Origin of the sequence: Mycobacterium sp. PO1, from assembly GCF_017312405.1 — a bacterium.
Taxonomy (GTDB): Bacteria; Actinomycetota; Actinomycetes; order Mycobacteriales; family Mycobacteriaceae; genus Mycobacterium.
In genome coordinates, this window is record NZ_BLTG01000005.1 from 1 (window position 1) to 115,343 (window position 115,343).

Sequence of the window (115,343 nt, forward strand, 5' to 3'; positions counted from 1 at the left end):
CTTGACATAGGGCTCTCAGGCCTTGGCGCCGTGACGGCCGGCGCCGGCCGCGAACCGGGAAGCACCCTCGAGCGATTCGGCCGCCACCCGGGACATGCTGCCGAACTCGAAGTCCATCGCCTCGGCCTCGGACCGGCCCCATTGGTGCAGCACCGACAGGCGGTCCGCGCGCAGGCACTGCTGAGGTAGGCCGGCGAGTTCGGCGGCCAGTTCCTCGGCCTTGTCCCGGCTTTGGCCGGTGGGCACCACCCGGTTGGCCAACCCGATCGCCAGGGCTTCCTCGGCTCCTACGGCACGGCCGGTCAGGATCAGGTCCATCGCCCGGCTGTGCCCGATCAGGCGGGGCAGCCGTACGGTGCCGCCGTCGATCAGCGGCACCCCCCAACGCCGGCAGAACACCCCCATGGTGGCGTCCTCCTCGACCACCCGCAGATCGGCCCACAGCGCCAGTTCCAGCCCTCCGGCGACGGCGAAGCCGCTGATCGCCGCGATCACCGGCTTGGACAACACCATCCGGCTGGGCCCCATCGGGCCGGGACCGCTGCGGTGCACGGGATTGGACTCAGCGGTACCGAACGCCTTGAGATCGGCTCCGGCGCAGAAGGTGCCGTTGTCACCCCACAGCACCGCGACGGCGGCGCTGTCGTCGGAATCGAAGTCGTCGAACGCGGCGTGCAACTCGGCGGCGGCCGGGCCGTTGACGGCGTTGCGCGCGTGCGGGCGGTCCATGATGACCGTGGTGACCGCGCCGTTCCTCTCGACGCGCACCCCGCCTGCCGAATCGGTCATTTCGCCTCCATCAGGTCGACATCGTCACGCCGCGCGACCAGTTCGGCGGCGAAGTCGTGGTAGGCGCGGCGCAGTGCGGCGCCGGGCCAGGCCGCCGGTAGCAGCTCGTCGGGCAGCACCGGATCGGTGAGCAGGTGCCGGACGATGCCCGCCGCGACGACGAAGCGTGCGGGAATGTCGGGCGCCGAGGCCATCTCGTCGAGCAGGGCGTGTCCGGAGCGCGCCCACGCGGGCAGATCCCACAGCAGTGCCGCCAGCTGAGCCGGAGCGTCGTCGCGGGCCGTCAGCGTCCGGACCCGGTCGCTCAGCTCCGGGTCGGTATCGATGTCCAGGTTGGCCGGACGCATCCACACCCCTTCGCGCAGTTCGCCGAACCGCCGGTCCTGCAGGGCCGTTCGCAGCGCGGCGCGGGTACGCGCGTCACCGCCGACGCCGGTGATCACCACCGTCCGCCACGAACCGTCCCAGGGGCGGGTGTGCGGGTCGATGGCGTCGTCCTGGCGTCGCTGCCGGGCCAGCAGGCGGTCGGACAGCCGGTAGCCGTCCGCGGACCGCACCAGGTCCCCCGCCCCCACCATGCGGGTCAGCGCGACCCGCACAGTCGGCTCTTTGAGGTCGAAATCCGCTGTCAGCCTGAGCAACTCGCTCGCTGTGGCCGAAGCGGGGTGGGCACCCAGCAGCACGCTGAGCACCACCGAGCGAGCGGTCATCCGCGACAGGGTCGCCACCGTCACACCCCGGAAGCCTTCCGGCCGTGGTCGCCGAACGGCTCGTCGCGGCGGCGCACGGCGTCACGGAAGCCGTGCTCGCGGGCGTCGGCGACGAACGCGTGCCCTTCGGGGGTGTGTCGGGCGACGCCGTCGAACACGGTGGAGATCATCGCGCTGTTGGCCACGCCCTGGTTGTACAGCGCGCTGTTCATCGCGAGCTTGACCATGATCAGCTGGTTGACCGGAACCGCGGCAATGCGCTGCACCAGCCGTTCGGTGCGCTCGTCGAGATCCGCGGCGTCGGGTGCCTCGACGGCGAGTCCCCACTCGGCGGCCTGCGCCCCGGTGAGGCAGTCGCCGGTCAGCAGAAGCCGTTTGGCGCGTTGATCACCCAGGCGGTGCGCCCACATCCCGGCGGCCGGCACCCCCCACACCCGGGTCGGCGGGTAACCGATCTTGGCGTCGGCAGCGGCGATCACCTGGTCGGCGTGCAGGGCGATGTCGGTGCCCCCGGCGATGCAGTACCCGTGGATCTTGACGACCGTCGGCTTGTCGGCGTGCATGAGGCTGGAGAACCCGCGGACGAACCGGCTCATCATCTGATAGTCGATCATCGGGTCCCACGGTTGATCGGGCAGATGGTTGACGGCCTGCGTCCGGCCCGACAACACGGTGTCGCGGTAGGGGCTGCCACCGCCGGCCGACGACGATCCCTCGGCGTAGGCGGACAGGTCGAATCCGGCGCAGAATCCTTCGCCGCGCCCCGACACCAGGATGACGTGCACGTCGGGATCCAGGTCGGCCCGCTCCACCAGCGCCGAGAGTTCCAGCGGCGTGTCGGCGATGATCGCGTTGCCCTTCTCCGGGCGGTTGAACGTGATGCGGGCGACCCGGTCGGTGACCTCGTAGGTCATCGTCTTCAGATCGTCGAAGTCGACGGGCCTGATCGCGTGGGTCATGAAGTCACCATGTCCCCGCCAGCGCGCGCGTCGGCACACCACAGGCCGCGCAGTTCTGGCATCTCGCGCGTGCTCACGCCTTGACCATGGCTCGTTCGAGGACCGGCGCGAGGTCCAGGCCGGTGGGCAGCGTGCCGAACGCCCCGCCCCACTGTCCGCCCAGCCGGCTCGCGAGGAACACATCGGCCACCGCCGGGTGACCGTGGCGCAGCAGCAACGAGCCCTGCAGCGCCAGCGAGATGTCCTCGGCCACCTTGCGGGCCCGGTACTGAATCGTCTCGGCGTCGCCGAGAGACGCCTTGAGCTCCGCCACGCGGCGATCCTGCCGGACGTCCTGCCCCTCGGTGCCGGCGAGCTCGTCGAACAGCACGTCGATGCATTCGGGCTTGGTCGCCATCGCGCGCAGGGTGTCCAGCGCGCTGACGTTGCCGGAGCCCTCCCAGATCCCCATCAGCGGTGCTTCGCGGTAGAGCCGCGGCATCCCGGAGTCCTCGACGTAGCCGTTGCCGCCGAGGCACTCCATCGCCTCGGCGGCGTGCGGGGTCGCCCGCTTGCACACCCAGTACTTGGCCGCGGCCAGACCGATGCGGCGCAGCAGTGTCTCCCGCTCGTCGCCGCGCACCGCCCGGTCGGTGGCGCCGGCCATCCGCATCGCCAGCATCGTCGCCGCCTCGGCCTCGACAGCGAGATCGGCCAGCACATTGCGCATCAACGGCTGATCGATCAGGTAGGCGCCGAAGGCTTTTCGGTGCTGCGCGTGGTGGATCGCGCGGGTGAGGCCGTTTCGCATGCTGGTCGCACTACCCAGCGTGCAATCCAGCCGGGTCAGGTTGACCATCTCGATGATGGTCGCCACCCCGCGACCCTCCTCGCCGACGAGCCACGCGGTGGCGCCGTCGTACTCGACCTCACTGGACGCGTTGGCGTGGTTGCCCAGTTTGTCCTTCAGCCGCTGCAGGAACATCCGGTTGCGGCTGCCGTCGGGGAGGATCCGGGGCAGGAAGAAGCAGCTCAATCCCCCGTCGCTTCGCTCGCCCCCGGCTGTTTGGGCGAGCACCAGGAAGATGTCGCACATCGGCGCGGAGGTGAACCACTTGTGTCCGGTGAGCCGGTAGGTCCCGTCACCGTTCGGCACCGCCTGCGTGGTGCCGGCCCGCACGTCGGAGCCGCCCTGCTTCTCGGTCATCGACATGCCTGCGGTGATGCCCGCCTTCGTCGTGGGTACGGCAAGCACCGGATCGTAGGCGCGGCTGGTCAGCAGCGGTTCGTAGACGGCCGCCAGTTCGGGGTTGTGACGCAGCGCCGGCACCACGGCGTAGGTCATCGAGATCGGGCAGATGTGGCCCGGTTCGGGGGTCCACACCGAGGTCTTGGCCGCCCGCACCACGTGCGCACCCGGCCGGTCATCCGCCCAGGGGGCGGCGTGCAGGCCGTGGCCGACCGCCACTCTCATCAGCTCGTGATAGGCGGGGTCGTACTCGACCTCGTCGACGCGGTGACCGACGCTGTCGTGGGTGTGCAGCACCGGACGGTGGCGATCGGCCAGCTCGCCCCATCGTTGAGCCTGCGCCGAACCCGAGAGTGCGCCCAGTTCGAACACCTCGTCGGTGCCCCATTGACCGCCTTCGCGGATCAGCGCCTCGGCCAGGACGGGCGAGGTGGCCGGGTTGTAGTTCTCCAGCGGCGGAACCTGGTTGGTGACGACATGCGTGTCGGAAGCAGCCATGGTGGCAGTGTTACATCTTTTCTGCAGTCGCACAACAAACTGTAATACGATGACCGGGCATTTCCGTGAGTGCGCGTCTGCGCGGCGAAACGCTCGCAATTTCTGGCAGTCAACGCCCGCTCGCGGCCGGTGAACGCGCCGATGACCGCACGGCGGCTGCGCGTGCAGTGACCTCGCGGGCAGTGACCTCGCATGCAGCGACCGCGCGCCGGTGAATGCGCACCGGTGTCCGCATACTTGTCCGATGAAGCCCAACTCCGTCGTGGCGGCCAGCTCCCTGCACCTCGAACCGGAACCCGTTCCGGCCGATCAACGCGTCGACGGGACGCCCAGCACCGCAGCCGCGACGCTGACCGACTTCGGCGGGCTCGAGGTCGGGATATGGGAGATGACCCCCGGCGTCATGCGGGACATCGAGGCCGACGAGGTGTTCGTCGTCCTGTCGGGCTCAGCCAGCGTTGACTTCGTCGACGGCAGCCCGTCGCTGCGCCTCGGCCCCGGCGACGTCGTTCGGCTCGCGGCGGCGACGCAGACGGTGTGGACGGTGCACGAGACTCTGCGCAAGGTCTATCTCACGCAGCTCTAGCGGGGCCGGCTCACGCGACGGGACAGCGTCGCGCCGGTTACGCCGCGCCGCGCGCATCGCGTCCCACCGGGTGAGCCCCGTGAGCACGACCGCGGCCAGCACCCAGCCCAACAGGATGTCGACGACGTAATGCTCAGCGGTGTAGACCAGCGTGAACGCCATGGTCAACGGATAGGCCACCAGCACCGGTCGCCAGCGGCGCTGAACGCGGTTCCACAGGAACACCGCGATGGCTGCCGACAGCCCGGCATGCAGCGACGGGATCGCCGCCACCAGATTGACGCTGGCTTGCCCCTGATCGATCAGTGCACTGGCCGAATGCAGGTTCAGCTTGCCCCAGCCCCGCCCGACGATGCGCTCGATCCAGCCGTTCGCGCCGTCCTGGGATACCTGCATCGCGCCGAGTAGACCCCCGTCTTCCACGCCGCGGGCCGAGCGGAACATGCAGCGCGGCCCCGACGGACCGCCGTCGACATCTGCCGCCGTGCAGCGCGCCGCCGCCCACGGGGGTGCCGCCGGCACCAACGCGTAGATGACCAGCGCCGTGAACGACAGCGTCACGAACAGCCGGACGAAGGCCTTCCACTCGTCGCGGTTGCGCAGCCACAGGGCACCGGCGATCACGTACGGCAGGATGAAGAACGACATGTAGACGCTGCTGATGACCACTTCCCACCACGGCGGGTGCGGCAGCTTCAGACGTTCCTGCAGCCATACGGTCGGCATCACGCCGAAGAACATCCACCGATCCACGTCGGCCTGCCATTGCCACAGGGTCGGACGGCCCACGACGGAGGCCGCTCCTCTGCTCAGGTCGTAGGCCAGCAGGACCACGGCGAACGGCAGCCAGTCGCGCACCACATAGAGCACGCGGCGACCCTGCCCGATGCTCGCCGCCACCAGACCTGTGCAGATGTAGAGCAGCAGCAACTCGCGGTTGAAGGCGAAGCCGTCGGTGACGGTGCGCCACACGATGACGGTCGCCCACACCGCGACAGCCACCCACCGGGCGACGCGCAACCAGCCGTCGCGACCCACATCGGCCGGGGACCCCTGGTCCGACGCCAGCTCACTCGACGACTGATCAGATACGGACACGGCTGCCTTCCGACGCGGGAACGGAGGGCATTCCCCGGGTCAGACTAATTAACCGCGCCGCTACCCGCCGTTCAACGCTCGTTCTGGGATCTGAGCGTGACCCATCAGCCGGATCAGCGAAGGTTGTCGCGCAGGAACGCGATGTCGTCCTTGCGCCCCTCGTCGGCGGTTTCACAGATGACCGGCGCGTCCGCGGCTTCGACGACCGCGACAAGCAGTTGGGGATCGATCTGGCCGGTGCCGAAGTTGGCGTGCCGGTCGGCCCCGGATCCGGCCGCATCCCGCGAGTCGTTGCAGTGCACCAGGTCGATGCGGCCGGTGATCGACTGGATCCGCTCCACTGCATCGATCAGCGCTTCACCCGCAGCCCAGGCGTGGCAGGTGTCCAGGCAGAACCCGATGCCCTTGTCGCCGATGTGGTCCCACAGTCTGGCGATGGTGTCGAAGTGCCGGGCCATGGCGTGATCTCCGCCTGCCGTGTTCTCCAGGTAGACGGGCACGTCGGTCTCGAGGTAGTCCAGTGCCTTGACCCAGCGCTCGAAGCCGGCGTCCATGTCGTTGTCGTCCGCGTGGCCGCCGTGCACGATCACGGCGGTGGCGTTGACCGCCGCAGCGGCATTGCAGGTGTCCTGCAAGATCTTGCGGGACGGGATCCGCACCCGATTGTTGGCCGAGGCCACGTTGATCAGGTAGGGGGCGTGTACGTAGATCGGAATCGGCGACGCCTTCAGCACGTCGGCATCCTCACGGGGCGGCGGCTTCTTCCAGCTCTGCGGGTTGCCGAGGAAGAACTGCACCACATCGGCTCCGTCTGACTGGGCCGCCGCCAGGGGGTCATCACCGTGGACATGGGATCCGATCAACACGGCCCCGAGTCTAGGCGGCAGTCCGGACAGCACGCCTGTGCGGGAGGAGTCGTCGGGACGGTCGTCGGCGGCCGACTCCCGTACCGGCTCCGGCACCGTTGGCGGCACGAACGTCGACAGCGGATCCCCGTATCGACGCTCGCCCAGTGTGAATCCTGTGCGAAAACGGGCACCGGATGTCGCACACACTTCACGCTCGGCGCGCAGAGGCGACCGGAGCTCACCGCGGCCTGCGCGCACCGCGGCCCGCGCGCACTCGCGGCCTGCGCGCACTCGCGGCCCGCGCGCACCACGCTCGGCGCGCACCGCCACACGCTCTGCGCGCACCGCCACTGTCTCGGCGCGCAGAGGCGCACGAAAAAGCCCCCGCCTCCGAAGAGGCGGGGGCATTTCCGAGACTGACTACCGGTAGTCCGAGTAGCCGTAGTCGTCCAGCGGCACCGCAGCGCCGGTGGCCTGGCCGAAGTCCGGGCTGTAGTACTGATCCTCGTAGGACGGGATCGTGTACGCCGCGGCACGGGCCTCTTCGGTCGGCTGCACCTGGATGTTGCGGTACCGGTTGATGCCGGTACCGGCCGGGATCAGCTTGCCGATGATCACGTTCTCCTTCAGACCCTGCAGCTTGTCGCTGCGGCAGTTGATCGCCGCATCGGTCAGCACGCGCGTGGTCTCCTGGAACGACGCCGCCGACAGCCACGAATCGGTGGCCAGCGACGCCTTCGTGATACCCATCAGCACCGGACGACCGGCCGCGGGCTCGCCACCCTCGGCGACGACCCGGCGGTTCTCCGACTCGAACTCGGCACGCTCGGTCAGCGAACCGGGCAGGAACTCCGTCGCACCCGAATCGATGATCGTCACGCGACGCAGCATCTGCCGCACGATGACCTCGATGTGCTTGTCGTGGATCGACACACCCTGGGCCCGGTAGACCTCCTGGACCTCCTTGACGAGGTGGATCTGCACCTCGCGGGGGCCCTGGACGCGCAGCACCTCGTGCGGATCGGCCGAACCTTCCAGCAGCTGCTGGCCCACCTCGACGTGATCGCCGTCGGTCAGCAGACGCTCGGAGCCGTCCTCGTGCTTGAACACCTTCAGGCGCTGACGACGGGAGAGCTTGTCGTACACGACCTCCTCGCCCCCGTCATCGGGAACGATGGTGATCTTGTAGAACTTCTCGCTCTCCTCCAGCTGCACCCGTCCGGAGACGTCGGCGATCGGGGCCCGGTTGCGCGGAACACGAGCCTCGAACAGCTCCTGCACACGCGGCAGACCACCGACGATGTCGGCGCCACCGGTCACACCGCCCTGGTGGAAGGTACGCATCGTCAGCTGCGTGCCGGGCTCACCGATGGACTGCGCGGCCACGATGCCGACCGCCTCGCCGATGTCGACCAGCTTGCCGGTCGCCATCGAACGGCCGTAGCACATCGCGCAGACGCCGGTGCCGGTCGCGCAGGTCAGCACGGAGCGGACCTTCACCTCGGTGATACCGGCGGCCAGCAGCGCCTCGATGGCCGGGTCACCCAGGTCGTGACCACGCTCGACGACCACGTTGCCGTCGGCGTCGACCGCGTCGGTGGCCAGCGTGCGGGCATACGCCGACGTCTCGATGTGCTGATCGCGGACGAGCGTAGCCCCCCCATCAGCACCGTCGGCGCGCTCGGCCAGCGTGACGTTGATGCCCCGCTCGGTCTCGCAGTCGGTCTCGCGCACGATGACGTCCTGCGACACGTCGACCAGACGTCGGGTCAGGTAACCCGAGTCGGCGGTACGCAGCGCGGTGTCCGCCAGACCCTTGCGGGCGCCGTGGGTGTTGATGAAGTACTCCAGCACCGTCAGGCCCTCACGGAACGAGGACTTGATCGGACGCGGGATGAACTCACCCTTCGGGTTGGTCACCAGACCCTTCATGCCGGCCAGGGTTCGCGTCTGGGTGAAGTTACCCGTGGCGCCCGAATCCACGATCGTGATGATCGGGTTGTCCTTCGGGTAGTGCGCCCGCAGCGCCTCACCGACCTCTTCGGTGGCGTCCTGCCAGATCTTGACCAGTGCCTCGTTGCGCTCGTCGTGGTTGAGCGCGCCGCGCTGGTACTTCTTCTCGATGCCGTCGGCCTCGGTCTCGTACCGGTCCAGGATCTCCTGCTTCTGCGGCGGCACCAGCACGTCGGCCATGGAGACCGTCACACCGGAGCGGGTCGCCCAGAAGAAGCCGGCGTCCTTGAGCTTGTCGACGGTCTGCGCGACGACGATCATCGGGAAGCGCTCGGCCAGATCGTTGATGATCCGCGCCTGCACCTTCTTGTGCATCTGCTCGTTGACGAACGCGTACGTCGGCGGCAGCAGCTCGTTGAACAGCACCCGGCCCAACGTGGTGTGCGCGGTCCAGGCGTCGCCGGGCTTCCAGCCGTCCGGGAACAACTCGGCCTCGACGTCGGCGGGCGGACGCAGCTGGGTCAGCCGCACCCGGATCTTGGCCCGCACGCTCAGCGCACCGCGGTCCATCGCCATGATGGCCTCGGCCGGCGAGCTGAACACACCGGTCTCCGGCTGATCCTTGGCGGCAGCGGTGTACTCGCCGAGGTCACCGTCGATCTCGGTGGTCAGGTAGTACAGACCGGTCACCATGTCCAGACGGGGCATGGCCAGCGGACGACCCGACGCCGGCGACAGGATGTTGTTCGAGGACAGCATCAAAATGCGGGCCTCGGCCTGTGCCTCCGCGCTCAGCGGCAGGTGCACGGCCATCTGGTCGCCGTCGAAGTCGGCGTTGAACGCCTCACACACCAGCGGGTGCAGCTGGATGGCCTTGCCCTCCACCAGCTGCGGCTCGAAGGCCTGGATACCGAGGCGGTGCAGCGTGGGCGCGCGGTTGAGCAGCACCGGGTGCTCGGCGATGACCTCTTCGAGGACGTCCCACACCTGGGGCCGCTGACGCTCGACCATGCGCTTGGCGCTCTTGATGTTCTGCGCGTGGTTCAGGTCGACCAGGCGCTTCATCACGAACGGCTTGAACAGCTCGAGCGCCATCAGCTTGGGCAGACCGCACTGGTGCAGCTTGAGCTGCGGACCGACCACGATGACCGAACGGCCCGAGTAGTCGACACGCTTACCGAGCAGGTTCTGCCGGAACCGGCCCTGCTTGCCCTTGAGCAGATCCGACAGCGACTTCAGCGGACGGTTGCCCGGTCCGGTGACCGGGCGGCCGCGGCGGCCGTTGTCGAACAGCGCGTCCACCGACTCCTGGAGCATGCGCTTCTCGTTGTTGACGATGATCTCGGGCGCACCGAGGTCGATCAGACGCTTGAGCCGGTTGTTGCGGTTGATGACGCGGCGGTACAGGTCGTTCAGGTCGGAGGTGGCGAAGCGGCCACCGTCGAGCTGAACCATCGGTCGCAGCTCCGGCGGGATCACCGGAACCGCGTCGAGCACCATGCCCATCGGCGAGTTGCTGTTGGTCTGGAAGGCCGCGACGACCTTGAGGCGCTTGAGCGCGCGCAGCTTCTTCTGACCCTTGCCGCTGCGGATGACCTCGCGCAGGTTCTCGGCCTCGGCCTCGATGTCGAAGTTCTCGATGAGCTTCTTGATCGACTCGGCACCCATGGCGCCCTCGAAGTACTCGCCGTAGCGGTCCTGCAGCTCGCGGTAGAGCAACTCGTCGACGATCAGCTGCTTGGGAGCCAGCTTGGTGAACGTCGTCCAGATCTCCTCGAGCCGGTCCAGCTCGCGCTGGGCCCGGTCGCGCAGCTGACGCATCTCGCGCTCGCCGCCGTCACGCACCTTGCGCTTGACGTCGGACTTGGCGCCCTCGTCCTCGAGCTCCTTCATGTCGGCCTCGAGCTTCTGCGCCCGCGCCTCGAGGTCGGCGTCACGCTGGTCCTCGACGGCCTTGCGCTCGACCGCCATCTCGGCTTCGAGGGTGGACAGCTCGTTGTGCCGCATCTCGTCGTCGACCGCGGTGATGACGTAGGCCGCGAAGTAGATGATCTTCTCGAGATCCTTGGGCGCCAGGTCGAGCAGATACCCGAGCCGCGACGGCACACCCTTGAAGTACCAGATGTGGGTGACCGGCGCGGCCAGCTCGATGTGGCCCATCCGCTCACGACGCACCTTGGCGCGGGTCACCTCGACGCCGCAGCGCTCACAGATGATGCCCTTGAAGCGGACGCGCTTGTACTTGCCGCAGTAGCACTCCCAGTCGCGAGTCGGTCCGAAGATCTTCTCGCAGAACAGGCCGTCCTTTTCCGGCTTGAGCGTGCGGTAGTTGATGGTCTCCGGCTTCTTGACCTCACCGTAGGACCAGTTACGGATGTCGTCCGCGGTGGCCAGACCGATGCGGAGTTCATCGAAGAAGTTGACGTCTAACACGTAACTCCCTTTCCCCTTTCGGGATTAGAAAACAATCACTACTTAAGCGAGCTCGAGGATCAGGCGAGATCCTCAACCGACGCGGACTCGTTGCGGGACAGGTTGATGCCGAGGTTGGCCGCAGCGCGCTCCAGGTCCTCGTCGTCACCGTCACGCATCTCGATCGCGGCGCCGTCCGACGACAACACCTCGACGTTGAGGCACAGCGACTGCAGCTCCTTGAGCAGCACCTTGAACGACTCGGGGATGCCCGGCTCGGGGATGTTCTCGCCCTTGACGATCGCCTCGTACACCTTGACCCGGCCGACGGTGTCGTCGGACTTGATGGTCAACAGCTCCTGCAGCGTGTAGGCCGCGCCGTAGGCCTGCATGGCCCAGCACTCCATCTCACCGAAGCGCTGACCACCGAACTGCGCCTTACCGCCCAGCGGCTGCTGGGTGATCATCGAGTACGGACCGGTCGAGCGGGCGTGGATCTTGTCGTCCACCAGGTGGTGCAGCTTGAGGATGTACATGTAGCCGACCGTCACCGGGTACGGGAACGGCTCTCCGCTGCGGCCGTCGAACAGCACCGCCTTGCCGTCGGAGTTGACCATCGTCTCGCCGTCGCGGTTGGGCAGCGTCGAACCGAGCAGACCCGACAGCTCGTTCTCGCGGGCACCGTCGAACACCGGGGTGGCGACGATGCTGTCGGACGGCGCCGACAGCAGGTCCTCCGGCAGGTTCGACGCCCAGTCGGGCGTGCCACCCACCACGTCGATGTTCCAGCCGGCCTTGGCGACCCACCCGAGGTGGGTTTCCAGGATCTGGCCGATGTTCATACGACGCGGCACACCGTGGGTGTTCAGGATGATGTCCACCGGGGTGCCGTCAGGCAGGAACGGCATGTCCTCGACGGGCAGGATCTTGCCGATGACGCCCTTGTTGCCGTGGCGTCCGGCCAGCTTGTCGCCGTCGGAGATCTTGCGCTTCTGCGCGACGTAGACGCGCACCAACTCGTTGACGCCGGCGGGCAGCTCGTCGTCGTCCTCACGGGAGAACACGCGGATGCCGATGACCTTGCCGGACTCACCGTGCGGCACCTTCAGCGACGTGTCGCGGACCTCGCGCGCCTTCTCACCGAAGATCGCGCGGAGCAGCCGCTCCTCCGGGGTCAGCTCGGTCTCGCCCTTCGGGGTGACCTTGCCGACCAGGATGTCGCCGTCGCGGACCTCGGCGCCGATGCGGACGATGCCGCGCTCGTCGAGGTCGGCCAGCACCTCATCGGAGACGTTCGGGATGTCCCGGGTGATCTCCTCGGCGCCCAGCTTGGTGTCGCGGGCGTCGATCTCGTGCTCCTCGATGTGGATCGAGGTGAGCACATCCTCTTCGACCAGACGGTTGCTGAGGATGATCGCGTCCTCGTAGTTGTGGCCCTCCCACGGCATGATCGCGACGAGCAGGTTCTTGCCCAGCGCCATCTCACCGTTCTCGGTGCACGGCCCGTCGGCGATGACCTGACCCGCCTCGACCCGCTGACCGGCGTCCACGATCGGACGCTGGTTGGCGCACGTGCCGTGGTTGGAGCGGGCGAACTTGCGCATCCGGTAGGTGTGCCGGGTGCCGTCGTCGGCCATCACGGTGACGTAGTCGGCGCTGACCTCCTCGATCACGCCGGCCTTGTCGGCGACGACGACGTCGCCCGCGTCGATCGCGGCGCGCAACTCCATCCCGGTGCCGACCAGCGGAGCCTCGCTGCGCACCAGCGGAACGGCCTGGCGCTGCATGTTGGCACCCATGAGGGCGCGGTTGGCGTCGTCGTGTTCGAGGAACGGGATCATCGCCGTCGCGACCGACACCATCTGGCGCGGCGAGACGTCCATGTAGTCCACCTCGGCCGACGAGACGTACTCGACCTCGCCGCCCTTGCGGCGGACCAGGACGCGGTCCTCGGTGAAGCGCTGCGATTCCGGATCCAGCGGCGAGTTGGCCTGCGCCACGACGTGGCGGTCCTCCTCGTCGGCGGTCAGGTAGACGATGTCATCGGTGACGACACCGTCGACGACCTTGCGGTACGGCGTCTCGATGAACCCGAACGGGTTGACCCGCGCGTACACCGACAGCGAGCCGATCAGGCCGATGTTCGGGCCCTCCGGGGTCTCGATCGGGCACATCCGGCCGTAGTGGCTGGGGTGCACGTCGCGGACCTCGAGGCCGGCGCGCTCACGGGACAGACCGCCGGGGCCCAGCGCCGACAGGCGGCGCTTGTGGGTCAGACCCGACAGCGGGTTGTTCTGGTCCATGAACTGCGACAGCTGGCTGGTGCCGAAGAACTCCTTGATCGCCGCCACGACGGGACGGATGTTAATCAGGGTCTGCGGCGTGATGGCCTCGACGTCCTGGGTGGTCATGCGCTCACGCACGACGCGTTCCATCCGCGACAGGCCGACCCGGATCTGGTTCTGGATCAGCTCGCCGACGGTGCGCAGACGACGGTTGCCGAAGTGGTCGATGTCATCGACCTCGACGGGCACCTCGACTCCGCCGGGCACCGTCATCGTGGTGTCCCCGGCGTGCAGCCGCACCAGGTACTCGATGGTGGCGACGATGTCCTCTTCGGTCAGCGTCGAGCTGGTGATCGGTTCACCGGAGTGCAGACCCAGCTTCTTGTTGACCTTGTAGCGGCCCACCCGGGCCAGGTCGTAGCGCTTCTCCTTGAAGAACAGGTTCTCCAGCAGCGTCTGCGCGGACTCCTTGGTCGGCGGCTCGCCCGGGCGCAGCTTGCGGTAGATGTCGAGCAGCGCCTCGTCGGTGCCGGCCGTGTTGTCCTTCTCCAGCGTGGACATCATGATCTCGGAGAACCCGAAACGCTCGGTGATCTGCTCGTTTGTCCAGCCCAACGCCTTGAGCAGCACGGTGACCGGCTGGCGGCGCTTGCGGTCGATGCGCACGCCGACGGTGTCGCGCTTGTCGACGTCGAACTCCAGCCACGCGCCGCGGCCGGGGATCACCTTGACGCTGTGCAGCAGCTTCTCGGTGGACTTGTCGATGCTCTCGTCGAAATAGACACCGGGCGAACGGACGAGCTGCGACACGACGACGCGCTCGGTGCCGTTGATGATGAAGGTGCCCTTCTCGGTCATCATCGGGAAGTCACCCATGAAGACCGTCTGGCTCTTGATCTCACCGGTGTTGTTGTTGATGAACTCGGCCGTGACGAACAGCGGGGCCGCGTACGTCATGTCCTTGTCTTTGCACTCGTCGACGGGCGCCTTGACCTCGTCGAAGCGCGGATCGGAGAACGACAGGGACATCGAGCCCGAGAAATCCTCGATCGGCGACAGCTCTTCGAGCACCTCCTGGAGACCGCCGCGCGGTTCCACGTCACCGCGGTCGACGGCTCGCTGGAACCAGTCGTCGGAGCCGACCAGCCACTCGAATGACTCGGTTTGGACGTCCAGCAGCCCGGGAACCTTCAACGGCTCACGGAGCTTGGCGAAAGAAATTCGGTTAGGTGCTCCGGGAACGGAGTAATCGGTAGCTACTTCTGAACTGATCTGGCGGGACCCTGCCAAGATGCATCCTTCCAGCACCTCATGCGACCATTCGGGGGACCGGCAAGCCGGATCCCTATGAGCCGCGATATCTGCGTCGGTTCGGCTGGCCCGTCAAGCCCGGAGAACCCCCGACGCACGGCACGCGACCAGATCACTGAGCGTGGTGTTTCGGCTCAGGCGTGGTCCACGTGATCAGCGCGGTGATGGAGGGTGGGCAGGATGCAGCCAGCGCAACGTCCAACAGTACCGCAGGACGGCGTATTCCTCAACAAGCCCACGCGAGGGCGGTCAGGCGCTGGCTGGCCATCTCAACCCGTGCAAACATGCTGGCCAATAGATTGGCCCGGTTTCGTCCTTCCGTCAAGAGATAGGAGCGTGTCCGGCCCAGAAAATGACACGTTTTCTGCCGGCTCGTCGGCACAGGTCGCGAAGTCGATGCCGAACAGGATGGTCGCGCCGAAGGTCAACAGATGGTCGATCAGACTCAAGCGCTCCGCCGGGCCCGGGGTCACATAGGCGGTCGCGAGCCCCCGCGGGGTGTCGATCTGCAGCAGCTCACCCGGGTCGCCGTAGTAGGGGGCGGTGGCCTGACCGGCGAACATGTCGTTGAGCCAGGCTGCGTTCAGGATCTCGGAGGCGTCGATGTTCTGCTCCCGCGAGAACCCCGTGACGAGGTACAGCGCAAACTGGACCAGCGGGTTGCCACCCAGCATGGTGTCCGAGTGCAGACCGTCGACCAGTCGTACCCCGACGAACTCACCGGGGCGGGCGTCGCTGAGGGCCGTGTTCGCCGCACCGCTGATGTTCCAGAAGTAGGACCGGCCGGCGAGGTTGTAGATGGGCACGTCATCGGGCAGCGCGTCCAGCGCGTCCGGGACCACCGAGCCGAAGCCCACCCCGTCGAGCATGACGACTCCGGCGAGCCGGTCGGCGCTGCCGTTGCCGACCATGTAGCCCGCAGTGCCCGCGACCAGCCCGCCGCCCAGCGAGTGTCCGGTCAGTGCGACCTGCTCGACGCCGTCGAGCAGCGTGGCGCTGTAGCCGGCGGCCAGGGCGCTCTCCGCCAGCGCAGTGTTGCCGTCGGCGAACAGGTCGGCGACGGCGCGGTGCATCGGCGAACCGCCCAGCCAACAGCCGTCGCAGGCCAGGAAGTTCGACGTCAGCGAAGTCGTGACGACGATGCTGTTGGTCGACTCGGCCAGCCGGGCCGCGGTGTAGCTGTAGAACGGTCCGGCAGCCAGGAAGCCGTGCTGCAGATAGACCAGCCGCTGCGGAGTCGGCCCCGCCGGCACGTACCAGTCGGCGGGCACCTCGTAGCCCTCGCCGCAATCGATCTCCAGCGTCGAGCTGCGCACCGTCACGGTGCTGTCGCGGGGCAGCTGGGCGGGCCCACCGAACACCCGGATCAATCCGCCGTAGACGTTGAACACGATGGTGCCCAGCAGGCTGAGCAGCGTCTGCCGGGCGGGCGGGGCGGCGTGACTGGTCGCGTCGTCGGCATCGGCCGTCGTCGACGTCAGGGCCAGTTGCGTCGAGGCCGGCACGGACCGCAGCGAGGCGACGGGCGCGCGATCTGCCGCGGCCTCGGCCGACGGTGCTGAGGGGGCCGGGACGGCGGCCTCCCCCGGGACCGGCGCGGTGCCGGAGCCGGTGTCGCTGTCGCTGTCGCTGGATACGACAGGGTCGCCGGTGGGGTTGCCGACCGGCTCGTTCGTTGCGGTCTCCGCCGCGTCGCGCTCCGGCTCCGCGTCGCGCTCGGGCGCGGCGGCACCTTCCGGCTCGGCCGCACGCCCGGAGGCGCTGTCGTCGACGCCATCAGTCTCGTCGGAGGCCTCGGGGATATTCGCGTCCTCGGCCTCGTCGTCGACCGCTGCCGGCGGCTCGTCAGCCTCGCCGGTGTCCGCATCGTCGACGGCTCCGTCGTCAGCGGGAGCGGCCTCACCCTCGTCGAGATCATCGGTCTCGCCGAAATCGTCCTCGGCGACAGCGTCCGCGAGGTCGGACGGATCCGCACCGTCGGACGACGCGGAGGCCTCGGTGCTGCCGTCCTTGTCCTCGGGGTCCGGGCGCGTGCTCGGCTGTGTTTCCGCCGCGTCGGCGCCCCCGCCGGTTGCCCCGTCCACGGCCGCGAGCGCCAGTCCGGCTCCGCCCAGCATCGCTGCCGACATTCCGGCGGCGACGACGCCGGCCCCCACAACCACCGACCACCGGTCGAACATCGCAGCTCCCGTCAGGAAATCCAGCGAAACCTATCGCGGCCGCCGGACCGGCCGCCGGAGTTTGCGTCGAATCACGCCACCCGGGTGGTCGCCTTCGACGCCTGGCGCGTGTAACCGGGCGTGACGTAGGTGCACTGCACGGTCCCCGGGTTCAACAGACACGTGAAAAGCACGTCGAGCGGTCCGACGTACTGGTGCACGACGGGGTAGACCTGCGCCACCGACGGCACCCACCAGCCGGTGAAGATGTTGAGCATCGAGCCGGGCGTGCCGTAGAGGCGGGCCGTGTGGGTGCCGTAGAGCATGTCGGTGATCCATCCCGCAGACAGCATCTCGCCCGCTGCGACGTTCCACGGCTTGGAGAATCCGGTCGCGAGGTAGGACGCGAACTGGATCATCGGACTGCTGCTCTGCATGGCGTCGGCGTGCAATCCACCGTTGACGAGAACACCGGTGAATTCCCCGGGACGCGCCTCGGCGAGATCTGTGCTGGCGCCACCGAAGTCGTTCCAGCCGTACGGTTCGCCGGCGAGGTTGTAGACCGGGATGTCTCGCGGGATCTTGGCCAGGTCCGAGCTGAGGTGGTCGCCGAACCCGACGCCGTCGAGCATGACCACACCGGCGAGGTCGTCGGTGGCATCCAGATCGGCCAGGTACCCGGCCACGCCCACGGCGAGCCCGCCACCTGCGGAGTGACCGGCCAGGACCACCCGGCTCGGCAGGGTCTTGTGATACCCGGCCGCTTGCGCGCTGGCGTTCAGAGCCGCTCGGTCACCGGTGAACAGGTCGGCGACCGCCCGGTGCGTCCGGGACAGCATCAGCGGATAACCGTCGATGTCGAAGATGTTCCACGTCAAGGTCGGTGCCACGACGATGCTCAGCGTCTTCTCTGCCAGGTACGCCGCGGTGGCGCTGTAGAACGACGCCGTGGCCATGAACCCGTGCTGCAGATAGATGATGCCGGCGGGCTTGTCGGTGTCGGGGAAGTACCAGTCGGCGGGCACCTCGACGTCACCGATCTGCAGCGTCGAGCTCTCGACCCGCACGTTGCTGCCCAGCGGCGCCCGCACCGGGCCGGCGAGGAACTGCATTGCGCCGGTGTAGAAGTTGTAGATGGCGGTGCCGATGTCGTCGAGCATCTCGGCGAAGTCCTGCACGGCCTGCAGCCAGGGTGCCTGCACGGCGGCCGCGCGCATGACGACTGCGGCGTCGGTCGCCCCGAGGTCGGTCTCGACACTCGTCACGAACGACGACGGCTCGGCGTCCGGCGTGGTGACCGCGTCGTCGCCGGCGTCCTCTCCGGACTCAGCGGACGGCGGTGCGGCCTCGGCAGCATCGGTCTGCTCGACCGGAAGGTCCCCCGCCGCGGGGTCAGGCGCGACTGCGGACGGGTCGTCGACGTCCGGTTCCGCGGTCGCGTCGTCCGAGCGCTCTGGAGCTCCGGCAGAGTCGTCGGCCGGGGTCTCCGATTCGCCGGAGGGTGACGTCTCAGGCGGGGACGCTTCGGCATCCTCGCCGACGCCGTGATCGCCCACCTCGTCGTCACCGTCGTCGGTGATCTCCTGCTCGAGGTCGTCGGCGTCCTCGTCGTCCTGGTGTTCGTCGTCGCTGAGGTCGCTGCCGCCGCCGACGTCGCTGCCGCCGCCATCGTCGACGGACACGTCATCGTGGCCGTCCGGTTCCTGGCCGTCCGACACCGACTCCGCATCGACGTCGTCGTCCTTGCGGTGCTTGCCGGGCTTGTCCGCGCCGGTCGACGAGGTGGCCCTGCCCGGCCCCGAGGCGTCCCGGTCTGACTCACCGGAGTCCTTCGACCCCGACGCCGGCTGCGACTCCGATCCCGCCGAAGCACCGTCGTCGGCGGTCGCGATGCCCGCGCCGGTCAGCATCGCCGCCGACATTCCCCCCGCCAGAAAGCCTGCCCCCAGCCAGACCCGATAGCGGTCGACCATCTTTCTCCTGTCAAGAGTCGCGGACCGTCGCAACGCAGGTAGCCGGCAAGCAACTTCTGCGACCTGAACGGACAATTCTGGCAAACTGTATAGCCGAGCAGAGCAACCCGCAAGGGCGCCGTGCCAGAAAATTGACGAATCGGGAAGAAATTCGCAATGACGCTGTTCCTGCGGTTCTTTCTGTACGCCACTGCGGCCGACGAGCACACTCGACTGCCGTCTGTATCGCCACATTGCGCCACGCTTGTGCAAAACAGCAACTATTGACACAGGCGCCACACATGGTGGCGATATTTCCCTCGACAATATTTGCCGAGTTGCTGTAATCGCAGCTGAGCGCGCAATTGGAGACAGGTCACAATTGGGGAAACCGCTGTTCGAGCCACCGCAGTCGTCGCGGGGCACGGCGCGGCAGCACCACCCACGTCAGCGACGGGGCGTTGCCGGGCTGCGCGGTAGGCCTTCGTCCGGCAGCTGCACCGGGGGTGTGCGGGGCCGCGTCCAGTGCAGGCGCGGCGCCCCGCCGCTCACCGACAGTCAGGCGCAGTAGAGACGCCGACGGGCGCCGCGTGTGTCACGCGGCGCCCGTCTGGACGTAAAGCTAGGTGCTCAGCGCTCGCCGGCGACCGGGATGCGGCCGGTCGGCGCGTCATCCGCAGCATGTCGCTGGGTCGAGTCGTCGCTGAACTCGTGCACCGGGTACTTGTTGGTGCCCTCGAGATCATCACGAATGGCTTCCTGAGCCGCGGGCGGCAGCGTGTGCATGATCTCGCGGACGCGGGCCTGACGCCGCCCGACGGCCTTACGCTCGGGCATGCCCGGCGTGGCCTGGATCTGGGGCGGCACACCCTCGATCTCCTCGACGCCACCGTCGTGGTGACCGGCGTCGGCCATGGCCTGCTCTTCGGCCATCGTGCCTTCGTCCTTCTCCTCGGACATGCCGATCGGGCCGAGACGACGACCGTTGAGGAACTGCTTGACGACGGGCTCGTCGCTGGTCAGCAGCACTTCCCGCGGACCGAACATGACGAGCTTCTTGCGGAACAGCATGCCCATGTTGTCGGGCACCGTGCGCGCGATGTTGATGTTGTGCGTCACGATCAGGATCGTCGCGTCGATCTGGGCGTTGATGTCGATCAGCAGCTGTGACAGATAAGCGGTACGCACCGGGTCCAGACCGGAGTCCGGCTCGTCGCAGAGGATGATCTGCGGATCGAGCACCAGCGACCGCGCCAGGCCGGCACGCTTGCGCATACCGCCGGAGATCTCGCCCGGGAACTTGTTCTCGTCCCCGGCCAGACCGACGAGGTCCAGCTTCTCCATCACGATCTGACGGATTTCGCTTTCCTTCTTCTTGGTGTGCTCGCGCAGCGGGAAAGCGGTGTTGTCGTACAGGCTCATCGAGCCGAACAGTGCGCCGTCCTGGAACATCACCCCGAACAGCGTGCGGATCTCGTAGAGCTCTTTCGCGGAACACTCGATGATGTTCGTGCCGTCGACGATGATCTTTCCGCGCTCAGGACGCAGCAGACCGATCAGCGACTTCAGGAACACCGACTTACCGGTACCGGACGGCCCGAGCAGCACGCTCACTTCGCCAGCGGGGAGGTCGAAGGTGACGTCCTCCCAGATTCGCTGGGGTCCGAAGGACTTGGTCAGGCCTTCGATCTGAATGCCAATGCCCACGCAAAATCCTCTCGCCAATACCGGACTCCGACCACACGCTCCCCGCCTGTGGCTTGAGTCACTGTAACCTACCGGCCCATCCGAGAACACTTGGTCGGCGAACACCGCTGCCTCGGAGATGCCGTGGAGACGACTGTGGGGCCGGCCTGTTTGCCAGACCGGCCCCACAGCTCAATGTTCTCCACACCGACGTCATGCGCCGGTGGGACGGGTGGAACCCGGAACTACTTGACGGTGACCGACGCGCCGGCAGCCTCGAGCTTGGCCTTGGCGTCGTCGGCGGCCTCCTTGGTGACCTTCTCGAGCAGCGGCTTGGGAGCGCCGTCGACCAGATCCTTGGCCTCCTTGAGGCCCAGACCGGACACGATCTCACGGACGACCTTGATGACGCCGATCTTCTTGTCGCCGGCACCCTCGAGGATGACGTCGAACTCGGACTGCTCCTCGGCGGCCTCAGCGGCGGCCCCGCCACCGGCCGCACCCGGGGCGGCGGCGACGGCGACCGGAGCCGCAGCGGTGACCTCGAAGGTCTCCTCGAACTTCTTGACGAACTCGGACAGCTCGAGCAGGGTCAGCTCTTTGAAAGCGTCGAGCAATTCGTCGGTGGACAGCTTGGCCATGATTGGTCCTTCCTTGTTTCTACTTCGTGGCTGGGGGTGTGCGGAACGCCGCTACGCGGCTTCCTCGTCGGATTTCTTTTCCTGCAGCGCCGCGGCCAGGCGGGCAACCTGCGACGCCGGAGCGTTGAACAGGCCCGCAGCCTTGGACAGGTTGGCCTTCATCGCGCCGGCCATCTTGGCCAGCAGCACCTCGCGGGACTCGAGGTCGGCGATCGCCTCGACCTCGGCGACGCTCAGCGGGCGGCCGTCCATGTAGCCACCCTTGATGACCAGCGCCTTGTGATCCTTGGCGAAGGTCTTGATCGCCTTGGCCGCGTCGACGGCCTCGCCCTTGACGAACGCGATCGCCGTCGGACCGACGAACAGTTCGTCGAGTCCTTCGATGCCCGCCTCCGCCGCCGCACGCTTGACCAGCGTGTTCTTGGCGACGCGATAGCTTGCGGAATCGCCGAGGGATCGGCGCAGCTCGGCCAGACTGGTGACCGAGAGGCCGCGGTACTCGGTGACGAGCGTCGCCGTCGACGAGTTGAACCGCTCGACGATGTCGGCAATCGCTGCGGCCTTGTCATCCTTGGCCATGCATGCCTCCTCGTGGTTGGTATCGAGTGTTCCGCCTCAGACCCTCGTCGCCGAGCAGCCGGATCAACCCCGGAAACCACGAACGCCCCGACGCAGACAGGTCGGGGCGCACACAAGATCAGCCTCGTCCTCCTGCGTGGGTCGCCGGGCTGGCCCGGTCCTTCAACCGATCACTCGGTAACCGACGGTCTTCGGTGGAACTGGGCAAGAATAGCGCGCTGCACGCCCATCAGCCAAAACGGCGGACCCGAGCGTCTGGCACACCGCCGCCGCTAGCGTCGCTCCCGGGCCAGAGCCGCGGCGCCGACGAGGCCTGCGTCGGCGCCGAGTGCGGCGGGCACCACCTCGATGCCCCGCAGAAAGTCGAGTCCCGCGTACGTCCCCAGTGCGCCGCGCAACGGATCGAACAACACCGCGCCCGCCCGAGCGACTCCCCCACCGATGACGACGAGTTCCAGGTCGACCACCGCAGCGGCCGAGGCGACGGCGGCGGCGAGCGCCCCGGCACCGCGCCGGAACGCGCGCAACGCCACGTCGTCACCTCGCACGGCGGCGGCGGCGAGCGTCTTCGCGTCGGCATCCGGCGCAGCCTGCCACCCGTTGTCCCGGGCCCATCGCACCAGGTTCGGGCCCGAGGCCACCGTTTCGACGCAGCCGCGACCGCCGCACGAACACGGCTGCCCGCCCGCGTCGACGACCACGTGACCGACGTGCCCGGCGTTGCCGGTGCGGCCGTGGTACGGGATGCCGTCGAGCACGAGACCTCCGCCGATACCGGTGGACACCACCATGCCCAGCATGAATCGGGCGCCCCGCCCAGCGCCGGCACGGGACTCGCCCATTGCCATGCACAGCCCGTCGCCGCCGAGGTGCACCGGCAGCCCGGTGAGCTCACCGAGGCGGTCCACCACCGGGAAGCCCCGCACGCCCGCGATGTTGATCGGACTGATCGTGCCGGCCGGGATGTCGACCGGACCGGCTGATGCCACGCCCACCGCCACCACGGAACCAGCGCCGCGGACCTCGCGCACCAGCGCGGCGATCACGGCCCACAGCGCCTCCGCATCGCCGTGCGGGGTCCGGCGCTGCCGGAGATGAGTGAGCCGTCCGGCGTCGTCGACGAGAGCGGCGGCGACCTTGGTCCCGCCGATGTCGAGCGCCAGCACATGGTCGGACACGCCAGCACTGTAGGGCGACCGGTGGTGCCGATGCCGGCGATCCGCTCGCGGACCTACCCGGACGGGGAGTCGTAACAGTTGCTGCACATCAACCGATCTATCTATGGCAGCATGTGGACTTCGTTCGTCACGTAGCCACGCACCGCCACGAAACCAGAGGAGATCGCTGATGACCGGCCCTTCAGATGCCCTTGCCCGAGGAGTCAAGAAAGCCGGCCTGATCGGCCTGGGCGGTCTGGCCGCCGGCGCACTGTCCGTCGGCGTGGGAAGCGGCGTTGCCGGTGCGGACGTGGACGAGGTGGGCCCCAGCCCGACCGTGACCAGCCGGCAGGCCTCGCAGAACTCCGTGATCCGCATCAACGACTACGGCGTGGCGCGCGGGATCTCCGAAACCCGCCTGGCCGACGCCGGCGAGATCAGCGCGCAGGGCGAGATCCGCGACAACATCAAGGCCGTGCCGGGTGGCAAGGCCAGGGGCTTCCGCGGCGGCTACCCCGTGGGCCCGGCCATCGGCGACTGGTGATCATCAACGCCTGACAGTCGGCATGCCCGCGCGATGCGTGCGGCCACCGCACGCGCCGCCGCCACCACTGCCGGCGGCTCGAGCACCTCGAAGTCGCACCCTGGCACGGCGAGCCACGCGACCATGCGTTCGGGATCGTCGGCCCCCGTGGTGACGATGCAGGCCTGCGGCCCGTCGGGTTCGATGTCGACCGATGCGGTGGAGAACGTCTGGGCGATCCGTGCGGCGGGCGCGAAGTACCGCACCCGCGCGATATAGGGATACGGCGACGAGCTGATGGCCCTGCGTACGTAGGACGCCGCGTCCGGAGCTTGCCGTGGGACGAAGGTGCTGCCCACGGCACTGACATCGGTCATCCGGTCGAGGCGCAGGCTGCGCCAGTCGGCCTTGTCGCGGTCGTAGCACAGCAGATACCAGCGTCGCCCGGTCGTGACGAGCTGGTAGGGCTCCACACGCCGAAAACTGGCGGCTCCACGGATGTCGACATAGCCGGCGGTCACGTGTTCGCGGTCGCGGCAGGCTCTGGCCAGTGTCATCAGCACGTCGGGATCGACGGGGGTGTCGGTCGCCGAGCTGAGCGTCACCGTCGCGTCGTGGACCGCACTGACCTGTGACCGCAGCCGGCTCGGCATCACCTGGTCCAACTTGCTCAGCGCCCGCAGCGCCGATTCGCCGACCCCGGCCACGCTGCCTCCCGCCGCGACCCGCAGACACACCGCCATCGCGACCGCCTCGTCGGGGTCGAGCAGCAACGGGGGTAGCGCCGCGCCGGCACCCAGCTGATACCCGCCGCCGTGGCCGGCACTCGCATGCACCGGGTAGCCGAGTTCCCTGAGTCGTTCGACATCGCGGCGCACGCTGCGCGTGGTCACCCCCAACCGCTCGGCCAGCTCCTGGCCGCTCCACCCGCGGCGCGACTGCAGCAGACCGAGCAGCTGCAGGATCCGTCCGGTGGTTTCCGCCATACGACAAGTCTGCCCGACTTCGAGGACCGGAACTGTCCGCAAAGGCTGTCACAGTGGGTGCATGCCCACCGACCTGGCGTCTCGACTGGCCGATCAACTCGACTTCCATTGGTGCACACAGCTGCGTCCCCGCCTTACGGGTCTGACCGATCACGAGTACTTCTGGGAGCCCGTGGCGAAGTGCTGGAGCCTTCATCCAGACGGGTCCATCGACTTCAGCCACCCGCCGCCGCAGCCGGAACCGGTCACGACGATCGCGTGGCAGCTGGCCCACGTCATCGTCGGCGTTCTGGCCATGCGGAATCACGCGCATTTCGGCGGGCCGCCGGCCGACTACCTGTCCTGGTCGTACGCCGCCGATGCCGACACCGCGCTACAGCAGCTCGACGAGGCCTACCGTCGCTGGAACGACGGAGCGCGCCGGCTGTCGGAGGCAGATCTCGCCCGGCCCGTCGGCGCCGCCGGAGGCGACTGGGCCGAGCACCCGATGATCGAACTCGTGCTTCACATCAACCGTGAGGTGATCCACCACGGAGCCGAGATCGCACTGCTGCGCGACCTGTACATCCACACCCATCAGAAGGAAACCTGAGATGCCCGCGATGCCCCCGCCCGTAGCCGACGAACGCGCCGGACTGCGGGAGTACCTCGCCGCCCAGCAGTACGCGTTCCACGCCCTCGCCTACGGCCTGACCGACGAGCAGGCTCGCGCCACCCCGTCGGTCAGCGCACTGTCGGTGGGCGGTCTGATCAAGCACGTCACCAACTGCCAGCGGGGTTGGATGCAGCGGGTCGCGGCCGCACCTGAGCTCTGCGACCGCGACAGCCGCCCGATGGACAGCCAAGCCGCAGAGTACGAGAACGAGTTCGTCATGCGCGGCGAGGAAAGGCTGGCCGACATTCTGCACGCCTTCGATGAGCAGAATGCCGAGACGATGCGCCTGCTCGAGACCGCCGATCTCGGTGCGTCGGTGCCCATTCCCCACGATGTGCCGTGGTTCCCCAAAGATGTGTCCGCCTGGTCCGTGCGGTGGGTGTTCTTCCACATGATCGAGGAACTGGCCCGGCACGCCGGTCACGGCGACATCATCAGGGAGAGCATCGACGGGGCCACCCTCTACGAACTGCTCGCCGGCCTGGAGGACTGGCCGGCCACCGACTGGCTGACCCCGTGGCAGCCGCCTTCACCCCGCTAGGCGCTCAACGCAAGACGAGGCCGAGGGCGTGGTCGACGACCGCGTCCAGGTCGTCACCCAGGTGGCCCGCCAGCCACTGCTGCGCCAGTTCGGCCATCGCACCGGTGTACATCGCCGCGCCCACGAGCGCGGCGACGGCGTCGCTGTCGGGGTGCAGCCGCCAGCCCTCGGTGAGCACCGCCTCGCGCAGCAGGTCCTGTGTGGCGGTCCGACGGCTGGTGAGCACCGGGTTCGCGCGAGCGTCGGTGAACAGGATTCGCCCCCGGCGCGGGTCGGCCGAGCTGAAGTGGAGCACAGCGGCCATCCCGGCGCGGGTACGTGCGCGCAACGAGGGTCCCGCCTCGGTCATTGCCTCGTCGACCACCTCGGCCAGTTCGGCACTGACGCGGTCGTACACCGCGCCCAGGAGATCGTCGGTACCCCGAAAGCTCTCGTAGAAGTACCGGGTGTTCATTCCGGACTCCCGCGACACGGACCGCACCGACAGCGCCGCTTCCCCGCCGTCGCCGAACAACCGGAAGGCCGCGTCGACCAGCAGCGCACGCCGTTCCGCCCGGCGATCGACCAGAGGCACACCCGCCCATCTGGTCGCATTCGACGTCGGATCGGGCATCGGCTCAGCCTAAGCCGCCACCGGCTGGTTCTGGTCAGATCAGCTCCATGCACGCTATTCTGGTGACACTCGTAACCAGATTGGGAGGCGCCATGCTGATGCCCCATCAGATCGTCGGAGACCTACTCAACAAGCAGTTCGACAAAGACGTCCGCCGACATTTCTTCCGCGGCATGGATTTCGCCGGTCCGCAGGGAGATCCCGGGTGGTTCGGGCCGGGAAGCGCGGTATGGCATGTGCATTCGCACACCCAGGCGCTGGTCTTCGGCCTGCAATGCGCGGCCTATCTGGAGCGACTCGATCCGTCCATCTACTGGATGGGAGTCCACCACTCCCGTCTGGTCCGACCGGACACCCGGACCGACCCGGCACCGCAGATCGACCCCAAGGGAGCGGCGGTTCGTCTCGGTCATTCGGTCGCGTTCTTCATCGGCACCGCCTACGGTTCGACGCCTACGGCCGAGCGCCTCGCGCTGGCGGTCCGTTCGATGCACCACACGGTCAAAGGGGTGCGGCCAGACGGCGCGCGGTATGACGCCGACGACCCCGAGTGGCTGCGGTGGAACTACGCGACCGTCGTGTGGGGCCTGGCCACCGCCCACGAGCTCTACCACCCCCAGCCGCTGCGCGGAAAGGACCTGGACCGCTACTACGGTGAGTTCGTCCGGGTCGGCCATGCACTCGGCGGCACGGACCTCCCGGCGACCAAGCACGAGACACTCGACTGCCTCGAGTCCTATCTGCCCCGGCTGGCCGTCACCTACGGCACCGCGATGGCGACCGGACCGAATCTGCCCATGCCGCAGAGCGCCCTGGACTGGGCCGTGCGCGACACGATGCCGCCGTGGGCGCAGCGGCTGATCCAGCACCGCAACCCCAACATCGTCGAGCGCAGCGCGCGGCGCGCCGTGGTGTGGTCGATCATCAACGGAATCCATGTCGGCTCGGGTCCGCTCGCCGAGTTCGAACAGGCCAAGGCGCGGGTGGCCGAGGGAGTCGACCCGGACCTGGCACCGCACACCGAGCCCAGCTACCGGCCCGGCAGCGACCCCGCCCGGGGCCGCGCCGAGGTCGAGCACGCCTTCATGTGACCCCGTCGCCGTGTGACCCGGTCCACACTGTTTTTCCCCTGACCGGTTGGTTTTGAGACACTGCAGCTATGACTACACCCCGAAAAGCGCAGCACCGTGAGGTCGCCAGGCTGGACCGGGTTCCGTTGCCGGTCGAGGCGGCCCGTATCGGTGTCACCGGTTGGCAGGTCACTCGCACCGGCGCCCGCGTCGTGTCCAAGCTGGGCAGTCGCGGCTCGTTGCAGCAGAAGGTCGTCAAGCAGATCCCGCAGGCGTTCGCCGATCTCGGGCCCACCTACGTCAAGTTCGGACAGATCATCGCGTCGAGCCCGGGGGCGTTCGGCGAACCGCTGAGCCGCGAGTTCCGTGGTCTGCTGGACCGGGTGCCGCCCGCCGATCCCAAGGCCGTCCACCGGCTTTTCCAGGAAGAACTCGGCGACGACCCGGCCAACCTGTTCAAGTCGTTCGACGAGAAGCCGTTCGCCTCGGCATCCATCGCGCAGGTGCACTACGCGACCCTGCACTCCGGCGAAGAGGTCGTGGTCAAGATCCAACGGCCCGGCATCCGTCGCCGGGTGGCCGCCGACCTCCAGATCCTCAAGCGCGGTGCGCAACTGGTGGAGTTGGCCAAGATGGGTCGGAGGCTGTCCGCGCAGGACGTGGTGGCCGACTTCGCCGACAACCTCGCCGAGGAACTGGACTTTCGCCTCGAGGCCCAGTCGATGGACGCGTGGGTGGCCCACATGCATGCCTCCCCGCTGGGCAGCAACATCCGGGTGCCGCAGGTGTACTGGGATCTGACCAGCGAACGCGTGCTGACGATGGAACGCATCACCGGCGTGCGCATCGACGATGTCGCCGAGATCCGCAAGCGTGGCTTCGACGGCACCGAACTGGTCAAAGCGCTGCTGTTCAGCGTGTTCGAGGGCGGGCTGCGGCATGGGCTGTTCCACGGCGACCTGCACGCGGGCAACCTCTATGTCGATGACGACGGCAAGATCGTGTTCTTCGACTTCGGCATCATGGGCCGCATCGACCCGCGCACCCGCTGGCTGCTGCGCGAGCTGGTCTATGCGCTGCTGGTCAAGAAGGACCACGCCGCGGCCGGCAAGATCGTCGTGCTGATGGGCGCGGTGGGGACGGTGAAGCCCGAGGCGCAGGCGGCCAAGGATCTCGAGAAGTTCGCCACACCGCTGACGATGACGTCGCTCGGCGATCTGAGCTATGCCGAGATCGGCAAGCAGCTGTCCGCGCTCGCCGACGCCTACGACGTCAAGCTGCCGCGCGAGCTGGTGCTCATCGGGAAACAGTTCCTCTACGTCGAGCGCTACATGAAGCTGCTGGCTCCCCGCTGGCAGATGATGAACGACCCCGCACTGACGGGATACTTCGCCAACTTCATGGTGGAAGTCTCGCGCGAACACTCCGATTCCTCGGACGCGGCGGGTGCGAAGAGCGGAACCGACGAGCAGACCAGAACAGACCCGAACGCGTGATGCAGGTACGCACCGGCACGGCGTCCTCTGGCGGGGTCGACATCCACTACGAGGACATGGGCGATCCGGCCGATCCGGCCGTGCTGCTGATCATGGGCCTGGGCGCGCAGATGATCTTCTGGCGCACGGAGTTCTGCCAGAAGCTGATCGACCGGGGGCTGCGGGTGATCCGCTTCGACAACCGCGACGTCGGACTGTCCGGCAAATTGCCCGACCACCACTCCGGGGCACCGCTGCTGCCACGGATGGCGCGGTCGTTCCTCGGGCTGGCCAGCCCGGCGGCGTACACGCTGGAGGACATGGCCGACGACGCCGCGGCGCTGCTCGACCACCTCGGCGTCGACCGCGCACACGTGGTGGGGGCGTCGATGGGCGGCATGATCGCCCAGGTGTTCGCAGCGCGGCATCGCGCGCGCACCAGGGCCCTCGGCGTGATCTTCTCGAGCAACAACCAGCCGGTGCTGCCGCCGCCCGGTCCGCAGCAGCTGCTGGCGGTCCTGTCCAAGCCCGCCGGCACCGGGCGTGACGCCATCATCGACAATGCGGTGCGGGTCACCAAGGTCATCGGCAGTCCCGGCTTTCCCCGACCCGACGACGCGATTCGCGCCGAGGCTGTCGAGGTCCATGACCGGTCCTACTACCCCGCCGGCGTGGGCAGGCAGTTCGCGGCGATCCTCGGCAGCGGCAGCCTGCGCCGCTACAACCGTCAGACCGCCGCGCCGACCGTGGTCATCCACGGCAAGGCGGACAAACTGATGCGCCCCTCGGGCGGACGCGCCATCGCCCGCGCGATCCCCGGCGCCCGGTTGGTGCTGTTCGACGGCATGGGACACGAGCTGCCCGAACCGCTGTGGGACGACATTGTCGGCGAGCTGCAGACGACGTTCGCGCACGCGGGGTGACCTGCGTCTCCGTCAATTCACAAGTTCGCGAAAACACGTACCATGCCTGACGGGTACGCATGACCGCCGTCTCAGGAGAACCTCTTCGGGCAGCGTCCCAAGGAAGGCCCTCATGGCCTCGACCAAGAAGAGCTTGAAGCCGCACTTCGACGACGTCCAAGCGCACTACGACCTGTCGGATGAGTTCTTCCGGCTTTTTCTGGACCCGTCGCAGATGTACAGCTGCGCGTACTTCGAGCGCGACGACATGACGCTCGAAGAAGCTCAACGCGCCAAGGTGGACCTCGCGCTGGGCAAGCTGGGTCTGGAGCCGGGCATGACGCTGCTCGACGTCGGCTGCGGCTGGGGCTACACGATGATGCGGGCGATCGAGTGCTACGACGTCAACGTCATCGGGCTGACGCTCAGCGAGAACCAGAAGGCGCACGTCGAGAAGATCTTCGCCGACTCCGACAGCCCTCGCAGCAAAGAGATCCGGCTGGAAGGCTGGGAGAGCTTCGACCAACCCGTCGACCGCATCGTCTCCATCGGCGCCTTCGAGCACTTCGGCAAGGACCGCTGGGACGACTTCTTCGCGACCGCCTACCGGGTGCTGCCCGACGACGGCGTGATGCTGCTACACACCATCACCGCGTTGACGATTCCGCAGATGATCGAACGCGGCATCCCGCTGACGTTCTCGGTGGCGAGGTTCATCAAGTTCATCCTCACCGAGATCTTCCCCGGCGGGTACCTGCCGACGATCGAGCTCGTCGGCGAGCACTCGGCGCAGGCCGGGTTCACACTCACCCGGGAGCAGTCCCTGCAACCGCACTACGCCCGCACTCTCGACCACTGGTCAGCCGCGCTGCAGGAACACCGGGACGAGGCGATCGCGGTGCAGTCCGAAGAGGTCTACGACCGGTACATGCACTACCTGACCGGTTGCGCGGACTCCTTCCGCAAGGGCTACACCGACGTCAACCAGTTCACGTTGGCCAAACAGCCCGCCACCTGAGCGGATTGGATCGGGCGACCTGCCTACAGATAGGCTGGTCGCCCTAGAAGCGTGTTTGCAGCAAGGCCCGGCCGTGGTTCGGTACGGTCGTCGGCAACCGCGCCATCTCATGGGAGCACTCGAAGTAAAGGGACGCAGGGACACATGTCTGATCAATCCACCGGCACCAAGGATATGACGCCTCATTTCGAGGACATCCAGGCCCACTACGACCTGTCGGACGACTTCTTCGGGGTGTTCCAGGATCCCACCCGCAAGTACAGCTGCGCATTCTTCACCGGCCCCGACGCCACACTCTCGGAGGCCCAGATCGCCAACGTGGATCAGCACCTCGACCGGCTGGATCTCAAGCCGGGAATGACCCTGCTCGAGGTGGGCTGCGGCTGGGGGCTGACGCTGCAGCGGGCGATGGAGAAGTACGACGTCAACGTCATCGGGCTGACCTTGTCGAAGAACCAGAAGGTCTACTGCGACCAGCTGCTCGCCAAGATCGACACCGAGCGCACCTTCGATGTGCGGCTGGAGGGGTGGGAGCAGTTCCACAGCCCGGTCGATCGGATCGTGTCGATCGAGGCATTCGAACACTTCGGCTTCGAGCGTTACGACGACTTCTTCAAGACGTGCTACGACGTCCTGCCCGAGGACGGCCGGATGACGATCCAGAGCAGCGTCGGGTATCACCCCTACGACCTGGCCGAGCGCGGCAAGAAGCTGACCTTCGAGCTGGCCCGCTTCATCAAGTTCATGATCACCGAGATCTTCCCCGGCGGGCGCATCCCGACGACGCAGATGATGGTCGAGCACGGCGAGAAGGCCGGGTTCGTGGTGCCTGAGACGCTGTCGCTGCGCAACCACTACATCAAGACGCTCGGCATCTGGGCCGACCGGCTCGAACGCAACAAGGACGCTGCGATCGCCGCCACCGACGAGGAGAACTACCACCGCTACATGCGGTACCTGAAGGGTTGCCAGTACTACTTCATCGACGAGGCCATCGATGTCAGCTTGGTGACGTACCTGAAGCCCGCCCTGGCGGCGTGACGGCGCGGCCGGATCGGCCCGCACCCGCCCGGACATGAAGAATCCCCCGCACGCCTGACTGCGGGGGATTCTTCATGATGGCCCTCGGGCCGCGGCTTGTTCCCTCGGCGCCCAGCGCCGTCATCGGTGTGATCACCCTCACATATCTCGGGGCCGGCGGGCTGTGAAACCCACGAACTGTCGCAATTTTCTGTCTCGTGTGTCGGATTGACGCGCGCTCATTCGTCAGTCAGGTAGAGAGTGGGACGCGAGGTCCTGCTCCCGGACAGGAAGACACGACGATGCACTACTTCGCGCTGCTGCTGCACCCGGAACGCACCACTCCGCCGTCGCCCGACCAGCAGGCCGTCGAGATGGCCGAGTGGGAGCGGTTTCACGAACGCGCCGCCTCGGCGATCCGGGCCGGTGATGCCCTGGCCCCGGCGGCGGGCGCCGTGCGCATCACCGGCGGACCCGACGCTCCCGTCGTCACCGAGGGCCCGTACGCCGAGGGCGCCGAGGTGGCCGGCGGCTACTACGTGTTCGAAGCCGACGACCTCGATGCCGCGCTGGCGATCGCCCAGGACATCCCCGCCGCCCGATTCGGTGCCGTGGAGGTGTGGCCGATGGTCGAATGGCGCACGCCCGCCCGTGCGTTGGCCGCGGACTGGTTGGCGCTGCTGCTGGAACCAGTGGAAACCGCGTCCGCGCCGGGCAGCGCGGAGTGGAACGACCGAGCACGCGCGCACGAAGCGTTCGGGCGGGCGGCCGACGAGCACATCCTCACCGGCGCGGCGCTGCACCACCACAGCACAGCCACGACGGTGCAGGTCCGGGACGGCAAGGCGGCACTGACCGACGGGCCGTTCGTCGAGGGAGCCGAGGTGGCCCACGGGTTCTACGTCCTCGCAGCCTCCGACCGTGACGAGGCCGTGAAGCTGGCCTCGATGATCCCCGCATCCACCGTCGAGGTGCGCCGGCTGGCGGGGATTTCGGGCCTGTAGGACAGGTGAGCGCACTGGACGGCGTCTTCCGCCGACACTGGGGCCCGGCGGTCGCCACGTTGGCGCGCTGGAGCGGTGACCTGTCGATCGCCGAAGACGCCGTCCAGGAAGCGTGTGCCGAGGCGGTCGATGCCTGGTCTCGGGACGGCATGCCCGACAACCCCGGCGCCTGGTTGGTCCGGGTCGCGCGCAACCGGGCCCTCGACCGCATCCGACGTGAATCCCTGCGTCCGGGAAAGGAGTTCGCCGCCGTGCTGGACGACATCCGCACCCGTACCGAGCGGACTCCGCCACCGCATCCCGTCCGCGATGACGAGCTGCGGATGATGTTCACCTGTGCGCATCCGGCGCTCGACCGGGTGTCGCAGCTGGCGTTGACGCTGAGGTTGATCTCGGGTCTGAGCGTCGCGGAGATCGCGCGGGCACTGCTGCAGACCGAAGCCGCCGTGGGCCAGCGCATCACCCGCGCGAAGAGCAAGATCCGGCAGGCCAACATCCCGCTTCGGGTTCCGCCACCGCACATGCTCCCCGAGCGCACCGAGCACGTGTTGAGCTGCATCTATTCGGTGTTCACCGAGGGCTACTGGTCGACGGCCGGACCGTCGGCGATCCGGGACGACCTGTGCGACGAAGCCGTCCGGATCAGTGCCGAGCTGTGCGCTCTGCTCCCGGACTCCCGCGACGCGCAGGCACTGGCGGCCCTGATCCTGTTGCACGATTCGCGGCGGGACAGTCGCGTCGACCGCGACGGGGCCCTGATCCCCCTCGACGAGCAGGATCGGCGGGCCTGGAGCAGGAGCAAGATCACCCGCGGGTTGCAACACCTGCAGAACGCGGCGGGCGCCGCCGGGCCCTATCTCCCGCAGGCGGTGATCGCCGCGGTGCATGCGACCGCGCCGGCCTGGCAGAGCACGGATTGGGACACGATCTGCATCGCCTATGACCGCGTGATCGACCTGACCGACTCACCCGTAGCGCGAGCGAACCGCGCCCTGGCGATCGGTTTCCGCGACGACTTCGCCGCCGGGTTGGCCGCGTTGGACGCCGTGGCCGACGACCCGCGGTTGGCGCGCTCGAGCACGGTGGCGTCGATCCGGGCAGATCTGTTGCGCCGGGCGGGCCGCTTCTCGGAGGCCGCGCGGTGCTACGAGCAGGCTCTGGCAGTCAGCGGATCCGCGCCGGCCCGGGCGTTTCTGCGCCGACGCCGCGACCTGTGCCGCCAGATCGGGGCCGCTGCCGGTGACGCCGTCAGCGGGCGCACTACCGCAGAACGACGCACGACCGCAGAACCATAGGGAAACGCCCGATTCCCCCGCCGCCAGACGCCGATACGGTCGGGCGATGACCGACGGCCGACGCGCCGAGAGCTACCTCGCGGAGTGGTATCTGCCCAATCTGGCCGAGCCGACCGTGGACGATGTCGTGGCCCGACTGTCCGCGGCGGCGTCGGCCGTCACCGGCGAAGGAACGCCGGTGCGGTTGACGATGACTCTTGCCAACCCCTCCGACGAGGTGCTCTACGGCGTGTTCGATGCCGCCTCGTCCGAGGCCGTCGTCCTCGCGTGCCAACGCGCGGGCATTCCGCATCTGCGGCTGTCGACTCCGGTGGTGGCGCGAGTCGACCGGCGCTCACATGGTTGCCCAGATGCCGAATCGCCACGCGATATACCGGAAAAGCTCGCACCGCCGTCGGAAATCTAGTTTGCTGTCGAACTTCTCGGAGCTGCGCCCCGCGTCGGTGCGTGGCGTACCCGCGTGCCGCCAATGCGGGAAAAGTACTGGAAAAGGCCTTTCCGCACCCGAACATCACGGTTGAACTCTCATCCGTGACCATTCGGTGATATGTTGCTGCGGGGGTGCTTCTCGACCACCACATCGAGGTTCGCGGACAGGGGGACGCGGGCGTCGATCGGCCGGGCAGGGCCGAGCCGCCGTTCGTGGGGGGCGGTAGGTAGCGGCCGCAGCCAGGCAAGTGGTGGCCGAGGAGCACTCCCAACAACGTGAGAGACGCAAAACCCCGCACCGTTCAGGTGCGGGGTTTTGACGGTCTGGTCGGTCGGCTCCGGCTGACGCCTGGCCCTGTTCTTTTAAGCCTCCGTGCCGGTCTGGTCGGCTCCGGCTGACGCCTGGCCCTGTTTTTAAGCCTCCGCGAAGTTCCGGGTGACCGACGGATCCACCTGGATCCCCGGGCCCGTCGTCGTCGACACGACGACCTTCTTCAGATAGCGGCCCTTCGACGACGACGGCTTGGCGCGCAGGATCTCGTCGAGCGCGGCGCCGTAGTTCTCAGCCAGCGACTTCTCGTCGAAGGAGGCCTTGCCGATCACGAAGTGCAGGTTGGCCTGCTTGTCGACACGGAAGTTGATCTTGCCGCCCTTGATGTCGGCGACGGCCTTGGCCACGTCCGGCGTCACGGTACCCGTCTTGGGGTTGGGCATCAGGCCACGCGGGCCCAGGATGCGCGCGATCCGGCCGACCTTGGCCATTTGATCGGGCGTCGCGATCGCGGCGTCGAAATCCAGGAACCCGCCCTGGATCCGTTCGATCAGGTCGTCGCTGCCCACCACGTCGGCGCCGGCGGCCTCGGCGGCCTCGGCCTTGTCACCGACGGCAAACACCGCGACACGGGCGGTCTTGCCGGTGCCGTGCGGCAGGTTGACGGTGCCGCGCACCATCTGGTCGGCCTTGCGGGGGTCGACACCGAGGCGGATGGCGACCTCGACGGTGGCGTCCTGCTTCTTCGACGACGTCTCCTTGGCCAGCTTCGCAGCTTCCAAGGGCGTGTACAGCCGGGTCTTGTCGACCTTCTCGGCCGCTTCGCGGTATGCCTTGCTGATCTTGCTCATTGGTTCTCCTGTTCAGAAGTTGTGGTTGCGAGCCGATGCCAGCTCTCCCACGATTTCTCTTGCGTTGAGACTGCAGTCACGGCGATGTTCACTCGAACTTCGTCGCCGTCAGCGCAGTCTCGACGAAGGAATCACTCGACTACTCGACTGCGATCCCCATGGACCGGGCGGTGCCGGCGATGATCTTCGACGCGGCGTCGATGTCGTTCGCGTTGAGATCTTCCTTCTTGGTCTCGGCGATCTCGCGCACCTGATCCCAGGTCACCTTGGCGACCTTGGTCTTGTGCGGCTCACCGGAACCCTTCTGCACGCCCGCCGCCTTGAGCAGCAGCTTCGCTGCGGGCGGCGTTTTCAGCGCGAACGTGAAGGTGCGGTCCTCGTAGACCGTGATCTCCACCGGGATGACGTTCCCGCGCTGCGACTCGGTCGCGGCGTTGTACGCCTTGCAGAACTCCATGATGTTGACGCCGTGCTGGCCGAGTGCGGGACCGACCGGCGGGGCGGGGTTGGCCTGCCCGGCCTGGATCTGCAACTTGATCAGCCCGGCGACCTTTTTCTTCGGGGGCATTGTTCCTTTCCTTTCTGCACGATTCGGGCGCAGTTCGGCACGTCAGAGGTGACGGACTACACCGGAATCGCTAAATCTTGGCGACCTGGTTGAAGGTCAGTTCCACAGGGGTCTCGCGCCCGAAGATGGACACCAGAACCTTGAGCTTCTGCTGCTCGGCGTTGACCTCGCTGATGGACGCGGGCAGCGTGGCGAACGGACCGTCCATGACGGTGACCGACTCGCCGACCTCGAAGTCGACCTCGATGGCGGGCCGCTCGATGCCTCCGGTCTCGGTCGCCGCCGCGGCGGTCGACGCAGCGGCCTTGCCCGGCTTCTTCGCCGCGGCCGGCGGCAGCAGGAACTTCACCACGTCGTCCAGCGTCAGCGGCGACGGCCGCGACGTGGCACCGACGAATCCGGTCACGCCCGGGGTGTTGCGCACCGCGCCCCACGACTCGTCGTTGAGCTCCATGCGGACCAGGATGTAGCCGGGCAGCACCTTGCGGTTGACCTGCTTGCGCTGGCCGTTCTTGATCTCGGTGACCTCTTCGGTGGGCACCTCGACCTGGAAGATGTAGTCGCCGACGTCCAGGTTCTGCACGCGGGTCTCGAGGTTGGCCTTCACCTTGTTCTCGTAGCCGGCGTAGGAGTGGATGACGTACCACTCACCCGGCTTGAGGCGCAGCTCCTTCTTCAGGGCGACGGCCGGGTCTTCGTCCTCGTCCGGCGTGGCGGCTGCGTCGGCACCTTCGGTCTCGTCGGCCACCTCGGCCGGCGCGGCGTCCTCGTCGGCGCCCACCGCCCCGGTGTCCAAGGTCTCGCTGTCCATGGTCTCGGTGTTCAAGGTCTCGGCATCCGTATCGGCCTGGCTGGTGGTCTCGTCGACGTCCACGGTGTCGACGGTGTCACCCGAAGGCGCTTCGCCGTCGAAGCTAGTCACAGGTCAGTCCTCTCTCAATGTCACTACGTCAGCCGAAAACCAGCATCACGAGCTTGCCCAGGCCCAGGTCGGCGAATCCGATCATCGCCACCATGAAGGCCAGGAAGACCAGCACGACGGTCGTGTAGTTGACCATCTGCTTGCGGTTCGGCCAGATGACCTTCCGCAGCTCGCCGACGACCTCCTTGAGGAAGTTCACGACGTAGGTGATCGGGTTGCTCGACGGACCGTCCTGCGGCTTGCGGGCGGTCTTCTTCACCGCCTTCGAGCCGTTCTTGGACCCGTCGTCCTTCGAGCTGCCGCTTTCGGTGTCGGGTTTGTCCTCGACGTCGTCGGTCTGGGTGTCGACCACGCGCCGCGACCGCTTGCCGGTGGGCCGCTGCGGGCGGGTCACCAGCGCGGAATGGCTGCGGTTGTCACCGTCGTCGGTCGCCGCGCCCGTCGCTGCGCCGCTGTCGGTGCCGGCTGAGCCTGCACCGTCGCGCTCGTCGCTCACCGCTGCTTCCTTCTCTGATCGTCGGTCGTGTGCGTCACCTTCCAGTGTCCACACTTGTCGAGTATCCAGTTGAGCAGGGGCGACAGGACTTGAACCTGCAACCTGCGGTTTTGGAGACCGCTGCTCTGCCAGTTGAGCTACGCCCCTTCATGGACCACACCGCTGACCCTGCCATACGGAGCCAACACCGTTGTCCGGCGCCGGGGCCCACACAATTCGCGCGCTCCCCGTTCGGTCGATCAAGGCCCGACGGACAGCGCGCTCAACTGGGAAAACCCCGAGGTCCGAGTGTAGCGCGCCGGGCCACCGAGTTACTAATCCGCGACGCCGGCTTCCTCGCCGCTCTCACTCGTCTCGGCTTCGCGGGCGACCGGTTTGCGCACCACCTGCCCCGTCTCGGGATCCCACCCTGCCGAGATCGAATTGTCACCTTCGTGGCCCATCAGCGTGGTGAACGACTCCATCACGATCTCGCCGGTGTGGTCGGTCAGCACGTTGCGAGTGGTGACGATGTCGGCGCCGAAGCGCTCGTCGACGGTCTGGACGTGCATCGTGCCGTCGAGCCGGTCACCCTCCCTGATGGGGCGGTGGAACAGGAACTTCTGGTCGACCTGGATGATCTGCAGCGTTTCGAAGCCGACGTCGACGTGCTGGAAGAAATGCCGTTGGATCATCACCGCGAAGATCGACATGAACGTCGGCGGGGCGACCAATCCGTCGTGACCCAGGTCCGAAGCGGCGGTGACGTCGTGCGAACCCGGATCGAACGCCTTCACCGATGTGGCGTACTGGCGGATCTGCTCGCGGCCGACGACGAAGGTGTCCGGGTACTTCCAGACCATCCCGCGGATGTCTGTTTTCAGTGCCATGTCCGTGCCCGCCTACGCCAGCTTCGCGACGGCGACGGCGCGACCGAAGATCTTCTTGCCGCCGGCGGTCGCGGTCAACGCGATCGTCACCGACTTGGACTCCGGATCAGCGGACTTCACGCGGCCGTTGAAGACGATGTCGGCGCCCTTGCCGTCGTTGGGCACCGGGACGACGGCGGTGAAGCGCACGTTGTACTCGGTGACGGCACCGGGGTCACCCACCCACGAGGTCACGTATCCGCCGCCGAGACCCATCGTCAACATGCCGTGGGCGATCGCGGTGTCGAGACCGACCTGCTTGGCGATGTCGTCGTCCCAGTGGATCGGGTTCAGATCGCCGGACACGCCGGCGTAGTTGACCAGGTCGGCCCGCGTCAGGGTGATGACCTTCTCGGGCAATTGATCGCCCACATTGACCGAACCGAACTCACGCAGTGCCATGTGAAAAGCCACTCTCTCCGTCTTCTTCGCTGCGTCCAGCAAGGGTGGTGTAGGACTCCTGGACGACATCGCCGTTCTCGTTGCTGACGATGTTCTTGGTGACGATGATGTCGGTGCCGTGCGCCTTGCGGATCGAGTCGATCCACACGTCGCAGTACAGCTTGTCGCCGGCCTTGATCGGCCTGACGAACTTGAGCGACTGGTCGACCTGGACGATCTGCGCGTCGCTGATCGCGATGTTGTTGGCCGCGAACATCGCCGACTGCGCCTGATAGCCGAATACCGAGATGAACGTCAGCGGGGCAGGCAAGGCGTCGTATCCCAGTTCGCCGGCCGCTGCGTCGTCGAAGAAGGCGGCGTCGTCGTTCTTGACCGCGGTCGCGTACTCCCGGATCTTCTCGCGGCCCACGACGTAGTGGTCGGGATAGCGAAAGTGCGCTCCGACGAAGTCATCCAGAAAGGACACGGGTGATGAACCTACCTAGTCGGCCCCGGCCATCGCGAGATGGACCCGGCCGGTTCGCTCAGCGCGACTCTTTGTGAGCCTGGTGCTTGCCGCAGTTGGGGCAGAACTTCTTGATCTCCAGGCGGTCGGGATCGTTACGGCGGTTCTTCTTGGTGATGTAGTTGCGGTGCTTGCACACCTCGCAGGCCAAAGTGATCTTCGGCCGTACGTCGGTACTGGAGGCCACGTCAGTCGTCCTTCTTCTTCTACGTTCAGTGCACAGGTCTGTAGCGGTGGGGGGGCTCGATCCCCCGACCTCACGATTATGAGTCGTGCGCTCTAACCAGCTGAGCTACACCGCCCCGGCCGGATCCGGGCTGGGCGCTTTCGCGTCGCTCCGCCCTTTTCCACCGAGCCCCCTAACGGAATCGAACCGTTGACCTTTTCCTTACCATGGAAACGCTCTGCCGACTGAGCTAAGGGGGCCGCGACCCACCGTCGAGTGGCGGGCCATAAAGAGGGTACATTCTCCCGGTTTCAGGCGCCAAACCGCTGGTCGTTGCCGCTCTTCGGGCGGGTGATCGGGCTGTCGGCGCCCATTCGCCCGAGCGGGACCATCGTTTCGTTGCGTGCGCCGGGCGACCCTGATCTCGATTCGGCGCCCCGCGGATGCATACGCTGGCCGGTATGGCCGACACCGAGCGTCTCTACTTCCGGCAGCTGCTGTCGGGCCGCGACTTCGCGGCCGGCGACATGATCGCCCAGCAGATGCGCAACTTCGCCTACCTGATCGGGGACCGGCAGACCGGTGACACCGTCGTGGTGGATCCCGCCTACGCGGCGCAGGATCTCGTGGACGTCCTCGAGGCCGACGGCATGCACCTGTCCGGGGTGCTGGTGACCCACCACCACCCCGACCACGTCGGTGGCTCGATGATGGGGTTCACGTTGAAGGGGCTGGCTGAGCTGCTCGAGCGGGTCAGCGTCCCGGTGCACGTCAACGTCCACGAGGCCGACTGGGTGGCCAAGGTCACCGGGATCGCGCGCAGCGAGCTGACCGCGCACGAACACGGTGACAGGGTTCTGGTCGGCGACATCGACATCGAGCTGCTGCACACCCCGGGCCACACGCCGGGCAGCCAGTGCTTCCTGCTCGACGGTCGGCTGGTCGCCGGCGACACCCTGTTCCTGGAGGGTTGCGGCCGCACCGACTTCCCCGGCGGAAACGTCGACGACATGTTCCGCAGCCTGCAGGCGCTGGCGCACCTGCCCGGTGACCCGACCGTGTTCCCCGGCCACTGGTACTCGGCGGAGCCGAGCGCCGCACTGTCGGAGGTGCGCGGCAGCAACTACGTCTACCGGGCGGGCAACCTGGACCAGTGGCGCATGCTGATGGGCGGCTGATCCGGAGAAAGCGGTGATGCCGCCCGATGAAGACCAGCCGCACGTGTCTGCCGGCTGGTATCCCGACCCGAACGGGTCGGGTGGGCACCGTTACTGGGACGGCCACACCTGGACCGGGTACCGGGCAGCCCCAGCGCCTCCGCGTCCCGCACTCGACGACGGCAGGCACACCTTGCTGGTGCGGTACCTGGTCATCTGTCTCGGGCTGCTGGCGGTGCTGCTCGCGCTGATCATCTACGCGGCATGCAGCGTCGGGGACACCTCGATGATCGTCCCCGCCGCCGCGCCCCGGGACACCGCCGTCCCCGCAGCGGTCGATCTGCCCGGAATCGCCCGCTGAGCAGGCCGTTCTGGCAAAGTAGGACCCGGCGCCGTCAGCAGTCTCACGTCGGGGGTCTTCGTGAAGAACATCGCGCTGTGTTTCGACCGTGTCCGTGATCGGCGCGGCCCGGGAACCTCGCCGGGTGTTGCCACCAATGCCGCCGCGCTGACCGAGCTGCTCGTCGCCGACGACCAGCAGTTGGTGTGGTGGTGTCCCTGCCCCACCGACGTCCACCGGTTCACGTCCCGCCGTACGCACCCGGACTCGGCGCGCGCCCGCGTCGCCGCGGCCTACACCGTGCTCGTGGAGCGTTGGTCGCCCGGCGACCGCCTCTTCCTGTTCGGGTCCGGACGCGGAGCCGCGTGCGCCCAGGCCCTGGCCCGCCTCCTCGGCGCCGTGGGCGTCGTGCGCGCCGCCGAGCTGACCGGGTGGACGACCGCCGAGTTCCGCCAGTACGTGCTGGCCACCTACGCCGTGCCGCGCACGCCGCGCGAACCGTCGGACTGGCAGCGGGTGCGGGAACTGGCGAGCCAGATCTCCGGGGGCGACGACGTCGCCGTCGAGGTGCAGTATCTGGGTCTGTGGGACAGCACGCCCGTCCCCGGTACCCCGCGGGCGGGCGCTCTCGAGACGCTGCCCTCTGTGCGCGCCGCGCGTCACGCCCGCGCCATCGACGGCAGCGCCCACTCGCTCGCCCCGACTGTCGGTCCCGACTCGCCTGGCATCGAAGAGGTCTGGTTCCGCGGAGCGCACTGCGACGTGGCGGGCGGCCCGCACGCCTGCGCGGCGCTGGCCGAGCTGTCCCTGGACTGGGTGCTCGACGGCGCGGTTCGCGCCGGCATAGTGATCGATCCGTCAGTCCGGGCCCACGGCGCGCCGGCGCCGGATCTCGCCGACATCGCCCCCACTCATCTGCGTCCGCTGCCCGGCGCCCGAGTGCCCGCCGGCGCGGCAGTCCACGCGAGTGTGCAGACCTACCTGCGGGCACATCCGTCCTATTGGCGGCGGTTGCCGGCCCACTTCGTGTGGGCCGACCCGGAATGGGCCGCCCGGGCCGAACGGCTGGCGGATCCGGTGGAGGTGCGTGGACCGCAGCTGGTGGGTTCTGGCTGAACGGCTCGTCACCCCGGGGGCGCCGACGGCGAGAACGCTGCTACGTTCGGTCCGGCTGAACCCGACAGGAGGACCATGACCGGCATCGTTTCCTACGAACTCGCGGACTCCGTGGCGACCATCGCTCTGGACGACGGCAAGGTCAACGTCCTCGGGCCCGCCATGCAGAGCGCCATCAACGAAGCGCTGGACCGGGCCGAGGCCGACTCCGCCAAGGCCGTGGTGCTGGCGGGAAACTCGCGGGTGTTCAGCGGCGGGTTCGACCTGGCGGTCTTCCAGTCCGGTGATCCGGCGGCAGCGCTGGGCATGCTCTCGGGCGGGTTCGAGCTGGCGGTGCGGACGTTGACCTTCCCGGTGCCGGTGATCATCGCCGCGACCGGGCCGGCCATCGCGATGGGCTCGTTTCTGCTGTGCTCGGCCGATCACCGCGTCGGCGGGCCGAAGTCGCGATGCCAGGCCATCGAGGTGGCGATCGGCATGACCATCCCGATCTCGGCCATCGAGATGATGCGGATGCGGTTGACGCCGGCGGCGTTCCAGCGCGCCACGGCCCTGGCATCGACCTATGTCGGGGACGAGGCGATCGCGGCGGGCTGGCTCGACGAGATCGTCGACGCCGATCAGGTCCTGTCCCGGGCCCAGCAGGTGGCCCAGGAGGCGGCCACGACGCTGAACGCCGGGGCTCATCTGGCCACCAAACTCAAGGCGCGGGAGAACGCACTGAAGGCGATCCGGGCCGGAATCGACGGCCTGGCCCAGGAGTTCACGCTCGGCTAGGTATCGGCGGGCTGGGCCCACGCGGAATAGGATTCCTGGCTGTGATCAAAGGCCCGATCGCAGCCCTGACTTCTCACACAGCGCGCCCAGCCCCGGCAGCGTCGGCGATGATGATGCGGTGACACATGTGCGCGGTCGCGTGTGGCGGCACGGCAAACCCGTCGACGACTTCGTCTTCAGCGAGATATCGGACTGCCTGGCCGCCGAGGACACGTTGGTGTGGTGCGACATCTACGACCCGGACCACGAGATCCTCACCGACCTGGCCGAGGAGCTCGCCCTCAATGCGTGGGCGGTCGAGGATGCGCTCGCCGACGCCGAACGCACCAAGGCCGTCGTCTACAAGACGCACACGTTCTTCACCGTCTACGGCGTGACGGTCAAGTCGCCGGCGCCGGAGGACATGTCGGAGTCCACCCTGGAGATCCACCGCGTCTCCGGGTTCGTGCTGCCCCGCGGCCTGATCACGGTGCGACTGTCGCCGCACTTCGACATCGACACCGTCTCACGCCGATTCGACGAGCTCGGCGGTCAGGAGCACGGGGTCGGCTCGCTCGTGCACGGGCTGCTCGACGTCATCGTCGACGGTCACTTCGACGCGGTCCAGGCCCTCGATGACGGCATCGAGGGCCTGGAGGACGATTTGTTCGACGGGTCGGCCCGGGCAGACCTGCAGCGCAGGACATTTCAGTTGCGCAAAGACCTGGTCGCGTTGCGCCGCGTGGTGCTGCCGATGCGCGAAGTGGTCACGGTGATCCAGCACCGCCGGATGGACGCCAAGACGGCTCCCGAGCTCGACCCGGTCTACGCCGATCTCTACGACCACGTGCTGCGTGCCTCGGAGTGGACGGAGTCGCTGCGCGACATGATCACCACGGTGTTCGAGACGAACCTGTCGATGCAGGACGCCCGCCTGAACGTGGTGATGAAGAAGCTCACCGGATGGGCCGCGATCATCGCCGTGCCCACCGCGATCACCGGCTTCTACGGCCAGAACGTCGCCTATCCGGGCATCGACACGGTCGGCGGTTTCGCCACCAGCTCGGCGGTGATCGTGCTGTTGGTGATCGTGCTGTTCGTGATGTTCAGGAAACGGGACTGGTTGTAGCGACCAGCCGCCCCACGATGTCGCCGCCGTCGTGGTAGGTCGCGACGAAGCCGTCGCGTTGGTCCACCACACGGCATCGCTCGTACGGGCCTCCCCAGCCGCGGTAGGCCAACCGGGATGTGCCTATCGTGCACGAGAACCCGCTTGCGGTGTCCCATTGTGCGGGGACCCCGGCGGCGGTCAGGCCGGCGACGCGTCCCTGCAGGGCCGCGTCGCGCCAGTGCTCGGAGACGACCTGCCGTCCGGCGGCGACGTTGTAGGCCAGCGTGACATCGCCTGCGGCGTAGATGTTGCGCGCCGACGTGCGCATCTGCTCGTCCACGACGATCCGTCCGGCGCGGATGGTCAGGCCGGCTTCGGCGGCGAGCCGCACGTCGGGCCGCACGCCGGTCGCCGCCACCACGACGTCCCCGTCCACACTCTCACCGCCGGCGAGGACCACGCCCGACTCCACGACCGCCGTGACATCGGCCGATCCGACGAAGCGCACCCCGGCGTCGAAGAGCATCTTGACCACCCGCTCGCCGACGTCGACACCGAATCGTCGCAGCAGCGGCACCGGTTCGGGCGCGACGACGGTGGTGGCCACTCCGAGCGCGGCGAGGCAGCCCGCGGCCTCACAGCCGATCAGACCCGCGCCGATCACCACGGCGGTGCCGGCGTGCCGTGCCGCCATCTTCAACGCCACCGCATCGGCGAACGAGCGCAGCGGCTGCGCGGTGCGGCCGCCCGGCACGGCCGGTGGTACCGGGGCGGCACCGGAGGCGATCACCAGATGCCAGTAGGGGTAGCGGGCACCGCCCGCGGTGACGACCTCCTGGGCGTCGACGTCGATGCGCTGCACCGTCACCCCGCGCAGCAGGTCGATGCGGTTGCGCTCGAACCAGCCCTCACTGTGCAGATCGAGGTCGGCGGGCCGCCCGCACAGGAACTGCTTGCTCAGCGGCGGTTTGGCGTAGGGCAGGGCGGGGTCGCTGGACAGGATGCGCACAGGAATGCCGCGGTGCCGGGCGCGGAACGTCTCCGCCGCGCTGACACCGGCAGGACCACTGCCGATGGCCACCAGACCTGCCGCCACCATGTCGCAGGAATACCACCGCACCGATGCGGCGAACCCTGACGCTGCGTGGAGGTCAGCGTTTGGTCAGATCGGCCGTCGGCACGTCGGCCGAACAACCGTTGAGCAGCGACGATCGGTGTGCAACCATCTGCGCATGGAGCCGGACGGGGACCCCGAGGCGCGCATCCGCGACCTCGAGCGCCCGCTTGCCCAGCAGGCCGACGCCAGCGAACTGGGCACCCCACCGTATCGATCGGCACCCCCCTCTGACGGATCAGGTCCGCAGTACCGGCATCAGGACGTCCCGGGCCATGTCCAGCCCCCGCCGTGGTCGGCGCCTCCGCCGTCCGGTCCGCAGTGGGGTTCGCCGTACTATTCGCCGCCTCAGCATGTGGTGCGCAAGAGCAGCAGACTGCTGTGGGGGCTACCGCTGACCATCCTCGGGGTGGTCGTGGTCGGAATGGCGGCGTTGCTCGCCGTGCACGTCGCCCGGACCGCCGGACCCGGGGCCGACGGTCCCGTCGCACCGACCATCGCGGGAGGCGGCGGGCGGCTCGACACGCCCGTCGCCGAGCCGCGCGAGCCGCGCACCGTCGAGGCCGATCCAGCCCCCACCGTCGTCGCTGGCCAGTCGCTGAGCGTCAGCGGCATCGATGAACAGCGCAGCGTGGTCTGCGCCGGCGGCGCGGTCAGTGTCAGCGGGATGCGCAACTCGGTCGACATCCGAGGCGAGTGCGCGGTGGTCACGGTCTCGGGGTTCGACAACGTCGTGACGGTGGAGTTCGCGCAGAGCATCACCGCCTCGGGTTTCGACAACCGCGTCACCTATGCCCGCGGCGAGCCGCAGATCGGTAACTCCGGCCTCGGCAACGTGGTGGAATCGGGCTGAGCCGGTCGCCGCCGCGCGGGGTGACCGTACTGTGAACGGCGATGGCGCTTCATCTCCATCGGGCCGACCGCACCGATCTGCTCGCCGACGGACTCGGTGACGTGCTGGCCGCCCCTCTTGCCGATCCGTTCGCCGAGGATCTCGTGTTGGTGTCGGCGCGCGGCATGGAGCGTTGGCTCAGTCAGCGTCTGTCCCATGTCTTGGGCGCCGGCCCGGGCGGCGACGGCGTCTGCGCCGGGGTGACGTTTCGTCACCCACGTTCGCTGCTCGCCGAACTGACCGGCACCGGTGACGAGGATCCGTGGGCACCGGACGCGTTGGTGTGGCCGTTGCTCGAGGTCATCGACGCCGGTCTCGACGCACCCTGGTGCGCGACGCTGGCCGCCCATCTCGGGCACTTCGACAGTGGTGAGGAACGTGAACTGCGGTTGGGTCGCCGCTATGCGGTGGCGCGCCGGCTGGCCGGGTTGTTCGATTCGTATGCCCGGCAACGCCCGCAGCTGTTGATCGACTGGCTCGACGGTGACACCGGGGAGCTGGGGGCCGATCTGCAGTGGCAGCCGCAGCTGTGGCGCGAGCTGGTCGACCGCATTGCCGCCGACCCGCCGCACGTGCGGCATGCCCGGGCCGTGGCCCGGTTGCGCACCGCGCCCGGCGATCTACCCGCCCGGGTGTCGTTGTTCGGTCACACCCGACTGCCCCGCACCGACCTGGAACTGCTCGAGGCGCTGTCGGTGCACCATGACCTGCATCTGTGGCTGCCACATCCGAGCGGGGCGCTGTGGGATCGACTGACCGAGGTGTGCGGTGCGGTGCCGCGCCGGGCCGACACCAGCCATCGTGGCGCCGCACATCCCCTTCTGGTGACACTGGGCCGCGACACCAGAGAGCTGCAACGCATCCTGCCCGCCGAGCGCGCCACCGACGAGCACCGCCCGGCTGGGGCCCGCCCGGACACGCTGCTGGGCTGGCTGCAGTCCGACATCGCCGCCAACGCCGTTCGCCCCGAAGGCCGATCGCTCGCAACAGATGACCGTTCGGTGCAGGTGCACAGCTGTCACGGCGCCGCCCGGCAGGTCGACGTCCTGCGCGAGGTGCTGTTGGGGTTGCTGGCCGACGACCCGTCGCTGCAGCCCCGCGACATCCTGGTCATGTGCCCCGACATCGAGACCTACGCGCCGCTGATCGTGGCCGGGTTCGGGCTCGGTGAGGTGGTGGGCGATCCCCACCCGGCGCATCACCTGCGGGTGCGGCTCGCCGACCGGGCGCTGGTCCAGACCAACCCGCTGCTGGGTCTGGCCGGGCAGCTGCTCGCCCTGGCCGCGGGCCGGGCCACCGCCAGTGAGGTGCTCGATGTGGCCGTGGCGGCGCCGGTGCGGGCCCGCTTCGGGTTCACCGACGACGACCTCGACGCCGTGACGGCCTGGGTGCGCGAGGCCAACATCCGCTGGGGTTTCGACTCGACGCACCGCGAACCTTTCGGAGTCGGCGAATTCATCCACAACACTTGGCGTTTCGGCATCGACCGCATTCTGGCCGGGGTGGCGATGTCCGATGATTCGCAGGCGTGGCTGGACACCACGCTGCCGTTGGACGACGTGAGCAGCAACCGTGTCGAACTGGCAGGCCGGTTGGCCGAGTTCGTCGCGCGGCTGCAGGCCACGGTGCAGGCCTTGTCGGGGACGAAGCCGCTGCGGCAGTGGCTGACCGCGGTGTCTGACGGCGTCGCATCGCTGACCGCGGTCGACGACGACAATGCCTGGCAGGCTTCGCAATTGGAGCGTGAGCTCGCCACCATCCTGGCCGATGCGGGCCCGCGGGCCGAGACGGTGTTGCGGCTGCCCGATGTGCGGGCCCTGCTGAGGCGCCAGCTGAGCGGACGGCCGACCCGGGCCAACTTCCGCACCGGCACGCTCACGGTGTGCACGATGGTGCCGATGCGCGCCGTACCGCACCGGGTGGTGTGCCTGGTCGGTCTCGACGACGGCGTGTTCCCGCGCTCCGGTGTCGTCGACGGTGATGACGTGCTGGCCCGCGATCCGCTGACCGGTGAGCGCGATCCGCGTTCCGAGGACCGCCAGCTGCTCCTCGACGCGATCTGTTCGGCGACCGAACGGCTGGTGATCACCTATACCGGCGCCAACGAGTACAGCGGCGCCCACCGTCCGCCCGCCGTTCCGCTCGTGGAGCTGCTCGACGCGCTGGACGGGACCACCCCTGAGCCGGTCAGCGACCGCATCGTCATCCGGCATCCGTTGCAGCCCTTCGATGTTCGCAACGTGACCCGCGGTGCACTCGGCATGCCGGCCGACACGCCGTTCACATTCGACCCGACCGCGTTGACAGCGGCCGAGGCCGCCTCGACGGACCGCGGCCCCGAGCCCGGCTTCCTGAGCGGACCGGTGACCGCACCGCTTGCCGCAGACGTCGCGCTGAGCGAGCTGACCGCGTTCGTCAAAGACCCGGTGAAGGGGTTCTTCCGCGCGCTGGACTACACGCTGCCGTGGGACGTCGACGGCGTGGCCGACGCGATACCCGTGGAGATCGACGCGTTGCAGGAGTGGGTCGTCGGAGATCGGATGTTGCAGGACATGCTGCGCGGTCATCCGCCCGACCGGGCACGCCAGATGGAGTGGCGGCGCGGCTCTCTGCCGCCCGGGCGGCTGGGTTGGCGCAAAGCGCAGGAGCTGCGCGACCAGGCGGCTCAGCTCGCCACCGCCGCACAGCCACACCGCGACTCACAACCCCGCGCCTTCGACATCGACCTGCAGCTCGGCGGCGGTCGCCGGCTCACCGGCACGGTGCCCGGGGTGCACGGGCAGCGCATCGTCGAGGTGACCTACTCCAAACTCGACGGTCGTCATCTACTGGAACCGTGGCTCGCGCTGCTGGCATTGGCGGCGTGCCATCCCGGCGGTGACTGGACCGCGCTGGTGATCGGCCGAGGCCGGCGAGGGCACGAACCCGTGCAACGGCTGCTGGGCGCGCCCGCGCACGCGGTCGCCGTGCTGACAGATCTGGTCGCCATCTACGACGCCGGCCGCAGGGAGCCGCTGCCGCTGCCGGTCAAGACGTCCTATGCCTGGGCGGAGGCACGCCACACCGCCGGGTTGCCCGAACGCGACGCCGCCGCGAAGTGGAAGTGGGACAGGGACGAGCCCGCCGTGCAACGGGTTTGGGGCGTGGGCGCACCGTTGGACGTCCTGCTCGAGCCGGTGCGAGACGGCGAGGAGTTCGACGGCGAACGCACCCGGCTCGGTGCTTACGCGGCACGGCTGTGGTCACCGCTGCTGCGTGCCGAGAGGACCGGGCACTGATGCAACGGTTCGATCTGCTGGGGCCACTGCCCGCCGCCTGCTCGACGACGGTGCTGGAAGCCAGCGCCGGCACGGGAAAGACTTTCGCGCTGGCCGGCCTGGTGACCCGCTACCTCGCCGAGGGCGTGGCCACATTGGACGAGATGCTGCTGATCACGTTTTCAAGGGCGGCCAGCCAGGAGTTGCGGGAGCGGGTGCGCCGGGCCGTCCTGGACACTCTGCATGCGCTCGATCATCCCCACGATCCGACCCACAATGACGTCGTCCGCCACATCGTCGACGGGTCGCCGGCCGACCTCGCCGCGCGCCGGGAACGTCTGCGTGATGCGCTCGCCGGTTTCGACGCCGCGACGATCGCGACCACCCACCAGTTCTGCCATCTGGTGCTCAGATCGCTGGGCGTCGCCGGGGACACCGACGCGGGGGTGACGCTCGTCGAAAGCCTCGACGACCTGGTCACCGAGATCGTCGATGACCTGTACCTGGCGCACTTCGGGGCGGCGCCGGGCGAACCGGTGCTGACCCGCAAGGACGCGCTTCGGCTGGCCCGGGAGGTGGTTCGGAATCCGCACGCGCAGTTGCGGCCCACCGACCCCGCACCGGGTTCGGAGCCGGCCGTGCGGGTGATGTTCGCCGAAGACGTTCTGCGCCAACTGGACCAGCGCAAACGGCGGCTCGGCATCCTCAGCTACGACGACCTGCTGTCCCGGCTCGCCGACGCGCTGCGCACGCCCGACTCCCCCGCACGCGCCCGCATGTACCAGCGCTGGTCCATCGTGATGGTCGACGAATTCCAGGACACCGACCCGGTGCAGTGGCAGGTCATCAACCGCGCCTTCTCCGGCCGGTCGACGGTGATCCTCATCGGCGACCCCAAACAGGCCATCTACGGTTTCCGCGGCGGCGACATCGTGACCTACCTCGACGCTGCCCGCGGCGCCGCTGATCAACGCACCCTGAGCGTGAACTGGCGCAGTGATCGTGCGCTGGTCGACTGCCTGCAGGTGGTGCTCGGTGGCGCCGAACTCGGCGACCCCGACATCAAGGTCCGCGAGGTCTCGGCCCACCACCAAACCCGCCGGTTGACGGGCGCCCCCCACGGCGAGCCGTTTCGGATGAGAGTCGTCGGCCGCGACACCTTCGGTACCCGTCAGGGCAGCACGATCCCGATCGCGAAGCTGCGCCGGCACATCTGCGCCGACCTGGCCGCCGACGTGGCCACGCTGCTCGGCAGTGACGCGACGTTCGACGGCGCCCCGGTCCAGGCCCGCGACATCGCTGTCATCGTCGAGTTGCACGACGACGCCCGCCGCTGTCACGAAGCGCTCGCCGCCGCCGGAATCCCGAGCGTGTACACCGGTGACTCCGACGTCTATCGCTCGCCGGCCGCCGACGACTGGCTCTACCTGCTGGAGGCATTCGACCAGCCGCACCGCAGCGGCCTGGTGCGCGCGGCGGCCGCGACCCGGTTCTTCGGCGAGACCGCCGAGAGCCTCGCCCGCGGCGGCGACGAGCTGACCGACCGCGTCACCGAGACGCTGCGGGAGTGGGCCGATCACGCCCGCGAGCGCGGCATCGCCGCCGTCTTCGAGGCGGCGCAGCAGAGCGGGCTGAGCCGCCGCGTGCTGTCCTATGCGGGCGGTGAGCGGCACATGACCGACCTCGCCCACATCGCCCAGCTGCTGCACGAGACCGCGCACCGCGAACACTACGGCCTTCCGGCGCTGCGCGATTGGCTCCGCACCCAACGCGAGGCCCGCGGCGCCACCGAACACAGCCGGCGCCTCGACAGCGATGCGGCGGCAGTGCAGATCATGACGGTGTTCGCCAGCAAGGGGCTGCAGTTCCCGGTGGTGTATCTGCCGTTCGGGTTCAACCGCCGGCTGCACGACTCGGAGTTCGTCGGTTTCCATGACGGCCACACCCGATGTCTGCACATCGGCGGCCCGGACAGCCCCGACTTCAACCCGGTCACCGTCCAGGGCGGTCACGAGCAGGCCGGTGATCACATCCGCCTGACGTATGTCGCAATGACCCGCGCGCAGTCTCAGCTGGTGGCCTGGTGGGCGCCCGCGTGGGACGAGCCGAGCGGCGGGCTTTCGCGTCTGCTGCGGGGCCGCGGCCCCGGGGAGTCCACGGTGCCCGACCGGTGTCCGGACCGCGTGACCGATGACGAAGCGCGGACCAGACTGCGCGAGTGGGAAACTGCGGGCGGTCTGGTGCTCGAGGAGTCCGTCATCACCCCGGCCCCGGCACCACCGCCCATCCCGTCCCCTCACGGGTTGGCGGTGCGGCATTTCCACCGCTCGATCGACACTACGTGGCGGCGCACGTCGTACTCCGGGCTGATCCGCGACGTCGAGCCCGCCGGGGTGAGCAGCGAACCCGAAGTCGCCGAACTCGACGACGAGGTGGGTGAGACGGCAGGTTTGACACCGGCGCCGGCGGCCGCCGGCGTCGACATGTCCTCACCGATGGCTGCACTGCCGACCGGGGCCAAGTTCGGCACCCTCGTGCACGCTGTGCTGCAGACCGCAGATCCGTTCGCCGCCGACCTGGCCGCCGAACTGGCGGAGCAGGTCGAGGTGCACTCGGTATGGTGGCCGGTCGACGTGCCGGACAACGAATTGGCGGCCGCACTGGTGCCGCTGCACGACACCCCGTTGGGTCCGCTGGCCGGCAACACCACCCTGAGGCGGATCGGTCTGCGGGATCGCCTGACCGAACTCGACTTCGAGCTCCCGCTGGCCGGTGGTGACGCCGGCGACCGGACACCCGACATCCGACTCGCCGACGTGGGCGCGTTGCTCGCCGCCCATCTGCCGGCCGCCGATCCACTCGCCGGGTATTCCACGCGGCTCAGCAGCGCACCGCTGGGGCGGCAGTCGTTGCGTGGGTATCTGACCGGCTCGGTGGACGCGGTGATTCGCCTCGACGACAGATACCTGGTGGTGGATTACAAGACGAACTGGCTCGGCACCTCTGATGCGCCGCTCACCGCTGCCGACTACCGGCAGCCCAGGCTGGTCGAGGCGATGCTGCATTCCGACTATCCCCTGCAGGCATTGCTGTATCTCGTTGCACTGCATCGTTTCCTGCGTTGGCGGCAGCCGGGTTACGACCCGGAGCGCCATCTCGGCGGCGTGTTGTATCTGTTCTTGCGTGGAATGTGCGGCCCCGCCACCCCGACAGAGGACGGCGTGCCCGCCGGGGTGTTCAGCTGGCACCCGCCGGGCGCGCTCGTGGCAGCGTTGTCCGACCTGCTGCACACGGGAGCCACCCGGTGAACCTGACGCAGTGGGTCGACGCCGGCACCCTCGATCTCTCGGACACCGTTGTCGCTCAGCGGCTTTGTGAGATGGCCGGCGAATCCGACTCTCGGGTGGGACTCGCGGTGGGCCTGCTGGTCGCCGCATTGCGCAATGGGTCGGTCTGCGTGGACCTGGCGTCGGTGCGCGGCCGGGACGCGGCGGACGTCGCGGTCGACCTCCCCTGGCCGGAGCCGCAGGCATGGCTGGCTGCGGTGCGCGCCAGCCCGCTGGCGGGCAACCCGCCGGTGCTCAGACTTCTCGACGAGCTGCTGTATTTCGACCGGTACTGGCTCGAAGAGCAGCAGGTGTGTAGTGACGTCGCGGCGCGGCTGGCTGCCTACCCGGCACCCGACGCGGCGGCGCCCGACCTGACACGTCTGTTCCCCGAGGGCTACGCCGAGCAGCGGGCGGCCGCGGAGGCCGCTGTGGCGCAACGGCTTACGATCCTGACCGGCGGCCCGGGCACGGGCAAGACGACGACAGTGGCCCGGTTGCTTGCGGCTCTGGCCGAACAGGCAGACTTCACCGGCGGCACCGGGCTGCGGATGGCACTGGCCGCGCCGACGGGTAAGGCCGCTGCCCGACTGCAGGAGGCGGTCGCCCTGGAGGTCGCGCGGCTGTCTCCGGTCGACCAGCGCCGGCTGGCGGGTGTGCGCTCGACGACGCTGCACCGGTTGTTGGGCAGCAGGCCCGACACCTCGTCACGGTTCCGGCACCACCGCCACAATCGGCTGCCGTATGACGTCGTGGTGATCGACGAAACCTCGATGGTGTCGCTGACGATGATGGCGCGGCTGCTGGAAGCGGTGCGGCCGGATGCGCGGCTGGTGCTCGTCGGTGATCCCGACCAGCTGGCGTCGGTCGATGCCGGCGCGGTGCTCGCGGACCTGGTCGAGGGGCTCGGCGACGTCGGTGTCGTGGAGCTCAAGACGCCCCACCGGTTCGGCCAGTCGATCGGGGCGTTGGCGCACGCGGTGCGCACCGGTGACGACGACGCGGCGATGGACGTGCTCCGCCGCGGGGGCGACGCCATCGGCTGGGTGGACACGACCGACGCGGTCGACGCTCTGCGCGACTCGCTGCTCGAGCGGGCCGTCCGTATGCGCCGGGCCGCGGTCCTCGGTGACGCGCCGGCGGCGCGGTCGATTCTCGAGGAGCACCGTCTGCTCTGTGCGCATCGGCGCGGACCGTTCGGGGTCGCGGTGTGGAATCGGCGGGTCGAGGGCTGGTTGGCCGAGGACTCCGGCCAGCCGTTGTGGACGCCGTGGTATGCGGGACGGCCGGTGTTGGTCACCGCCAACGACTACGGATTGGGCGTCTACAACGGCGATGCCGGTGTGGTGGTGGCCTCCACCCAGGGATTACGGGCGCACATCGGTTCGGCGGACTTTGCGCCCAGCCGGTTGGGCGAGGTGGAGACGATGTTCGCGATGACGATCCACAAGAGCCAGGGCAGTCAGGCCGATGAGGTGACCGTGCTGCTTCCCCCACCGGAATCCCGTTTGCTGACAAGGGAATTGTTCTACACCGCAGTGACGCGAGCCAAGAAGCGTGTCGTGGTGGTCGGCCCCGAGTCAGCTGTCCGCGCGGCGATCGGCCAACGCGCGATGCGAGCCTCGGGGCTGGCCAAGCGACTGCAGAATCGGCGTCCTACAGATCCGTAGCAGGACAACATCGATACTGCTGACCACGAGGTGCTCCGGTTGCAGACGTTTGACGAGCTGGTGAATTGGCAACCCCGTCAATGACCTTACAGCCTCAACACTTGTTGGCTTGTTCGTGTTTCGTAGAACCGAATCTGCAGGAGAACCAAAGATGAAGAAAGCAAACGTGATTGCCGGTGTCGCAGGCGGGTTGTCTGCCGCTGCGCTCTTGGTGGCGTCCCCCGCCGTGGCCGAACCGGTGGTCGGCGACAACGCCGCTGACGCCGTCGCCGAGTTGAAAGGTGGCGGCAACCGCGTGTATGTCGAGAACCTCAGCGATGCCCCACTCGCCGAGGCGCAAGTGGTGGCCATCACCCCAGGGCCCGACATCCGTGAAAGGATCGGTGTGCAGGATCCGTATGCCAACAACGAGAACCGCCAGGACGTCCCGGTGGGTCAGGTGTACTACCTCACAGTGGAATGACCACACAGGTGTGAGTGACAGGACTGTGCGTCCCCAGGGGCGCACAGTCCTGCTGTGCACGCACGCGTGGCGTGGGAGCCGAGATGGCTTCCACCTCCGAAATCGCCGGCGTGAAGCGCCGAGCTATCAACAACCCGAACTCATTCTGTGGCAGCTCGAAGCAGAGTGCGGTATCTCGCTGATGCGCCTTCCCGCCACGGTCCTGGCCAATATGCGAACGACCCCGTCGCAATGAAATTGTCACTTCCCCCGGGTTGTTTCAACAAGAAGATCGGGGAAACCCGGTGTGTACGAGAGCTGATCGGACGATTGTGTCAAGACGTCGCAGATTGCTCCACGGCTCCGATGTGGAAAGAAGGGAGCATCACCCGTATGACGAAGAAGTTCATCACCGCCGGCGCGACTGTGGTTGGCACCGGGCTTTCGGCCCTGGTTCTGGGGCTGGCTGCGCCTGCTGCAGCGTTGCCGAACCCCGGCGACAACGCTGCTGAGGCGATCGCCGAGCTGAAGTCCGGCGGCGACCGCGTGATCGTGGAGAACCGTTCCGGCGCGCCGCTGTCCGAGGCGGACATCGTGTCGGTGATTCCGGGACCCACCATCAACGACACGGTTTACGAGAACGACCAGTACGTCATCAACGAGACGCGGCAGGATGTGCCCGTCGGCATGGTGTATTACGTCACCGTCGAGTGACCGTTCCCGGAATCGGGGCGCCCCTTTTCAGGGGCGCCCTTTTTCTTTTGGTGTACGGCTGACAAATAGACACCCATTGAGTGGACGAGAAAAGACACCGTCCGCCGAAAATCTGACGACTTTCTGACCCGGGGGCGGTGTGCGCCCGCGCCCAACCGCACCCCTTTTCGGTCCGCGCCTGTCAACCTCTGCCAACGCCGCACAAACAATCGCTAAGTTGTCGGTGAGCCGAGCACGGCTCCCGGGCCGAGTCGAGAGATCGTTGAGTCATGCGAGTTGACGGACGCGAGATTGCCGTAACAGGCAGCTTGCTTCAGCCGTTGATCCGTCGCACCAACGACATCCTGCGGCTGGCGCTGTCCGGCATCTTCCTGCTCATCGTCGTGACCAGCTCGCTGATCACCCGATACGAGTGGGAGACGCTGGAGCGATCGATCTCCGAGATCATCGGCGTGCTGACCCCGACGCAGTCCAACACCGTCTACCTCATCTACGGCGTAGCGATCTTCGCGTTGCCGTTCGTGATCCTGATCGGCCTGATCGCGTCGCGGCAATGGAAGCTGTTGGGTGCCTACGCCGCGGCCGGGCTCAGCGCACTGCTGCTGTTGTCGATCACCGGAAACGGCATCGCCGCGCCGCGCTGGCACTTCGATCTGTCCGACCGCCTGGACACGGTGTTGTCACAGTTCCTCGACGACCCGCGGTGGATCGCGATGCTGGCAGCGGTGCTGACGGTGTCCGGCCCGTGGCTGCCGGCCCGCTGGCGGCACTGGTGGTGGGCGTTGCTGCTGGCGTTCGTGCCGATCCATCTGGTGGTCAGCGCCGTCGTACCGGCCCGCTCGTTGTTGGGGCTGGCCGTCGGCTGGTTCGTCGGGGCGCTGGTGGTGCTGGTGGTGGGCACGCCGGCCCTGGAGGTGCCGCTGGACGGTGCGGTGCGTGCGATGGCGCGTCGCGGGTTCACGGTGTCGGCGTTGGCGGTGCTGCGCCCGGCCGGCCGTGGCCCCATGCTGTTGTCCGCGCGGCGCGATCGCGGCGACGGCGATGGCGGCGAGGCACGGGCCGCCGTGGTCGAGTTGTACGGTCCTCATCAACGTGGTGGCGGCTTTCTGCGGCAGTTCTGGCGCAAGGTCCGGCTGCGCGACAGCGAGACGGCGCCGATCCAGCCGTCGATGCGCCGGGCGGTGGAGCATCGCGCGCTGATGGCCATCGCCGTCGGTGAGCTTGCGTTGTCGAACTCCACCCCGATCGCGGTGGCGGCGCTCGAGCGCGGCTGGACGCTGTATGCACACCGACCTGCCGAGGGCATCGACCTGCCCCGGTGCATGGACACCACTCCGGTCGCGCGGGTGTGGGACTCGCTGGCCATGCTGCACAGCCAGCAGATCTCGCACGGCGACCTGCGCGCCAAGGAGATCACCGTCGTCGACGGCACCCCGATGTTCGGCGGGTTCGCCCACGCCGAATACGGGGCCTCCGAGGCGCATCTGCACACCGACATCGCCCAACTGCTGATCACCACCACCGAGTTGTACGGCGCCGAGGACGCGGTGGCCGCCGCGATCACGGTGTTCGGCAACGAGGCGGTGCTCGCCGCGTCGCGGCGGCTGACCAAGGTGGCGATGCCCAAGCGGGTCCGCGACGCGGTGAGCGATGCCGGGTCCGTCATGGCGGCGGCGCGAGACGAGGTCAAACGCCAGACCGGCGCCGACCAGATCACCACCGCGACCATCACGCGGTTCACCCGCAACCAGATCATCCAGATGGTGCTGCTGGTGGCGCTCGTCTACGTCGCCTACCCGTTCATCAGCTCGGTGCCGGTGTTCTTCTCTGAATTGCGCAACGCGAACTGGTGGTGGGCGCTGGTTGGGTTGGCGGTCTCGGCGCTGAAGTACGTCGGCGCCGCTGCGGCGCTGTGGGCGTGCGCCGACGGGCTGGTCAAGTTCCGCACGCTGACGATCATGCAGGTCGCCAACACGTTCGCGGCGACGACGACCCCGGCCGGGGTGGGTGGACTGGCGTTGAGCACCCGCTTCCTGCAGAAGGCTGGGCTCGGCGCGTTGCGGGCGACCACCGCGGTGGCGCTGCAGCAGTCGGTGCAGGTGCTCACCCACATCACGTTGCTGGTGTTCTTCAGTGCCGCGGCGGGCGCGTCGGCGGACCTGTCGCAGTTCGTGCCGAGCACGACGGTGATCTACCTGATCGCCGGCGCCGCGTTGGGCGCGGTGGGGGTGTTCCTGATCGTGCCCAAGCTGCGGCGCTGGCTGGGCAGTTCGCTGCGGCCGCGGCTGAAAGAGGTCATCGACGATCTCGTGGTGCTCGCCCGGGAGCCCAAGCGGCTTGCGGTGATCATTCTGGGTTGCGCCACAACGACACTCGGCTCGGCGCTGGCGCTGTGGGCCAGCATCGAAGCGTTCGGCGGTGACGTGAACTTCGTGACCGTGACGATCGTGACGATGGTCGGCGGAACGCTGGCGTCGGCTGCCCCGACACCGGGTGGGGTGGGGGCCGTCGAAGCGGCGCTCATCGGCGGCCTGGCCGCGTTCGGGGTGTCCGCGGCGGTGGCGGTGCCCGCCGTGCTGCTGTATCGGATCCTGACCTGCTGGCTGCCGGTGTTCCTGGGCTGGCCCATCATGCGATGGCTGACCCGCAAGCAGATGATCTAGCACCACCCGCGAACGTGCGTTCCCTGTCGTTGTCGTGCGCGCGGCGCTACCGGGAATGCACGTTCGCGACCGGGTCGCCGGAGGTGATACCTGCGCGCTACCGAGATTAATCTGCCCGAAACGCAGCCGTGGTTTCCTCTCATCAGACGCTGTTTCCTGACAGAGATCATGCTGGAGGCTTGATGACGAGTACCGCCGCGCCGACCTTCCTGGTGACGTCCGGGTTCTGGAAGACCCTGCCCCAGATGCCGCTGGAGCAGTATCCCGGTACCTAGGGCTTCATCGACGACGTCTACGCCAACCCCAACGGGGTGCCGATGTGCTCGGGCTACTTCGAACTGCGCAACACCGACGCGCCGCTGGACTACTACTACGACTACGACGAGATGAAGATCGTCCTGGAGGGCGAATTCCGGCTGGAGAACGTCGACACCGGACAGGTCGAGATCGCCCGCGCCAAGGACGCGATCTTCTTCCCGAAGGGGTCACGAATCCTGTTCTCCACACCCGATCGTGCGCTGGCGTTCTACGTCGGCTACCGCTCCTTCGCCCCCTGACCTCGCCGCAGCAGGAATGCGCGCACCTGCCGGCCTCGACGACCCGGTCGAGCGGTTCCGAGTCCGCCCGGGGGCGGTCACCGCACTGCGGGTCTGCGGCGGCGACCGCCTCGACGTCATCGACCCGCATGGCCGTCAGCCGGCCGAACTGACCGTGTTGTCCGCCGATCCCGCCGCGGTGCCCGGCACGGCACCCGACGCCCCGGCCAGTGTCCTGCGGCGACTGTCCGCCGGGCCCAGCGAGGACGGCTGCGCGGCGGCGCGAATCCTGACGCTCTTGTCCGAGTATCGGATCGACCCGCCGGCCGCGGTGGCGACGCGGCTGTTCGACGGTCGCTCGCCCGCCGGTGCGCGGGCCGGTTTCACCGTCGGCGCCGACGCCGTGGTGCTGGTCGCCGCACCCGGTGCGCCGATGTCGCCGACGGCCGAGGACCCGAACCCGCCGTCGGAGGTCTGGGTGGAGGTGCGCCGCGCCGACCCGCGCCGCCTCGAAGTCGCCGAGCTGCCCGAGCCGCTGGCCGAACCGTTGTACGACATGCGCATCGACGCCATGACCGCCTCGGCCTACGAGGTTCGCGCCGGACAGTTCATCCAGGTCATCGATGTCCAGGGCAGGCAGTGCTCGGATTTCCTGGCCTTCGACGCCCGCGCATTGCACGACGGCACCGAGTACGGCCTCGACGCCACCACCACGCGCACCGTCGGGGGCGGCGCCTACCCGCGACCGGGGTTGGCGGGCAAGTTCTTCGACCCGCGAGCCCGTCCCCTCGTCGAGGTGGTCCGCGACACCGTGGGTCGCCACGATACGTTCGCCCTGGCGTGCACCGCCAAGTACTACGCCGACCTGGGCTACCCGGGCCACGTGAACTGCACCGACAACTTCAACGCCACGCTGTCGCGGTTCGGGGTGACAGCGCGCGCCGGCTGGCCGGCGCTGAACCTGTTCTACAACACCGCCTTCGACGCCGACCAGCAGCTGGTCACCGACGAACCGTGGTCCCGGGCAGGCGATTACGTGCTGTTTCGGGCCTGTACCGATCTGGTGTGCGCCTCGTCGGCCTGCCCGGACGACATCGACCCGTCCAACGGCTGGATGCCGACCGACATCCACGTCCGCGTCTACGACTCCACGAGGAGGTTCTCCGTGGCGCTGGGACATCGGCTCACGCCCGACGCCGACACGGTACTCACCAAGCCGACCGCCTTCGCGGCACGCACCCGTGCCCTGACGCAACAGTTCAGCGAGTACCGCGGCTACTGGCTTCCCACCGCGTACGACAACTTCGGCCCCCAGGACGAGTACTGGGCATGCCGCGAACGGGTCGCGGTGATGGACCTGTCGGCGCTGCGCAAGTTCGAAATCCTCGGCCCCGATGCCGAAGCGTTGTTGCAGGCCACGCTGACCCGCAACATCCGCCGGCTGGCGCGCGGGCAGGTCGTCTACTCCGCGATGTGCACCGAGGCCGGGGGTGTGATCGACGACTGCACCGTGCTGCGGCTGGGCGAGAACACCTTCCGCCTCGTCGGCGGCGACCCCTACGACGGCCAGTGGCTGCGTAGCCAGGCCGACCGGCTGGGTCTTTCTCAGGTGTGGATCAAGGACTCCACCGATCATCTGCACAACCTCGCCGTCCAGGGGCCCCTCAGCCGCGACCTGCTCGCCGAGCTGATCTGGACGCCGCCGACCCAGCCCGCGCTGCCCGAGCTGGGGTGGTTCCGGTTCCTGATCGGCCGGCTCGGCGGGCCTGACGGAGTGCCGCTGGTCATCTCGCGCACCGGGTACACCGGCGAGCTGGGTTACGAACTGTGGATGCACCCCGACACCGCCGAGACGGTGTGGGACGCGGTGTGGGAAGCCGGGCAGCCGTACGGGCTGACCCCCTTGGGTCTCGAGGCGCTGGAGCTGTTGCGGGTGGAGTCGGGACTGGTCGCCGCGGGCCACGAGTTCGACGACCAGACCGACCCGTTCGAGGCCGGCATCGGTTTCACTGTGCCGCTGAGGTCGAAACACGACGACTTCGTGGGACGGGCCGCTCTGCTCGAACGCCAGGCGCACCCGCAGCGGTGCCTGGTCGGGCTGCTGCTGGACGGCAACGAGGTCGCCGGGCACGGCGACTGTGTGCACGTCGGTCGATTCCAGGTCGGGGTGGTGACCAGCGGCGCCCGCTCTCCGGTACTGGGGTCCAGTATTGCGCTGTGCCGCATCGCTGTTCAGCACGCGACGGCCGGCACCCGCGTCGAGGTCGGCAAGCTCGACGGGCACCGCAAGCGGCTCGGCGCCACCGTCACCACGTTGCCGTTCTACGACCCGGACAAGACCCGGCCCCGTTCCTGACACCGCCCACTCGTCGACTACCAGGAGGAACCATGACCCGAACCGCCGTGATCGGCGCAGGCCCGTGCGGTCTCGCCCAACTGCATGCCTTCGAACAGGCCCGCCTGGCGGGTGCCGACATCGGTGACATCGTGTGCTTCGAGAAGCAGAGCGACTGGGGCGGGTTGTGGAACTACACCTGGCGCACCGGACTCGACGAGCGCGGAGATCCCGTGCACGGCAGCATGTACCGCTACCTGTGGTCCAACGGGCCCAAGGAGTGCCTGGAGTTCTCCGACTACACCTTCGACGAACACTTCGGCCGCGCGATACCGTCGTTCCCGCCGCGCGAGGTGCTCTACGACTACATCGTCGGCCGCGCGAAGAAAAGCGATGTGCGCCAGTACATCCAATTCGAGTCCCCGGTGCGCGCCGTGTCGTTCGACGGATCCACCCGGATGTTCGAGGTGACGGTGCAGACGTGGGAACCGTCCGGGGGCAGCGTGCTGCGCACCGAGTCCTTCGACCATGTGATCGTCGCAACCGGACACTTCTCCACCCCGAACGTGCCCGAGTATCCCGGTTTCGACCGATTTCCCGGGCGCATCCTGCACTCCCACGACTTCCGCGACGCCGCCGAGTTCACCGGCAGGGATCTGTTGATACTGGGCAGCAGCTACTCGGCCGAGGACATCGCGCTGCAGGCGCTGAAGTACGGAGCTGCGTCGATCACCGTGGCCTACCGCACCGCCGCCATGTGTTTCGACTGGCCCGACGGCATCACCGAGGTTCCCTCGCTACGCCACCTCGAGGGCCGCACAGCGCATTTCGCCGACGGCACCAGCCGCGATGTCGATGCGGTCATCCTGTGCACCGGTTACCTGCACCATTTCCCGTTCATCGACCCGGACCTGCGACTGAGCACCCCTAACAACCTCTACCCCGACGGCCTGTACAAGGGTGTGGCCTGGGCCGCCAACCCGCGGTTGATGTATCTCGGCATGCAGGACCAGTACTACACGTTCACCATGTTCGACGCTCAGGCGTTCGTCGCCCGCGACCTCGTGCTGGGCCGGTTGCCGTTGCCGTCGCCGCAGGAGATGGCGGCCGACGTGGCTGCGTGGCGGGCCCGGTACGCCCAGGTCGACAGCATCATGGAGCAGATCGACTTCCAGACCGAGTACGTGCGCGACCTGATGACGTTGACCGACTATCCGTCGTTCGATCTCGACCTGGTCAGGCAACACTTCATCGAGTGGGAGCACGACAAGGACGAGAGCATCACCGGCTACCGTGACAAGTCGTTCGCCTCACCGTGCACGGGCAGCGTGGGACCGACACCGAGCACCACCTGGTGGGACGAGCCCGACGACAGCCTTGCGCGGTTTCTGCAGCGTTAGCAGAGCACGCCGGCGAACACGGCCCCGGTGACGAGCGCGACGACGATCGCGACCGTGGGCATACCGCTGGACAGTGCCACGACCACGCCGGCGATCGCGGCGATCAGGATCAGGCTCAGCAGCGTGGCGAGCAGCCAGTTGGCCGAGTGGGAAGCGTGTGTCGGCCGAGGAGTCTCGCTGTGCTGCGGGATCATCGCGCCTTCGCCAATTCCAACCATGGCCGCCCTTTCTGTGACTGCGGACACACTATAACCCGGGCATGGCGCAGATCACACCGATGCGCCCGAGTTTGTGACCTTGGCGACGATTTCGAAAGCCCTACTAACAGAACTGATTAGCGGTGCTAATCGGATCTGGATGCTTCGGTACGTTGGGTCCGATGGTGATCGCGAGGCTGGCCGCGCTGGTGGCCGTGACGGCAGCGCTGGTGCAGTGCGCGCCCGATCGGGGGCACCCGGCCACGCCGTCACCGGCCACGCCATCACCGGCCACCCCGACGGCAGCCGAGCCGGCACCGGAGACGTTCCGCACCGTTCCGCGGCCGCCGCAGACTCCGCCTCCGCCGACTGCCGGCCCGGCCGAGATCAGCTCCGTCACGGCGGCTGACCTCGGCAGCACCTGGAGAGCGGGCTGCCCCCTGCCCCCGGAGCGGTTACGACAGGTCGAACTTGACTACCGGGGTTTCGACGGGCAGACCCACCGCGGCCAGCTGGTGGTCCACGAGGATCTGACCGGCGAGGTCATCGACGTGTTTGCCGAGCTCTACCGCATCGGCTATCCCATCGAGCGGATGCGCACGGTCGAGAACTACCCCGACGCCGACGACGAGCTGTCGATGCGCGACAACAACACCTCGGCGTTCAACTGCCGCGACATTCCCGGAACCGGGCAGTGGTCGTATCACGCCTACGGCCGGGCGATCGACGTCAACCCGCGGCTGAACCCCTTCGTGGATCGCCGCGGCGACTACCAGCCGGCCAACGCCGCTCGGTGGGTCGACCGCACCCGCACCGAACCAGGCATGCTGCACGACGGTGACGCCGCGGTGCTCGCGTTCACCGACCGCGGCTGGACGTGGGGCGGCCATTGGCGCACCCCGCTGGACTACCAGCATTTCGAGCTTCCCTGACCAAATGCTGACAGGGCGCTGATGAGGTGAGCCCCCGCGCGGGCTTGCGGTAGCGTAAATTCGGGCGCCGTCAAGGAGCGGAGGTTGCCCTGCTGCATCGAATGACAGTGCTGGCCTTGGCCGCGCCGCGACGCATCATCGCCGCCGCGGCCGTGCTGACGGTTGCGTTGGCCGTGTTCGGCGTGCCCGTCGCCAATCACCTCTCCCCCAGCGGTTTTCAGGACCCCGGCTCCGAGTCCGCCAGCGCGGCACGGCTACTCACCGAGCGCTTCGGTCGCGGTGACGTCGAGATGGTCATCGTGGTGTCGTCCCCCGACGGGGTCGACAGCCCCGCCGCGCGCACGGCGGCCCAGGACATCGTCACCGCACTCGACGACAATCCGCACGTCGCCGACATCTCCTCGGCCTGGTCCACCCCCGTCACACCGGACCTGATCAGCACCGACCGCACCGCCGGACTGATCGTCGCGGGCATCACCGGCACCGAAGCGCAGCAACAGACCTACGCCAAGGACATCTCCGAGCGGGTCAGCGGCGAGCGCGATGGCGTCTCGGTGCGCACCGGCGGTACCGCGATGGTCAACGTGCAGATCACCGAGCAGTCCCAGCGTGACCTGCTGCTGATGGAGTCGCTCGCCATCCCGCTGAGCTTCCTGGTCCTGGTGTGGGTGTTCGGCGGGCTCCTGGCCGCGGCGTTGCCGGTGGCCATCGGCGCCATGGCGGTGATCGGCGCACTGGCGGTGCTGCGCGTGGTCACATTCGCCACCGACGTCTCGATCTTCGCGCTCAACCTGGCCGCGGCGATGGGCCTGGCGCTGGCCATCGACTACACGCTGCTGATCATCTCCCGCTACCGCGACGAACTGTCCGGCGGCGCCGACCGCGCCACCGCACTCTCGCGGACGATGAACACCGCCGGCCGCACCGTGCTGTTCTCGGCGACGACCGTGGCGCTGTCGATGTCGGTGATGGTGCTGTTCCCGATGCACTTCCTCAAGTCCTTCGCCTACGCCGGGGTCGCCACCGTCGCGTTCGCCGCCGCGGCAGCGGTCGTCATCACCCCCGCCGCCCTCGTGCTGCTCGGCGACCGGATCGACTCGCTGAACGTGGCAAGCCTGGCCCGTCGCCTGCTGCGCCGCCCCGACCCCGATCCGGTGCCGGTGCAGCAGCGGTTCTGGTATCGCTGCGCGCACGGCGTGATGCGCCGGGCGCTGCCACTGGGCCTGGCCGTCGTGGCGCTCCTGCTCGTCCTCGGGGCACCGTTCCTCGGAGTCCGCTGGGGGTTCCCCGACGACCGGGTGCTGCCGCCGTCGGCCTCGGCCCATCAGGTCGGCGATCAGCTGCGCGAGCAGTTCGCCGCCAACTCCGACACCGCCGTGACCGTCGTCGTCCCCGACAACGCCGGTCTGTCCCCCGAGCAGGTGTCCGGCTACGCCGCCGATCTGTCACGGGTTGCCGACGTCGCCGCGGTGTCCGCGCCGACCGGCACCTTCGTCGCGGGCAGCCGCACCGGCCCGCCGACCGCGCCGACCGCCGCACGCGACGGCAGCATGTTCCTGACTGTCACCACCACCGCGCCGTTGTTCTCCGACGCCTCGGAGGCTCAGCTCGACCGCATGCACGACGTCGCCGGGCCCGGTGGGCGCACCGTCGAGTTCACCGGTACCGCACAAACCAACCGCGACAGCGTGAACGCGATCACGTCCACCCTGCCGCTGGTGCTCGGCCTGATCGCCGTCATCATGTTCGGCCTGCTGTTCCTGCTGACCGGCAGCGTCGTGGTGCCGCTGAAAGCCCTGGTGCTGAACATGCTTTCACTGACCGCGGCGTTCGGTGCGCTGGTGTGGATCTTCCAGGACGGCCACCTCGGCGGGCTCGGTACCACCCACACCGGCACCCTGGTGGCCAACATGCCGGTGCTGTTGTTCTGCATCGCGTTCGGCCTCTCGATGGACTACGAGGTGTTCCTGGTCGCGCGCATCCGCGAGTTCTGGCTCAGGCCCGGCATGTCCAATGACGAGGCGGTGGCGCTCGGTATCGCCCATACCGGCCGGGTGATCACCGCGGCCGCGCTGATCATGTCGATCTCGTTCGCAGCGTTGATCGCCGCGAGTACCTCGGTGATGCGGATGTTCGGCCTCGGGCTGACGCTGGCCGTCCTCGCCGACGCCACGCTGGTGCGGATGGTGTTGGTGCCCGCCTTCATGCACGTCATGGGCAGCGCCAACTGGTGGGCGCCGCGCTGGCTCAGACGGGTGCACGACCGCCTGGGGATCGCCGACGAACCCGCAGCGCCCCTCTCCCAGCTCCCCGGCACCACGGAACCCGAAGACCCCCACACCGAGGTCCCCGACGAGAAGTCCGAACGGATCATCACATGAGCCCCACTTCCGGCAACCCGATCAGCGTCATCACCGGTGTCCAGGGAGCACTGCCGAAACACCGCTACCGCCAAGACGAGATCACCGAGGCCTTCCTCGCGGTGCCCGCGTTCGCCGATCTCGGCGACGTGGTGCGCGGCCTGCACGCACACGCGAAGGTGTCCACCCGCAACTTCGTGCTGCCGTTGGAGCGTTACCCGACGCTGACCGATTTCGGTGCGGCCAACGACCTCTACCTCGAGCATGCGGTCGAGCTGGCCTGCGAGGCGCTCTCCGCCGCGCTGGACGAGGCCGGCCTCGGACCCGGTGACCTCGACATGATCATGACCACCACTGTCACCGGCATCGCGGTGCCCTCGCTGGACGCCAGGATCGCCGGCCGGCTGGGTCTTCGCCCGGACGTGCGCCGGGTCCCGTTGTTCGGGTTGGGGTGTGTGGCCGGGGCCGCGGGGGTCGCCCGCATGCACGACTACCTGCGCGGTGCGCCCGATCACGTCGCCGCGCTGGTGTCGGTGGAGCTGTGCTCGCTCACCTACACCGCGGCCGAGCCGACCATGGCCAGCCTGGTCGGCAGTGCGCTGTTCGGGGACGGCGCTGCGGCGGTGATCGCCGCCGGTGAACGCCGCGCCGAAAAAATCGGCGCCGCAGGACCCGACGTGCTCGACTCCCGCAGCCGGATGTATCCGGATTCGCTGGACACGATGGGCTGGAAAGTCGGCCCGGCCGGATTGCAGCTGATCCTGTCCCCGAACCTGCCCGAGCTGATCGACCGGTACCTGGCCGACGACATGAGCGGCTTTCTCACCGACCACGACCTGACCCTCGGCGACATCGCCGCGTGGGTGTCCCACCCCGGCGGCCCCAAGGTGATCGAGGCGATCACCGCCGCGCTCGGTCTCGCCGACGACGCGCTGGAGCTGACATGGCGTTCACTTGCCGAGGTGGGCAACCTGTCCTCGTCGTCGGTACTGCACGTGTTGCGTGACACCCGCGCGAAGAAACCGCCGGCCGGCCGCCCCGGGCTGCTGATGGCGATGGGCCCGGGCTTCTGCTCCGAACTCGTGCTGCTGCGCTGGCGCTGAGGATCCCGATGCTGGCCTACACCCTGCTGATCGCCCTCATCGCCGTCGAGCGAGTCGCTGAACTCGTTGTCTCGCAACGCAACCTGGCGTGGAGCAGACAACACGGCGGCGTCGAGTTCGGCGCCGGCCACTACCCGGTGATGGTGGTGCTGCACACCGCGCTGCTGGCCGGTTGTCTGCTCGAGGCCGCGCACCGCGAGTTCCTGCCCGCCCTGGGTTGGCCCATGCTGGCGCTCGTGGCGGCCGCTCAGGCGTTGCGCTGGTGGTGCATTCTCACTCTGGGCCGCCAGTGGAACACCCGTGTGGTCGTCGTCCCCGGCGCCGGGCGCATCACCGGCGGGCCCTACCGGTTCCTGTCGCACCCCAACTACGTCGCCGTCATCGTCGAGGGGATCGCGTTGCCGCTGGTGCATACGGCGTGGCTCACCGCGCTGGTGTTCACCGTCCTGAACGCCGCGCTGCTGCGAACCAGGATCTCGGTGGAAAATGATGCGCTGCGGTCACTGGACACCGGTGAGAGGCCGCCGACGTGATCGACCTCGCGGTGGTCGGCGGTGGCCCGGCCGGTCTGGCCACCGCCATCCACGCCGCCCGGGCGGGGTTGCGAACCACCGTCGTCGAAAAGCGTTCCGGCCCAATAGACAAGGCGTGCGGCGAGGGCCTGATGCCGCACGCGACCCGGCAGCTGGAACTGCTCGGCGTGGCCCCGCCGGGCAGGGCGTTTCGCGGGGTGTCCTACCTCGACGCGCGCCACCAGGTCACCGCGCAGTTCGACTCGGGGGCCGGGCTGGGCGTGCGCCGCACCACGCTGCATGCCGCGCTGCTCGACGCAGCGGTCGCCGCCGGGGTCGACATCGTGCAGGACTCGGTGCGCGAGGTGAGCCAGGACCACGACGCGGCGACGGTGCACACCACGCGGGCAGACCTCCGCGCCCGCTACGTCGCTGCCGCCGACGGCCTGCACTCCCCGATCCGCGCGAGCCTGCACCTCGAGCGCCCGGCCGGCCGCGCGCGGCGCTGGGGCCTCAAACGCCATGTCGCGGTGGCACCGTGGAGCGAGTTCGTGGAGGTGTACTGGGCGGCCGACACCGAGGCCTACCTCACGCCGGTCGCCGACGACTGCGTCGGCATCGCGATCCTGACATCCCGGCAGGCACGCTTCGAGCAGCACCTCGCCGCCTTCCCCACGTTGCGCGACCGTCTGGACGGGCACGTGCACGGGCCCGACCGGGCGGCCGGTCCGCTGCGGCAGCGGGTCCACCGCCGCACCGCGGGCCGGGTGCTGCTGGTCGGGGACGCGGCCGGCTACGTCGACGCGCTGACCGGTGAGGGGCTCGGGTTGGCGTTCGCGGCGTCGCGGCTGCTGGTCGACAGCGTGGTGGCCGATCGTCCGCAGGACTACGAACAGCAGTGGCGCCGGGCCACGCGTCGCTACCGGCTGCTCACGGAGGGCATGCTGGCCGTCGGCACGTCGCCGCTGCGCTCAGTCGTCGTGCCCGCCGCCGCCCGCTTCCCGCGCCTCTTCGCCGGCGCGGTGAACCTGCTCGCCGACTAGCGCTTCGTCGCGGGCCAGCGCGATGGCGTTGCGGCCCTGCGACTTCGCCACGTACAGCGCCTGGTCGGCGCGCTCGAGCACCTGGCCCACCGCGGCGTCCGGGTCCACGCCGTGCACGGTGCGGGGGTAGGCGGTCGCGACCCCGATGCTGATCGTCAAGACGCCGCACGGCGAGGCCGGATGGTCGATTCCGAGCGCGCGGATCGCCGCAGCCACCCCCTTGGCGAACGTGTACGGGTCGTCGCAGCCGGCCAGCACGACGGCGAACTCCTCACCGCCGTACCGCGCGGCCACACACGTCTCCGGGGCGGCCAGATTCTGCAGGACGTCGGAGACGTCGCGCAGGCACGCATCACCGGCCTGGTGGCCGAACTCGTCGTTGAACGCCTTGAAGTGGTCGACGTCGACGAACAGTGCTGTCAGGGGTTGGTCGAGTTCGTGGGCGCGCAGCCAGATCTCGCGGGCCCGTTGGGTCAGCCCGCGCCGGTTGGCCAGGCCGGTCAACGCATCGGAGTTGGCCAGGTCGGTCAGCGACTCCTGCATTTCCCGTTCGAGTGTGACGTCGCGCAGGATGGCCGCCGACATCCCGTGCGCCGCGCGCCGGCTGTGCACGACATACCAGCGCCATCCGCCCTCGCGGGAGCGCACGCGAAACGGCAGCGACACCCCTTCGCTCCGGGACGCCATCCGGTTGGTGATCAGGTGCTGGTCCTCGGGATGGACATGCTCGAGCCATTCGGTCCGGCTGATCCGGCCCTGCGGCAGGTCCAGGTGGGTGTGGCCGGTGTAGGCGTGGTGCAGCACGTCGCCGCGGGGGTCGAGCACCAGCACCAGGTCACCGGTCAGATCGGCGACGAGGTCGTAGATCTCGCGGCTGACGTGGTCGAGGGCGGACAGCCGGTTGCGTTCCTCGAGCGCCGCGGCGACGATCACCACCATCGCGTACCCGGCGAGCAGGAACGCCTGGGCGTGGATCATCGCCTGCGTCGCGGTGTCTGCGGTGGCGATGAACGGTCCGCGCCCGGCGAAGGTGGTGCCCAGGATGATGACGGCGCCGACCGCCAACTGCCAGAACGCCGCGGCGATGCCGAACTCGATGAGCATCAGCAGTGCCGGTACGCCGGTGAGGAACATCAGCAGGAAGTTCGACTCGGAGGCCGCCACCGCGCCGAGGCCCAACATCAGCAGCGTGAGCCCGGCGGTGGAGATCAGTTGCCGTCCGGTGTAGCGCCGCCAGTATCGGCGCCAGCGCAGCAGCACCGGGGTCAGGAACGCGATGCCGACGGCTTCGGCGAGGTACCAGATCAGCGCGGTGCGCGCGAGGCTCTGCGGGTCGGGGTTTCCCTGCTGGTGCACCAGCACGCTGGCCGCGCCGATCAGTCCGGCCAGCATCGGGGCCACCAACACGGCGTAGATGACGAAGCGCCGCCAGCTGCGCACTGAATCACTGCGCCCGAACACCCAGTCCCGGTCGGGGTGCAGGACGGTCGCGGCGAACAGCACCGCGCTGACAGTGGACAGGGCGGCGAGCTCCGGGCGCTGGCCGAGCAGCAGCCAGGCCGGCAGGTACTGCGTCACCGCGAATGCCAGCAGATACACCGGCCAGTGCCGGCGACGGGAGGTCAACAGCGCCACCAACTGCGGCGCTGCGGCCAGCCAGACCACGGTGAAGGTGCGCGCGTCGACGCTGGCCAGCCAGCGCACCAGATAGGACGCGGAGGCGACGGCGGCGGTCCAGCCGATGAGCTGCCAGAGAGGGGGAACCAGGTCGGCACCGCGCACGGGTGCGCGCAGACCAGCACCGCGCACGGGTGCGCGCAGACCAGCACCGCGCACGGGTGCGCGCAGACCAGCACCGCGCACGGGTGCGCGCAAACCAGCACCGCGCACGGGTGCGCGCAAACCACCACCGCGCACGCGGGCACGCAGACCGGCCCACCAGCCGTCTGCTTCGGCGCCCGCTGCCATGCGTCTAGTCAACCGCGTCAATATTCGTCTCGGCAATCCCCCGACTGCCCATCCGAGGCTAGCGCGGAGTTCACATTCCCGACTTTGTCGGGAAACACGCGCGCGACACAATGACGCGTCCACGCTCGCAGGCTCGGATACCAGGAGACGCAGTGACCGACGTCGTGACCTCCACGCCGGAAGATTCCACCGACCACAACGGCGCCAACCTCGCCCCCACCGGACAGACCCGTTCCGGCATGACCGCCGACGCGTTGCGCGCCGCGGTGTCCGATCACCTGGTCTATTCGATCGCCCGCCCGCCGGCGGTGCTCACCCCCGAGCACTACTACAAGGCGCTGTCGCTGGCGGTGCGCGACCGCATGCAGAAGCGCTGGATGGCGACCACCCAGGACTGGCTGGACCTGTCGTGCAAGGTCACCTGCTACCTGTCCGCGGAGTTCCTGATGGGCCCGCAGCTGGGCAACAACCTGCTCAATCTGGGCATCGAGGCGCAGGCGCGTCAGGCTCTGGCCGACCTCGGCCAGGACCTCGACGTCATCCTCGACTGTGAAGGCGAGCCGGGCCTGGGCAACGGCGGGCTGGGCCGGCTGGCGGCCTGCTACCTGGACTCGATGGCCACGCTGGAGCGCCCGTCGATCGGCTACGGCATCCGCTACGAGTTCGGCATCTTCAAGCAGGAACTGGCCGACGGCTGGCAGGTCGAGAAGACCGACAATTGGCTGGTGCACGGCAACCCGTGGGAGATCGACAAGCCGGACGCCGCCTACACCGTCAACTGGGGCGGTCACACCGAGACCTACGAGGACGTCACCGGACGGTTCCGGGTGCGCTGGGTTCCGCAGCGGGTCCTCAAGGGCGTCTCCTACGACACCCCGGTCCAGGGTTACGGCGTCAACACCTGCAACACGCTGACGCTGTGGAGCGCGCGGGCGGTCGAGTCGTTCGCACTGGATGCGTTCAACACCGGCGACTTCTACAAGGCCGTCGACGAGGAGGTCGTCTCCGAGACGGTGTCGAAGGTGCTCTACCCCAATGACGAGCCGGAGGCCGGTAAGCGGCTACGGCTGCTGCAGCAGTACTTCTTCGTGACGTGCTCGCTGCAGGACATCCTCAACATCCACCTGCAGCGCGCGCACCTGCCGCTGTCGGCGCTGCCGGACAAGTGGGCCATCCAGCTCAACGACACCCACCCGTCGATCGCAGTCGCGGAGCTGATGCGGTTGCTCATCGACGACTACCAGCTGTCCTGGGATGCGGCCTGGGATCTGACGGTGCGCACGTTCGGCTACACCAATCACACCCTGTTGCCCGAGGCGCTGGAAACGTGGCCGCTGCGCATCTTCGGTGAGGCGCTGCCGCGGCACCTGGAACTGATCTACGAGATCAACGAGCGGTTCCTCGAGCAGGTGCGCGAGCGCTTTCCCGGTGACGAGGAGCGGGTGGGGCGGATGTCGCTGATCGGTGAGGACGACGGCAAGTGCGTCCGGATGGCGCATCTGGCCACGGTGGGCAGTCACACGGTCAACGGGGTCGCGGCGCTGCATTCGGAGCTGCTGAAGGCCAGCGTGCTCAAGGACTTCTACGAGATGTGGCCGGAACGCTTCGGCAACGTCACCAACGGGGTGACGCCGCGACGGTTCCTGGCGCTGGCCAACCCGGGCCTGCGCGAGCTGCTCGACGACACCATCGGGCCCGGCTGGATCACCGATCTGGGCCGGCTGCGCGGCCTGGAGTCGTTCGTCGACGATCCGGCGTTCCGGCAGCGCTGGCGGGATGTCAAGCGCGCCAACAAGTCCCGCCTGGCCGAGTACGTGCACGCGACGACGGGCATCGAGCTGGACCCGACGTGGATGTTCGACGTGCAGGTCAAGCGGATCCACGAATACAAGCGCCAGCACCTGATGGTGCTGCACATCATCGCGCTGTATCACCGCCTGAAGACCAACCCGGGCCTGTCGGTTCCGCCGCGGGTGTTCATCTTCGGCGGCAAGGCCGCGCCGGGATACTTCATGGCCAAACGGATCATCCGGCTGATCACCGCGGTGGGCGCCACCGTCAACAACGACCCGGACGTCAACCGTTGCCTGAAGGTGGTGTTCCTGCCGAACTTCAACGTCAAGAACGCCCACCTGGTCTATCCGGCGGCGAACTTGAGCGAGCAGATCTCCACTGCGGGCAAGGAGGCCTCGGGCACCGGCAACATGAAGTTCATGATCAACGGAGCGCTGACGATCGGCACACTCGACGGCGCGAACGTCGAGATCCGCCAGGAGGCCGGCGCCGAGAACTTCTTTTTGTTCGGCCTGACTGAAGGCCAGGTGGAGAAGGTCAAGTCCGAGGGTTACCGGCCGCTGAGCTACGTGGAGTCCGATCCCGAGTTGGCCGCCGTGCTGGAACTCATCGCACGCGGAGAGTTCACCCACGGCGACACCGAGGTGTTGCGCCCCATCGTCGACAACCTGATCCACCACGACCCGTTCCTGGCGCTGGCCGACTACCGCGCCTATGTCGACTGCCAGGACGAGGTGTCGCGGGCCTGGCTGGATCGGGACACGTGGTCGCGGATGTCGATCCGCAACACCGCGCGCAGCGGCAAGTTCTCCTCCGACCGTGCCATCAAGGAGTACTGCGACGAGATCTGGGGTGTCGGCCCCATGTCGGTCGACCTCTAGCTCCTGGCGAATCGGGCGCGCGCAGGCACCCCAGGTGTCGCATAGCGCGCCGGATTCACGCGTGGAGGCCGCGTTCGAGCGCACGCAGCACCGCGACCGCGGACGCGATGTCGTGCTGTTCGCCGGAGGCTTCCAGTGCGTCGCCGAGCAACCGGGCCCAGATGCCGCGCAGGGTCGTGAGGTTCTCGGCGGCGAGCTCGGTCGAGCGCACCACCACACCACGGCTGTCGGCCGGGTCGACTGAGCGGCGGACCAACCCCTTGGATTCCAGATCGCGCAGAGCACGGCTCAGGTTGCTGCGTTGCAGACCGGTCGCCGCGGCGACAGTGCTGGGGCTGACGTCGGGATGGTGGTCGAGGTAGCGCAGCACCGTCACTTCGGTCACCGACAGCTCGAAGACCGACGGTTCATCGGCGACGTGGGCCTTGACCGCGCGAGAGACCGTCATCACCAGGTCGGCGAGGTCGGCGAGCTGATCACCACGCGGTCGTCTGGCTTGCACAGAGCCACCCTACCTGATAGTTATTTACTGATAATTATGTTTCGATAATCACCTGGAGATCCTCATGAGCACTGCTGTCGATTCGCGGCGCGACACCGTGCCCGGGCTGAGCGCGGGGCTGCTCATCACCCTCGCGCTGCTGTCCGCGGTCGCCCCGTTCGCCACCGACCTCTATCTGCCCGCATTCCCGGCGATGGTCACCGACCTGCACACCTCGCCGACCGCTGTGCAGCTCACCCTGACGGCCTTCCTGCTCGGGTTGGCCAGCGGGCAGCTGGTCTTCGGTCCGCTGTCGGACCGCTTCGGCAGGGTCAGGCCGCTGGTGATCGGTGCCGCCGTCTGTGTGCTCGCGAGCCTGGCCGCGGTGCTGGCCCCGTCGGTCGAGGTTCTGGTCGCCGCCCGGTTCGCGCAGGGCCTGACCGGAGCGGCAGGCATGGTGATCGGTCGGGCCATCATCTCCGACCTGGCCACCGGCCGGGACGCCGCACGCGCGTTCAGCTTGATGATGATCGTCGCCGGCGTCGCCCCCATCGTCGCTCCGCTGGCCGGCGGGTTCCTGGTCGAGCCGCTCGGCTGGCGCGGGGCGCTGGCGGTGATTCTCGGTCTGGTCGTCCTCATGCTGGTGGCTGTACTCGCCGTGGTCCGCGAGACGCACACCAGCGAGCGCCGCGCCAGGCTTCGCGACCAGACGGCCGCAGCCGGTTCGCCATTGCGCGAACTGGCCGGGCGCAGCTACCTGGGCAACCTGATCGCCTTCGGCTTCGCCTTCGCGGTCATGATGGCCTACATCTCCGCGTCGCCATTCGTCTACCAGACGATGATGGGTCTGAGCTCGGCCGAGTACGGAATGATGTTCGGGGTCAACGCGTTCGGCCTGCTGCTGATGAGCGCGCTCAGCGCCCGCTGGACCGCGCGCGCCGAACCACGCGCCCTGGCCCGAGCCGGCCTCGTGGTGATCGTCGTGTCCAGCGTGGTGGTGTGGGCGCTCGCGATATCGCCGGCGCCGGCCGGGTGGCTGGCACTGCCGCTGTTCACCGCGGTGGCCGCGATGGGCCTGATCTTCGGCAACACCACGGCGCTGGCCCTGTCGGCCGCACCACGCGCTGCCGGCACCGCCTCGGCCGCGCTCGGGGCCACCCAGTTCCTGCTGGCCGCGCTGGTTTCGCCACTGGTCAGCATCGGTGGTGAGCACACCGCCCAGCCGCTCGCGGTGGTCATGGTGGTCGCATCGGTGCTCGCCTGCGCCGGCTTTGCACTGGCCCGCCCCGCGTCGGAGTGAATCCGGCGCGCGCAGGCACCTCAGGTGTCGCATTGCGCGCCGGAAAACCGTTGGCGCGGCGATGTCTGCGCGTGCCACGCTGCCCGCATGGTCGACGTCGAGAGGTTCGCGGCCGACGGTTACGTCAAGCTTGCCGGCGCGGCACCGCGGCAGATCGCCGACGCCGCCCGGTCGGTGCTGTGGGCGCAGCTCGGGCTGTCCCCCGACGACCCGTCCTCGTGGACCGCGCCCGTGCGGTGGGCCGCCGACCTGACCGGAGCCGGCCCGTTCGGTGGGTTGACTCACAACCCGGTGTTGGCCGCGGGACTGGACGGGGTGTGCGGTGTCGGTCGCTGGGTGCCGCGTGGCTCGCTGGGCAACATCCCTGTGCGCTTCCCGGTGTCCCCCGCCGCCGACGACCGGGGCTGGCATCTCGACCTGAACACTCCGCAGTCCGACGGTCTGTGGGCGGTCAGCGCCCGCCCGCACACCGTCCTGGTGTTGACCCTGCTGTCGGAGGTGACCGTCGACGACGCGCCGACGCGAATCCGGGCGGGCTCGCATCGTGACACCGCTGCAGCGCTCGGGGACGACCTGCTCGACGCCGCCGAGGCCGCTGCCCTGGCCGAGGCAGCCAGCAGTGCCCGGCCGGTGCACCACGCGACCGGGGTGCCCGGTGACGTGTATCTGCTGCACCCGTTCACCGTGCACGCGGCCGACGAACACCGGGGCTGCACACCGCGTTTCATGGCCCAGTCACCGGTCATGCTGACCGAACCGCTGACTCCCGAGTCGCTGTCGCCGCTGGCCCGTGCCTACCGGTGAATTCGGCGCGCCCAGGCACCCACGGTGTCGCATTGCGCGCCGGATCCGCCGAGACAACAGCTCGGTAACAAGGCGGTCACCGGCCCGCGCGTTCTGCGGCCCCACCACGACGCGCTGCTAGCTTCGCCAGGCGTGACCTCCCTACGGCTGCGGTTCTCCCGCGCCTGCGCACGCCTGGCCGCGGCGACGCTGCTGATGTCCGCGGCGCTGTCCGCAGCACCCGCCCCGACCGGGTACGCCTTCTCCCCGGCGGGCCTGCCGATCGAGCAGCTCGACGTGCCGTCACCGTCGATGGGCCGCACCATCCGCGTCGAGTTCCAGGGCGGCGGACCCCATTCGGTGCTGCTGCTCGACGGCCTGCGCGCGCAGGACGACTTCAACGGCTGGGACATCAACACCGCGGCGTTCGAGTGGTTCCACCAGTCCGGGGTGTCGGTGATCATGCCGGTCGGCGGCCAGTCCAGTTTCTACACCGACTGGTATCGACCCGCCCGGGGCCGCGCCGGAACCCTGACCTACAAGTGGGAGACATTCCTGACCCGTGAGCTGCCGGAGTGGCTGGCCGCCAACCGCGGCCAGGATCCGTTCGGCAACGCGGTGGTCGGGTTGTCCATGTCGGGCAGCGCCGCGTTGACGATGGCGGCGTGGTATCCCCGCCAGTACAAGTTCGCCGCGTCGCTGTCGGGATATCTGGCCCCGTCGCAGGGCCTGTGGCCGACGTTGATCGACTTCGCGATGCAGGACGCGGGCGGCTTCGACTCCAACGACATGTGGGGCCAGCCCGGTTCGGGAGCCTGGCAGCGCAACGACCCGACGGTCAACGTCAACCGGCTGGTCGCCAACCGCACCGCGCTGTGGATCTACTGCGGCAACGGGGTGTCCTCGGATCTCGACGGCGGCGGGGGTGACTTCGGCACCCGGTTCAGCGCGCAGTATCTGGAGAACATCACGCTGAGCACCAACAAGGAGTTCCGCGACAAGTACCTCGCGGCGGGCGGACGCAACGCGGTGTTCAACTTCCCGCCCAACGGCACCCACAGCTGGGGCTACTGGGGTGCGCAGCTGCAAGCGATGAAACCCGACATCGTCCGGTTGCTGACCGCGCCGCCACCGCCACCGCCGCCTCCTGCACTGCCACCGCCGCCACCACCGGCTCCCGCGCCACCACCACCGGCTCCGGCGCCGGCCTAGCGACATCCGTTGAGGCTGCGTCCACCGCGGGAAAGTTCGAGTGACCTCCACCGTGGACGCAGTCTCAACGAGGGTGCGTCGCGCTAAGCCGCTACCGGACGTGCGGCTCGAGCAGGGTGCTCCAGGCGCGGTCGAGCTTGGCCCACTCGTCGTCGCATCCGTCGGCACGGTCTTCGGGGAGCTCGCCGCTGGCCACCAGGTCGGCGTTGGCGTCGGGGTCGGCGCCGTAGATCCAGCACTGCAGATTGAACATCCGCGTCTCGCTCAGCGAGTGCACATCGGCGAAGTCGTCCAGCCCGGCGTCGCCGCGGCGCTGCCCGTAGGCACCGAACTCCCGCGCGAAATCCTTGACCGCCGCGACGGATTCGGGGTCGGGTGCGCCGTCCTCGCCGGGCTGCAGCAGCACGTAGGCGGCGAGCTGATCGGCGACGTCCTCCTCGCGGCCGGTGGCCGGCAGGTCGTACAGGTCGATCGCCATGTGGCCGAGCTCGTGGTAGAAGGTGGCGATCTCGGCGTTGATCGCCGACGCGTCGGGATCGTCGTCGCCGGCGTCGCGGAAGATCTGCTGGCTCAGGTCGGCGTCTTCGTAGCAGATCGTCATCGACTTCTCCTCCGGATCCCAGAACGCGTTGGCCTCATCGCACTGCGCGCCGATGACCGGGATGTCATACGGCAGCCACAACGAGTCGTTCACGTCCTCGGCGAGGTCTTCGAGCACGGTGTTGTCCTGCAGCAGCGCACGGCCGTTGATCGCTTCCGCGGTGGTGGCGTCTTCATAGCTGACCACCATCTCGCCGGTGTCCTCGGCATGGGAGTCGTCGGTGTCCGTTTCGGCGCCGCCGTCGGCCACCTTCTCCTGCGCCGTCGGAGGCGGCGGCTCGGCCGGCTGCGGGCCACCGCATCCCGTCAGGAGCACCACCGCTGCCACAACCGGAAGAACTCCTCGATGCGCCACCCGGCCCCCTCTCGACGTTGTCGGGAGATTGTAGAGCCAGCCGGCCGCTATCTGCTGTAGTCGGTCGACAACCAGCGTTGCGGGCGCATGCGGATGACCACCGACGACGGGCCCAGGTTCTCATCGGTGAACTGGCCGCCGGCCTCTTCGCCCAGGTAGCGGACGGCGAGGGCGCGGACTTCGGCGGCATCGGCCGCGTCGATCGACGTCACGTCGCCTTCGGCGGTGACGTACTTGTAGGGCGGCTGTTCGTCCTGCACGGTGATCGCGAAACGGCCGGCTGATCGAATCAGCTTGTGTTTCAACGAGTCCGCGTCGGTCCACAGCAGCACCTCACCACCGGGCTCATATCCGTACCAGATCGGCACCGCCAGCGGGGCACGCTCCGGGCGCTCGACGGCAATCACGCCGACATGGACGTCGGCCAGGTAGCGCTCTCGTTCGGCAGGGGTCATCGTCGCCATACCGGGTGCCAACCGCGGCGACGCGCGTCACATTCCCGTCAGTCGACGGGCAGCAGTTCGAAGACGGGGATGACGCGGTCGGTGCGGGTCTCGTACTCGGCGAAGCCGGGCGCGCGCTCGGTGATCACCGGGTAGATGCGGTCTCTCTCGTCGCGGGGCAGTTCACGCACGCTGACGCGGCGCGGCGGGTCGGCCCCGATCTCGACGCTGGCCTGCGGGTGGGCCCGAATGTTGAACGCCCAGGAGGGGTCCGAGTCGCGACCGGCAGAGGATCCGACGATGTAGAGGCGATCGTCGATGTCGAAGTAGGCGACGGGATTGATGCGCTGCTGCCCGCTCTTGGCCCCCGTGGAGGTCAGCAGCAGCAACGGAAATCCCTCGAACTGACCTCCGACCTTGCCGCCGTTGGCGCGGAACTCGTCGATGTTGCGCTGGTTGAAGTCACGTTCACCGCTGAGCTCGTCGGCCATGGCATCAGCCTATGCCTCGAGCCCGGTCAGCAGCACCGAAAGCCCGTACTCGAAGGCGTCGTCGGCGCGGTGCGGATTGGGCGTGGCCGTCGCCAGCGCGGCAGCGAACTCCGGGCCGACCTCTGCGCTGGCGAGCCACGGTTCCTCCGGGGCGGCGACGTCGAGGGCCGAACCGAGCACGAGGTAGTCGATCAGCGTGATCACGCGCAGGGTGTCGGCGTGGTCGAAACCCGCCTGTACCAACGTGACCGCCAGCGTGTTGTACATCGTGATCGCCGATGCGCTGTTGACCGGATACGCGGTCAACAGCGGGATCAACCGCGGGTAGCGGGAGTAGCTGCGCCGGTAGGAGCGGGCGATGTCGGCGACGGCCTCGCGCCAGGGACGCGGGGGCTGGCCCGGGTCGCAGCTGGGCAGCTCCACCTCCGACATCGCGCGTTCCCGCAGCAGTTCGACGATCGCGTCGCGCCCGGCGACGTGGTTGTAGAGCGAGGACGGCCGCACTCCGAGGCGGGCCGCGAGCGCGGGCATGGTGAATCCACCGGTGGCGTTGACCAGCTCCAGCGCGGCGTCGGCGATGCGGTCGGCGGACAGCAACGGCGTGCGGGGTCGTCCCATGCTGTCTCCTCTTGCGCTCGCCGGTGACCCAGTTCACAATAAACGAACTTCATTCGTTTTAGGAGTCGGATGCTCACCCTGACCGCCACCGCGCCCCCGCCGTTGTCGCGCTCGACCGAGTCGCAGCGAGCGCCGCTGCGCGTCGGACTGGTCCAGCACCGCTGGCGGCCCGACGCCGACGAACTGGCCGCCACACTGCGCGCCGGTATCGACCGGGCGGCCGCGGAGGGCGCCACGGCGGTGTTCCTGCCCGAGATCACGCTGCTGCGTTACCCCGCCGACCAGCCTGGGGGCGCCGACCCCGACGCGCTCGCCGAGGACCTCGCAGGCGGGCCCACCGTCACGTTGGCCGCCGACGCGGCGCGGACCCATGGAATCTTCGTTCACGCCTCGCTCTACGAGAAGGCGCCCGGCCCAGACGGATTGGGCTTCAACAGCGCGATCCTGGTGGACCCGGCGGGGAACCTGGTCGCCCGCACCCGCAAGCTGCACATCCCCATCTCCGCCGGCTACTACGAGGACACCTACTTCCGGCCGGGCCCCGCCGGGGACCCCTACCCGGTCTACGAACCCGACGGGCTGGGCGCGCGGATCGGCCTGCCGACGTGTTGGGACGAATGGTTCCCCGAGGTGGCCCGCAGCTATTCGCTCGGCGGCGCCGAACTGCTGGTCTTCCCGACCGCCATCGGGTCGGAACCGGTGTTCCCCGACTTCGACACCCGCCCGCTGTGGCAGCAGGTCATCGTCGCCAACGGCATCAGCAGCGGGCTGTTCATGGTGGTGCCGAACCGGGTGGGCGACGAGGGCTCGGTCACGTTCTACGGCTCGTCGTTCATCTCCGATCCGTACGGCCGGGTGCTGGTGCAGGCACCCCGCGACGAGGAGGCGGTGCTGGTGGCCGACCTGGATCTCGACCAGCGCCGTGACTGGTTGGAACTGTTCCCGTTCCTGCTCACCCGCCGCCCGGACACCTATCGAAGCCTCACCGAACCTGTTGACCCGCAACGCCCCTACGGCGCGGGACACCGGCGGACGGCGGTGGTCAAGTGAGCTCGACGCTGTTCACCGGCGGCACGATCTGGACCGGCGACGGTGACACCGACGCACTGCTCGTCACCGACGGCGTCGTCACCGCCACCGGGCGGGCGGCGCAGCGAGACGACGCGCACGTCGTCGACCTGGGTGGCGGCTTCCTGATGCCGTCGTTCGGCGACGGTCACGCCCACCCCCTCTACGGGGGTCTGGAGGCCGTCGGACCCGCCGTACGGGCCTGCGGCTCGGTCGACGAGATCGTCACCGCGGTCCGGCGTTACGCCGACGCACACCCCGACGACGAGTGGATCGTCGGCGCCTCCTACGACGGCAGCCTGGCCCCGAACGGGCTGTTCGACGCGCGCTGGCTGGACGCCGCGGTACCGGACCGTCCGGTCGTGTTGCGCGCCTGGGACTATCACACGCTGTGGTGCAACTCGGCTGCCCTGCAACGAGCCGGGATCACGGCCGACACCCCCGACCCGCCGCTGGGCGAGATCCCGCACCGCGAGGACGGTTCGGTGCTGGGCACCCTGCGCGAATGGGGCGCCACCGACCTGATGATGCGCGTCATGCCGGCCCGCGACGAGCAGGTCCGCATCGCGGCGCTGGGCACGGCCGCCGACTACTACGCGGCGCGCGGGGTGACGTGGGTGCAGGACGCATGGGTGGAGCCGGCCGACGTCGAGACCTACGCAGCGGCCGCGCGCCAGGGCGCCTTGCGGATGCGGTTCAACCTCGCCCTCTACGCCGATCCGCGGCACTTCGACGAGCAGGTCACCCAGTTCGCCGAACAGCGCCGCCGGGCCGACGCAGCCGGCAACGAGCTGCTGACCGCGCACACGGTCAAGTTCTTCGCCGACGGCGTGGTCGAGAACGAGACCGGCGCGTTGTTGGCACCGTACTGTTCGGGCCTGCACAGCCATTCGGGGGACAACCGCGGCATGCGCAACTGGGAGGGCGATGCGCTGGCCGAGGCGGCCTGCCGGGTCGACGAACTCGGCCTGCAGATCCACATCCACGCCATCGGCGACGCCGCGGTGCGCCAGGCTCTCGACGCCATCGACGAGGTGGTGCGGCGAAACGGTCCGCGGGACCGGCGGCCGGTCATCGCGCACGCGCAGCTGGTCGACGACACCGACATCGACCGCTTCGCCCGTCTCGGCGTCATCCCGAACATGCAACCGCTGTGGGCTCAGCTGGATTCGTTGATGACCGTGCTGACCATCCCGCGGCTCGGTCAGGAGCGGGCCGACCGGCAGTACCGGATCGCGACGCTGCAGCGTTCCGGCGCGGCACTGAGCTTCGGGTCGGACTGGCCGGTTTCCTCCGGCGCGCCGTTGGACGGAATCGCGGTGGCGGTGTCGCGGCGCACGGCCGACGGTGAACCCGAGGGCGGGTGGACGCCGCAGGAGATCCTGCCCGTCGAGCAGGCGCTGAGCGCCTACACCGCGGCGGTCGCAGCGCAGGCATTCGCCGAGAACCGCTGGGGGCGGATACTTCCCGGCGCAGCCGCCGACCTGGTGTGGCTGGACCGCGACCCCCGCCGGACCGCGCCGCTGGAGCTCCCGCACATCGGCGTCCGCGCCACCTATCTGCAGGGCGAACCGGTCTATGAGGCCGACAACGGAAGGGCAGAGTCATGACCAAGCCAACCCAGCCTGCCACGGCCGGCGTTGACGCCTCCCAGGGGCATCTGAAGCGTGCGCTGGGCACGCCCTCGCTGGCGCTGTTCGGGCTGGTGTACATGGTGCCGCTGACGGTGTTCACCACCTACGGCATCGTCACCGAGACCTCCGGGGGCCGGCTGCCGCTGTCCTACGTGGTGACGCTCGTGGCGATGGTCTTCACCGCGTTGTCCTACGCGCGGATGTCAGCGGCGTTCCCGCTGGCGGGGTCGGCCTACACCTACACCCAGAAGTCGTTCGGCGCCCCGACCGGCTTCCTGGCGGGGTGGTCGCTGCTGCTGGACTACCTGTTCCTGCCGATGATCAACTATCTGGTCATCGGCATCTATCTCAATGCCGCGCTGCCCGCGCTGCCCGAGTGGGTGATCGTGCTCGTCGCGATCGGTGTCGTCACCGTGCTCAACATCGTCGGCATCGTGTCGGTGGCGCGGGCCAACTTCCTGATCATCGCCGTGCAGGCGATCTTCATCGTCACGTTCGTCGTGCTCGCATTGGGCGAGACGTTCGCCGGCGGCAGCGTCGACCTGGCGGCGCCGTTCACCGGCGACGGCACGGCCACCGGCCTGGGTCCGGTGCTCGCCGGTGCGGCGATTCTGTGTCTGTCGTTCCTCGGGTTCGACGCGGTGTCCACGCTGTCGGAGGAAGCCAAGGACCCCCGGCGCGGAGTGCCGCGGGCCATCATGATCGCCACCATCTCCGCGGGCCTGATCTTCATCCTGCTGTCCTATGTGGGTCAATTGGTGTATCCATCCAATGAATTCGCCGACGTCGACTCCGGGTCGCTGGACGTGATGGTCGCCGCGGGCGGGCAGTTCCTGAACAACTTCTTCACCGCCGCCTATGTCGCGGGCGCGTTGGGGTCGGCGTTGACGTCGCAGGCGTCGGTGGCCCGGATCCTCTACGCGATGGGCCGCGACGGCATCCTGCCGCGCAAGCTGTTCGGACACATCTCCCCGCGGTTCAGCACGCCCGTCTACGCCATCCTGGTGGTAAGTGTGGTGTCGCTGCTGGCGATCGTGATCGATCTGGCCACCCTCGCGTCGCTGATCAGTTTCGGTGCGCTGGTGGCGTTCTCGGCGGTGAACCTGTCGGTGATCAAGCACTTCTTCGTCGACCTGCGGGACCGTTCCAGGGTGGCGCTGAACCTGATCGCGCCGGGGGTGGGCTTCCTGTTGACGGCGTGGCTGTGGACCAGCCTGTCGGGGATGACGCTGGTGCTCGGGTTGATCTGGCTGGCCCTCGGTTTCGTGTGGCTGCTGGTGGTCACCCGCGGCTTCCGTCGCCCCACCCCGGTGCTCGACCTGGCCGAGTGAGCGGGTCGGCGTAGCGGAGTCGCGCAGTGCGCGACCAGCCACGACGACGTCAGCGGGACGCAGCGGCGAGGGCGAGGACGTCCTCGGCGGGCGGCGGGCTGGCCGGGTGATACGACAGGCACCACGGCGCGACGATGCGGTGGAACGCCTCGCCTTCGGTGGCGACGTAGAAGTTCCCGGCCCGCAGCCTGCTGATGTCGTCGACCAGACCGCCCTTGGCGCGGGCCATTTCACGCGCCGTCTCGATCTGGGCGGGCGAGTTCAACAGGCCGTAGAACTGGGTTGCCGCGTTGCCCGGGATGCTGTTGTCGAGCGCCTTGGGATGTTGGGTGGCGAACACCAGCCCCAGGCCGTACTTGCGGGCCTGCGACGACAGCGCCAGGGTGCTGCGCTTGCAGGCGGTGAATCCTCGTGACGGGGCGAGGGTCTGAGCTTCGTCCATCACCAGCAGCCCGCCGAGCGGACGCTCCCCGGCGGGGTTGCGCTTGATCCACGCGAACAGCGCCATCTGCAGCTGGTTGACGAAGCTCTGCCGCTGTTCCTCGGAGGTCAGTCCGATCATGCTGATCACCGACACCCGCGCCCGGTACCCGTCGGCCGGGGTGAGCAGCACGCCGGGGTCGACCGGGGTGCCCGAGCCGCCGAACAGCGGGTCATTGACCATCGCCGCCTGCAGATCCTGGGCGATGTTGCCGGCGATCTTGCGGGCGTCTGCCAGCCCGCTGACGTCGTCGGGCAGGTCGGCGAGCAGGCCGATAAAGCCGGGCAGGGTCGGCGCGGGTGTGGTGCCGTAGTACTGCAACGCTTCTCGCAGCACCGCACGCGCCCGGCCGGCTTTCTGGGTCTGACCGGAGATCAGTGCCCGCGGTTCCAGTGCTGCGCAGGCGGATTCGACGGCGTCGATGAACTCGTCGTGGTCGTCGACGACGCTGGCGAAGTCGGGCAGCGGCTGGAAGGCCAGCGGGGCGCCGTTGGCGCGTCGCGGTGTCCAGATCCGGACGTCGGTGTGCTGCAGGTACTCGGCGGCGGCCGCACCGTCGGGGCGCCGCCATCCCGACGGCGGCTCGGGCCAGGCGGTGCCGAGCCGGGACAGATCGTTGTTGGGGTCCAGCACGATCGCCGACACCCCGCGCAGCGCGCACTCTTCGACCAGCCGGCGGATCAGCACGGTCTTGCCCGATCCCGATCCGGCGAAGATCGCCACATGCTTGCGCAACGCGGACAGCTCGATCGTCACCGGCGCCTCGGTGTGCAGGTCCCGGCCGAGCGGAATCTCGTTGTCGGGCACCGGGATGTCGGGCACGTCGATGACGTCGGGTTCGGTGCCGGCGTCCTCGGTGCCGGCGTCCACGGTGCCGGCGTCCACGGTGCCGGCGTCCTCGAGCCCGGGCCCGGCGTCCTCGAGCCGGGGCCCGGCTTCCTCGACAGCCGGCGCGGGGGTGTCCCCCTCGCCGCCGAGCGCCTGGCGCAGCAGCGTCAAACCGTGGGCGGGCCGGTTGCGGCGCAACCACCCGGGCAGGTCGTGATGGTCGTCGTTGATCAGGTCGCGCAGCGCGATCATCGTGCGCAGGTCGTCGTCACCGAGCTCGAGGGTGCGCGCGCCGGCGGCGTGCACGTCGGCCATCAGCTCGGTGGTCTTGGGGCCCGTCGGCCACGGCGTGTTGCGCAGCAGGAACAGCTGCCTGCGGTCGGAACCGGCCTGCAGACCGGCGGCGGTGAACGCCTTGCGGACCCGGCTCTGCGCGGACAGCGCGTTGCTGGCGGCCACCGCGCGGAACGCCCAGTGCCGTTCGTCGTCGGTCGCGGCGTCCAGGCTCTGGCGTAACCGGCCGTGCAGCATGACGTGCGCGCCGGGCGGCGGATCGCACAGGTATGCCTGGTCACCGTCGCGTTCGGCGATCCAGGCGGTCAGCGCCGCGCCCAGCAGCTCGGGCATCGTGACGTCCTCGCCCTCCGGGTCCAGCGCGGCGGCGGGCACCGCGCGACGCCGGTAGTCGGCGAAGGCGCGGTCCAGCTCGGAGGACGGTGCGACGTTCCGGTCGCCCTCCTGCGTGTCCCAGACGGGGCCGTCGTCTTCGGCGAGGTGGTCGAGCTCGAGGACCTCGCGGTGACGCAGGCACTGCCGCACGTGGGTGTCGGCGCGGATCAGCAGCTGACGGGGCGTGTAGTCCAGCGCCTCGTCGAACGCCGACGGCCGGATCGGCCAGCTCGGATACGGCGGCCGGAAGTCGACCGACGCGTAGCTGGCGCTGAAGCGGCGCTCCAGGATCGCCCGGCCGATGTCGGCGGACGGCACCGGCGTCAGCACCCCGGTGACCCGGAACCGGTCGGCCACGCTGGCGGTGGCGCGGTCACGGATGCTCTCCCACACCGCGGGCAGGCACGCGACCACCGACACCGTGCGCCGTGTCGTCTGTCGCAGCGCCATCAACCCGTGGGCGACCTGCTCGAGCAGCGTGTCCCCGGCGTCACCCGGCTGCGCGAGGGACGCCGCCAGCAGCGTGTCGATCTGGTCGACCGCCAGCACCGACGGGCCGACCAGCGCCACCAGACGCGAGATCTCCCGCACGCATTCCTGCGTCAACGACGGCGCGGCGCGCAGACCCCAGCGCAGGCGTTCGTCACCGCCGGCCTCCGAACTCGCCTGCAGGTACGCCTCGCCGATGTCCTGGGCGGTCAGGTCGGTCGCCGCGAACAGCACCAGGGCCCGCAGCGTCTGATGGCAGTGCCGCACCGTGTCCTTGCGGACCTTGGCCAGCGCGTTGATGAACCGGTCGAGCACCTCGGGTTCGAGGTCGGCGTCACCGACGATGGCGCGGCGGTCGGCGCGCGACACGTGCGCCAGCGACGACAGCTCCCACAGCAGGTCCTTGAGCTGGGTTTCGCGGTGTGCGCCGGGCCTGCCGAAGCTCTCCAGGATGCCGTTGCGCACCGACTGCCAGAAACTTGCCGCGTCGAGCAGCTCGATGACGAAGAAGAACCCGCCGTCGGCCTGTGCGCGCTCGCGGACCTGGCCGAGCAGGTGAGTCTTGCCCGAACCCGCGGGGCCGCGGATCACCACCCCGAGCGGGGAGGACGACTCGTCGCGCAGCGCGTCGGTGAAGGCGTCCATGACGTCGTCGACGGCGTGCTCGTTCAACCCGCTGACGTGGGTGGCTGCCTGGGGTTTCCACAGGTCGTCCACGGTGGGCGCCCACGTCAGGCGCAGCGAGGCGAGGGCGTCGCGCTGCAGTGAATCCATCAAGCCTCGATCGCGATCAGGTGCTTGGGCCGGTCCCCGATGAGCACCGCGGCGGCGCGGTCGTCGGGCGTCAGCTTCTTCTGGTCCTCTTCGGGAATCACGCTAACCCCCGGCGCGCGGGACAACGCGGTGAGGGCGGTGTCGACGTCGCCGCGGGCGTCGTCGAGCGCGGCACGCAGCTCGGCGAGGCGCACCCAGCCACCCGGCCGCGGCGCCAGCCGTGCATACGCCACGCGGACCCGGTCCTCGAGGGTCCGGTCCTGAGGGGTTTCGGCCTCTGAGGTCTCGGCCGGCCAGAACAGCTCGGCCAGGCTCACCTCCGAGCGCTGCAGGTAGCGGCCCAGGGCGCCCAGCACGGTGTAGAGCGTTTTGGCCGGGCCGGTGGACCGCGGCGGCGGACCTGCGGCGACGATGTCGCGGCACAGCGCCCACCCGCGGTCGGTCAGTTCATGCACATAGCGGCCCTTGACGCGCTCGGACTCGATGAGCCCGAGTGCGTTGAGCTTGTCGCGGCCCGGCTTGTCCAGCGCGGGACCCAGCGCGGCCAACTCGGGGTTGGCCACCGGGCGGGATTCGGCCATCAACACGATGAGGACGGCCCGCTCGGTTCCGGTCAGGTCCGTCGGCGTCACACTCACCCCGCCAACTTAACGGCGTGGGGCAGGATTGCGTCCGGCATGGTCGACAGCGAAGACACTCCCCCGGTATCGCGGCGCCCGCACATCGTGCGGTTGGCGCTGTTCGCCACGGTGCTCGGGGTGCTGTTCTATCTGGTTGCCGTACAGCGGGTCATCGACGTGGAGTACGTGCGCGAGCTGGTGGCCGCGACCGGTCCGCTGGCGCCGCTGACCTACGTGGTGGTGTCGGCGCTGCTGGGTGCGGTGCTGGTGCCCGGGCCGCTGCTGGCGGCGGGCAGCGGCTTCCTGTTCGGGCCGCTGATCGGGACGTTCGTGACGCTCGGTGCTGCCATGGGGACCGCGGTGATGGCCGCGCTGGCGGGCCGGCGGGCGGGCCGCGACAGTGCCCGCGCGCTGCTGGGCCCCTCCCGCGCGGAACGTATCGACGTGCTGGTGCAGCGCCGCGGGCTGTGGGCGGTCGTCGGGCAGCGGTTCGTGCCGGGTATCAGTGATGCGCTGGCCTCCTACACGTTCGGGGCGTTCGGTGTGCCGATCTGGCAGATGGCGGTCGGCTCGCTGATCGGGTCGGCGCCGCGGGCGTTCTCCTACACCGCAGCGGGCGCGGCGATCGGCGAGTTCTCGGCACCGCTGGCCGTCGCCGCGGTGACGGTGTGGTGCGCGACGGCGGTGATCGGCGCGTTCGCCGCGCATCGCGGCTGGCGGGCGTGGCGGTCCGGCCGATCCTCCGCGTAGCCGCCGGGGTGCCGCCGGGGTGCCGCCGGGGTGCCGCCGGGGTGCCGCCGGGGTGCCGCCGGGGTGCCGCGAACGTGCATTCCCTGTAGTCGCGAGTGCACGCGCGCTACAGGGAATGCACGTTCGCGATAGCCTGCCGCCATGGGGATCGTCCTCACCGACGAGTTCCGTCACGCGCTGGATCTGCTGGCCGGCGGCCGCCACGTCTTCCTGACCGGCAAGGCCGGCACCGGCAAGTCGACGCTGATCCGGCACTTCATGGCCGACACCGAGCGCAACGTGGTCGTCGTCGCGCCGACGGGCATCGCCGCGCTGAACGTCGACGGTTACACCATCCACCGGCTGTTCGGATTCCGTCCGACGACGACGCTGGACGACATCCGGTCCGGCGGCTACCGGCCGGGCCGGTTCACCAAGACGCTGGCGTCGCTGCAGACGCTGATCGTCGACGAGGCCTCGATGGTGCGCGCCGACACCTTCGACATGGTCGCCGCTGCCCTCGAGCGATTCGGCCCGGTGCCGGGTTCCCCGTTCGGCGGCGTGCAGATCGTGTTGGTCGGTGACCTGTACCAGCTGCCGCCGGTGGTCAGCGAGCACGAGAGCGGGTTTTTCTCCGGCGCGCCCTACGAGACGCCGTACTTCTTCTCGGCACGCTGTTTCGAGCGCTCGCAGTTCCCCACGGTGTCGTTGACGACGGTGTTCCGCCAGCTCGGCGATGACCGGATGACGGCCATCCTCAACGAGATTCGAGAAGGGGTGTTGCTGGGTCACGCCCAGGAGCAGCTCAACGCCCGCGCCGACGCCGACTTCGTGCCGCCCGACGACGAGCTCTGGCTCACGCTCGCGCCGACGAACAGGCTGGTGACCGCCCGCAATCGTCAACATCTGCAGCGGCTGCCCGGCGACGAGTTCGTCCACCAGGCAAGGTCTTCGGGCGATCTGTCGCTGTTCGACCCGCCGGTCGAGGAGACGCTGCGCTTCAAGGTCGGCGCACAGATCATGATGCTCACCAACGACCAGGGCAACCGGTGGGTCAACGGCACCATCGGCCGTGTGGTGGGCGTCGGTTACGACCGTTACGGCGCAGTGGTGGAGGTCGAGTTCGCCGACGGCAGCTGCGCCGAGGTCCCACCGTTCACCTGGGAGGCCACCCGACCGGTGCTGTCCGGGGGCTCGCTGGGCCGGGAGGTGGTCGGGTCGTACACGCAGTTGCCGTTCAAACTGGCGTGGGCGATCACGATCCACAAGAGTCAGGGGCAGACGCTGCCGCGGTTGATGGTCGACCTCACCGGCGGCATGTTCTCCACCGGCCAGCTCTATGTGGCGTTGAGCCGGTGCACCTCGTTGGCCGGTCTGGTGCTGAAACGTCCTGTGCTGCCGAAGGATCTGAAGACCGATCGGCGCATCGCCCGTTTCCTGCGCGGCGCCGGTGACAGCACCGCGGCCCGGCGCTACTGCGCCATCGGAATGCTGACCGTCGGCGACGAGGGCCGGATGTCACGGCCGCGGCCGGTGGAGCTTGCGGTTGCCTTCGACGACGGTGCCGCGATCTCGACGCTGATCAACCCACAGCGCGACATCGCCGACGCGCGAACAGCGTTCGGCGTCGGGGTCGCCGATGTGCTGTTGGCTCCGACGCTGCGCGAGGCGTGGGCGATGCTCGCCCCGATGCTGGCCGGCTGCACACCGGTCGCGGTCGGCGTCGACGAGCAGCTCGGCCTGATCGACTTCGAGCTCAAGCGGCTCGGCCATGTGACGGCGATGCCGCTGGGCGTCGAGCTGCGTGGCAGCCGGGTGACGGGACGCACCGCGCTGGAGCGGGCCCGTTCGGCACTGTCGGCACACACCCGCGCCGACGCCGAGGACGGTTCGTCGGCGTTCGACGAACCCGAACCCACAGAGGTGACGTCGGGGCTGTTGATCAGCCGCGACCGGGATGTGGCCACGCCTGCGGCCGATCATCTGCCGGCGCTCTCGGCGCTGTTACGGATCAGCCGCGACGTGGGCGCGGTGTTGCTCGGCGCGCCGGTGCCCGCGGGCGACACAGCCGACATCGGCTGGGACGCGGCGGCGCGCCGTTCGGTGGCCGATCAGCTCCGCGCGGCGGTGTCGCGGGTGCGTCTGCCCGCCGAGGTGCTGGACCGGCTGCACGCGACCGAAGAAGTCCTGGGCATCCAGATCGCCGGCGAAGCAACTCTTCTCGACAGCTATGCGATCGCTGACGCGCTGGTGCCCGGCGCCCGGATCTGTTTCACCGGGACCGCACAGGACGCCGACGGTCGCGTCGTGGAGCGCTGGGAGATGGAGGATCTGGCGCGGTCGGTGGGGCTCACCCCGGTCAAGTCGGTGTCCAAGACGCGCTGCGACGTGCTGGTGACCGCGGAGGCCGGCACGCAGTCGGGCAAGGCGCGCAAGGCGCAGGAGTACGGCAAGCCGGTGTTCTGCGCCGACGAGTTCTTCGGCTGGGTCGCCCACGGCCCCGCGAAATAGGATTCCCGGTCGCGATCTGCCCCGTGACCACGACCCTGCGTTCTCGCTCACGGAGCTCGCGGAGGCCACGGAGCTCGCGGAGGCCACCAAGGCCGCCGAGGCTGCGGAGGCCGCGGAGGTCACGGCGCCCGGAGTGCGATCATGGCGGAGTGTCCGTGTCAGCCGCGTTCGCCTCCGACAACGCCGCGCCGGCGCACCCGAACGTGCTGGCGGCGCTGCAGCGGGTCAACGAGGGCCCGATGCGCGCCTACGGCGCCGACCCGGTGACCGAACGTGCAGCCGAGGCGGTGCGCAGCGCGTTCGACTGCCCCGACGCCGAGGTGCTGTTCACGTTCACCGGCACCGCGGCCAACATCATCGCGCTGTCGGCCGCGGCCAGGCCGTGGCAGGAGATCTTCTGCAGCGACGTGGCCCACGTGCTGGTCGACGAGGCGGGCGGACCGGTGCGGCTGTCCGGCGCACAGCTGACCCGGCTGCCCAGCGACGACGGCCTGATCGACCCACAGGTTCTCGCCCGGCGCGTGCTCGGCCGCACTGCGGTGCACCATTCGCAGCCGCGCATCGTGTCGATCACCCAGTCGACCGAGAGCGGGCGGGTGTGGAGCGCAGCGGCAATCGCCGAATTCGTCGACCGGGCCCACGGTCTGGGTCTGCTGGTGCACGTCGACGGGGCGCGGATCGGCAACGCCGTCGCCGCGCTGGGGGTCGACCCGGCCCAGGCGATCGGCGCCGCGGACATCGTCTCAGTTGGCGGCACCAAGAACGGCATGATGTTCGGCGACGCGATCCTGGTCCGTCGCCCGGAGCAGTTCGACGGCATTCACTTCGTGCAGAAACAGATCGGGCACCTGGCGAGCAAGCAGCGCTACGTCGCGGCCCAGTTCGAGGCCATGTTCGCCGACGGCCTGTGGCTGTCCACCGCCGCGCACGCCAACGCGATGGCCGCCCGGCTCAGCGACGGCATGACGGCGCTGGGGCTGAGGCTGGCGTCCCCGGTCGAGGCCAACGAGGTGTTCGTGGCGATGGCCCCGGAGCTGCACCGCCGGTTCGGCGAAACCTACGCGGTGCATCAGCCCGATCTCGGCGAGCCCGTGGTGCGCTTCGTCTGCTCGTGGGCGACCACCGACGCCGACGTGGACGGTGCGCTGGCGACGTTGCGCGGGCTGGGGTAGCGGCCGCCGCCAGGGTGCTCTGGCGGTCGTGAAACAGGCCGGTCGGCTACCGGGAATGCACGTTCGCGGGCCCGGAAACGAGCCCGGGAACGGGCAGCAAGTCTGACCGGCCCCGCTACCACGTCTGACCAGTTCCGTGCGGTACGTTTGACCGCTGGTGGCACCGGGAACCCGGCACCCACCATCATCGACGACAGGATTTGCTGTGCCCGAAACACCTAGCGCCGAGTCCAAGTGGCTGTCCAAGTCTGCCTCGCAGACCCGTGGATCGGACAAGAAGGAAGTCCAGTTCCACTACGACATTTCCAACGACTTCTTCAAGCTGTGGCAGGACCCGTCCCAGACCTACAGCTGCGCCTATTTCGAGCGCGATGACATGACGCTGGAAGAGGCGCAGCAGGCCAAGGTGGACCTGTCGCTGGGCAAGCTGGGCCTGGAGCCGGGCATGACGCTGGTCGACATCGGCTGCGGCTGGGGTTCGACGATCCAGCGTGCGGTGGAGAAGTACGACGTGAACGTCATCGGCCTGACGCTGTCGGAGAACCAGAAGCAGCACATCGAGCAGAACCGGTTCCCCAACATCGACACCACCCGCAGCATGGAGGTGCGCCTGCAGCCGTGGGAGGATTTTGACGAGCCCGTCGACCGCGTGGTGTCGATCGGCGCATTCGAGCACTTCGGATTCAACAAGTACGACGATTATTTCAAGAAGACTTTCAACCTCCTGCCCGATGACGGCGTGCAGTTGCTGCACACGATCATCATTCCCAGCGATGAGGAGATCAAGGGCAAGAATCTGCCCCTGACGATGTCCAACGTCAGGTTCATCAAGTTCATCATGGACGAGATCTACCCCGGCGGGCGTTTGCCACTGGCGGCGCAGGTTGAGCAGAGCGCCACCAAGGCGGGCTACACCGTGACGCGCCGGCAGCACCTTCAGCCCCACTACGTGAAGACTCTCGACACTTGGGCGGCTAACCTCGAAGCGAAAAAAGACGAGGCGATCGCGATCACCAACGACGAGATCTACGAGCGGTTCCTGAAGTATCTGAAGGGCTGCGCGGACCTGTTCCGTGACGGATACACCGACGTATGTCAGTTCACGTTGGAGAAGGGCTGACACAGCCCGGCGCTCGCCGCCACGGCATGAGAAGGAGCGTTTGATGGCGGACAACGGGTCGGGGGGCTCGACGAAGCTGGAACCGAACTTCGACGATGTTCAGGCCCACTACGACCTGTCCAACGAGTTCTTCGGACTGTTCCAGGATCCGTCGCGCACCTACAGTTCCGCGTTCTACGAGCGGGACGACATGTCGCTCGAAGAAGCTCAGCTGGCCAAGATCGATCTGGCACTCGGCAAGCTCGACCTCAAACCGGGGATGACGTTGCTCGACGTCGGCTGCGGCTGGGGCTCGATGATGAAACGCGCCGTGCAGCGTTACGACGTCGACGTCGTCGGGCTGACGCTGAGCCGCAACCAGCGCTCGCTCGGCCAGGAGATGCTCGACGGGCTGGACACCGAACGGTCCCGCCGGATCCTGCTCAAGGGCTGGGAGGAATTCGAGGAACCCGTCGACCGGATCGTCAGCATCGAGGCGTTCGAGGCGTTCCCCAAGGAACGCTACGAGGCGTTCTTCGCGACCTGCGACCGGGTGATGCCCGACGACGGCCGGATGGTGCTGCAGACCATCATGGGTCATCCGCTCAAGCGCTGGCCCGAGATGGGCATCCCGATCGTGATGAGCGACCTGAAGTTCATGCGGTTCATCGCCAAGGAGATCTTCCCCGGCGGGGCGGTGCCCTGCGACGAGGACGTCATCGACTACTCCAAGCGTGCGGGGTTCACCGTCGAGGAGACCGACTACCTGACGCCGCACTATGTGCGGACCCTGAACACGTGGGCGACGGCGCTGGAGGCGCACCGTGACGAGGCGATCGCGGTGACGTCGGTCGAGGTCTACGACCGCTACATGCGCTACCTGGTGGGCTGCGCGGACTTCTTCGAACGGGGCATCAGCGAGGTCGCGCAGTTCACGCTCGTCAAGAACTGACAGGTTGTCCGTCGCGGGCGCGGGGTAACCCGCCGCCATGGATACCGTCCCCCAGGACCCGCCGGAGCGTCTGACGCCCGAGGAGGTTCCCGAGCGTCTCACGCCCGACGACCCGCCCGTCACCCCGCCCGAGCCTGCGACGACGCCCGACCCGGGTCCCCCGCAGCGCTGAAGAAGTGACCCGCCCGGCGCCGGTGATGACGCGCCCCGCGCCGGTGATCTCGAACGGCAAGTGGGTATGCACCCGCCATGAGTGATTCCGGATTGGTTGTCCTCGGCAGCGGGCCCGCGGGCGTGGCCGCCGCCGAGGCGTACCGCGACCGCAGACCCGATGCCCCCGTGCGGATCCTGAGCGCCGACCGGCGCCGCCCGTATGCCCGGCCGCCGCTGAGCAAGGAGTTCCTGCGTGGCAAGACCGATGACATCGATCTGCACCCGGAGCAGTGGTTCACCGAGCGCGACATCGTGCTGGCCCTCGATTCGCGGGTGCAGGGCTTCGATCCGCAGCAGCGCGTCGTCACCGTCGACGGTGAGCCTCACGGCTACGACGCGCTGATCTTCGCGACCGGTTCGAGTCCGGTTCCGCTGCCGGTGCCGGGCGGCGAACACGCTGTGCAGTTGCGGTCCCTCGACGACGCCGAGAGGCTGCGCGACGCGGCCGAGTCCGCCCAGAGCGCGGTCGTCGTCGGCGCCGGGTTCATCGGTTGCGAGGCCGCGGCGTCGCTGGCCCTGCGTGGACTGACGGTGACACTCGTGGCGCCCGACGAAGCGCCCCAGCAGAAGCGGCTGGGTGTCGAGGCCGGCCGCAAGCTGGCCGGGCTGGTGGAGGCGTCCGGGGCGCGCTGGCTGGGTGGCGCGAGCGTCGAGCGTCTCGACGAATCGGTCGTGCACCTCGACAACGGGGAGGCGCTCGGGGCGGACCTGATCCTGGCCGCGACCGGGGTCCGCCCGAACACCGAGCTGGCCGGCGTCGCGGGCGTCCCGATGCAGGATTCGCGCATCGTCGCCGACGAGGATCTGAGCACCGGGGTGCCACACGTCTACGCCGCCGGCGACGTGGCGTTGGCGTTCAACACCGGTGCGGGACGGCGGTTGCCGATCGAGCACTGGCAGGACGCCGAGGACCAGGGCAAGGTCGCCGGGGCGACGGCGGCCGGTGACGACGCCGCCTGGTCGGGTGTCCCGGGCTTCTGGACCACGATCGGGGACACCACCGTCAAGTACCACGCGTGGGGTGACGGTTATCAGGACAGCCGGATGGTCGAACACGGCGACGGATTCACCGTCTGGTACGAGGCCGACGGAGCCGTCGTCGCGGTATTGACGTGCAACGCCGACGACGATTACGACCTCGGCGGCGAGCTCATCCAGGCCGGCAAGCCCGCCCCGCTGCGCTGAGCCTGTTTTCGGAGGTCGCGACGCCGGGTAGTCCCCAGGGCATGAGTTCCCACCCGGCGGTGCTGTTCGATGTGGACGGCACCTTGGTCGATTCCAACTACCTGCACGTCTACGCCTGGCAGCGCGCCTTCCACGAGGCGGACGTGCCGATGGAGACGTGGCGGGTGCACCGCAGCATCGGCATGGACGGCACCACTCTGGTGAAGACCCTGCTCGAGCAGTTCGGCCAGGATCCGACCGACGAGCTGGTCTCGCAGCTCAAGGACGGCCACAGCGAGTACTACCAGCGCAGCGCGTCGCTGCTGGAACCGCTGCCCGGTGCGCGGGAGTTGCTGCGCCGCGTCGCCGACATGGGGTTGCAGGCGGTGTTGGCCACCTCCGCCCCGCCCGACGAGCTCGAGCTGCTGCGCAAGGTGCTCGATTGCGACGACGTCATCGCGGCGATCACCTCGGCCGAGGACGTCGACACCGCCAAACCCGAGCCCGACATCGTGCAAATCGCCCTCGAGCGTGCCGGCGTGAGCGCCCAGCAGGCAGTCTTCGTCGGCGACGCGGTATGGGACGCCGAGGCGTGTGCCCGCGCCCAGGTGGCGACCATCGGGTTGCTCACCGGCGGGTGTGGACGCGACGAACTGCGCGACGCGGGTGCCGCCGAAGTATTCGAGAACCCGCGGGAGCTGCTGGACAACCTGGCGGGCAGCGCGATCGCCAGGCTCGCCGGCCGGGAGTGACGGGTTTGGGTACGTTTTCCTCGCTCGGCAGGGGGTAACCCTCGGGAGCAGCGGTGCGCAGCCCATGCCCGCTTCCCCTTTCCCCTCACATAGGAGGTCTCCTGTGTCTGCTCCCAGCATCACCAAGGCCGACGACGTCATCGAGTACCTGGTGGCCCAGCACGAGACGATCAAGAAGCTGTTCGTCGAAACGCTCGACGCCGCCGACGTCGACACGCAGCGCGACGCGTTCACCAAGTTGCGCACACTGTTGGCCGTCCACGAAACCGCCGAAGAGATGATCGTGCATCCGCGGGTGCGTCGTAAGATCTCCGGCGGCGCCGAGATCGTCGACGAGCGGCTGGCCGAGGAGCACGACTCCAAGGTCGCGCTGAGTGAGCTCGAGGGTCTCGAGCCCCAGACCTCGGAGTTCAGCAAGGCGCTGATCCATCTGCAGGCTGCGGTCACTGAACACGCCGAACACGAAGAGACGCTGGAGTTTCCGGCGCTTCGCGACGGTGTGGACGCCGACGAGCTCGCGAAGCTGGCCGAGGCGGTGCGGGTCGCCGAGCGCATCGCGCCGACGCACCCGCACGCGGGCGTGGAGTCTGCGGCGCTGAACTTCGCTGTCGGACCGTTCGTGTCGATGGTGGACCGGGCGCGTGACGCGCTGGGTCGCGCGCTGAGGTAGGCGCGACGATGGCGAACACCGCGGTGCTGGTCGTCGACATGATGAACACCTACGACCATCCCGATGCAGAACGGTTGGCGCCCAACGTCGAAGCGATCATCGACCCGCTCAGCAAGATGGTCGATCGCGCGCGCAGCCGCGACGACGCGGACCTGATCTATGTCAACGACAACTACGGCGACTTCACCGCCGCACCAGGCGATCTCGTCGAGGACGCGCTCAACGGCCAACGTCCCGATCTGGTGCGCCCGGTCGCGCCGAGCAAGAAGTCCCGGTTCCTGACCAAGGTCCGGCACAGCGCCTTCTACGCGACGCCGTTGGACTACCTGCTGGGCCGGCTGAAGACCGAGTGCGTGGTGCTGACGGGTCAGGTCACCGAGCAGTGCATTCTCTACACGGCTCTGGACGCCTATATCCGTCACCTCGAAGTGATCGTGCCCGAGGACGCGGTCGCGCACATCTACGACGATCTCGGCGACGCCGCGCTGCAGATGATGCGGCGCAACATGGGTGCCCGGCTTGTGACCACGGACGACTGCCTGACCTGACGGTGGGGCGGCTCACAAACGCAGATGGTTTACCTGTGAGTGCGAAGTGGGCATATAGCCGTCAAGCGAATCGACCATCCGATTTGCGAACCTTAAATTGTGGAGGTGCACGATGGCTGACAACAACAGTGGTCCCGAGGAAGGCATCAAGGGCGTCGTCGAGGACGTGAAGGGCAAGGCCAAGGAAGTGGTCGGCACTGTCACCGGTCGCAACGACATGGTCGAAGAGGGCAAGGCCCAGCAGGACAAGGCCGAGGCCCAGCGTGACGCCGCCAAGAAGGAAGCCGAGGCCGACGCGGCCCGCGGGGCTGCCAGCGCAGCCGAGAAGCGCCAGGAGGCGCAGCAGTAGAAGCATGAATGCGAAGGGCCCGGCCGTCATGGCCGGGCCCTTCGTCATGCCTCGCGCATCGAGGGGCCAGCCAGGCCGGTGGTCATGCGTTGAGACTGCATCCAGCGCGGCAAAGTGCGAGTGACCCCCGACGTGGATGCAGTCTCAACGGTTCTGATGTGGACCCAGCCTCATCGGGTCTGCTGGTAGCGGGCGAGTTGCTCGGTGAGTTCGCGCGCATAACCCAGTTGTTTGGTCAGCGTGGCGCACGCATCGGCGGCGCGCCGGTGAAACTCAGCCAAAGCGTCGGTGGCCCGGGCTCGTTCAGCGCCGGTCGATGTGCCGTCGTCGAGGACGGCCAACGCGTCGAGCAGCTCCCGCATCTCGTCGAGGGTGAACCCGAGCGGTTTCATCCGGCGGATCGCGATCAGCCGCGCGACGTCGTCGCCGGTGTAGAGCCGGAACCCGCCCGCCGAGCGTGCTGACGGCACCACCAGCCCGACGTCGTCGTAGTGCCGGATGGTCTTGATCGACAGCTCGGTGCGCGCCGACACCTCACCGATCTGCAACAGCTCCATGTCGGCGTCCCTAGTGCGCGCCGCTGAGTTGGCCCGACAGCCGGGCGTGCCGCTCGGCGCTGTTGTCGTTCATGCCGATGATGGTGACCGACTTGCCCTTTGCCGCGTACTTGGTGGTGATCGCGTCCAGCGTGGCAACGGTGGAGGCATCCCAGATGTGGGCGTCGCTCATGTCGATGACGATGTTGGCGGGGTCGCCCACGTAGTCGAACTGGTACACCAGGTCGTTGCTGGAGGCGAAGAACAGCTCGCCTCTGACCGCGTACACGCGGGTGTCGGCACCGGCACCAGCAGGCGCGTCATCGGGGGTGGCGTCCAGCGCCACGACCTCGGTGAAGTGCGCGACGCGGCGCGCGAACAGCACCATCGCCGCCAGCGTGCCGACCGCCACCCCGTAGGCCAGGTTGTGGGTGGCCACGGTGACGGCGACCGTCGCCACCATCACGAAGGTTTCGCTCTTGGGCATGCGGCGCAACGTCTTCGGGTTGATGCTGTGCCAGTCCAGCGTGGCGACCGACACCATGATCATGACGGCGACCAGGGCCGCCATCGGGATGCGCGCGACGAGGTCGCCGAGGCCGACCACCAAAGCCAGCAGGAACACCCCGGCCAGGAACGTCGAGATGCGGGTGCGGGCGCCGCTGACCTTGACGTTGATCATCGTCTGCCCGATCATCGCGCAGCCGCCCATGCCGCCGAAGAATCCGCTGACCACGTTGGCCACACCCTGCCCGACGGCTTCGCGGGACTTGTTGGAGTGGGTGTCGGTGATGTCGTCGACGAGCTTGGCGGTCATCAACGATTCGAGCAGCCCGACGACGGCCATGGCCAGCGCGTAGGGGGCGATGATGCGCAGCGTCTCCATCGTCAGCGGTACGTCGGGGATCAGCCACGACGGGAGATTCGACGGCAGCCGGCCTTCGTCGCCGACGTCGGGCACGTTCCACCCGGCGAGCAGCGTGGCCGCGGTCAGCACGGCGATCGCGACCAGCGGTGCGGGGATCGCGGTGGTCAGCCTGGGCAGCGCGACGATCACCAGGATGCCGACGGCGACCATCGGATACACCAGCCACGGCACCCCGAGCAGGTGTGGCACCTGGGACAGGAAGATCAGGATGGCCAGCGCGTTGACGAAGCCGACCATGACGCTGCGCGGCACGAACCGCATCACCTTGGCCACGCCGAGGCCGCCGAGCACCAGCTGCAGCACCCCGGCCAGGATCACCGCAGCGATCAGATAGTCCAGGCCGTGGCTGGCGACCAGGGGCGCGATGACCAGCGCGACGGCGCCGGTCGCGGCGGAGATCATCGCCGGACGCCCGCCGACGATCGCGATGGTCACGGCCATCGTGAACGACGCGAACAGCCCGACCCGCGGGTCGACGCCGGCGATGATGGAGAACGAGATCGCCTCGGGGATCAGCGCCAGCGCCACCACCAGACCGGCCAGCACCTCGGTGCGCAGCCGCCGCGGCGACCGCAGCGCGGCCAGCACGGACTGCTGTTGCTGGGGTGAGACATCACTGCTCGTCGGCGACAAGACGGCTCCTTTCGCGCGGGCACAACGGCCCTGGTGCGCGGGCTCTCGGGTCATTGCGCGCGGGCCCTTCGGCACGGACGCGGACATGATCGTGCGCGTCATCGCGCAAAAGATCTTGCTAGGAAGCCGAATTCAGTAGAGACGGGCCGCACGGCGCGGCGCACATGGCGCTTCCTGCGCGGTGAACTCTACCCCTACCGGAGGGTTGCCTGGCAACTTCTGTCACGCAGATCACCCCGCCCCTGGCGTTGAGACTGCGTCCACTGCGACAAAGTGCGAGTAGCCCTCACCGCCACCGCAGTCTCAACGCAGGGGGTTCACCCGCCCAACGCGGTGGCGGCCGGTCCGAGATCGAGGAACTGGGTCTCGCCGTTGGCGTCGTCGAGTCCGTCGTTGTCGGTGACGACATAGAGGTTGCCGTTGCCGGCGACCGCGAAGCCCTCCACCTTCTCCTGCACGAACCCCCTGGTGGCCTCCAGATCCGGCACCAGGTTGCGCGCCAACGTCTTCGGCAGCACCTGCGGCGCCTCGGTGGCCGAGGTCACCCCGGAACCCTCGGGCAGGGCCACCCGGTAGATCGCCTTCACCCGCGCGTCGGGGCCGTTGAGCTTGTCCCGTTCGAGCACCAGCAGCGATCCGTCGTACACGGCGATCTCGGACAGGCCGATCCAGTCACCCTCGGTGTCGGTGGTGTCGAGCTGGTAGCCGAACCACTCCCAGGAATCGCCGTCGGGCGTGTAGCGCCCCAGCCGCGCGATACCCGGCGGATCGCTCTCGAGCTCACGCTGCAACGCCACCCAGACGGCGTCCCCGTCCACGGCCACCCCCTCGATGCCCTGCCCACCCATCGCGTCGGCGATGTCGGCGGGCAGTGTCACCCGATTCTCGACGCTGCCGTCGGCGGAGACGATGACCAGCTCGTTGCCGGGGCCTTCCTCGCCTTCGACGCCGAGAACGAAGCCACCGTCCGGACGCGCCGAGATCCCTTCGACGTCGAGGGTGACGGCCTCGCCGTTGTCGGTGACCGGCAGTTCGGTGTCGATCAGCGCCGGGGTCTGGGTCAGGTCGATGCCCAGCACCCGCGCCGGGCCGTAGGCGTTGTCGGTGGCCGTGTAGAGGCGGTTCTCGTCGGCCGGGTCGACGGACAGCGCACCCAGCGCGCCCCATCCGATCGGAGTGCCGTCCACATCGCCGGAGACGATGGACGGGAACATCGGGGTGCCGCCGGCGGCGGCGAACTCATCCCCGAAGCCGTAGACGTTCAGCGACGCGCGCACCCCGGCCTCGGCGTCGTCGGCCTCCGACGAGATCACCAGCAGGTTGCGCGACGGGATCGGCAGCACGCCCTCGGGGCCCGGTGTGGTGGGCAGGATCTGGCGGAACTGCGGTGCCGTGACGTCGCTGACGTCGTAGACGGCGACGAAGTTGCTGCGCTCAGAGGCGACCAGAGCGGTTGGGGTTCCGTTGATCTCGGTGATCGCCAGACCTTCTGGTTCGGGACCCTTGGATTCGGCCCGGCCCTCGATGTGCAGCCCGGTGCGCACCGCGAGCTGAGAGAACGAGTTGCCGGCGTCCCACACCACCTCGCCGGTGTTGGCGTCGAAGATCGTCCAGCCGCGGGTGCCGCCCTTCCAGTCACCTTCGTTGGCGGTGACGACATGGCCGTCGCCGATCCAGCCGATCGCGTCCGGCTCGCGCGGGGTGTCGGAGATCGAGCCGCTCTGATCGATGGTGCCGTCCTCGGCGGTGTCGATGCCCTCGACGGATTCGCTGCCCGCGCTGAAGATGTTGGTGACCTCGCCGGTGCGGCCTTCGATGATCGCGACGCCGTTGTTCTCCTGGAGGGACAGCGCGACCTGGCCGCGTGAGTTGATGCTGACGTATTCGGGTTCAAGGTCTTCGGGGGTGTCCAGGCCGGCCGAGCGGGCCGCCTCGACATCGAAATCGACGCGGCGGGCCGTCCACGTGTTCGGCTCTCCCGCAAGGTCGATGAGTTGCAGGAAGCCGGTCGGCGGCTGGGGCAGGTCGCCTTCCTCGCCGCCGGGCGGGGTGGCTTCCTCGTCGCGCTGATTCTCCATCGCGATCGCGGCGAACGAGCCGTCGGGGCTGATCGCGATCGAGTCCGGTTGGCCGCCGAGGTCGATGCTGTGCACCGGGGTGCGGTCGCTGAGGCGCACGATGTCGACGCGCCCGGACGGGTTGGCGAAGTCGCCGCCGGTGGTGTCGATGACGACGAGGACGACGTCGCCGACGGCCGCCACCGAGGTGGGCTGGTCGTCGGCGTTGCCGAGCTCCTCCAGCGACAGCGTCCCCTGCCCGACTGGGTTGGCCGGGTCGCGGACGTCGACGAAGCCGATGCGCTTGCCGGCGGCGTCGGTGTAGATGACGGTGTTGCCGTCCGGGGTGACGGTCGAGATCTCCGCGACGGTCTCGGCGTCGACCGGGTCGCCCTCGGGTTTGTTGAGATGCACCGGGTAGGTGGCGGTGCGGTGATAGCGCTGCGCGGCCGGCAGGTCGAAGTCGATCGGCGAGGTGGCGCGGGTGTCGGGTGCTGCCGTGTCACCCGCGTCGTCCTGGTTGTCGGTGCTGCATCCGACCACCACGACGGCGGTGATCGCCACCGCGGTCACCGCCCGCCGCGCAGTGCCCCGATTCGTCCCGGCCATGCATCACCTCTTCAGTTGTGCCGTGTGCGTCGAGTCACCCTTGCGTGGGCAAGTAATGCCGCGGCGGTCAGTCGATGAACAGCAGGCGACGGGTGGGTGTCCGCTTACCCATCGGTCAACGGAGGCCGGGAAGCGATCCACTCCCCCGGGTGTGGGCCGGCAGCGGCGCCTGCGCGGCCGCGACGCCATACAGCACGACGAGGATCGCCAGGAGGGTGACGAGCATGCGACGCTGCATGGCCTCTCCGATCGGGACTCTGGTCATGGTGGAGCACTTTCCGGGGGGAGGGCGATGGGGACGAACAGTTCGTCAGGGCGAATTCTGCTGTGCGCGAACAACATCGACGCTCACGATGCGGACGACCGCGCCGCGGTGAGGGCATTTGACAGTCTGGCGCCTAGGAATTCGCTGTGCGGACGCTGGACGTCGAGTGGTGTTTGCCAGCAACCATAAGCGCGATTAGGTTGCGGCTCAAGCCAAGTGCCATCGGCCGGTGGGAATCACCGATTCCGCACACCGACCGTCCGCGGCACGTCATACTTTCGTCAGCTTCTCCCGCGGAGGGTTCGGATACCACCCCGCGTGGGGAGGCGCGCGGCCGTTTCGCTCCAGACCCGGGCGGACGCGCCGGAGCCATTGAACCCGACGAGACGACCGGGACGTCGCCTTCACAACTTCTCGGCGACCCGCCCGGCGCAGGAAAGGGATCGCCAGATGCCCCCGATCGCCACGTCCATCCCCGCAGCACTCGCCGCCCGCGCGCAGGCACAGCCCGATGACGTCGCCTACACGTTCATCGACTACGACTACGACCCGGCCGGCGCCGCAGAGAGCCTGACGTGGTCAGAGGTGCACGAGCGGGTCCAGATCATCGCCGAGAAGCTGAGCAAGCTGGGTGCGCCCGGTGACCGTGCGGTGATCCTGGCTCCGCAGAGCCTCGACTATGTGGTCGCCTTCCTGGGCGCCATCCAGGCCGGCTTCGTGGCCGTGCCGCTGTCGATGCCGATGTTCCGCCAGCACGACGAGCGGGTGTCGGCCGTGATGGCCGATGCGACCCCGGTGGCGGTGCTGACCACCTCGGACGTCATCGAAGACGTCCGCAAGTACGGCCAGGTCGAATCGCGGTCGCACGCCCCGAAGTTCATCGAGGTCGACACGTTGGACTTCGACTCCCCGGCCAAGCCGCCGGCGCCGGTCGCGCTGCCCAAGGCCGGCTACATCCAGTACACGTCGGGGTCGACGCGCCGACCGGCCGGCGTCGTGGTGACCCATCAGAACATCTTCGAGAACATGGAACAGATCCTGCCGGACTATTTCGAGGCGTACGACGAGCCGCCGGCCGACCTGACCGTGGTCACGTGGTTGCCGCTGTATCACGACATGGGTCTGCTGGTCGGGGTGTTCCTCGGGATGCGGATGGGCCGCGGCACGGTGCTGATGAGCCCGGTGGCGTTCATGCAGAAGCCGGCCCGCTGGATCCAGCAGCTGACACTCAACCCGCACACGTTCACCGCCGCACCGAACTTCGCCTACGAGCTGGCGGTCAAGCGCACCAAGGACGAGGACCTGGCCGGGTTGGACCTCAGCGGCGTCGTGGTGATGATCAACGGCGCCGAGCGCGTGCACGGCGCGACGGTGCGCCGGTTCAACGAGCGGTTCGGCCCGTACGGCCTGCCCGAGGCGGCGATGCGGCCGTCCTACGGGCTGGCCGAGGCCACCGTCTACGTCACGTCGTCGGCCGGCGGGCGGGCCCCGACCTCGGTGCGATTCGACTACGACGAGTTGGCCGCCGGTCGGGCGCAGCCCTGCGCCGAAAATGCCGGCTCCGAGCACATCGGCCTCGGGGTGCCGCGTTCGACGACGGTGCGGGTGGTCGATCCGCAGACGCGTGTGGAGGCCCCGGCCGGCACCATCGGCGAGGTCTGGCTGCACGGCCCGCATGTGGCCGGCGGCTACTGGCACAACCCGCAGCTGACCGAGGAGTTGTTCGCGGGCCAGCTGGCCCGGACCACCGAGGGCACCCCGAAGGGTCCGTGGCTGCGCACCGGTGACCTCGGGGTCATCTACGACGAGGAGCTGTTCATCGTCGGGCGGATCAAGGATCTGCTCATCGTCGACGGCCGTAACCACTACCCCGACGACATCGAGGCCACGGTGCAGGAGCTGACCGGGGGCCGCGTCGCCGCCGTGTCGGTTCCCGACGACCCGAGCGAGAAGCTGGTGGTGATCGCCGAGCTGAAGAAGCAGCTCGACGCCGAGTTGCTGGACAGCGTCAAACAACAGGTGACGGCCGCGGTGTCCAAGACCCACAGCGTCCGCCTCGACGATCTGATGATGGTCGGTCCCGGGTCGTTGCCGCTGACCACCAGCGGGAAGGTGCGCCGCGGGACCTGCGTGGAGCTGTACCACTCCGACGGGTTCCGCCGGTTGGACGTCGCACCGGCATAGTCGAACATATGATCGATTCGTGGGCGATCTACAGAGCATCGGCCACGGCGGTCAGCCGACCCCCGTGGTCTTCCGTGCGGTCGACCCACCGCAGGACGTGTTGGTGGATCTGGTGGCCCTGTTCCCCCGCGAGCCGCACAGTCACGGCCGCTACCACCCGTTCGGGTTGCAGATGCACAAGGTGGTGCGCGGCGAGCTGACTCGGTGGGGCATGTGCGAGCAGGGGCACTGGTGGGGCCTGGTGAGCTATCCGGTCAGCCACGGGCCCAAGAGCGACCTGGTCATGCACTGGATCCCGGCCTGGATGTTGAAGAAGGCCTGATCGTCAGGTTCTGGCGGTGCCACTCCCCCACGGGGCACCGCCAGAACCCGACGCGTCGCGGCCTCACTCGACCCCTCGCTGCGGTACTCCACGCGCCGAGCGACGCCACGGGAAGATAGTACATAAACGTTGACGTTCTCGAAAAACAACTGTGTTCGCGAATGTCTTGCCCGGCCGGCCTTCGATGGACGACGCACCTAGCATTGACGCAATGCAGAGACCTGCATCGACCGAGGGGGGCGCCGCGTGGACGAGCGGCTGAGTTCCGGCCGGCATCATCTCAGTCCCGACCAGGTGGCCGCAGACCAGCAGAAGCGCTTGTTCAAGGCGCTGGCCGCGGTGATGGGTGAGAAGGGTTACAGCAACACCACGGTCGGTGACCTGATCAAACACGCCAGGGTGTCGCGGGCGACGTTCTACCAACAGTTCGAGTCCAAGCAGGACTGCTTCATGGCCGGCTACGCCCGCATGCAGAGCAACGTCATCGGCGGCCTGCGGACGACACCGGTGTCGGGAACTCCGATGACGCGCTTCCGCGCGATGCTCACCAACTACCTGAACTTCCTGGCCGCGGACCCGCCGACGGCGCGGTTGTACCTGGTCGAGGTGTACGCCGCGGGGCCGGAGGCGCTGCGCCGTCGCATGCAGTTGCAGCAGGACTTCGTCGCCGGTGTGGCCGAGGTGTTCGCCGCCCGCAGCAAAGCCGACAGGTTCGCCTGCCAGGCGCTGGTCGCGGCGATCTCGATGTTGGTCACCGGGGCGCTGGCCGACGGCGACGCCCAGGCAATCCTGGCGCTGGAGAAGCCGCTGGTGGAGTTCACCGAGCGGGTATTACCGGCGTCGCTGCACTGAATCAGTGTCGGCAACAGCCATTTTCCGATAGCGTCGCCCGCTTATGAGCGTCAGCCATTCGGAGTCGAAGGGTTTGCGCGAGCGGAAGAAGGTGCAGACGCGCCTGGCGATCCGCCGTGAAGCCTTCCGTCTGTTCGAGGAGCAGGGCTACGCCGAGACGACGATCGAGCAGATCGCTGCCGCCGCCGAGGTCTCCCCGCGCACGTTCTACCGGTATTTCGGCGTCAAGGAAGCACTGTTGCTGTCGGACGATCACATCTCGCCGACCGTCGAGGCGTTCGCCAACGCTCCCCGGCACCTGACCTACGTGCAGGCCTACCACCACGCGGTGACCGAGGTGTACGGGGCGCTGTCGCCGGAAGAGCGCGAGGATGCGATCGCCGGCCAGCGAATTCTGTATCAGGTACCCGAAGCGCGTGGGTTGCTGTACACCGCGTATCTGACGCTGGCCGATCTGCTCACCGAGGCGCTGCTGCGCCGCCCAGACGGGCCCGCCGACGAGGCCGAGCGCCGGGTCATCGCCGGTGCGATCATGGGCGTGCTGATCCTCACCGCCCAGGACACTCCGCTGCCCGAGGCGGCGATGGACCGGGCGTTGACGCTGCTGGACTCCCGGTTGTCCTGACCTCTTTTCGTTGAGACTGGACTGACTGCGGCGTCTTCTCGCACTTTCCCGTCGCCAGCGCAGCCTCGATGCACGAGGCCCACCCGCGGCACCAGTAGGGTCGGAAGAACCGCCCCTCCCCCGGCCTGGACTGTCGGCGCGGTGGCCTATCTTGGACCGTCCGACGAAGACGCCAGTTGCATCGAGGAGTCCAGTGGACGACACCGCCCAGCCGTCGGTTGCTGAGCTGCTCGACCACAACCGTGACCTGCAGGGATCCCGGGCGATCCGGATGCTGGCCACCCACAACCTCGGGCTCTACGCGACGCTGATGGAACGTCACCTGGCCGACGGCGTGATCCCCGAGACCGAGCTGGTGATCCGCTTGGAACGCGACCTGGACGACGTGGGTCACCCCGACGGACAGTCCGGCCTCGCGCTGATCAAGTCGTGGGCCAGCCAGGGCTGGCTGCATCGCATCGTCGACGAGCGCAGCGACCAGAATGTCTGCTATCTCACCCAGGACGCCCGCCGGGCGCTGGATTTCGTCCGGGGCCTGCGCCGCAACGACACCATCGCCACGGGCGGTTCCATTCACGGCATCGCCTCGCGGCTCAAGCAGGTGGCGGTGCGGGTCGACAACGACCCGGCCCGGATCCGCAAGCACATCGAAGCCGAGATCGCGGCCCTGCACAGCGAACTCGACCAGCTGGACGCCGGTGAGCGACCCGCCCCGGACCCCACCGACTGCTACGACGAGGCCCGCGCGATCGCGCTGCAGATGGAACGCCTGATCACCGACATCGGCCAGTACGGCACGATGATCGAGCAGGCCACCGCGGCGCTGGACGAGCCGATCGACACCAACACCGAGTACCGCGACCGTCAGCGTCAGATGTACGCCGACTACCAGGCCGCGTGGGACTCGAAGGGCCGCGACAGCCACCGCGCGTTCCTGCGGATGATCAACGACCCCGACCAGCGCGCCGAGTTCGAGGCCGACGTCGCCGCGGTCGCCGACGCACTGCCCGCGCTCGACCCCGCCCTGCGCAAGGTGATGGCGGGGTTCTTCGAACTGGTCGGTCACCAGATCGATGAGGTGGAACGGATTCAGCAGCGCTGCGCGCAACGGGTCAAGCGGTTCACCGCGTTCGGCACCCTCGAGCAGAGCCGCGGGGTCGCCCGCCAGCTCAACGAAGCGCTCGGTGCCGCGCGGGCGTTGCTGAAGACGTCGCTGACCGACTCGCGCCTGGACCTCGACGTGCCGCTGGCCCGTCACGCCATCAGTTCGGTGGGCGCACTGAGCTTCAAGATCGGTGACCTGTCGGCCCCCAAGCCGGCGCGGCCCGCCGACGGACAGGTCGACCTGGCCAGTTTCGCGGCGCTGACCACACAGGTCGACGCGCCGGCGATGTCTCAGATGCTCAACACGGCCCTGCACCACGGTCCGGTGTCGTTGCCCGACGCGGTGGCGCTGCTGGAGTCCGCCTACCTCGGGCACGTCATCGTGTTGTGGTCGTGGGCACTCAAACAGCCTGCCGCCGAATCGGTTCGCGAATCCGCCACGGTGCGGTTCCGGTCTCTCGACGGACGCGACCGCGAGATCGCCGTGCCGAGGCTGATGTTCACCGAACCGATCACCGCCCTCGTGGGAGCCGGCACATGAGCACCGATCAGTCCGTCGACAGCGGGAGCGCCGACACCGGGTCCCCTGACAGCCAGTCCGTCGCCGCCGAGTCCACCGGCACCGAGTCCATCGACTACAGGGGCTTTTCCGAACTGCCGCAGGTCGACCAGAACGCCCGCCCGCCTGCGCAGCGGCGGCCGCGGTTCGACGGCGACGTCTCCGAACTCCCGGACCGGGCCTGCTGGGCCCTGCAGCACCTGCTGACCCGGCGCTACGTCAGCGCCGAGAACGACGCCGACATCTACTCCTGGGTGTTGGAGTACCGCAACCAGCTCAGCGTGCGACTCTCCGAACTGGACCTGCTGCTGCGGGTGGTCGACGGCACCGACGTCGCGTTCGTCGAACAGGCCCGCTACGAATCCGCCAAGGGTATCAAGCTGTTACGCCGCGAACCGCTGGGCACCTACGACTCGATCCTCGCGCTGCACCTGGCGCAGATGATGCGCGCCGCCGGAGGGCAGCGGGTGCTGATCAGCCGCGAGGAGATGCACGGGCTGTTCTCCGGCGTGCTCAACGACACCGACCGCGACGCGGTCACGTTCACCGCCCGCATCGACGCCGCGATCGCACGCCTCACCGGGCTGGAGATCCTGCGTCGCAGCCGCGACGACGAGGACAGCTACACCATCAGCCCGGTGATCAGCGCGATCATGACGGCCTCGGTGATCACCGAGCTGCAGCAGCAGTTCGAACTGCTCACTCGTGGCGGCGCACCGGCCGACGACACCGAAGAGGTCGAACTCGATGACTGAACAATTCCATCTGTCGCGGCTGCAGGTCATCAACTGGGGCGTGTTCGACGGGTACCACTCGATCCCCTTCAGCATCGGCGGCGCGCTCATCGCCGGCGCCTCGGGCAGCGGTAAATCCTCTCTGCTGGACGCTATTTCGCTGGGATTCCTGCCGTTCAACCGGCGCAACTTCAACGCTTCCGGCGACAACACCGCTGCCGGGTCGAGCGCTGGCCGGCGCACCGTCGACAAGTACGTGCGCGGGGCGTGGGGCCAGCGCAGCGACGGTGGCAGCAGCCGGGTGATGTACCTGCGCGGCGACGGCACCGCCTGGTCGGCGGTCGCGGTCACCTACACCGGCGACACCGGGCGCTCGGTGACGGGGCTGGTCCTGAAGTGGCTGACCGGGGAGTCACGCAACGACTCGTCGAGCCGGTTCGTGCTCGGTGACGGCGACCTCGACATCGAGGAGATCTGCAACCGTTGGGCCGCAGGGAGATTCGACACCGGCGTGTTCAAGGAGGGCGGCTGGCGGTTCACCACCAAGGTGGAGTCGCAGTATCTGGCCCAGCTGTACGCCACGATCGGCATCCGCGCCTCCGACGCCGCCCAACAGCTGCTCGGCAAGGCGAAATCCCTCAAGAGCGTCGGCGGGCTGGAACAGTTCGTCCGCGAGTTCATGCTCGACGAACCGGACAGCCTGGCCCGGCTGCCCGAGGCGCTCAAGCAGATCGACCCGCTGGTGGAAGCCCGCGAGCTGCTGGCCGTCGCGCAGCGCAAACGCAAGATCCTCGGCGACATCGAGGCCATCCAGCACCGCTACGCCTCGGAGTCCTCCGATCTGGGCATCATCGACCTGGTGGACGCGCCGATGGTGCGGGCATTCACCGACCACGTCCGCGTGGCGCAGTGCCCCGCCCAGATCGCCGAGCTCGACACGGCCATCGACCAGCTCGACAACGAGGACGAGGACGTCACCCGCGCACTGAATCTGGCGAAGGCCGAGGCCGATTCGATCAACGCACAGATCAGCGGTTCGAGCGCGAGCATCGGACCGCTGCAGTCACAGGTCGCCGCCGCCGAGACCGAGGCCGAACAGGTGTCGCGTCGGCGCAGCGCCTACGAGGACCTCGTCCTCGCGCAGGGGCTGGAGGTGCCCGGCAGCGCCGAGGAGTTCTGGAATTTGCGTGAGGAGTTGCTCACCAAGGTCGCCGAGCTGCTGGCCCGGGTGGAACGCAACCGGGAGGCCTCGACCGACGCCGAGTACGCCCAGAAGGCCGCCCGCATCGCCCGCGACGACGCCGCCAAGGAGCTGCGCCGCGTCGAGCAGGTGGGTTCGGCACTGCCGGAGTTCGCGCTGACGATGCGCGACCAGGTCTGCGCCGCCATCGGGGTCGACGCGTCGGCCCTGCCGTATGTGGCCGAGCTGATGGACCTGCGCGCCGACCAGACCCGCTGGCGCGTCGCGGTGGAGAAGGTGCTGCGCGGGGTCGGCCTGCGGCTGCTGGTGCCCGACGAACACTGGGCGGCGGTGTTGCGGTTCGTCAACGAGACCAACATGCGGGGACGGCTGGCGCTGCATCACGTGCGGGTCAGGTCGCTGGGCGCCGAGCCCCCGCCGCTGGAACCGAACACGTTGGCGGGCAAGCTCTTCGTCGTCGACCCGGCCCATCCGTGCGCGGCGGAGGCCGCCGACGTCGTCGGCGCGGCCGGCGATCACCTGTGTGTCGACACCCCGGACGTGTTCGCGCGGTTCCGCCGCGCGGTCACCGACACCGGCCTGTACAAGGATTCCGACCGGTTGGCGGTCAAGGACGACCGGCGTCCGCTCAAACAATCGGACTACCTCTACCAGGGCGACGTGTCCGCGAAGATCAACGCCCTGACCGTCGACCTGGCTGCCGCCGAGGACGCCTACCAGCGGGCGCGGCGGGCGGCCGACGACATCGCCGCGCAGCGTCAGCAGTGGCGCGACCGGGCGACGGCGGCCAAGGCGATCTGTGATCAGTATCCGCAGTGGAGCCAGATCGACTCCGAGACCGCCGACGGGCACGCCGACCGGCTGCGCGAGCAGTACGAGCTGCTGCTGGCCGAGCACCCTGACATCGAGGTGCTCAACGCGCGTGCCGACGAATGCTGGGAGCAGATCCAGAAGCTGATGACCCGCCGAGGGGTGATCCACACACGTCGCGAGGATCTGGACACCCGGCGCACGCGGTTGCTCGAGCTGTCCGAACGGCTCTCGCCGGCGTTCGTGTCGGAGCCGCTGACGGATCTGCTGCGCCGCTACACCGCGATGGTGCCGGTGTCGCTGGAGTTGCTGGAGCCCGAGCCGCACCGGGAGGCCCTGTTCGGGGCGATCAAGCGTGAGCGCGAGCAGCTCCGGGAGAGCCGGCGCCGGTCCTACGACGAGCTGGCGCGCATCCTGAACACGTTCGACACGACGTTCCCGGATGCAATTCCCAACGACAGCAGTGACTTCGACGAACGCGTGCACGACTATGTGGCGCTGTGCCGGCACATCGATGAGCGTGAACTGCCCGAGGCCTACGAGCGGATGATGCGGCTGGTCACCGAGCAGGCGCCGGACGCGATCCTGACGCTGCACCGGGTGGCTGAACAAGAGGCCCGGCGCATCAGTGACCAGATCGACAGGGTGAACACCGGTTTGGGTGCGGTGGAGTTCAACCGCGGCACCCGGTTGACGTTGCGAGCCACCCCGCGGGCGCTGGCGGCGGTGTCGGAGCTGACCGAAATCGTACGGGCGATCTCCCGCCGTATCGCCGAGGTCGGGCTTGGCGACAAGCAGGCCATCCTCGACCAGTACGCCGACATTCTGCGGCTTCGAAATCGGTTGGCGTCCAGTGCACCCGAGGATCGGGCCTGGACCCGCGATGCGCTGGACGTGCGCAACCGGTTCACGTTCGACTGCGCCGAGTGGGACATCGCGTCCGAGGAGTTGATCCGCACCCACAGCAATGCCGGCGACAACTCCGGCGGCGAGCAGGAGAAGCTGATGGCGTTCTGTCTGGCCGGTGCGTTGAGCTTCAACCTGGCGGCGCCCGGACACGCGGGAACAGACGAAGCCAACAGGCCCGTTTTCGCGCAGCTGATGCTCGATGAGGCGTTCTCCAAGTCGGATCCGCAGTTCGCGCAGCAGGCCCTGCAGGCGTTCCGCAAGTTCGGCTTCCAGTTGGTGATCGTGGCGACGGTGCAGAACGCGACGACGATCCAGCCGTACATCGACAGTGTGGTGATGGTGTCCAAGACGGAGGCGACCGGGCGCAACGCGCGTCCGGTGGCCACGGTGGCGACACGGTCGATCGCGGAGTTCGGTGAGCTGCGCCGGGAGATGTCGGTGAGTGCGGCCCGGGTCCCCGCGGGCGTGTAGTCGGTTCCGGCCCGGGGGGTGCAGCCAGTTCCCGCGGGGGGTGGTGTGCGCGCGGGGGGGTGTGGTGAATGCGCGGGGCCGTGTAATCGTCGCGCCGAGGGGTGTTTTCGGGCCTGTACGCTGGTCGTCGACACGTTTGCTGGAATCGTCGCGTCCGACAATTATGCGGACCGTAGGCCCACCGGGGAGGGGGAGCCGTGACCGTGGAGCAGCCCTTGGACGAGGCCCGGCGGGCCACGATCGTCGCGGCAGTGCACGACGAGCTGGCGCGCTGGGGCATCGACCGGTTCAACCTGGGGGCGATGGCACACCGACACGGGCTCGACGCCGAGGAGATCCAACGTCATTGGCCCGATCCGGAGAGCCTGGTGCTCGACGCGTTGGCCAGTCGCCCCGGCGACGACTCACCGCTGCCCGACACGGGGTCGCTGCGCGAGGACTTGTTCCAGCTCGCGGTGCGGATGGCCGAGATGGTCACCTCGGAGGCCGGGCGCAAACTGCATGGTGGGCATCTCATCGCCGACCAGTTCCTGGCCAGCCTCGAGGTGAGGCAGACCGCCTGGCGTGACCGGGCGGCCCGTCTCGCGGTGGTCTTCGAGCGGGCCCGACAGCGCGGCGAGATCCGCGCCGGTGTCGAGCACACCACCGCGTTGGAGTTGTTGTTCGCGCCGATCAACATGCGCGCGCTCTACACCGGCGAGGTGGTCGACGACGCCTACTGCCGCACGGTGTCAGAACTCGTGTTCAACGCCGTCGCCTCCTGACGTTGAGACTGCAGCCCCGGCGACAAAGTGCGAGAAGACTCCGCCGTGAGCGCAGCCTCAACGGGTCTCCGACGAGCGCGACCGGCGTTCTTGGCCGAAAATGATCTATGAGCAGTTCCGAGTTGAGCGATGTGGCTTGGGACTTGGTTGAGCACTGCCGTGCCGCGCTGAGCATTCCCGAGCTCAACACCGCGTTCGTGCGCCTGGGTGTAGGTGACTACAGCGAAGCGATGGTGGTCGCTCTGAAGTCGCTGACCCGCAGCGCCGGCCCTCCGCTGACCGACCAATTGCTGGCCCGACTCACCACCGTCGCGCAGACCTATCACGTGGAACGCGAGTTCTCCGAGCTCCTCGCGGCGGCGCCACGCTCGGCCTGACCCCACCACTTCCCGTTGAGACTGCGTGGGCTGCGGCAAAGTACGAGAAGACGCCGCCGCCACTGCAGTCTGAACGTCGGCCCGGCGTGCAATTGGTGTCCTGACAGCTGTCAGGATGGGGCGATAATGAGGGGCATGGTGGGAGGCCGGGCGGGATGAGCGTGCTCGACGCGTTCCTGTCCACCTGGTCGAACGCCCGCGCCACCTTCGGTGAGGGTGTCCCCCAACCAGGCACCGGCTACGACCAGAGCGCACCGCTGACCACGTTGAAGAGCGACCTCGACCAGGCCGCCCCCGGGACTCACTGGTCCGGCGGAGCGGCCACTGTCTACGGCAACGCCAACACCGAGCACCAGCGCGTCATCGGCGAGCTCGGTGGCCTCGACCGTCGGCTCGCGGCGAAGGTGGACCAGTCCGCGCAGATCGTCGCCGCGGGCCGACAGGACCTCGACGCCGTGCGCAAGTGGGTGCTCGACGCCGCAGCCAGCGTTCCGAAGAACCGCGCCGGTGAGCAGATGCTCGTGCCCATCGTGAGCCGGGGTCTGGGTAGGCTCAGCGACATCGTGACGCGCCGCAACGGCGAGCTCAGCACCGTCGGCGGTGACATCCGCACCATCGGCTCGGAGTATCAGGCGCTGGGCACCGATCAGAAGTTCGCCGCCGACGGCGACCATGGCGACAACGACGGCGAGGACGACGGCGAGGACGCCCCAGAGGAGAGCTCCGCAGCCGAACAGGGCAGACAAGACTCCGAAGCACTGCAGGACGGCACGCTGACCGATGAGCAGCGTCAGCGGCTGGCCGAGAGCACCACCCTCACCGCGCAGCAGCAGAGCGCCCTCGACGAGGGAAACCTGACAATGCCGCCGGAACAGATGTCGTACCTGCAGGGGTTCTCGCAGGCGTTCGGAGACAAGACCCCCTCCGAGATCAAAGCGGACATGCAGGCGGCCGGGCCCGACGGCGCCCGGGTCGCCGACGCATTCCAGCTCGCGTCCAACCCCACCATCACCACCGGGCTGCCGGGGGCGGAGCCGCCCTCGGTCGAGCGGCCTGCCGCCGGCGGCGAGCACGCTCTGCCCGACGGCGTTCGTCAGGTGCTCGACGGGCCCGCACTCACCCAACCGTTCAGCGACACCATCCGTGATGACAACGGCAACGTCATCGTGCACGGCGAGCCGACCGGCCCGCTGCAGCCGACAAAGGGCCTCGACGATCTCGCCGACATCGTGCAGAGCGGCAACCGCGACCTGCAGGTCGGCACGGATCTGGACCGCGGCTTGATGGCCAAGGGCCAGGAGATGCTCGAGCAGTCCAACCGGTTGCCGATCGAGCAGGCCCCCGGGCCGGGGTTCGGTCCGCTCGACGACGGGCCGCGGTGGTACCACGAGCACGTCGACCCGACCCTGCAGAACATGTTCAACGCGGTGAATGCCGACGACGTGGTCGTCCACGACGTGGTGACCGGTCCCGGCGGCGGGGAATTCCTCGACGACCTGACCAAGCACCAGTGGCAGGACGACGGGCTCGCTGCCGGCGGCTTGTTCGACTGGGTCGCCGAGACTGCGCAGGACGACCCGACCGGACGTGCGGCGTCCACCGCTCACGCGTTGGCCGAGTACACCAGCGGTCACCAGCCGCAGCTGCTCAACCTGGCCGGCACCGACGGGCAGTCACTGGGTCAGGTGAACCCCGAACTGACCCGGGACCTGTCGCGGGTCTTCGCGCCCTACCTCGACGACATGGTGGGCAACAACATCGACGGCACCAACGACCGGTTCTTCCCGCCGCTCGACGGAGCCGAAGAGCAGCCGCTGAAGACCCGGGCACTGATGAGCGTCATGTATTCCGACGACCAGGCGGCAGAACATCTCTACCGAAACGCAGGATCGACGGTGGAGCACTACCTCGAGAGGGCCGCAACGTCCATCACAGACCAGGACCCCACGAGCGACAACATGGCGATGAAGGCTGCTG

At 68.5% G+C, this 115,343-nt stretch carries 97 protein-coding genes, 3 tRNA genes and 1 pseudogene (1 of these 101 running past the window's edge); 60 read left to right on the forward strand and 41 right to left on the reverse strand.

The genetic code is table 11. From position 1 onward, the window contains the following. Nucleotides 1-15: 15 nt before the first annotated feature. The 4 genes from J3476_RS01345 to J3476_RS01360 form a co-directional block, all read right to left on the reverse strand. Nucleotides 16-789, reverse strand: a complete 774-nt coding sequence (locus tag J3476_RS01345) for a crotonase/enoyl-CoA hydratase family protein (RefSeq protein WP_207064828.1) — start codon at nucleotides 787-789, stop codon at nucleotides 16-18. Continuing rightward, a complete protein-coding gene (locus J3476_RS01350; protein ID WP_207064921.1) occupies nucleotides 786-1,508 on the reverse strand; it encodes a PaaX family transcriptional regulator C-terminal domain-containing protein in 723 nt (240 codons plus the stop codon). The genes J3476_RS01345 and J3476_RS01350 overlap by 4 nt, the downstream gene beginning before the upstream one ends. 11 nt (nucleotides 1,509-1,519) lie before the next feature. Continuing rightward, on the reverse strand, nucleotides 1,520-2,458 hold the full coding sequence (locus J3476_RS01355; protein WP_207064829.1) for a crotonase/enoyl-CoA hydratase family protein: 939 nt from the start codon (nucleotides 2,456-2,458) through the stop codon (nucleotides 1,520-1,522). A gap of 73 nt (nucleotides 2,459-2,531) precedes the next feature. Then, complete coding sequence (locus tag J3476_RS01360) at nucleotides 2,532-4,184, reverse strand: acyl-CoA dehydrogenase family protein (protein ID WP_207064830.1); 1,653 nt, start codon at nucleotides 4,182-4,184, stop codon at nucleotides 2,532-2,534. A 244-nt stretch (nucleotides 4,185-4,428) separates the two neighbouring features. On the opposite strand from J3476_RS01360, the pseudogene J3476_RS27760 reads away from it, so the two are divergent. Next, nucleotides 4,429-4,695, forward strand: a pseudogene (locus J3476_RS27760) (cupin domain-containing protein); the annotation flags it as partial. Here J3476_RS27760 and J3476_RS01365 read toward each other — a convergent pair. The 10 genes from J3476_RS01365 to J3476_RS01410 all read right to left on the reverse strand — a co-directional run bounded on the left by J3476_RS01365 (nucleotide 4,633) and on the right by J3476_RS01410 (nucleotide 22,872). Then, nucleotides 4,633-5,808 carry a phosphatase PAP2 family protein gene (locus J3476_RS01365; protein ID WP_307726958.1) on the reverse strand — a complete coding sequence of 392 codons (1,176 nt, stop codon included), beginning with the start codon at nucleotides 5,806-5,808 and terminating at the stop codon, nucleotides 4,633-4,635. The pseudogene J3476_RS27760 and the gene J3476_RS01365 sit on opposite strands and share 63 nt — an antisense overlap. Nucleotides 5,809-5,981: 173 nt before the next feature. Beyond that, complete coding sequence (locus J3476_RS01370; protein ID WP_207064832.1) at nucleotides 5,982-6,734, reverse strand: deoxyribonuclease IV; 753 nt, start codon at nucleotides 6,732-6,734, stop codon at nucleotides 5,982-5,984. A 402-nt stretch (nucleotides 6,735-7,136) separates the two neighbouring features. Beyond that, nucleotides 7,137-11,102 (reverse strand): DNA-directed RNA polymerase subunit beta', encoded by a 3,966-nt coding sequence (locus J3476_RS01375; protein WP_207064833.1) that lies wholly within the window; start codon nucleotides 11,100-11,102, stop codon nucleotides 7,137-7,139. Nucleotides 11,103-11,161: 59 nt separating this feature from the next. After that, complete coding sequence (locus J3476_RS01380) at nucleotides 11,162-14,674, reverse strand: DNA-directed RNA polymerase subunit beta (RefSeq protein WP_207064834.1); 3,513 nt, start codon at nucleotides 14,672-14,674, stop codon at nucleotides 11,162-11,164. A 272-nt stretch (nucleotides 14,675-14,946) separates the two neighbouring features. After that, nucleotides 14,947-16,857, reverse strand: coding sequence for a hypothetical protein (locus J3476_RS01385; RefSeq protein WP_207064835.1), 1,911 nt, complete (start codon nucleotides 16,855-16,857; stop codon nucleotides 14,947-14,949). 71 nt (nucleotides 16,858-16,928) lie between these two features. Beyond that, nucleotides 16,929-18,809, reverse strand: a complete 1,881-nt coding sequence (locus tag J3476_RS01390) for an alpha/beta hydrolase (protein ID WP_207064836.1) — start codon at nucleotides 18,807-18,809, stop codon at nucleotides 16,929-16,931. Between the two features lie 609 nt (nucleotides 18,810-19,418). Further along, the gene (locus J3476_RS01395) at nucleotides 19,419-20,495 is read right to left on the reverse strand and encodes an ABC transporter ATP-binding protein (protein WP_207064837.1); all 1,077 of its coding nucleotides are present in this window, start codon (nucleotides 20,493-20,495) and stop codon (nucleotides 19,419-19,421) included. A gap of 224 nt (nucleotides 20,496-20,719) precedes the next feature. Beyond that, complete coding sequence (gene rplL / locus J3476_RS01400; RefSeq protein WP_152515660.1) at nucleotides 20,720-21,115, reverse strand: 50S ribosomal protein L7/L12; 396 nt, start codon at nucleotides 21,113-21,115, stop codon at nucleotides 20,720-20,722. Between the two features lie 51 nt (nucleotides 21,116-21,166). Then, nucleotides 21,167-21,694 carry a 50S ribosomal protein L10 gene (gene rplJ, locus J3476_RS01405; protein ID WP_152515659.1) on the reverse strand — a complete coding sequence of 176 codons (528 nt, stop codon included), beginning with the start codon at nucleotides 21,692-21,694 and terminating at the stop codon, nucleotides 21,167-21,169. Nucleotides 21,695-21,966: 272 nt separating this feature from the next. Next, nucleotides 21,967-22,872, reverse strand: coding sequence for an ROK family protein (locus tag J3476_RS01410; RefSeq protein WP_207064838.1), 906 nt, complete (start codon nucleotides 22,870-22,872; stop codon nucleotides 21,967-21,969). Nucleotides 22,873-23,041: 169 nt separating this feature from the next. Here J3476_RS01410 and J3476_RS01415 point away from each other — a divergent pair, with 169 nt between their 5' ends. After that, nucleotides 23,042-23,395, forward strand: coding sequence for a hypothetical protein (locus J3476_RS01415; protein WP_207064839.1), 354 nt, complete (start codon nucleotides 23,042-23,044; stop codon nucleotides 23,393-23,395). Here the strand turns inward: J3476_RS01415 and J3476_RS01420 are convergent. Continuing rightward, nucleotides 23,362-24,360: a YafY family protein gene (locus J3476_RS01420; RefSeq protein WP_207064840.1), complete on the reverse strand. Its 999-nt coding sequence runs from the start codon at nucleotides 24,358-24,360 to the stop codon at nucleotides 23,362-23,364. The two genes, J3476_RS01415 and J3476_RS01420, sit on opposite strands and share 34 nt — an antisense overlap. A gap of 61 nt (nucleotides 24,361-24,421) precedes the next feature. On the opposite strand from J3476_RS01420, the gene J3476_RS01425 reads away from it, so the two are divergent. Beyond that, on the forward strand, nucleotides 24,422-24,952 hold the full coding sequence (locus tag J3476_RS01425) for a DinB family protein (protein WP_207064841.1): 531 nt from the start codon (nucleotides 24,422-24,424) through the stop codon (nucleotides 24,950-24,952). Between the two features lies 1 nt (nucleotide 24,953). Next, nucleotides 24,954-25,556, forward strand: coding sequence for a DinB family protein (locus tag J3476_RS01430; protein WP_207064842.1), 603 nt, complete (start codon nucleotides 24,954-24,956; stop codon nucleotides 25,554-25,556). A 4-nt stretch (nucleotides 25,557-25,560) separates the two neighbouring features. Here the strand turns inward: J3476_RS01430 and J3476_RS01435 are convergent, their stop codons facing one another. After that, a complete protein-coding gene (locus tag J3476_RS01435; protein WP_207064843.1) occupies nucleotides 25,561-26,169 on the reverse strand; it encodes a TetR/AcrR family transcriptional regulator in 609 nt (202 codons plus the stop codon). Between the two features lie 92 nt (nucleotides 26,170-26,261). Between J3476_RS01435 and J3476_RS01440 the strand changes: the two genes are divergently transcribed. From J3476_RS01440 to J3476_RS01475, 8 genes are all read left to right on the forward strand, one after another. Next, the gene (locus tag J3476_RS01440) at nucleotides 26,262-27,260 is read left to right on the forward strand and encodes an oxygenase MpaB family protein (RefSeq protein ID WP_207064844.1); all 999 of its coding nucleotides are present in this window, start codon (nucleotides 26,262-26,264) and stop codon (nucleotides 27,258-27,260) included. Between the two features lie 68 nt (nucleotides 27,261-27,328). After that, nucleotides 27,329-28,735, forward strand: coding sequence for an AarF/ABC1/UbiB kinase family protein (locus J3476_RS01445; RefSeq protein WP_207064845.1), 1,407 nt, complete (start codon nucleotides 27,329-27,331; stop codon nucleotides 28,733-28,735). Beyond that, nucleotides 28,735-29,637 carry an alpha/beta fold hydrolase gene (locus J3476_RS01450; RefSeq protein ID WP_207064846.1) on the forward strand — a complete coding sequence of 301 codons (903 nt, stop codon included), beginning with the start codon at nucleotides 28,735-28,737 and terminating at the stop codon, nucleotides 29,635-29,637. Before J3476_RS01445 ends, J3476_RS01450 begins: the two co-directional genes overlap by 1 nt. A 112-nt stretch (nucleotides 29,638-29,749) precedes the next feature. Further along, nucleotides 29,750-30,634 carry a cyclopropane mycolic acid synthase family methyltransferase gene (locus J3476_RS01455; protein ID WP_207064847.1) on the forward strand — a complete coding sequence of 295 codons (885 nt, stop codon included), beginning with the start codon at nucleotides 29,750-29,752 and terminating at the stop codon, nucleotides 30,632-30,634. 144 nt (nucleotides 30,635-30,778) lie between these two features. Continuing rightward, nucleotides 30,779-31,675, forward strand: a complete 897-nt coding sequence (locus J3476_RS01460) for a cyclopropane mycolic acid synthase family methyltransferase (RefSeq protein ID WP_207064848.1) — start codon at nucleotides 30,779-30,781, stop codon at nucleotides 31,673-31,675. 281 nt (nucleotides 31,676-31,956) lie between these two features. Further along, entirely contained in the window at nucleotides 31,957-32,658 is a 702-nt protein-coding gene (locus J3476_RS01465) for a YciI family protein (protein WP_207064849.1), read from the forward strand. A gap of 5 nt (nucleotides 32,659-32,663) precedes the next feature. After that, on the forward strand, nucleotides 32,664-33,953 hold the full coding sequence (locus tag J3476_RS01470; RefSeq protein ID WP_207064850.1) for an RNA polymerase sigma factor: 1,290 nt from the start codon (nucleotides 32,664-32,666) through the stop codon (nucleotides 33,951-33,953). A gap of 46 nt (nucleotides 33,954-33,999) precedes the next feature. Beyond that, nucleotides 34,000-34,359: a hypothetical protein gene (locus J3476_RS01475; protein WP_286182489.1), complete on the forward strand. Its 360-nt coding sequence runs from the start codon at nucleotides 34,000-34,002 to the stop codon at nucleotides 34,357-34,359. 437 nt (nucleotides 34,360-34,796) lie between these two features. Here the strand turns inward: J3476_RS01475 and rplA are convergent, their stop codons facing one another. From rplA to J3476_RS01530, 11 genes are all read right to left on the reverse strand, one after another. Next, complete coding sequence (gene rplA / locus J3476_RS01480; RefSeq protein ID WP_152515647.1) at nucleotides 34,797-35,504, reverse strand: 50S ribosomal protein L1; 708 nt, start codon at nucleotides 35,502-35,504, stop codon at nucleotides 34,797-34,799. A gap of 139 nt (nucleotides 35,505-35,643) precedes the next feature. Continuing rightward, complete coding sequence (gene rplK / locus J3476_RS01485; RefSeq protein WP_207064851.1) at nucleotides 35,644-36,072, reverse strand: 50S ribosomal protein L11; 429 nt, start codon at nucleotides 36,070-36,072, stop codon at nucleotides 35,644-35,646. A gap of 70 nt (nucleotides 36,073-36,142) precedes the next feature. Beyond that, complete coding sequence (nusG, locus tag J3476_RS01490) at nucleotides 36,143-36,994, reverse strand: transcription termination/antitermination protein NusG (protein ID WP_221349521.1); 852 nt, start codon at nucleotides 36,992-36,994, stop codon at nucleotides 36,143-36,145. Nucleotides 36,995-37,022: 28 nt separating this feature from the next. Further along, nucleotides 37,023-37,490 carry a preprotein translocase subunit SecE gene (gene secE / locus J3476_RS01495; protein WP_207064852.1) on the reverse strand — a complete coding sequence of 156 codons (468 nt, stop codon included), beginning with the start codon at nucleotides 37,488-37,490 and terminating at the stop codon, nucleotides 37,023-37,025. A 74-nt stretch (nucleotides 37,491-37,564) separates the two neighbouring features. Next, nucleotides 37,565-37,637 (reverse strand) — tRNA-Trp (locus J3476_RS01500). 167 nt (nucleotides 37,638-37,804) lie between these two features. Then, nucleotides 37,805-38,359 (reverse strand): (3R)-hydroxyacyl-ACP dehydratase subunit HadC, encoded by a 555-nt coding sequence (hadC, locus tag J3476_RS01505; protein ID WP_207064853.1) that lies wholly within the window; start codon nucleotides 38,357-38,359, stop codon nucleotides 37,805-37,807. Nucleotides 38,360-38,371: 12 nt separating this feature from the next. After that, nucleotides 38,372-38,800 carry a (3R)-hydroxyacyl-ACP dehydratase subunit HadB gene (hadB, locus tag J3476_RS01510; RefSeq protein ID WP_207064854.1) on the reverse strand — a complete coding sequence of 143 codons (429 nt, stop codon included), beginning with the start codon at nucleotides 38,798-38,800 and terminating at the stop codon, nucleotides 38,372-38,374. Continuing rightward, a complete protein-coding gene (gene hadA / locus J3476_RS01515; RefSeq protein ID WP_207064855.1) occupies nucleotides 38,787-39,266 on the reverse strand; it encodes a (3R)-hydroxyacyl-ACP dehydratase subunit HadA in 480 nt (159 codons plus the stop codon). Before hadA ends, hadB begins: the two co-directional genes overlap by 14 nt. A gap of 58 nt (nucleotides 39,267-39,324) precedes the next feature. Beyond that, complete coding sequence (gene rpmG / locus J3476_RS01520; RefSeq protein ID WP_003929651.1) at nucleotides 39,325-39,492, reverse strand: 50S ribosomal protein L33; 168 nt, start codon at nucleotides 39,490-39,492, stop codon at nucleotides 39,325-39,327. Nucleotides 39,493-39,533: 41 nt separating this feature from the next. Further along, a tRNA-Met gene (locus J3476_RS01525) sits at nucleotides 39,534-39,607 on the reverse strand. A gap of 51 nt (nucleotides 39,608-39,658) precedes the next feature. Further along, nucleotides 39,659-39,731: transfer RNA gene (locus tag J3476_RS01530), tRNA-Thr, on the reverse strand. A gap of 201 nt (nucleotides 39,732-39,932) precedes the next feature. Between J3476_RS01530 and J3476_RS01535 the strand changes: the two genes are divergently transcribed. The 5 genes from J3476_RS01535 to J3476_RS01555 all read left to right on the forward strand — a co-directional run bounded on the left by J3476_RS01535 (nucleotide 39,933) and on the right by J3476_RS01555 (nucleotide 43,969). After that, the gene (locus J3476_RS01535) at nucleotides 39,933-40,649 is read left to right on the forward strand and encodes an MBL fold metallo-hydrolase (RefSeq protein ID WP_207064856.1); all 717 of its coding nucleotides are present in this window, start codon (nucleotides 39,933-39,935) and stop codon (nucleotides 40,647-40,649) included. Nucleotides 40,650-40,665: 16 nt separating this feature from the next. Beyond that, complete coding sequence (locus J3476_RS01540; RefSeq protein WP_207064857.1) at nucleotides 40,666-40,989, forward strand: DUF2510 domain-containing protein; 324 nt, start codon at nucleotides 40,666-40,668, stop codon at nucleotides 40,987-40,989. Nucleotides 40,990-41,049: 60 nt separating this feature from the next. Beyond that, a complete protein-coding gene (locus J3476_RS01545) occupies nucleotides 41,050-42,084 on the forward strand; it encodes a DUF2235 domain-containing protein (RefSeq protein ID WP_207064858.1) in 1,035 nt (344 codons plus the stop codon). Between the two features lie 75 nt (nucleotides 42,085-42,159). Continuing rightward, nucleotides 42,160-42,861, forward strand: a complete 702-nt coding sequence (locus J3476_RS01550; protein WP_207064859.1) for a crotonase/enoyl-CoA hydratase family protein — start codon at nucleotides 42,160-42,162, stop codon at nucleotides 42,859-42,861. Between the two features lie 118 nt (nucleotides 42,862-42,979). Next, a complete protein-coding gene (locus tag J3476_RS01555) occupies nucleotides 42,980-43,969 on the forward strand; it encodes a magnesium transporter CorA family protein (protein ID WP_207064860.1) in 990 nt (329 codons plus the stop codon). Here the strand turns inward: J3476_RS01555 and J3476_RS01560 are convergent. After that, nucleotides 43,947-45,050 (reverse strand): NAD(P)/FAD-dependent oxidoreductase, encoded by a 1,104-nt coding sequence (locus tag J3476_RS01560; protein WP_207064923.1) that lies wholly within the window; start codon nucleotides 45,048-45,050, stop codon nucleotides 43,947-43,949. The two genes, J3476_RS01555 and J3476_RS01560, sit on opposite strands and share 23 nt — an antisense overlap. 133 nt (nucleotides 45,051-45,183) lie before the next feature. Between J3476_RS01560 and J3476_RS01565 the strand changes: the two genes are divergently transcribed. From J3476_RS01565 to J3476_RS01610, 10 genes are all read left to right on the forward strand, one after another. Further along, complete coding sequence (locus J3476_RS01565; protein WP_207064861.1) at nucleotides 45,184-45,918, forward strand: DUF3060 domain-containing protein; 735 nt, start codon at nucleotides 45,184-45,186, stop codon at nucleotides 45,916-45,918. A 41-nt stretch (nucleotides 45,919-45,959) separates the two neighbouring features. Beyond that, nucleotides 45,960-49,235 carry an exodeoxyribonuclease V subunit gamma gene (recC, locus tag J3476_RS01570; RefSeq protein ID WP_207064862.1) on the forward strand — a complete coding sequence of 1,092 codons (3,276 nt, stop codon included), beginning with the start codon at nucleotides 45,960-45,962 and terminating at the stop codon, nucleotides 49,233-49,235. Further along, nucleotides 49,235-52,522, forward strand: a complete 3,288-nt coding sequence (gene recB, locus J3476_RS01575; protein WP_207064863.1) for an exodeoxyribonuclease V subunit beta — start codon at nucleotides 49,235-49,237, stop codon at nucleotides 52,520-52,522. Before recC ends, recB begins: the two co-directional genes overlap by 1 nt. 2 nt (nucleotides 52,523-52,524) lie before the next feature. Next, nucleotides 52,525-54,210, forward strand: coding sequence for an exodeoxyribonuclease V subunit alpha (gene recD / locus J3476_RS01580; protein ID WP_207064924.1), 1,686 nt, complete (start codon nucleotides 52,525-52,527; stop codon nucleotides 54,208-54,210). A gap of 151 nt (nucleotides 54,211-54,361) precedes the next feature. Further along, nucleotides 54,362-54,673 carry a hypothetical protein gene (locus J3476_RS01585; RefSeq protein WP_207064864.1) on the forward strand — a complete coding sequence of 104 codons (312 nt, stop codon included), beginning with the start codon at nucleotides 54,362-54,364 and terminating at the stop codon, nucleotides 54,671-54,673. Nucleotides 54,674-55,045: 372 nt separating this feature from the next. After that, complete coding sequence (locus tag J3476_RS01590) at nucleotides 55,046-55,366, forward strand: hypothetical protein (RefSeq protein WP_207064865.1); 321 nt, start codon at nucleotides 55,046-55,048, stop codon at nucleotides 55,364-55,366. 269 nt (nucleotides 55,367-55,635) lie between these two features. Then, a complete protein-coding gene (locus tag J3476_RS01595) occupies nucleotides 55,636-58,029 on the forward strand; it encodes a lysylphosphatidylglycerol synthase transmembrane domain-containing protein (protein ID WP_207064866.1) in 2,394 nt (797 codons plus the stop codon). Nucleotides 58,030-58,310: 281 nt separating this feature from the next. Beyond that, nucleotides 58,311-58,586 (forward strand): ethanolamine utilization protein, encoded by a 276-nt coding sequence (locus J3476_RS01600; RefSeq protein ID WP_286182509.1) that lies wholly within the window; start codon nucleotides 58,311-58,313, stop codon nucleotides 58,584-58,586. A 16-nt stretch (nucleotides 58,587-58,602) separates the two neighbouring features. Beyond that, on the forward strand, nucleotides 58,603-60,921 hold the full coding sequence (locus J3476_RS01605; protein ID WP_207064867.1) for a DUF1989 domain-containing protein: 2,319 nt from the start codon (nucleotides 58,603-58,605) through the stop codon (nucleotides 60,919-60,921). 32 nt (nucleotides 60,922-60,953) lie between these two features. Beyond that, the gene (locus J3476_RS01610) at nucleotides 60,954-62,300 is read left to right on the forward strand and encodes an NAD(P)-binding domain-containing protein (protein WP_207064868.1); all 1,347 of its coding nucleotides are present in this window, start codon (nucleotides 60,954-60,956) and stop codon (nucleotides 62,298-62,300) included. Here J3476_RS01610 and J3476_RS01615 read toward each other — a convergent pair. Then, on the reverse strand, nucleotides 62,297-62,518 hold the full coding sequence (locus J3476_RS01615) for a hypothetical protein (protein ID WP_207064869.1): 222 nt from the start codon (nucleotides 62,516-62,518) through the stop codon (nucleotides 62,297-62,299). The two genes, J3476_RS01610 and J3476_RS01615, sit on opposite strands and share 4 nt — an antisense overlap. 161 nt (nucleotides 62,519-62,679) lie before the next feature. Between J3476_RS01615 and J3476_RS01620 the strand changes: the two genes are divergently transcribed. The 5 genes from J3476_RS01620 to J3476_RS01640 all read left to right on the forward strand — a co-directional run bounded on the left by J3476_RS01620 (nucleotide 62,680) and on the right by J3476_RS01640 (nucleotide 68,447). Next, entirely contained in the window at nucleotides 62,680-63,429 is a 750-nt protein-coding gene (locus J3476_RS01620; RefSeq protein WP_207064870.1) for a M15 family metallopeptidase, read from the forward strand. 89 nt (nucleotides 63,430-63,518) lie between these two features. Next, nucleotides 63,519-65,810 (forward strand): MMPL family transporter, encoded by a 2,292-nt coding sequence (locus J3476_RS01625; protein ID WP_207064925.1) that lies wholly within the window; start codon nucleotides 63,519-63,521, stop codon nucleotides 65,808-65,810. A 20-nt stretch (nucleotides 65,811-65,830) separates the two neighbouring features. Then, nucleotides 65,831-66,892 carry a type III polyketide synthase gene (locus tag J3476_RS01630; RefSeq protein ID WP_286182510.1) on the forward strand — a complete coding sequence of 354 codons (1,062 nt, stop codon included), beginning with the start codon at nucleotides 65,831-65,833 and terminating at the stop codon, nucleotides 66,890-66,892. 8 nt (nucleotides 66,893-66,900) lie between these two features. Next, entirely contained in the window at nucleotides 66,901-67,425 is a 525-nt protein-coding gene (locus tag J3476_RS01635) for an isoprenylcysteine carboxyl methyltransferase family protein (RefSeq protein WP_207064872.1), read from the forward strand. Beyond that, a complete protein-coding gene (locus J3476_RS01640) occupies nucleotides 67,422-68,447 on the forward strand; it encodes an NAD(P)/FAD-dependent oxidoreductase (RefSeq protein ID WP_207064873.1) in 1,026 nt (341 codons plus the stop codon). The genes J3476_RS01635 and J3476_RS01640 overlap by 4 nt, the downstream gene beginning before the upstream one ends. Here J3476_RS01640 and J3476_RS01645 read toward each other — a convergent pair. After that, on the reverse strand, nucleotides 68,376-70,415 hold the full coding sequence (locus tag J3476_RS01645; RefSeq protein WP_207064874.1) for a diguanylate cyclase domain-containing protein: 2,040 nt from the start codon (nucleotides 70,413-70,415) through the stop codon (nucleotides 68,376-68,378). The two genes, J3476_RS01640 and J3476_RS01645, sit on opposite strands and share 72 nt — an antisense overlap. A gap of 239 nt (nucleotides 70,416-70,654) precedes the next feature. Here J3476_RS01645 and J3476_RS01650 point away from each other — a divergent pair, with 239 nt between their 5' ends. Continuing rightward, nucleotides 70,655-73,090 carry a glycogen/starch/alpha-glucan phosphorylase gene (locus J3476_RS01650; protein ID WP_286182511.1) on the forward strand — a complete coding sequence of 812 codons (2,436 nt, stop codon included), beginning with the start codon at nucleotides 70,655-70,657 and terminating at the stop codon, nucleotides 73,088-73,090. A 55-nt stretch (nucleotides 73,091-73,145) separates the two neighbouring features. Here the strand turns inward: J3476_RS01650 and J3476_RS01655 are convergent, their stop codons facing one another. Then, a complete protein-coding gene (locus tag J3476_RS01655; RefSeq protein WP_207064876.1) occupies nucleotides 73,146-73,592 on the reverse strand; it encodes a MarR family winged helix-turn-helix transcriptional regulator in 447 nt (148 codons plus the stop codon). A gap of 64 nt (nucleotides 73,593-73,656) precedes the next feature. Here J3476_RS01655 and J3476_RS01660 point away from each other — a divergent pair, with 64 nt between their 5' ends. The 3 genes from J3476_RS01660 to J3476_RS01670 all read left to right on the forward strand — a co-directional run bounded on the left by J3476_RS01660 (nucleotide 73,657) and on the right by J3476_RS01670 (nucleotide 76,866). After that, nucleotides 73,657-74,871: a multidrug effflux MFS transporter gene (locus J3476_RS01660; RefSeq protein WP_207064877.1), complete on the forward strand. Its 1,215-nt coding sequence runs from the start codon at nucleotides 73,657-73,659 to the stop codon at nucleotides 74,869-74,871. Between the two features lie 87 nt (nucleotides 74,872-74,958). Then, nucleotides 74,959-75,675, forward strand: a complete 717-nt coding sequence (locus J3476_RS01665; protein WP_207064878.1) for a phytanoyl-CoA dioxygenase family protein — start codon at nucleotides 74,959-74,961, stop codon at nucleotides 75,673-75,675. A 195-nt stretch (nucleotides 75,676-75,870) separates the two neighbouring features. Beyond that, on the forward strand, nucleotides 75,871-76,866 hold the full coding sequence (locus J3476_RS01670; protein ID WP_207064926.1) for an alpha/beta hydrolase family protein: 996 nt from the start codon (nucleotides 75,871-75,873) through the stop codon (nucleotides 76,864-76,866). 91 nt (nucleotides 76,867-76,957) lie between these two features. Here the strand turns inward: J3476_RS01670 and J3476_RS01675 are convergent, their stop codons facing one another. The 4 genes from J3476_RS01675 to J3476_RS01690 are packed head-to-tail and all read right to left on the reverse strand — an operon-like array spanning nucleotide 76,958 to nucleotide 79,373. Further along, nucleotides 76,958-77,821 carry a DUF4344 domain-containing metallopeptidase gene (locus tag J3476_RS01675; protein WP_286182501.1) on the reverse strand — a complete coding sequence of 288 codons (864 nt, stop codon included), beginning with the start codon at nucleotides 77,819-77,821 and terminating at the stop codon, nucleotides 76,958-76,960. A gap of 47 nt (nucleotides 77,822-77,868) precedes the next feature. Beyond that, nucleotides 77,869-78,285, reverse strand: a complete 417-nt coding sequence (locus J3476_RS01680; protein WP_207064880.1) for a pyridoxamine 5'-phosphate oxidase family protein — start codon at nucleotides 78,283-78,285, stop codon at nucleotides 77,869-77,871. Nucleotides 78,286-78,323: 38 nt separating this feature from the next. Then, a complete protein-coding gene (locus J3476_RS01685; RefSeq protein WP_207064881.1) occupies nucleotides 78,324-78,755 on the reverse strand; it encodes a nitroreductase/quinone reductase family protein in 432 nt (143 codons plus the stop codon). Between the two features lie 9 nt (nucleotides 78,756-78,764). Next, on the reverse strand, nucleotides 78,765-79,373 hold the full coding sequence (locus J3476_RS01690) for a TetR/AcrR family transcriptional regulator (RefSeq protein WP_207064882.1): 609 nt from the start codon (nucleotides 79,371-79,373) through the stop codon (nucleotides 78,765-78,767). Between the two features lie 69 nt (nucleotides 79,374-79,442). Between J3476_RS01690 and J3476_RS01695 the strand changes: the two genes are divergently transcribed. From J3476_RS01695 to J3476_RS01705, 3 genes are read left to right on the forward strand one after another with little or no spacing between them, the layout of a single operon-like run. Next, nucleotides 79,443-80,423, forward strand: coding sequence for a nitrilase-related carbon-nitrogen hydrolase (locus J3476_RS01695; RefSeq protein WP_207064883.1), 981 nt, complete (start codon nucleotides 79,443-79,445; stop codon nucleotides 80,421-80,423). Continuing rightward, nucleotides 80,420-82,051, forward strand: a complete 1,632-nt coding sequence (locus J3476_RS01700; protein WP_207064884.1) for an amidohydrolase — start codon at nucleotides 80,420-80,422, stop codon at nucleotides 82,049-82,051. Before J3476_RS01695 ends, J3476_RS01700 begins: the two co-directional genes overlap by 4 nt. Beyond that, entirely contained in the window at nucleotides 82,048-83,406 is a 1,359-nt protein-coding gene (locus tag J3476_RS01705) for an APC family permease (protein ID WP_207064885.1), read from the forward strand. Before J3476_RS01700 ends, J3476_RS01705 begins: the two co-directional genes overlap by 4 nt. A 49-nt stretch (nucleotides 83,407-83,455) precedes the next feature. On the opposite strand, the gene J3476_RS01710 is transcribed toward J3476_RS01705, so the two are convergent. Both J3476_RS01710 and J3476_RS01715 read right to left on the reverse strand, forming a co-directional pair. Further along, entirely contained in the window at nucleotides 83,456-86,647 is a 3,192-nt protein-coding gene (locus tag J3476_RS01710; RefSeq protein WP_207064886.1) for a helicase HerA domain-containing protein, read from the reverse strand. Further along, nucleotides 86,647-87,285, reverse strand: coding sequence for a hypothetical protein (locus J3476_RS01715; protein WP_207064887.1), 639 nt, complete (start codon nucleotides 87,283-87,285; stop codon nucleotides 86,647-86,649). The genes J3476_RS01710 and J3476_RS01715 overlap by 1 nt, the downstream gene beginning before the upstream one ends. 39 nt (nucleotides 87,286-87,324) lie before the next feature. Between J3476_RS01715 and J3476_RS01720 the strand changes: the two genes are divergently transcribed. From J3476_RS01720 to J3476_RS01765, 11 genes are all read left to right on the forward strand, one after another. Further along, nucleotides 87,325-88,017, forward strand: coding sequence for a TVP38/TMEM64 family protein (locus J3476_RS01720; RefSeq protein WP_207064888.1), 693 nt, complete (start codon nucleotides 87,325-87,327; stop codon nucleotides 88,015-88,017). Between the two features lie 141 nt (nucleotides 88,018-88,158). After that, nucleotides 88,159-90,507 carry an AAA family ATPase gene (locus J3476_RS01725; protein WP_207064889.1) on the forward strand — a complete coding sequence of 783 codons (2,349 nt, stop codon included), beginning with the start codon at nucleotides 88,159-88,161 and terminating at the stop codon, nucleotides 90,505-90,507. A 149-nt stretch (nucleotides 90,508-90,656) separates the two neighbouring features. Next, complete coding sequence (locus J3476_RS01730; RefSeq protein WP_207064890.1) at nucleotides 90,657-91,679, forward strand: beta-eliminating lyase-related protein; 1,023 nt, start codon at nucleotides 90,657-90,659, stop codon at nucleotides 91,677-91,679. Between the two features lie 238 nt (nucleotides 91,680-91,917). Next, complete coding sequence (locus J3476_RS01735; protein WP_207064927.1) at nucleotides 91,918-92,799, forward strand: cyclopropane mycolic acid synthase family methyltransferase; 882 nt, start codon at nucleotides 91,918-91,920, stop codon at nucleotides 92,797-92,799. Between the two features lie 43 nt (nucleotides 92,800-92,842). Then, nucleotides 92,843-93,730, forward strand: a complete 888-nt coding sequence (locus J3476_RS01740) for a cyclopropane mycolic acid synthase family methyltransferase (RefSeq protein ID WP_207064891.1) — start codon at nucleotides 92,843-92,845, stop codon at nucleotides 93,728-93,730. 37 nt (nucleotides 93,731-93,767) lie between these two features. Then, entirely contained in the window at nucleotides 93,768-93,902 is a 135-nt protein-coding gene (locus J3476_RS27765) for a hypothetical protein (protein WP_255728186.1), read from the forward strand. Between the two features lie 77 nt (nucleotides 93,903-93,979). Next, nucleotides 93,980-95,128, forward strand: a complete 1,149-nt coding sequence (locus tag J3476_RS01745) for an FAD/NAD(P)-binding oxidoreductase (RefSeq protein WP_207064892.1) — start codon at nucleotides 93,980-93,982, stop codon at nucleotides 95,126-95,128. 41 nt (nucleotides 95,129-95,169) lie between these two features. Then, the gene (locus J3476_RS01750) at nucleotides 95,170-95,859 is read left to right on the forward strand and encodes an HAD family hydrolase (protein WP_207064893.1); all 690 of its coding nucleotides are present in this window, start codon (nucleotides 95,170-95,172) and stop codon (nucleotides 95,857-95,859) included. A gap of 64 nt (nucleotides 95,860-95,923) precedes the next feature. Beyond that, on the forward strand, nucleotides 95,924-96,529 hold the full coding sequence (locus J3476_RS01755) for a hemerythrin domain-containing protein (RefSeq protein WP_373889010.1): 606 nt from the start codon (nucleotides 95,924-95,926) through the stop codon (nucleotides 96,527-96,529). An 8-nt stretch (nucleotides 96,530-96,537) separates the two neighbouring features. Further along, a complete protein-coding gene (locus J3476_RS01760; protein ID WP_207064895.1) occupies nucleotides 96,538-97,077 on the forward strand; it encodes a cysteine hydrolase family protein in 540 nt (179 codons plus the stop codon). A 112-nt stretch (nucleotides 97,078-97,189) separates the two neighbouring features. After that, the gene (locus tag J3476_RS01765; RefSeq protein ID WP_207064896.1) at nucleotides 97,190-97,426 is read left to right on the forward strand and encodes a CsbD family protein; all 237 of its coding nucleotides are present in this window, start codon (nucleotides 97,190-97,192) and stop codon (nucleotides 97,424-97,426) included. Between the two features lie 170 nt (nucleotides 97,427-97,596). Here the strand turns inward: J3476_RS01765 and J3476_RS01770 are convergent, their stop codons facing one another. The 4 genes from J3476_RS01770 to J3476_RS01785 all read right to left on the reverse strand — a co-directional run bounded on the left by J3476_RS01770 (nucleotide 97,597) and on the right by J3476_RS01785 (nucleotide 102,454). Then, nucleotides 97,597-97,983, reverse strand: coding sequence for a MerR family transcriptional regulator (locus tag J3476_RS01770; protein ID WP_207064897.1), 387 nt, complete (start codon nucleotides 97,981-97,983; stop codon nucleotides 97,597-97,599). 10 nt (nucleotides 97,984-97,993) lie between these two features. Then, complete coding sequence (locus J3476_RS01775; RefSeq protein ID WP_207064928.1) at nucleotides 97,994-99,577, reverse strand: SulP family inorganic anion transporter; 1,584 nt, start codon at nucleotides 99,575-99,577, stop codon at nucleotides 97,994-97,996. Between the two features lie 263 nt (nucleotides 99,578-99,840). Next, nucleotides 99,841-102,189 (reverse strand): esterase-like activity of phytase family protein, encoded by a 2,349-nt coding sequence (locus J3476_RS01780; RefSeq protein WP_207064898.1) that lies wholly within the window; start codon nucleotides 102,187-102,189, stop codon nucleotides 99,841-99,843. A 115-nt stretch (nucleotides 102,190-102,304) separates the two neighbouring features. After that, nucleotides 102,305-102,454: a hypothetical protein gene (locus J3476_RS01785; protein WP_207064899.1), complete on the reverse strand. Its 150-nt coding sequence runs from the start codon at nucleotides 102,452-102,454 to the stop codon at nucleotides 102,305-102,307. A 450-nt stretch (nucleotides 102,455-102,904) separates the two neighbouring features. Here J3476_RS01785 and J3476_RS01790 point away from each other — a divergent pair, with 450 nt between their 5' ends. The 10 genes from J3476_RS01790 to J3476_RS01835 form a co-directional block, all read left to right on the forward strand. Next, nucleotides 102,905-104,638 (forward strand): AMP-binding protein, encoded by a 1,734-nt coding sequence (locus J3476_RS01790; protein ID WP_207064900.1) that lies wholly within the window; start codon nucleotides 102,905-102,907, stop codon nucleotides 104,636-104,638. A gap of 19 nt (nucleotides 104,639-104,657) precedes the next feature. Then, nucleotides 104,658-104,960, forward strand: coding sequence for a hypothetical protein (locus J3476_RS01795; protein ID WP_152515595.1), 303 nt, complete (start codon nucleotides 104,658-104,660; stop codon nucleotides 104,958-104,960). Nucleotides 104,961-105,206: 246 nt separating this feature from the next. After that, the gene (locus J3476_RS01800; protein WP_207064901.1) at nucleotides 105,207-105,812 is read left to right on the forward strand and encodes a TetR/AcrR family transcriptional regulator; all 606 of its coding nucleotides are present in this window, start codon (nucleotides 105,207-105,209) and stop codon (nucleotides 105,810-105,812) included. A gap of 43 nt (nucleotides 105,813-105,855) precedes the next feature. Continuing rightward, on the forward strand, nucleotides 105,856-106,437 hold the full coding sequence (locus tag J3476_RS01805) for a TetR/AcrR family transcriptional regulator (protein WP_207064902.1): 582 nt from the start codon (nucleotides 105,856-105,858) through the stop codon (nucleotides 106,435-106,437). A 193-nt stretch (nucleotides 106,438-106,630) separates the two neighbouring features. Further along, on the forward strand, nucleotides 106,631-108,082 hold the full coding sequence (locus tag J3476_RS01810) for a DUF3375 domain-containing protein (protein WP_207064903.1): 1,452 nt from the start codon (nucleotides 106,631-106,633) through the stop codon (nucleotides 108,080-108,082). Further along, complete coding sequence (locus J3476_RS01815) at nucleotides 108,079-108,855, forward strand: DUF4194 domain-containing protein (RefSeq protein WP_286182504.1); 777 nt, start codon at nucleotides 108,079-108,081, stop codon at nucleotides 108,853-108,855. The genes J3476_RS01810 and J3476_RS01815 overlap by 4 nt, the downstream gene beginning before the upstream one ends. After that, a complete protein-coding gene (locus J3476_RS01820) occupies nucleotides 108,848-112,225 on the forward strand; it encodes an ATP-binding protein (protein WP_207064904.1) in 3,378 nt (1,125 codons plus the stop codon). The genes J3476_RS01815 and J3476_RS01820 overlap by 8 nt, the downstream gene beginning before the upstream one ends. A 197-nt stretch (nucleotides 112,226-112,422) precedes the next feature. Continuing rightward, nucleotides 112,423-112,989, forward strand: coding sequence for a TetR-like C-terminal domain-containing protein (locus J3476_RS01825; RefSeq protein WP_286182505.1), 567 nt, complete (start codon nucleotides 112,423-112,425; stop codon nucleotides 112,987-112,989). Between the two features lie 107 nt (nucleotides 112,990-113,096). Further along, nucleotides 113,097-113,366, forward strand: a complete 270-nt coding sequence (locus tag J3476_RS01830) for a hypothetical protein (protein ID WP_207064905.1) — start codon at nucleotides 113,097-113,099, stop codon at nucleotides 113,364-113,366. Nucleotides 113,367-113,521: 155 nt separating this feature from the next. Next, nucleotides 113,522-115,343, forward strand: partial view of an EspA/EspE family type VII secretion system effector gene (locus J3476_RS01835; protein WP_207064906.1) — the 5' portion only. It continues 524 nt past the right edge of the window; 1,822 of the gene's 2,346 nt are visible here — the first part of the coding sequence; its start codon is at nucleotides 113,522-113,524; its stop codon lies off the right edge, out of view.

What these genes read in the sequence shown, in the direction of transcription:
- J3476_RS01440 (WP_207064844.1), top strand. Translation starts at nt 26,262, where the DNA reads ATGCTGATGCCCCATCAGATCGTCGGAGACCTACTCAACAAGCAGTTC.
- hadB (WP_207064854.1), bottom strand. Translation starts at nt 38,800, where the DNA reads ATGGCACTGCGTGAGTTCGGTTCGGTCAATGTGGGCGATCAATTGCCC.
- J3476_RS01420 (WP_207064840.1), bottom strand. Translation starts at nt 24,360, where the DNA reads ATGGCGGAAACCACCGGACGGATCCTGCAGCTGCTCGGTCTGCTGCAG.
- J3476_RS01620 (WP_207064870.1), top strand. Translation starts at nt 62,680, where the DNA reads ATGGTGATCGCGAGGCTGGCCGCGCTGGTGGCCGTGACGGCAGCGCTG.
- J3476_RS01760 (WP_207064895.1), top strand. Translation starts at nt 96,538, where the DNA reads ATGGCGAACACCGCGGTGCTGGTCGTCGACATGATGAACACCTACGAC.
- J3476_RS01390 (WP_207064836.1), bottom strand. Translation starts at nt 18,809, where the DNA reads ATGGTCGACCGCTATCGGGTCTGGCTGGGGGCAGGCTTTCTGGCGGGG.
- J3476_RS01465 (WP_207064849.1), top strand. Translation starts at nt 31,957, where the DNA reads ATGCACTACTTCGCGCTGCTGCTGCACCCGGAACGCACCACTCCGCCG.
- J3476_RS01815 (WP_286182504.1), top strand. Translation starts at nt 108,079, where the DNA reads ATGAGCACCGATCAGTCCGTCGACAGCGGGAGCGCCGACACCGGGTCC.
- J3476_RS01635 (WP_207064872.1), top strand. Translation starts at nt 66,901, where the DNA reads ATGCTGGCCTACACCCTGCTGATCGCCCTCATCGCCGTCGAGCGAGTC.
- J3476_RS01615 (WP_207064869.1), bottom strand. Translation starts at nt 62,518, where the DNA reads ATGGTTGGAATTGGCGAAGGCGCGATGATCCCGCAGCACAGCGAGACT.
- rplK (WP_207064851.1), bottom strand. Translation starts at nt 36,072, where the DNA reads ATGCCCCCGAAGAAAAAGGTCGCCGGGCTGATCAAGTTGCAGATCCAG.
- J3476_RS27765 (WP_255728186.1), top strand. Translation starts at nt 93,768, where the DNA reads ATGGATACCGTCCCCCAGGACCCGCCGGAGCGTCTGACGCCCGAGGAG.
- J3476_RS01765 (WP_207064896.1), top strand. Translation starts at nt 97,190, where the DNA reads ATGGCTGACAACAACAGTGGTCCCGAGGAAGGCATCAAGGGCGTCGTC.
- J3476_RS01565 (WP_207064861.1), top strand. Translation starts at nt 45,184, where the DNA reads ATGGAGCCGGACGGGGACCCCGAGGCGCGCATCCGCGACCTCGAGCGC.
- J3476_RS01705 (WP_207064885.1), top strand. Translation starts at nt 82,048, where the DNA reads ATGACCAAGCCAACCCAGCCTGCCACGGCCGGCGTTGACGCCTCCCAG.
- rplL (WP_152515660.1), bottom strand. Translation starts at nt 21,115, where the DNA reads ATGGCCAAGCTGTCCACCGACGAATTGCTCGACGCTTTCAAAGAGCTG.
- J3476_RS01770 (WP_207064897.1), bottom strand. Translation starts at nt 97,983, where the DNA reads ATGGAGCTGTTGCAGATCGGTGAGGTGTCGGCGCGCACCGAGCTGTCG.
- J3476_RS01670 (WP_207064926.1), top strand. Translation starts at nt 75,871, where the DNA reads ATGTCCGCGGCGCTGTCCGCAGCACCCGCCCCGACCGGGTACGCCTTC.
- J3476_RS01665 (WP_207064878.1), top strand. Translation starts at nt 74,959, where the DNA reads ATGGTCGACGTCGAGAGGTTCGCGGCCGACGGTTACGTCAAGCTTGCC.
- rplA (WP_152515647.1), bottom strand. Translation starts at nt 35,504, where the DNA reads ATGAGCAAGATCAGCAAGGCATACCGCGAAGCGGCCGAGAAGGTCGAC.
- J3476_RS01345 (WP_207064828.1), bottom strand. Translation starts at nt 789, where the DNA reads ATGACCGATTCGGCAGGCGGGGTGCGCGTCGAGAGGAACGGCGCGGTC.
- J3476_RS01450 (WP_207064846.1), top strand. Translation starts at nt 28,735, where the DNA reads ATGCAGGTACGCACCGGCACGGCGTCCTCTGGCGGGGTCGACATCCAC.
- J3476_RS01780 (WP_207064898.1), bottom strand. Translation starts at nt 102,189, where the DNA reads ATGGCCGGGACGAATCGGGGCACTGCGCGGCGGGCGGTGACCGCGGTG.
- J3476_RS01725 (WP_207064889.1), top strand. Translation starts at nt 88,159, where the DNA reads ATGGGGATCGTCCTCACCGACGAGTTCCGTCACGCGCTGGATCTGCTG.
- J3476_RS01610 (WP_207064868.1), top strand. Translation starts at nt 60,954, where the DNA reads ATGACCCGAACCGCCGTGATCGGCGCAGGCCCGTGCGGTCTCGCCCAA.
- J3476_RS01750 (WP_207064893.1), top strand. Translation starts at nt 95,170, where the DNA reads ATGAGTTCCCACCCGGCGGTGCTGTTCGATGTGGACGGCACCTTGGTC.
- J3476_RS01385 (WP_207064835.1), bottom strand. Translation starts at nt 16,857, where the DNA reads ATGTTCGACCGGTGGTCGGTGGTTGTGGGGGCCGGCGTCGTCGCCGCC.
- J3476_RS01430 (WP_207064842.1), top strand. Translation starts at nt 24,954, where the DNA reads ATGCCCGCGATGCCCCCGCCCGTAGCCGACGAACGCGCCGGACTGCGG.
- J3476_RS01720 (WP_207064888.1), top strand. Translation starts at nt 87,325, where the DNA reads ATGGTCGACAGCGAAGACACTCCCCCGGTATCGCGGCGCCCGCACATC.
- J3476_RS01790 (WP_207064900.1), top strand. Translation starts at nt 102,905, where the DNA reads ATGCCCCCGATCGCCACGTCCATCCCCGCAGCACTCGCCGCCCGCGCG.
- J3476_RS01585 (WP_207064864.1), top strand. Translation starts at nt 54,362, where the DNA reads ATGAAGAAAGCAAACGTGATTGCCGGTGTCGCAGGCGGGTTGTCTGCC.
- hadC (WP_207064853.1), bottom strand. Translation starts at nt 38,359, where the DNA reads ATGGCACTGAAAACAGACATCCGCGGGATGGTCTGGAAGTACCCGGAC.
- J3476_RS01660 (WP_207064877.1), top strand. Translation starts at nt 73,657, where the DNA reads ATGAGCACTGCTGTCGATTCGCGGCGCGACACCGTGCCCGGGCTGAGC.
- recB (WP_207064863.1), top strand. Translation starts at nt 49,235, where the DNA reads ATGCAACGGTTCGATCTGCTGGGGCCACTGCCCGCCGCCTGCTCGACG.
- J3476_RS01775 (WP_207064928.1), bottom strand. Translation starts at nt 99,577, where the DNA reads ATGACCCGAGAGCCCGCGCACCAGGGCCGTTGTGCCCGCGCGAAAGGA.
- J3476_RS01805 (WP_207064902.1), top strand. Translation starts at nt 105,856, where the DNA reads ATGAGCGTCAGCCATTCGGAGTCGAAGGGTTTGCGCGAGCGGAAGAAG.
- J3476_RS01540 (WP_207064857.1), top strand. Translation starts at nt 40,666, where the DNA reads ATGCCGCCCGATGAAGACCAGCCGCACGTGTCTGCCGGCTGGTATCCC.
- J3476_RS01650 (WP_286182511.1), top strand. Translation starts at nt 70,655, where the DNA reads ATGACCGCCGACGCGTTGCGCGCCGCGGTGTCCGATCACCTGGTCTAT.
- J3476_RS01820 (WP_207064904.1), top strand. Translation starts at nt 108,848, where the DNA reads ATGACTGAACAATTCCATCTGTCGCGGCTGCAGGTCATCAACTGGGGC.
- J3476_RS01425 (WP_207064841.1), top strand. Translation starts at nt 24,422, where the DNA reads ATGCCCACCGACCTGGCGTCTCGACTGGCCGATCAACTCGACTTCCAT.
- J3476_RS01590 (WP_207064865.1), top strand. Translation starts at nt 55,046, where the DNA reads ATGACGAAGAAGTTCATCACCGCCGGCGCGACTGTGGTTGGCACCGGG.
- J3476_RS01535 (WP_207064856.1), top strand. Translation starts at nt 39,933, where the DNA reads ATGGCCGACACCGAGCGTCTCTACTTCCGGCAGCTGCTGTCGGGCCGC.
- J3476_RS01445 (WP_207064845.1), top strand. Translation starts at nt 27,329, where the DNA reads ATGACTACACCCCGAAAAGCGCAGCACCGTGAGGTCGCCAGGCTGGAC.
- J3476_RS01755 (WP_373889010.1), top strand. Translation starts at nt 95,924, where the DNA reads ATGCCCGCTTCCCCTTTCCCCTCACATAGGAGGTCTCCTGTGTCTGCT.
- J3476_RS01605 (WP_207064867.1), top strand. Translation starts at nt 58,603, where the DNA reads ATGCGCGCACCTGCCGGCCTCGACGACCCGGTCGAGCGGTTCCGAGTC.
- J3476_RS01645 (WP_207064874.1), bottom strand. Translation starts at nt 70,415, where the DNA reads ATGGCAGCGGGCGCCGAAGCAGACGGCTGGTGGGCCGGTCTGCGTGCC.
- J3476_RS01710 (WP_207064886.1), bottom strand. Translation starts at nt 86,647, where the DNA reads ATGGATTCACTGCAGCGCGACGCCCTCGCCTCGCTGCGCCTGACGTGG.
- recC (WP_207064862.1), top strand. Translation starts at nt 45,960, where the DNA reads ATGGCGCTTCATCTCCATCGGGCCGACCGCACCGATCTGCTCGCCGAC.
- J3476_RS01690 (WP_207064882.1), bottom strand. Translation starts at nt 79,373, where the DNA reads ATGGGACGACCCCGCACGCCGTTGCTGTCCGCCGACCGCATCGCCGAC.
- J3476_RS01435 (WP_207064843.1), bottom strand. Translation starts at nt 26,169, where the DNA reads ATGCCCGATCCGACGTCGAATGCGACCAGATGGGCGGGTGTGCCTCTG.
- J3476_RS01455 (WP_207064847.1), top strand. Translation starts at nt 29,750, where the DNA reads ATGGCCTCGACCAAGAAGAGCTTGAAGCCGCACTTCGACGACGTCCAA.
- J3476_RS01415 (WP_207064839.1), top strand. Translation starts at nt 23,042, where the DNA reads ATGACCGGCCCTTCAGATGCCCTTGCCCGAGGAGTCAAGAAAGCCGGC.
- J3476_RS01595 (WP_207064866.1), top strand. Translation starts at nt 55,636, where the DNA reads ATGCGAGTTGACGGACGCGAGATTGCCGTAACAGGCAGCTTGCTTCAG.
- J3476_RS01550 (WP_207064859.1), top strand. Translation starts at nt 42,160, where the DNA reads ATGACCGGCATCGTTTCCTACGAACTCGCGGACTCCGTGGCGACCATC.
- J3476_RS01785 (WP_207064899.1), bottom strand. Translation starts at nt 102,454, where the DNA reads ATGACCAGAGTCCCGATCGGAGAGGCCATGCAGCGTCGCATGCTCGTC.
- J3476_RS01680 (WP_207064880.1), bottom strand. Translation starts at nt 78,285, where the DNA reads ATGGCGACGATGACCCCTGCCGAACGAGAGCGCTACCTGGCCGACGTC.
- J3476_RS01360 (WP_207064830.1), bottom strand. Translation starts at nt 4,184, where the DNA reads ATGGCTGCTTCCGACACGCATGTCGTCACCAACCAGGTTCCGCCGCTG.
- J3476_RS01695 (WP_207064883.1), top strand. Translation starts at nt 79,443, where the DNA reads ATGCTCACCCTGACCGCCACCGCGCCCCCGCCGTTGTCGCGCTCGACC.
- J3476_RS01460 (WP_207064848.1), top strand. Translation starts at nt 30,779, where the DNA reads ATGTCTGATCAATCCACCGGCACCAAGGATATGACGCCTCATTTCGAG.
- J3476_RS01745 (WP_207064892.1), top strand. Translation starts at nt 93,980, where the DNA reads ATGAGTGATTCCGGATTGGTTGTCCTCGGCAGCGGGCCCGCGGGCGTG.
- J3476_RS01475 (WP_286182489.1), top strand. Translation starts at nt 34,000, where the DNA reads ATGACCGACGGCCGACGCGCCGAGAGCTACCTCGCGGAGTGGTATCTG.
- rplJ (WP_152515659.1), bottom strand. Translation starts at nt 21,694, where the DNA reads ATGGCCAAGGATGACAAGGCCGCAGCGATTGCCGACATCGTCGAGCGG.
- J3476_RS01560 (WP_207064923.1), bottom strand. Translation starts at nt 45,050, where the DNA reads ATGGTGGCGGCAGGTCTGGTGGCCATCGGCAGTGGTCCTGCCGGTGTC.
- J3476_RS01830 (WP_207064905.1), top strand. Translation starts at nt 113,097, where the DNA reads ATGAGCAGTTCCGAGTTGAGCGATGTGGCTTGGGACTTGGTTGAGCAC.
- J3476_RS01355 (WP_207064829.1), bottom strand. Translation starts at nt 2,458, where the DNA reads ATGACCCACGCGATCAGGCCCGTCGACTTCGACGATCTGAAGACGATG.
- J3476_RS01685 (WP_207064881.1), bottom strand. Translation starts at nt 78,755, where the DNA reads ATGGCCGACGAGCTCAGCGGTGAACGTGACTTCAACCAGCGCAACATC.
- J3476_RS01740 (WP_207064891.1), top strand. Translation starts at nt 92,843, where the DNA reads ATGGCGGACAACGGGTCGGGGGGCTCGACGAAGCTGGAACCGAACTTC.